Annotated in this window: 107 protein-coding genes and 1 pseudogene (1 of these 108 running past the window's edge); 57 read left to right on the top strand and 51 right to left on the bottom strand. The window is 42.7% G+C overall.

Annotation, left to right across the window (positions count from 1 at the left end):
• The 3 genes from NZ848_RS09445 to NZ848_RS09455 all read left to right on the top strand — a co-directional run.
• A partial coding sequence (locus NZ848_RS09445; RefSeq protein WP_259015291.1) for an integrase core domain-containing protein occupies positions 1-385 on the top strand: 385 nt, incomplete at its 5' end.
• 364 nt (positions 386-749) lie between these two features.
• On the top strand, positions 750-1,214 hold the full coding sequence (locus tag NZ848_RS09450) for a VOC family protein (protein ID WP_259015292.1): 465 nt from the start codon (positions 750-752) through the stop codon (positions 1,212-1,214).
• 213 nt (positions 1,215-1,427) lie between these two features.
• Positions 1,428-2,237, top strand: coding sequence for an enoyl-ACP reductase FabI (locus NZ848_RS09455; RefSeq protein WP_259015293.1), 810 nt, complete (start codon positions 1,428-1,430; stop codon positions 2,235-2,237).
• A 175-nt stretch (positions 2,238-2,412) separates the two neighbouring features.
• Here the strand turns inward: NZ848_RS09455 and NZ848_RS09460 are convergent, their stop codons facing one another.
• The 3 genes from NZ848_RS09460 to NZ848_RS09470 all read right to left on the bottom strand — a co-directional run bounded on the left by NZ848_RS09460 (position 2,413) and on the right by NZ848_RS09470 (position 5,531).
• On the bottom strand, positions 2,413-2,829 hold the full coding sequence (locus tag NZ848_RS09460) for an avidin/streptavidin family protein (RefSeq protein WP_259015294.1): 417 nt from the start codon (positions 2,827-2,829) through the stop codon (positions 2,413-2,415).
• 236 nt (positions 2,830-3,065) lie between these two features.
• Positions 3,066-4,628, bottom strand: coding sequence for an aldehyde dehydrogenase (NADP(+)) (locus tag NZ848_RS09465; protein ID WP_253530501.1), 1,563 nt, complete (start codon positions 4,626-4,628; stop codon positions 3,066-3,068).
• Between the two features lie 60 nt (positions 4,629-4,688).
• On the bottom strand, positions 4,689-5,531 hold the full coding sequence (locus NZ848_RS09470) for a fumarylacetoacetate hydrolase family protein (RefSeq protein WP_253535624.1): 843 nt from the start codon (positions 5,529-5,531) through the stop codon (positions 4,689-4,691).
• 229 nt (positions 5,532-5,760) lie between these two features.
• On the opposite strand from NZ848_RS09470, the gene NZ848_RS09475 reads away from it, so the two are divergent.
• Complete coding sequence (locus NZ848_RS09475; protein WP_259015295.1) at positions 5,761-6,222, top strand: hypothetical protein; 462 nt, start codon at positions 5,761-5,763, stop codon at positions 6,220-6,222.
• Between the two features lie 8 nt (positions 6,223-6,230).
• Here the strand turns inward: NZ848_RS09475 and NZ848_RS09480 are convergent, their stop codons facing one another.
• Positions 6,231-7,592, bottom strand: coding sequence for a deoxyguanosinetriphosphate triphosphohydrolase (locus NZ848_RS09480; protein WP_259015296.1), 1,362 nt, complete (start codon positions 7,590-7,592; stop codon positions 6,231-6,233).
• Positions 7,593-7,805: 213 nt separating this feature from the next.
• On the opposite strand from NZ848_RS09480, the gene hisH reads away from it, so the two are divergent.
• The 6 genes from hisH (at position 7,806) to hisF (ending at position 11,158) form a co-directional block, all read left to right on the top strand.
• Positions 7,806-8,393: an imidazole glycerol phosphate synthase subunit HisH gene (gene hisH / locus NZ848_RS09485; RefSeq protein WP_253530507.1), complete on the top strand. Its 588-nt coding sequence runs from the start codon at positions 7,806-7,808 to the stop codon at positions 8,391-8,393.
• Positions 8,394-8,445: 52 nt separating this feature from the next.
• Complete coding sequence (locus NZ848_RS09490; RefSeq protein ID WP_259015298.1) at positions 8,446-8,685, top strand: hypothetical protein; 240 nt, start codon at positions 8,446-8,448, stop codon at positions 8,683-8,685.
• Positions 8,682-9,035, top strand: coding sequence for an HNH endonuclease (locus tag NZ848_RS21575; protein WP_390890875.1), 354 nt, complete (start codon positions 8,682-8,684; stop codon positions 9,033-9,035). Before NZ848_RS09490 ends, NZ848_RS21575 begins: the two co-directional genes overlap by 4 nt.
• 72 nt (positions 9,036-9,107) lie before the next feature.
• Positions 9,108-9,830, top strand: a complete 723-nt coding sequence (gene hisA, locus NZ848_RS09495; RefSeq protein WP_259015299.1) for a 1-(5-phosphoribosyl)-5-[(5-phosphoribosylamino)methylideneamino]imidazole-4-carboxamide isomerase — start codon at positions 9,108-9,110, stop codon at positions 9,828-9,830.
• Positions 9,827-10,291, top strand: a complete 465-nt coding sequence (locus NZ848_RS09500) for a GNAT family N-acetyltransferase (RefSeq protein WP_259015300.1) — start codon at positions 9,827-9,829, stop codon at positions 10,289-10,291. Before hisA ends, NZ848_RS09500 begins: the two co-directional genes overlap by 4 nt.
• A 96-nt stretch (positions 10,292-10,387) precedes the next feature.
• Positions 10,388-11,158, top strand: a complete 771-nt coding sequence (gene hisF, locus NZ848_RS09505) for an imidazole glycerol phosphate synthase subunit HisF (RefSeq protein WP_253530517.1) — start codon at positions 10,388-10,390, stop codon at positions 11,156-11,158.
• A gap of 52 nt (positions 11,159-11,210) precedes the next feature.
• Here hisF and NZ848_RS09510 read toward each other — a convergent pair whose 3' ends face one another.
• Both NZ848_RS09510 and NZ848_RS09515 read right to left on the bottom strand, forming a co-directional pair.
• Entirely contained in the window at positions 11,211-12,356 is a 1,146-nt protein-coding gene (locus tag NZ848_RS09510) for a hypothetical protein (RefSeq protein ID WP_259015301.1), read from the bottom strand.
• Between the two features lie 3 nt (positions 12,357-12,359).
• Positions 12,360-13,361, bottom strand: a complete 1,002-nt coding sequence (locus tag NZ848_RS09515) for an NADP-dependent oxidoreductase (RefSeq protein ID WP_253530529.1) — start codon at positions 13,359-13,361, stop codon at positions 12,360-12,362.
• A gap of 227 nt (positions 13,362-13,588) precedes the next feature.
• Between NZ848_RS09515 and rpmG the strand changes: the two genes are divergently transcribed.
• The 4 genes from rpmG to ftsY all read left to right on the top strand — a co-directional run bounded on the left by rpmG (position 13,589) and on the right by ftsY (position 15,600).
• Entirely contained in the window at positions 13,589-13,771 is a 183-nt protein-coding gene (gene rpmG / locus NZ848_RS09520) for a 50S ribosomal protein L33 (RefSeq protein WP_101724499.1), read from the top strand.
• A 71-nt stretch (positions 13,772-13,842) separates the two neighbouring features.
• The gene (locus tag NZ848_RS09525) at positions 13,843-13,998 is read left to right on the top strand and encodes a DUF4295 domain-containing protein (protein WP_101724500.1); all 156 of its coding nucleotides are present in this window, start codon (positions 13,843-13,845) and stop codon (positions 13,996-13,998) included.
• Positions 13,999-14,120: 122 nt separating this feature from the next.
• A complete protein-coding gene (locus NZ848_RS09530) occupies positions 14,121-14,534 on the top strand; it encodes an acyl-CoA thioesterase (protein ID WP_259015303.1) in 414 nt (137 codons plus the stop codon).
• Between the two features lie 109 nt (positions 14,535-14,643).
• The gene (gene ftsY, locus NZ848_RS09535; protein ID WP_253530539.1) at positions 14,644-15,600 is read left to right on the top strand and encodes a signal recognition particle-docking protein FtsY; all 957 of its coding nucleotides are present in this window, start codon (positions 14,644-14,646) and stop codon (positions 15,598-15,600) included.
• Between the two features lie 107 nt (positions 15,601-15,707).
• Here the strand turns inward: ftsY and NZ848_RS09540 are convergent, their stop codons facing one another.
• From NZ848_RS09540 to NZ848_RS09580, 9 genes are all read right to left on the bottom strand, one after another.
• Entirely contained in the window at positions 15,708-16,598 is an 891-nt protein-coding gene (locus NZ848_RS09540) for a hydroxypyruvate isomerase family protein (RefSeq protein WP_259015304.1), read from the bottom strand.
• A gap of 30 nt (positions 16,599-16,628) precedes the next feature.
• Positions 16,629-17,552: a ThuA domain-containing protein gene (locus NZ848_RS09545; RefSeq protein WP_259015305.1), complete on the bottom strand. Its 924-nt coding sequence runs from the start codon at positions 17,550-17,552 to the stop codon at positions 16,629-16,631.
• A gap of 30 nt (positions 17,553-17,582) precedes the next feature.
• Positions 17,583-20,246, bottom strand: a complete 2,664-nt coding sequence (locus tag NZ848_RS09550; RefSeq protein ID WP_259015306.1) for a c-type cytochrome — start codon at positions 20,244-20,246, stop codon at positions 17,583-17,585.
• 169 nt (positions 20,247-20,415) lie between these two features.
• Entirely contained in the window at positions 20,416-21,384 is a 969-nt protein-coding gene (locus NZ848_RS09555) for a 2-hydroxyacid dehydrogenase (RefSeq protein ID WP_259015307.1), read from the bottom strand.
• Positions 21,384-21,872, bottom strand: a complete 489-nt coding sequence (locus tag NZ848_RS09560) for a VOC family protein (RefSeq protein ID WP_259015308.1) — start codon at positions 21,870-21,872, stop codon at positions 21,384-21,386. Before NZ848_RS09560 ends, NZ848_RS09555 begins: the two co-directional genes overlap by 1 nt.
• A gap of 79 nt (positions 21,873-21,951) precedes the next feature.
• A complete protein-coding gene (locus NZ848_RS09565) occupies positions 21,952-23,118 on the bottom strand; it encodes a mandelate racemase/muconate lactonizing enzyme family protein (protein WP_253530557.1) in 1,167 nt (388 codons plus the stop codon).
• 92 nt (positions 23,119-23,210) lie between these two features.
• Entirely contained in the window at positions 23,211-24,095 is an 885-nt protein-coding gene (locus NZ848_RS09570) for a sugar phosphate isomerase/epimerase family protein (RefSeq protein WP_259015309.1), read from the bottom strand.
• A gap of 238 nt (positions 24,096-24,333) precedes the next feature.
• Positions 24,334-27,285 (bottom strand): glycoside hydrolase family 3 N-terminal domain-containing protein, encoded by a 2,952-nt coding sequence (locus NZ848_RS09575; RefSeq protein WP_259015310.1) that lies wholly within the window; start codon positions 27,283-27,285, stop codon positions 24,334-24,336.
• 113 nt (positions 27,286-27,398) lie between these two features.
• Positions 27,399-28,457 (bottom strand): ferredoxin--NADP reductase, encoded by a 1,059-nt coding sequence (locus tag NZ848_RS09580; protein WP_259015311.1) that lies wholly within the window; start codon positions 28,455-28,457, stop codon positions 27,399-27,401.
• A gap of 505 nt (positions 28,458-28,962) precedes the next feature.
• Here NZ848_RS09580 and rplM point away from each other — a divergent pair.
• The 3 genes from rplM to rpsB all read left to right on the top strand — a co-directional run bounded on the left by rplM (position 28,963) and on the right by rpsB (position 30,812).
• Positions 28,963-29,406, top strand: coding sequence for a 50S ribosomal protein L13 (gene rplM, locus NZ848_RS09585; RefSeq protein WP_101724512.1), 444 nt, complete (start codon positions 28,963-28,965; stop codon positions 29,404-29,406).
• Positions 29,407-29,460: 54 nt separating this feature from the next.
• The gene (rpsI, locus tag NZ848_RS09590) at positions 29,461-29,847 is read left to right on the top strand and encodes a 30S ribosomal protein S9 (protein WP_101724513.1); all 387 of its coding nucleotides are present in this window, start codon (positions 29,461-29,463) and stop codon (positions 29,845-29,847) included.
• A 155-nt stretch (positions 29,848-30,002) separates the two neighbouring features.
• Complete coding sequence (rpsB, locus tag NZ848_RS09595) at positions 30,003-30,812, top strand: 30S ribosomal protein S2 (RefSeq protein ID WP_253530582.1); 810 nt, start codon at positions 30,003-30,005, stop codon at positions 30,810-30,812.
• 61 nt (positions 30,813-30,873) lie between these two features.
• On the opposite strand, the gene NZ848_RS09600 is transcribed toward rpsB, so the two are convergent.
• A complete protein-coding gene (locus NZ848_RS09600) occupies positions 30,874-32,199 on the bottom strand; it encodes a sensor histidine kinase (RefSeq protein WP_101724515.1) in 1,326 nt (441 codons plus the stop codon).
• A 162-nt stretch (positions 32,200-32,361) separates the two neighbouring features.
• Between NZ848_RS09600 and NZ848_RS09605 the strand changes: the two genes are divergently transcribed.
• The 3 genes from NZ848_RS09605 to NZ848_RS09615 all read left to right on the top strand — a co-directional run bounded on the left by NZ848_RS09605 (position 32,362) and on the right by NZ848_RS09615 (position 34,607).
• The gene (locus tag NZ848_RS09605; protein ID WP_259015315.1) at positions 32,362-33,012 is read left to right on the top strand and encodes a hypothetical protein; all 651 of its coding nucleotides are present in this window, start codon (positions 32,362-32,364) and stop codon (positions 33,010-33,012) included.
• Between the two features lie 111 nt (positions 33,013-33,123).
• Positions 33,124-33,846 (top strand): YebC/PmpR family DNA-binding transcriptional regulator, encoded by a 723-nt coding sequence (locus tag NZ848_RS09610; protein WP_259015316.1) that lies wholly within the window; start codon positions 33,124-33,126, stop codon positions 33,844-33,846.
• Between the two features lie 80 nt (positions 33,847-33,926).
• Positions 33,927-34,607 carry a carbohydrate-binding family 9-like protein gene (locus NZ848_RS09615; protein ID WP_259015317.1) on the top strand — a complete coding sequence of 227 codons (681 nt, stop codon included), beginning with the start codon at positions 33,927-33,929 and terminating at the stop codon, positions 34,605-34,607.
• A 90-nt stretch (positions 34,608-34,697) separates the two neighbouring features.
• Here the strand turns inward: NZ848_RS09615 and NZ848_RS09620 are convergent, their stop codons facing one another.
• On the bottom strand, positions 34,698-35,081 hold the full coding sequence (locus NZ848_RS09620) for a hypothetical protein (RefSeq protein WP_259015318.1): 384 nt from the start codon (positions 35,079-35,081) through the stop codon (positions 34,698-34,700).
• A gap of 313 nt (positions 35,082-35,394) precedes the next feature.
• Here NZ848_RS09620 and NZ848_RS09625 point away from each other — a divergent pair, with 313 nt between their 5' ends.
• Together NZ848_RS09625 and NZ848_RS09630 are read left to right on the top strand one after the other, a co-directional pair.
• Positions 35,395-37,572, top strand: coding sequence for a TonB-dependent receptor (locus NZ848_RS09625; protein WP_259015319.1), 2,178 nt, complete (start codon positions 35,395-35,397; stop codon positions 37,570-37,572).
• A 200-nt stretch (positions 37,573-37,772) separates the two neighbouring features.
• Entirely contained in the window at positions 37,773-39,137 is a 1,365-nt protein-coding gene (locus tag NZ848_RS09630) for a GH12 family glycosyl hydrolase domain-containing protein (protein WP_259015320.1), read from the top strand.
• 45 nt (positions 39,138-39,182) lie between these two features.
• Here the strand turns inward: NZ848_RS09630 and NZ848_RS09635 are convergent, their stop codons facing one another.
• The 4 genes from NZ848_RS09635 to NZ848_RS09650 form a co-directional block, all read right to left on the bottom strand.
• Positions 39,183-39,608, bottom strand: a complete 426-nt coding sequence (locus NZ848_RS09635) for an SRPBCC family protein (RefSeq protein ID WP_259015321.1) — start codon at positions 39,606-39,608, stop codon at positions 39,183-39,185.
• Positions 39,609-39,630: 22 nt separating this feature from the next.
• Positions 39,631-40,260 carry a GyrI-like domain-containing protein gene (locus tag NZ848_RS09640; protein ID WP_259015322.1) on the bottom strand — a complete coding sequence of 210 codons (630 nt, stop codon included), beginning with the start codon at positions 40,258-40,260 and terminating at the stop codon, positions 39,631-39,633.
• A gap of 17 nt (positions 40,261-40,277) precedes the next feature.
• Positions 40,278-40,772, bottom strand: coding sequence for a DinB family protein (locus NZ848_RS09645; protein ID WP_259015323.1), 495 nt, complete (start codon positions 40,770-40,772; stop codon positions 40,278-40,280).
• A gap of 94 nt (positions 40,773-40,866) precedes the next feature.
• On the bottom strand, positions 40,867-41,550 hold the full coding sequence (locus NZ848_RS09650; protein WP_259015324.1) for a helix-turn-helix transcriptional regulator: 684 nt from the start codon (positions 41,548-41,550) through the stop codon (positions 40,867-40,869).
• A 180-nt stretch (positions 41,551-41,730) separates the two neighbouring features.
• Here NZ848_RS09650 and NZ848_RS09655 point away from each other — a divergent pair, with 180 nt between their 5' ends.
• The 7 genes from NZ848_RS09655 to NZ848_RS09685 all read left to right on the top strand — a co-directional run bounded on the left by NZ848_RS09655 (position 41,731) and on the right by NZ848_RS09685 (position 49,434).
• Positions 41,731-42,372, top strand: a complete 642-nt coding sequence (locus NZ848_RS09655) for a hypothetical protein (protein WP_259015325.1) — start codon at positions 41,731-41,733, stop codon at positions 42,370-42,372.
• Between the two features lie 3 nt (positions 42,373-42,375).
• The gene (locus NZ848_RS09660) at positions 42,376-42,957 is read left to right on the top strand and encodes a hypothetical protein (RefSeq protein ID WP_259015326.1); all 582 of its coding nucleotides are present in this window, start codon (positions 42,376-42,378) and stop codon (positions 42,955-42,957) included.
• Positions 42,954-45,242, top strand: coding sequence for a histidine kinase (locus NZ848_RS09665; RefSeq protein ID WP_259015327.1), 2,289 nt, complete (start codon positions 42,954-42,956; stop codon positions 45,240-45,242). Before NZ848_RS09660 ends, NZ848_RS09665 begins: the two co-directional genes overlap by 4 nt.
• A 22-nt stretch (positions 45,243-45,264) precedes the next feature.
• Entirely contained in the window at positions 45,265-46,056 is a 792-nt protein-coding gene (locus NZ848_RS09670) for a LytR/AlgR family response regulator transcription factor (RefSeq protein WP_259015328.1), read from the top strand.
• A gap of 99 nt (positions 46,057-46,155) precedes the next feature.
• Positions 46,156-46,350, top strand: a complete 195-nt coding sequence (locus tag NZ848_RS09675) for a hypothetical protein (RefSeq protein WP_101724530.1) — start codon at positions 46,156-46,158, stop codon at positions 46,348-46,350.
• A 144-nt stretch (positions 46,351-46,494) separates the two neighbouring features.
• Positions 46,495-46,950 carry a RidA family protein gene (locus tag NZ848_RS09680; protein ID WP_259015329.1) on the top strand — a complete coding sequence of 152 codons (456 nt, stop codon included), beginning with the start codon at positions 46,495-46,497 and terminating at the stop codon, positions 46,948-46,950.
• A gap of 102 nt (positions 46,951-47,052) precedes the next feature.
• Positions 47,053-49,434, top strand: coding sequence for a M1 family metallopeptidase (locus NZ848_RS09685; protein WP_253530666.1), 2,382 nt, complete (start codon positions 47,053-47,055; stop codon positions 49,432-49,434).
• 82 nt (positions 49,435-49,516) lie between these two features.
• Here the strand turns inward: NZ848_RS09685 and NZ848_RS09690 are convergent, their stop codons facing one another.
• From NZ848_RS09690 to NZ848_RS09700, 3 genes are all read right to left on the bottom strand, one after another.
• Positions 49,517-52,252 carry an alpha-L-rhamnosidase gene (locus NZ848_RS09690; RefSeq protein ID WP_259015330.1) on the bottom strand — a complete coding sequence of 912 codons (2,736 nt, stop codon included), beginning with the start codon at positions 52,250-52,252 and terminating at the stop codon, positions 49,517-49,519.
• 163 nt (positions 52,253-52,415) lie between these two features.
• The gene (locus tag NZ848_RS09695; protein WP_259015331.1) at positions 52,416-54,008 is read right to left on the bottom strand and encodes a S8 family peptidase; all 1,593 of its coding nucleotides are present in this window, start codon (positions 54,006-54,008) and stop codon (positions 52,416-52,418) included.
• A gap of 177 nt (positions 54,009-54,185) precedes the next feature.
• Entirely contained in the window at positions 54,186-55,322 is a 1,137-nt protein-coding gene (locus NZ848_RS09700) for a trans-sulfuration enzyme family protein (RefSeq protein ID WP_259015332.1), read from the bottom strand.
• 81 nt (positions 55,323-55,403) lie between these two features.
• Here NZ848_RS09700 and argB point away from each other — a divergent pair, with 81 nt between their 5' ends.
• The 3 genes from argB to NZ848_RS09715 are packed head-to-tail and all read left to right on the top strand — an operon-like array spanning position 55,404 to position 57,779.
• Complete coding sequence (gene argB, locus NZ848_RS09705) at positions 55,404-56,192, top strand: acetylglutamate kinase (RefSeq protein WP_253530687.1); 789 nt, start codon at positions 55,404-55,406, stop codon at positions 56,190-56,192.
• Positions 56,193-56,221: 29 nt separating this feature from the next.
• A complete protein-coding gene (locus tag NZ848_RS09710) occupies positions 56,222-57,301 on the top strand; it encodes a M20 family metallo-hydrolase (protein WP_259015333.1) in 1,080 nt (359 codons plus the stop codon).
• A 34-nt stretch (positions 57,302-57,335) separates the two neighbouring features.
• Positions 57,336-57,779: a DMT family transporter gene (locus tag NZ848_RS09715; RefSeq protein ID WP_253530692.1), complete on the top strand. Its 444-nt coding sequence runs from the start codon at positions 57,336-57,338 to the stop codon at positions 57,777-57,779.
• An 18-nt stretch (positions 57,780-57,797) separates the two neighbouring features.
• Here NZ848_RS09715 and NZ848_RS09720 read toward each other — a convergent pair whose 3' ends face one another.
• Complete coding sequence (locus tag NZ848_RS09720) at positions 57,798-59,066, bottom strand: 3-deoxy-D-manno-octulosonic acid transferase (protein WP_259015334.1); 1,269 nt, start codon at positions 59,064-59,066, stop codon at positions 57,798-57,800.
• Positions 59,067-59,422: 356 nt separating this feature from the next.
• Between NZ848_RS09720 and NZ848_RS09725 the strand changes: the two genes are divergently transcribed.
• The 3 genes from NZ848_RS09725 (at position 59,423) to gcvT (ending at position 63,146) form a co-directional block, all read left to right on the top strand.
• Positions 59,423-60,487 carry a hypothetical protein gene (locus NZ848_RS09725; RefSeq protein WP_259015335.1) on the top strand — a complete coding sequence of 355 codons (1,065 nt, stop codon included), beginning with the start codon at positions 59,423-59,425 and terminating at the stop codon, positions 60,485-60,487.
• Between the two features lie 33 nt (positions 60,488-60,520).
• Positions 60,521-61,915, top strand: a complete 1,395-nt coding sequence (locus NZ848_RS09730; protein ID WP_259015337.1) for a hypothetical protein — start codon at positions 60,521-60,523, stop codon at positions 61,913-61,915.
• A gap of 127 nt (positions 61,916-62,042) precedes the next feature.
• Positions 62,043-63,146 (top strand): glycine cleavage system aminomethyltransferase GcvT, encoded by a 1,104-nt coding sequence (gcvT, locus tag NZ848_RS09735; RefSeq protein WP_259015338.1) that lies wholly within the window; start codon positions 62,043-62,045, stop codon positions 63,144-63,146.
• 5 nt (positions 63,147-63,151) lie between these two features.
• Here gcvT and NZ848_RS09740 read toward each other — a convergent pair.
• The 3 genes and pseudogenes from NZ848_RS09740 to metG all read right to left on the bottom strand — a co-directional run.
• Positions 63,152-63,466, bottom strand: a pseudogene (locus NZ848_RS09740) (DUF5615 family PIN-like protein); the annotation flags it as partial.
• A gap of 47 nt (positions 63,467-63,513) precedes the next feature.
• Positions 63,514-63,741 carry a DUF433 domain-containing protein gene (locus tag NZ848_RS09745; protein WP_259015339.1) on the bottom strand — a complete coding sequence of 76 codons (228 nt, stop codon included), beginning with the start codon at positions 63,739-63,741 and terminating at the stop codon, positions 63,514-63,516.
• Positions 63,742-63,852: 111 nt separating this feature from the next.
• Complete coding sequence (metG, locus tag NZ848_RS09750) at positions 63,853-65,949, bottom strand: methionine--tRNA ligase (protein WP_259015340.1); 2,097 nt, start codon at positions 65,947-65,949, stop codon at positions 63,853-63,855.
• A 509-nt stretch (positions 65,950-66,458) separates the two neighbouring features.
• Between metG and NZ848_RS09755 the strand changes: the two genes are divergently transcribed.
• Genes NZ848_RS09755 through NZ848_RS09765 form a run of 3 tightly spaced genes read left to right on the top strand, consistent with a single transcriptional unit; the run spans position 66,459 to position 67,659 of the window.
• A complete protein-coding gene (locus NZ848_RS09755) occupies positions 66,459-67,091 on the top strand; it encodes a peroxiredoxin (RefSeq protein WP_259015341.1) in 633 nt (210 codons plus the stop codon).
• A 15-nt stretch (positions 67,092-67,106) separates the two neighbouring features.
• Positions 67,107-67,421 carry a thioredoxin family protein gene (locus NZ848_RS09760; RefSeq protein ID WP_253530722.1) on the top strand — a complete coding sequence of 105 codons (315 nt, stop codon included), beginning with the start codon at positions 67,107-67,109 and terminating at the stop codon, positions 67,419-67,421.
• Positions 67,402-67,659 carry a DUF6952 family protein gene (locus NZ848_RS09765; RefSeq protein WP_101724546.1) on the top strand — a complete coding sequence of 86 codons (258 nt, stop codon included), beginning with the start codon at positions 67,402-67,404 and terminating at the stop codon, positions 67,657-67,659. The genes NZ848_RS09760 and NZ848_RS09765 overlap by 20 nt, the downstream gene beginning before the upstream one ends.
• Positions 67,660-67,812: 153 nt before the next feature.
• Here NZ848_RS09765 and NZ848_RS09770 read toward each other — a convergent pair whose 3' ends face one another.
• Positions 67,813-69,522, bottom strand: coding sequence for an AMP-binding protein (locus NZ848_RS09770; RefSeq protein WP_253530725.1), 1,710 nt, complete (start codon positions 69,520-69,522; stop codon positions 67,813-67,815).
• Positions 69,523-69,862: 340 nt separating this feature from the next.
• On the opposite strand from NZ848_RS09770, the gene rpsA reads away from it, so the two are divergent.
• Positions 69,863-71,671, top strand: a complete 1,809-nt coding sequence (gene rpsA / locus NZ848_RS09775) for a 30S ribosomal protein S1 (protein ID WP_253530728.1) — start codon at positions 69,863-69,865, stop codon at positions 71,669-71,671.
• 235 nt (positions 71,672-71,906) lie between these two features.
• Here the strand turns inward: rpsA and NZ848_RS09780 are convergent, their stop codons facing one another.
• From NZ848_RS09780 to rpsL, 7 genes are all read right to left on the bottom strand, one after another.
• On the bottom strand, positions 71,907-74,054 hold the full coding sequence (locus NZ848_RS09780; protein WP_259015344.1) for a S9 family peptidase: 2,148 nt from the start codon (positions 74,052-74,054) through the stop codon (positions 71,907-71,909).
• A 133-nt stretch (positions 74,055-74,187) separates the two neighbouring features.
• Positions 74,188-75,123, bottom strand: coding sequence for a hypothetical protein (locus NZ848_RS09785; RefSeq protein WP_259015345.1), 936 nt, complete (start codon positions 75,121-75,123; stop codon positions 74,188-74,190).
• Positions 75,124-75,126: 3 nt separating this feature from the next.
• On the bottom strand, positions 75,127-76,482 hold the full coding sequence (locus NZ848_RS09790; protein ID WP_259015346.1) for an MBOAT family O-acyltransferase: 1,356 nt from the start codon (positions 76,480-76,482) through the stop codon (positions 75,127-75,129).
• 4 nt (positions 76,483-76,486) lie between these two features.
• The gene (locus tag NZ848_RS09795) at positions 76,487-77,719 is read right to left on the bottom strand and encodes a cytochrome P450 (RefSeq protein ID WP_259015348.1); all 1,233 of its coding nucleotides are present in this window, start codon (positions 77,717-77,719) and stop codon (positions 76,487-76,489) included.
• Positions 77,692-77,934 (bottom strand): acyl carrier protein, encoded by a 243-nt coding sequence (locus NZ848_RS09800; RefSeq protein WP_101724552.1) that lies wholly within the window; start codon positions 77,932-77,934, stop codon positions 77,692-77,694. The genes NZ848_RS09795 and NZ848_RS09800 overlap by 28 nt, the downstream gene beginning before the upstream one ends.
• A 216-nt stretch (positions 77,935-78,150) precedes the next feature.
• Positions 78,151-78,618, bottom strand: a complete 468-nt coding sequence (gene rpsG / locus NZ848_RS09805; RefSeq protein WP_101724553.1) for a 30S ribosomal protein S7 — start codon at positions 78,616-78,618, stop codon at positions 78,151-78,153.
• Between the two features lie 109 nt (positions 78,619-78,727).
• On the bottom strand, positions 78,728-79,141 hold the full coding sequence (rpsL, locus tag NZ848_RS09810; RefSeq protein WP_101724554.1) for a 30S ribosomal protein S12: 414 nt from the start codon (positions 79,139-79,141) through the stop codon (positions 78,728-78,730).
• A gap of 268 nt (positions 79,142-79,409) precedes the next feature.
• Between rpsL and NZ848_RS09815 the strand changes: the two genes are divergently transcribed.
• The 5 genes from NZ848_RS09815 to NZ848_RS09835 all read left to right on the top strand — a co-directional run bounded on the left by NZ848_RS09815 (position 79,410) and on the right by NZ848_RS09835 (position 88,627).
• Entirely contained in the window at positions 79,410-80,276 is an 867-nt protein-coding gene (locus NZ848_RS09815; RefSeq protein ID WP_259015349.1) for a ThuA domain-containing protein, read from the top strand.
• A gap of 59 nt (positions 80,277-80,335) precedes the next feature.
• Positions 80,336-83,494 (top strand): PVC-type heme-binding CxxCH protein, encoded by a 3,159-nt coding sequence (locus NZ848_RS09820; protein WP_259015350.1) that lies wholly within the window; start codon positions 80,336-80,338, stop codon positions 83,492-83,494.
• A gap of 645 nt (positions 83,495-84,139) precedes the next feature.
• The gene (locus NZ848_RS09825) at positions 84,140-86,281 is read left to right on the top strand and encodes a S9 family peptidase (protein ID WP_259015351.1); all 2,142 of its coding nucleotides are present in this window, start codon (positions 84,140-84,142) and stop codon (positions 86,279-86,281) included.
• 98 nt (positions 86,282-86,379) lie between these two features.
• Positions 86,380-87,066: a 3-keto-disaccharide hydrolase gene (locus tag NZ848_RS09830; RefSeq protein ID WP_259015352.1), complete on the top strand. Its 687-nt coding sequence runs from the start codon at positions 86,380-86,382 to the stop codon at positions 87,064-87,066.
• A 37-nt stretch (positions 87,067-87,103) separates the two neighbouring features.
• The gene (locus NZ848_RS09835) at positions 87,104-88,627 is read left to right on the top strand and encodes a zinc-binding dehydrogenase (RefSeq protein WP_259015353.1); all 1,524 of its coding nucleotides are present in this window, start codon (positions 87,104-87,106) and stop codon (positions 88,625-88,627) included.
• Positions 88,628-88,792: 165 nt separating this feature from the next.
• On the opposite strand, the gene NZ848_RS09840 is transcribed toward NZ848_RS09835, so the two are convergent.
• Together NZ848_RS09840 and prmC are read right to left on the bottom strand one after the other, a co-directional pair.
• A complete protein-coding gene (locus NZ848_RS09840; RefSeq protein WP_253530777.1) occupies positions 88,793-89,764 on the bottom strand; it encodes an AAA family ATPase in 972 nt (323 codons plus the stop codon).
• A gap of 122 nt (positions 89,765-89,886) precedes the next feature.
• Positions 89,887-90,750, bottom strand: coding sequence for a peptide chain release factor N(5)-glutamine methyltransferase (gene prmC, locus NZ848_RS09845; RefSeq protein ID WP_259015354.1), 864 nt, complete (start codon positions 90,748-90,750; stop codon positions 89,887-89,889).
• 108 nt (positions 90,751-90,858) lie between these two features.
• Between prmC and ribD the strand changes: the two genes are divergently transcribed.
• The 3 genes from ribD to NZ848_RS09860 all read left to right on the top strand — a co-directional run bounded on the left by ribD (position 90,859) and on the right by NZ848_RS09860 (position 94,595).
• Complete coding sequence (ribD, locus tag NZ848_RS09850) at positions 90,859-91,899, top strand: bifunctional diaminohydroxyphosphoribosylaminopyrimidine deaminase/5-amino-6-(5-phosphoribosylamino)uracil reductase RibD (protein ID WP_259015355.1); 1,041 nt, start codon at positions 90,859-90,861, stop codon at positions 91,897-91,899.
• A 75-nt stretch (positions 91,900-91,974) separates the two neighbouring features.
• Positions 91,975-92,775, top strand: a complete 801-nt coding sequence (gene proC, locus NZ848_RS09855; protein WP_253530800.1) for a pyrroline-5-carboxylate reductase — start codon at positions 91,975-91,977, stop codon at positions 92,773-92,775.
• Positions 92,776-92,921: 146 nt separating this feature from the next.
• On the top strand, positions 92,922-94,595 hold the full coding sequence (locus NZ848_RS09860) for a S41 family peptidase (protein ID WP_259015356.1): 1,674 nt from the start codon (positions 92,922-92,924) through the stop codon (positions 94,593-94,595).
• A gap of 42 nt (positions 94,596-94,637) precedes the next feature.
• On the opposite strand, the gene NZ848_RS09865 is transcribed toward NZ848_RS09860, so the two are convergent.
• Positions 94,638-95,687, bottom strand: a complete 1,050-nt coding sequence (locus NZ848_RS09865) for a M28 family peptidase (protein ID WP_259015357.1) — start codon at positions 95,685-95,687, stop codon at positions 94,638-94,640.
• A gap of 282 nt (positions 95,688-95,969) precedes the next feature.
• On the opposite strand from NZ848_RS09865, the gene NZ848_RS09870 reads away from it, so the two are divergent.
• The 5 genes from NZ848_RS09870 to NZ848_RS09890 all read left to right on the top strand — a co-directional run bounded on the left by NZ848_RS09870 (position 95,970) and on the right by NZ848_RS09890 (position 99,893).
• On the top strand, positions 95,970-96,302 hold the full coding sequence (locus NZ848_RS09870; RefSeq protein WP_101724568.1) for a nucleotide pyrophosphohydrolase: 333 nt from the start codon (positions 95,970-95,972) through the stop codon (positions 96,300-96,302).
• Between the two features lies 1 nt (position 96,303).
• Positions 96,304-97,233: a hypothetical protein gene (locus NZ848_RS09875; protein ID WP_253530807.1), complete on the top strand. Its 930-nt coding sequence runs from the start codon at positions 96,304-96,306 to the stop codon at positions 97,231-97,233.
• Positions 97,234-97,315: 82 nt separating this feature from the next.
• The gene (locus NZ848_RS09880; protein WP_259015358.1) at positions 97,316-97,831 is read left to right on the top strand and encodes a DUF2480 family protein; all 516 of its coding nucleotides are present in this window, start codon (positions 97,316-97,318) and stop codon (positions 97,829-97,831) included.
• Positions 97,832-97,975: 144 nt separating this feature from the next.
• Positions 97,976-99,481 carry a glutamate--tRNA ligase gene (gltX, locus tag NZ848_RS09885; protein ID WP_259015359.1) on the top strand — a complete coding sequence of 502 codons (1,506 nt, stop codon included), beginning with the start codon at positions 97,976-97,978 and terminating at the stop codon, positions 99,479-99,481.
• A 214-nt stretch (positions 99,482-99,695) separates the two neighbouring features.
• A complete protein-coding gene (locus NZ848_RS09890) occupies positions 99,696-99,893 on the top strand; it encodes a hypothetical protein (protein WP_259015469.1) in 198 nt (65 codons plus the stop codon).
• Positions 99,894-99,895: 2 nt separating this feature from the next.
• Here NZ848_RS09890 and NZ848_RS09895 read toward each other — a convergent pair whose 3' ends face one another.
• The 3 genes from NZ848_RS09895 to NZ848_RS09900 form a co-directional block, all read right to left on the bottom strand.
• Complete coding sequence (locus NZ848_RS09895; RefSeq protein WP_259015360.1) at positions 99,896-100,588, bottom strand: hypothetical protein; 693 nt, start codon at positions 100,586-100,588, stop codon at positions 99,896-99,898.
• A 167-nt stretch (positions 100,589-100,755) separates the two neighbouring features.
• On the bottom strand, positions 100,756-100,980 hold the full coding sequence (locus tag NZ848_RS21580) for a cysteine-rich CWC family protein (RefSeq protein ID WP_390890876.1): 225 nt from the start codon (positions 100,978-100,980) through the stop codon (positions 100,756-100,758).
• Positions 100,981-101,487 carry a PAS domain-containing protein gene (locus tag NZ848_RS09900; RefSeq protein ID WP_259015361.1) on the bottom strand — a complete coding sequence of 169 codons (507 nt, stop codon included), beginning with the start codon at positions 101,485-101,487 and terminating at the stop codon, positions 100,981-100,983.
• Between the two features lie 156 nt (positions 101,488-101,643).
• Between NZ848_RS09900 and NZ848_RS09905 the strand changes: the two genes are divergently transcribed.
• Positions 101,644-104,067 (top strand): endonuclease MutS2, encoded by a 2,424-nt coding sequence (locus NZ848_RS09905; RefSeq protein WP_259015362.1) that lies wholly within the window; start codon positions 101,644-101,646, stop codon positions 104,065-104,067.
• Between the two features lie 51 nt (positions 104,068-104,118).
• Here the strand turns inward: NZ848_RS09905 and NZ848_RS09910 are convergent, their stop codons facing one another.
• From NZ848_RS09910 to lysS, 3 genes are read right to left on the bottom strand one after another with little or no spacing between them, the layout of a single operon-like run.
• Positions 104,119-104,460, bottom strand: coding sequence for a hypothetical protein (locus NZ848_RS09910; RefSeq protein ID WP_259015363.1), 342 nt, complete (start codon positions 104,458-104,460; stop codon positions 104,119-104,121).
• 1 nt (position 104,461) lies between these two features.
• A complete protein-coding gene (locus NZ848_RS09915) occupies positions 104,462-105,007 on the bottom strand; it encodes an ADP-ribosyltransferase (RefSeq protein ID WP_259015364.1) in 546 nt (181 codons plus the stop codon).
• Between the two features lie 21 nt (positions 105,008-105,028).
• Positions 105,029-106,741 (bottom strand): lysine--tRNA ligase, encoded by a 1,713-nt coding sequence (lysS, locus tag NZ848_RS09920; protein WP_259015365.1) that lies wholly within the window; start codon positions 106,739-106,741, stop codon positions 105,029-105,031.
• Between the two features lie 174 nt (positions 106,742-106,915).
• Between lysS and NZ848_RS09925 the strand changes: the two genes are divergently transcribed.
• Positions 106,916-107,767, top strand: a complete 852-nt coding sequence (locus NZ848_RS09925) for an SPFH domain-containing protein (RefSeq protein WP_259015366.1) — start codon at positions 106,916-106,918, stop codon at positions 107,765-107,767.
• Entirely contained in the window at positions 107,767-107,931 is a 165-nt protein-coding gene (locus NZ848_RS09930; RefSeq protein WP_253530845.1) for an Arc family DNA-binding protein, read from the top strand. Before NZ848_RS09925 ends, NZ848_RS09930 begins: the two co-directional genes overlap by 1 nt.
• Before the next feature lie 76 nt (positions 107,932-108,007).
• Here the strand turns inward: NZ848_RS09930 and NZ848_RS09935 are convergent, their stop codons facing one another.
• Positions 108,008-108,613: a hypothetical protein gene (locus NZ848_RS09935; protein WP_101724576.1), complete on the bottom strand. Its 606-nt coding sequence runs from the start codon at positions 108,611-108,613 to the stop codon at positions 108,008-108,010.
• 139 nt (positions 108,614-108,752) lie between these two features.
• Here NZ848_RS09935 and asnS point away from each other — a divergent pair, with 139 nt between their 5' ends.
• Together asnS and NZ848_RS09945 are read left to right on the top strand one after the other, a co-directional pair.
• Entirely contained in the window at positions 108,753-110,180 is a 1,428-nt protein-coding gene (asnS, locus tag NZ848_RS09940) for an asparagine--tRNA ligase (RefSeq protein WP_253530849.1), read from the top strand.
• A gap of 13 nt (positions 110,181-110,193) precedes the next feature.
• Positions 110,194-111,279 (top strand): complex I subunit 1/NuoH family protein, encoded by a 1,086-nt coding sequence (locus NZ848_RS09945; RefSeq protein ID WP_253530851.1) that lies wholly within the window; start codon positions 110,194-110,196, stop codon positions 111,277-111,279.
• Here NZ848_RS09945 and NZ848_RS09950 read toward each other — a convergent pair.
• The 5 genes in view from NZ848_RS09950 to NZ848_RS09970 are tightly spaced (at most 27 nt apart) and all read right to left on the bottom strand, a layout consistent with a single transcriptional unit that may run on beyond the window.
• Positions 111,276-112,061 (bottom strand): LytR/AlgR family response regulator transcription factor, encoded by a 786-nt coding sequence (locus tag NZ848_RS09950; RefSeq protein ID WP_259015367.1) that lies wholly within the window; start codon positions 112,059-112,061, stop codon positions 111,276-111,278. The genes NZ848_RS09945 and NZ848_RS09950 overlap by 4 nt on opposite strands.
• A gap of 1 nt (position 112,062) precedes the next feature.
• Positions 112,063-113,088 (bottom strand): sensor histidine kinase, encoded by a 1,026-nt coding sequence (locus tag NZ848_RS09955; protein WP_259015368.1) that lies wholly within the window; start codon positions 113,086-113,088, stop codon positions 112,063-112,065.
• Complete coding sequence (locus NZ848_RS09960; protein WP_101724580.1) at positions 113,085-113,771, bottom strand: ABC transporter ATP-binding protein; 687 nt, start codon at positions 113,769-113,771, stop codon at positions 113,085-113,087. Before NZ848_RS09960 ends, NZ848_RS09955 begins: the two co-directional genes overlap by 4 nt.
• Before the next feature lie 24 nt (positions 113,772-113,795).
• Positions 113,796-115,046, bottom strand: coding sequence for an ABC transporter permease (locus tag NZ848_RS09965; RefSeq protein ID WP_259015369.1), 1,251 nt, complete (start codon positions 115,044-115,046; stop codon positions 113,796-113,798).
• A gap of 27 nt (positions 115,047-115,073) precedes the next feature.
• Positions 115,074-115,343: the 3' end of an efflux RND transporter periplasmic adaptor subunit gene (locus NZ848_RS09970; RefSeq protein WP_259015370.1), read on the bottom strand. 831 nt of this gene lie beyond the right edge of the window; 270 of the gene's 1,101 nt are visible here — the last part of the coding sequence; its start codon lies off the right edge, out of view — the gene reads right to left on this strand; it ends in the stop codon at positions 115,074-115,076.

Raw genomic sequence — 115,343 nt, forward strand, 5'->3', positions numbered from 1 at the left:
GGCTCATAGGAACAGGATGTTTAAGGCTGATGCATTGATACACCACTCAGACAGGGGGATACAATATTGTTCGGATGAATATCAATACTTATTAAAGAAGTACAGCCTAAAGTGTAGCATGACACAAAACTCAGATCCTTATGAAAATGCAGTGGCAGAAAGGATAAACGGAATATTAAAACAGGAATTTATCGTTGATACTTACCATCTTGAATTATCATTAATGAAAAAGCTGGTAGCGGAAATTATAAACAAGTACAATCAAATCAGGCCACACTGGTCTAATTATATGCTAACTCCTAATCTGATGCACCTGCAAAACAGTGTCAAAATGAAAACCTATAAAACAAAAAACAGAAGCAACACGAAGGCTACTTCTGTCTAAAAAATGTATTTTTACTATTATTAATCCTGTATCGCTATTTTAGGACTAGTCACTATTGTGGCAAAACTCTGATAAACACTATTAAATGCCAATAACCACAAATTCCCCAACTACCTCTTTTAGAAACTATTATGTTTTTGCCAACCAAATGGTTAACTTTAAAATGTATAGAACGGTGTTACCAAAAAAACCAAAGTATTTTGAGTTGCAAGTGGGAGAAAGCCTTAATCATATATGCAGTTACAGAGATAACTGCCGGCATCCAACAGACAAAGCATGACCCTTTTATTATAATCCGCAATACTAATAGCCAGATGGTATGATGCTGGCAGCTTAAAATATCATTCTAAAAAGAACCAAACCTATGGAAAAGGAGCAGAAAATAACGCCTTTCTTATGGTTCAATGGCAACATTGCAGAAGCTATTGAATTGTACACTTCGGTTTTTAAAAACACCAAAGTGCATTACACCAATAAAGTAGGCGATAAAATTATGAATGCCAAATTTGAGCTGGAAGGACAGGTGTTGCTGGCTCTGGATGGTGGCCCTCATTTTGCATTTACACCGGCCATATCTATGTTTATTGATTGCAAAACCCAGGAAGAGATTGATTATTACTGGGATAATCTGATAGCCAACGGTGGCAAGCCAAGCAGATGTGGCTGGCTGGTAGATAAATTCGGGTTGTCGTGGCAGGTAGTACCAGATGTGCTCGGTCAATTGCTGGGCGACCCGGACCCTGCAAAGGCACAAAGAGCCATGAACGCCATGCTAAAGATGGATAAGCTGGATATTGAGGCACTTAAAAAAGCCCATGCAGGAATTTAACGTAAAGAAAACAAACAACACCACAAACAGGCCAAACCAGCTTTTGAAATAATATTCATCCATCTACACACGCTCTTTTTATTGCGGTATTGTGTGCGCAAAAAATTGGGATGGTTTTTTATTTTTTTTGAAATTAACTACCTTTGGCACTCTAAAAACTATTATGACATTATCGTAGTGAATGCTACGGACTCAGATTTAAACTTACATATCATGGCATACGGATTACTAAAGGGTAAAAAGGGAATTATTTCTGGCGCATTAGACGAAAAATCTATCGCATGGAAAGTGGCACTGAAAGCAAAAGAAGAAGGTGCTTCTATTGTATTAACCAACGCTCCTATTGCTATGCGCATGGGCGAAATCAAGAAACTGGCCGAAGCCTGCGAAGCCGAGATTATTCCTGCAGATGCTACTGTTGTAGAAGAAATCGAAAATCTTTACACCAAATCAATGGATGTGCTAGGTGGTAAAGTTGACTTCGTATTGCACTCAATCGGTATGTCGCCAAACATTCGCAAAGGAAAAGCCTACGGCGATTTGAACTACGACTGGTTTCTGAAGAGTGTTGATGTATCGGCCTTATCATTCCATAAATTCTTACAGGTAGCCGAAAAAATGGATGCTATCAACGAGTGGGGGTCGGTAGTTGCTTTATCTTACATGGCGGCACAACGCACGTTTCCGTTCTATACTGATATGGCAGAAGCAAAAGCCATGTTAGAATCAATTGCACGCAGCTACGGCTACCGTTATGGCAAATTGAAGAATGTACGTGTAAACACGGTGTCGCAGTCTCCAACCAAAACTACTGCCGGTACAGGTATTGGCGGTTTTGATAAATTCTATGATTTTGCCGATAAAATTGCTCCGCTGGGTAATGCCTCGGCTGATGCCTGTGCAGACTATGTAATCACGCTTTTCTCTGACCTTACCAAAATGGTAACCATGCAGAACCTTTTCCACGATGGCGGCTTTGTGAATACCGGTATCTCAGAAGATGTAATGGGATTGCTTGATTAAGTAAAAATCCTACTGATTATTTTGAAAGAGTATACTTAAAAATTAGTTTTCTGAAAACAAAAACCTGCTCCGGCTAACTACAATACCCGATATGTCAGCCAAAAGGTAATGGTAAGAGAATTAACATTTTTGGTATACTCTTTTGCTTTCTTCATATAAGCACCGAAATTGATATTTAAAACGGGTTAGATTTTACAACACCTCTTTTAATATTTTCGGTTATTTTATCTTCTTCGGCAAGAATTTTCGTAAAATAATCCTTTCCGACAATGGTAGATTGCCATTCATTCGATATAGATGTTTCTGTAGTTAGCAGCCAGGTAGTTACAATCATTGGGTCTCCGAAGTCTGTTCTAAACTGCCCACTCCAGCTGGTAACAGAATCTGAATTCATTAGCCCGTTTTGCCAAACCACTACCCAGCCAATAGCCATGCAATTGCCAGTCTGGCCATCAACCTGGCCGATTAAGTTATACATGCCTTCGGCATCTCCGACTTTTGTCTCGTAAGTACCTGAAATGTTACTTCCCAAAACTTGAAGGGTCATCTTTGACCCAAGTTCATTGTACCAAACCCCTTCTAGATTGTTCATGATTATGTTAATTAGGTTTTAAAAAAGATTTACTTTTTAATGCAATCATTCTTTTCAGTGCAATAAACATCCATTAGCGCCTTAGCCTTAATAAAGCTATACATAAAAAAAAACAAAACAATGATATTTTTATCAAACGGTACTTATGTTTTAATGATGACTTTTTAACATGATATAAAACAAAAGAGGCTGTTCTTTACAGAAACAGCCCCTTCCGGTGTTTTTTTTTCAGATAATTACTTCTTCCATTCTCCTTCTACCAATCTCCAGATATTCAAAGGGTTATCACTTTTCAGTTCATCCGGCAGTAATTCATCAGGGAAATCCTGAAAGCTTACCGGGCGCGTAAAGCGTGTAATGGCTTTTGTACCTACAGAAGTAGAGCGCGAGTCAGTAGTTGCAGGGAAAGGCCCTCCGTGTATCATGGCATGATTTACCTCAACCCCTGTCGGGAATCCGTTTATAATCAATCGACCCACTTTCTGCTCCAGTATATCTAATAAGTCAGAATATTCAATTAAATCCTCAGGCGTACCATGAACAGTAGCCGTCAGGTGGCCGTCCAGATTACTGGCAGCTATCAGAATTTCTTCTTTTGTATTGGCTTCAACAATAAGGCTGGTTGGCCCGAATATCTCTTCTGCCAGTTCCGGCTTGGCATTTAACGACGCAATATCAGTGCGAAGAAATACAGGCTCAACAGCGGTAAAGCCTTCAGGTGCTTTGCCTACACCCATTACCTGTGTAAATTGCTTCGAGTGCTCGGTACCTCTCACATAGGCATCTTTTATACCCGGTGTAAGCATAATGCCCCCTTGTGTATGCGGCGCATTTTTCTCAATTTCATCAATAAAATCCTGGTTGTTTTCCAGAAACAGCATACCAGGGTTCGTACAGAACTGCCCTACCCCCAGCGTTACCGATGCCAGATAGCTGTTGGCAATTGCACGACCTTTTTCTGCCAGAATCTTAGGTAAAACAAAAACCGGGTTTACACTTCCCATCTCGGCATATACCGGTATAGGTTCAGGGCGACGAACCGCCGCATCAAACAACGCTTTACCACCCTTCAGCGAGCCGGTAAACCCTACTGCTTTTATTACCGGATGCTTCACCAAAGCCATCCCGATTTCGTGTCCGTCATCAAATAACAAAGAGAAAACGCCGTCAGGCATACCTGTTGCCTGCGCTGCTTTCTGCACTGCCAGACCTACCAACTCAGAAGTACCCAGGTGGGCAGGATGCGCCTTCACAATTACACAGCAACCTGCTGCAAATGCCGAGGTGGTGTCGCCCCCGGCTACAGAAAACGCCAGTGGAAAATTACTGGCTCCAAAAACGCCAACTACACCCAGAGGGCGTTCCATTGAGCGTAAATCGGGGCGGGGCGCCGGCTGACGGTCAGGCATAGCGGCATCAATGCGGGCATCAACCCATGAGCCTTCTCTTAACAAATGAGCATATAACCTGAGCTGACCAACGGTTCGGCCTCTTTCACCCATGGCTCTTGCATTAGGTAAGCCAGACTCCAGCATGTATCTTTCCAGCAGGGTGTCGCCCAGATTCTCAATTTCTTCAGCTATTTTTTCTAAAAAATTAGCTTTTTCAAAGCCTGATTTTTTTCGATAAACCTGAAAAGCCTTTTCTGCTTTTTCAGTGGCCAGTTCAAGCTCGTCTAATGTGGCTTTAAAAAAAAGCGGAGACAAAGCCTCGCCTGTCGCCGGATTAACTCCTTGAATGGCTACTGTTCCTTCAGAGAAAGATTCATAGCCAATAATATTTCTACCAGTAAGTTGCATAGCAGGGGTATTTAACAAAGAGCTTTACTTTTAGGTAAAGCTCTTTTTGTATCTGAATAATTACTTAACTTCTACGGTGTTAATTAAAGTTCCGATTCCCTCAATAGTAATACGTATTTCATCGTCCACTTCAAGAGTGAAATCATCGGGCGGTACTATGCCGGTGCCTGTCATCAGGAAACATCCGGACGGAAACGACATTTCTCTGAAAAGGAATTCAGCCAATTCGGTATGATTTCTCTTCATACGGCTGATAGCCACAGAATCGGTAAAATAAGGGATTCCGAAACGAAAAATCTCAAGTTTGATTTGCGTATCTGAAGAAATAGGCTCGTCAAGTATAGTAATGCAGGGCCCAATGGCAGCGCTTTTATCGTATGATTTGGCCTGTGGCAGATACAAGGGGTTTTCGCCCTCTATATCTCTTGAGCTCATATCATTACCAACGGTATAACCAGATATCTGTCCTTTAGAATTGATAAACAGCGTCAGTTCAGGCTCAGGCACATTCCATTTAGAGTCGCGGCGTATACGTACTTTTTGCCCGGAACCAACAACACGGCCAGGCGCAGACTTAAAGAACAGCTCGGGGCGCTCTGCGTCATATACTCTGTCATAAAAATTATCTCCACCAGAGTTCTTAGACTCTTCCATGCGGGCATCACGGCTTCTGAGGTAGGTAACTCCTGATGCCCATACTTCCTGCGATTGGATAGGTGGCTGTAAACCATTTTCAATAAGCGATTGATACTCACTTACCGGTTCAAGCAGTTGTATTTCACGGAGCAGCTCGAAGAACAGATTTTCGCGGTTAATGAATAAATCCCAGTCATGATGACGTGAAAGAAAGTACTGATTCTGGTGTTCAATAACGAATCCCTGTGAGGTTTTGTAGGCTTTCATTGAATAATAGTATGGTGTTTCTCTTTTGTTTAAATGACGTACGGTCATTACCCCATAAGTCTGTTTTTGAATGCCACAGATAATACCTTACATATTACCTGCGCAAATTTTGTTAAAAACTATCAATTAAGCAACGAACCCAACTGATATTCATTATTACTTAAAAATGTTGCCTGAGTACTACGATTTTTTCTCTTAACTTAGCGGCATTAAAATAAAAAGTAAGTTTATGTTCAGGAAACTACTCTGTATCAGTGTTTTTGTTGTAATCACCAGCCGGGGCTTTTCGCAGGCTTTTACATATTACCCGTTCAACTCTGTTTTTTCTATTGCATCCAACCCAAATCAACCCGTATGGGCCGACTTCCGGTTTCAGATGAACTCCTATTTTTCTTCGCTCAGCACCGAGATATCGCCCATGGTAAATGTCATTAAACATGATAAAGCCAGGTTTTACGTTGGTGCGGGGGTAAAAGCCAATTTTTTGAATTACCTGAACGACGACCCCAAAAACAGGAATCCACTGGAAGGCTATTTTATGAATCTGGGTGTGCGTGTATCTCCGTTTAGTAAAATGCCACAGTTTCAAGGTATCTTTGAGCTATCTCCCTATGCCAATAAAAAGTTTGACCTTGGAGTTTTCAGGGCCAATCTGGGTATTGGTTATGTATTTATGAAGAGAAAGAAATGATTATTCTCCTACAGCTGTGGGATCTGGATCCCCATAATTTTCCTGTACAAATCAATGGCGAAGAGGTCTGTCATACCTGATATGAAATCTACAACCGCCAGCAGGTTTTCGTATAGGGTTCTCTCTTTGCCAATCATAAATTGCTTCGGAATCAGCTTCAGCAGCTTTTTTGACTTGGGCGTATCCGGCGAAAGCACAGCCGACACAAACTCTTTCAGCAAACCACCTATTACATGGTAACCCGCTATTTCAATCTCAATTACTGACTTATCGTTATATATTTTTTTGACTGATATTTCATCAATCTTCTTAATCAGGCCAATCGTTTTTTCATCAAGCAAATCAATCAGAGGTTTGTTAAGGGTTCCAGCCAGTAATGCTTCTTCATGTTCAAAAAACACTTCAGTGCATTTACTTGTCAACTGACCTATCAGCATTGCTCGTAAAAACGATAATTTCTGTTTGTCGTCTTCAATGTTGTCTACGGTTTCGGTTATATCAGGCTTTCCCTCCCGTTTTTCAAAGAATGGCTCCAATAGTTGCCGGGCTTCATGTGTTGATAAAATTCCTAAGCGGTGGGCATCTTCCAAATCAATAATTCTGTAACAGATATCGTCTGCGGCTTCTACCAGAAACACAAATGGGTGGCGGGCATAAATGTGAGCCGTGTCGTCTAAGCGGTTAAGCCCCAGTTCTGTTGCAATACGCCGAAAAAAATTATTCTCAGAATCAAAAAAACCTGACTTTTTAGTTGATATCAATCCGCCCTTTCTGAATCCTGAAGTGGAATCAGACGGATACTTGACTATCGAAGCCAGTGTGGCATAGGTAAGATTCAGGCTGCTTTGGTTAAAAATGGTGGTCAGAATCCTGAATGCATTGGCATTGCCCTCAAAATTCCTGAAGTCGTTAAACTGGTTTTCTGTCAGGCCTTCTTCAAGAAGTTTACGTTTATCTTCGTCCAGTTCTTTAAAGTACGTACGAATGGCATCTTCACCCGAATGCCCGAACGGAGGGTTACCGATATCATGTGCAATACAGGCCGTCATCACTACTGCCGACAACTCAAATTTATAAAACTCCTTTGCCTCCTGGCTTAGCCCGGCATCATATTTGGCCACTATCTTTTCGCCTATGGCTTTGCCAAGCGAACGCCCGACAGACGCTACCTCGAGGCTATGCGTAAGGCGATTGTGTACAAAAACTGCTCCGGGTAATGGAAATACCTGCGTTTTGTTTTGCAAACGCCTGAATTGCGACGAGAAAATCAGACGGTCGTAGTCGCGCATGTAATCATTACGGAATATATCCTGCCCCGGTTTGTCTTCCTTGCCTAAGCGTTTATTAGAAAAAAGCGTTTGCCAGTTCATTTATTACTTCAAATTTTGCTGCAAGATACAAATGCCGGTTTATAATCGGGTACAAAATGTTTATTCTCTGGCCGGCCATTTAAAGCACAAACAAATAAATTAAACAAAGCAAAGAAATAGTAGTACTTTTTCGACAAATCTGTATAATTGTTGGCAGATAGAAGTAGATTTGTATAAACAACACCAAAGTTATTATCTTCAATTTTTTCTGATTTGAAAGTCATCATAATTAAATACAATGCAGGCAATGTACAGTCGGTTATGTATGCGCTTGAGCGTATTGGCGTAGCCTATGAATTGTCTGACAACCCTGAAACAATCCGTGCCGCCGAAAAGATTATTTTTCCGGGTGTAGGTGAGGCCAGTACCGCCATGAAAAGCCTGCGTGAAAACGGCCTTGACCAATTGATACCCACACTGAAACAACCTTTTCTGGGTACCTGTGTAGGTATGCAATTGCTATGCCGGTCGTCGGAAGAAAACAATACCGATTGCCTGGGCGTGTTTGATGTACCCATTCTGCGTTTTCCGCAAATAAAAGGCTTTAAAGTACCCCAAACCGGCTGGAACGACATTTACGATTATGCTTGCCCTTTAACCGACGGATTAAACAGCAATGCTTATGTATATTATAATCACGGGTATTATGCGCCCTTGTGCGACTTTACCGTAGCTAAAACCACCTATATGCTTGAGTATTCGGCCATGTTGCAGAAAGACAATTTTTATGCGGCGCAGTTTCACTCAGAAATAAGCGGAGACGTGGGGCAGAAAATCTTTGAGAACTTCCTGAAATTGTAATTCGCATGATTTTCCTGACAAATGCGTTATATTTGTATAAAACAGTACGACCATGACTATCTACAATACATATGATCAATTGGCAGAATTAATTGCAGGTCTTGACCCGGCAAAGGTTTTGGCATTAAAGGCCACTGGTGAAATGCAGACTCGTCTGGAAAATATAATTGAAAAGTCAAAAGAAAGTAGTCTGGATAGAAGAGAGAAAGACGAATTGGATCATTATATAGTATTGGAAAGACTTATCCGCTTGGCTAAGATTCGTGCTCAATCTCCTGAACAAGCCTCATGAGTCGTTATATATCTGAAGCGCTCCGTAATAAAGTTGCTAAAAGAGCCCTATTTCGATGTGAGTATTGTCGAATCCATTCCGGAAATTCACTCTTTGTCTTTCATATTGACCATATTGTAAGTCTGAAACACGGCGGACCTACGACAGCCGAGAATCTGGCATATACCTGTCAGATTTGTAATAACAACAAAGGCTCTGATATAGCTACTTTTTTAGAAGAGCCCAATATTCCGGTACGTTTTTTCAATCCCCGCATCGATAATTGGAATGACCATTTTATAGCAGGCGATTCAGGCTTACTTGAGGCAAAACCGACATTGGTACAGCTACTATTAAAATTCTGGATTTAAATCATCCCGATTCAATTATTGAAAGACGTGAGATGATTCGCCGGGGTATTTTCTAACAATTAACAAAATTTTATGCTACAAATTATACCAGCCATTGACATTATAGAAGGTAAATGTGTACGCCTCACACAGGGAGACTACTCACAAAAGAAAACGTATAATGAAAACCCTCTCGAAGTAGCCAAAATGTTTGAGGATGCGGGTATTAAACGCCTGCACCTGGTTGACTTAGATGGCGCCAAACAGAAGAAAATCATTAACGCCAAAGTACTGGAAACATTAGCTTCTAAAACTAATCTGCACATTGATTTTGGTGGAGGGGTGCAGTCTGATACAGATATTAAACTGGCTTTTGATTGCGGTGCCAGACAAATTACCGGAGGCAGTATTGCGGTTAAAAATCCTGAGTTGTTTGAGTCCTGGATACAAACCTACGGCAGTGAAGCCATTATTCTGGGCGCTGATGCTAAAGGAGAAAAAATTGCCGTAAGCGGTTGGGAAGAAGAAACCAGTGTTTGGGTATATGATTTTGTGGGCGAGTGGATTCAGAAGGGTATCCAATACACCATCAGCACCGATGTGGCCAAAGATGGCCTGTTGCAGGGGCCATCAGTAGATTTATACAAAAAAATGCAGGAGCAATTCCCGGACCTGAAAGTGATTGCCAGCGGCGGAGTTAGCTCGATGCAAGATCTGGAAGAATTGTCCGAACTGAATATTTTTGGTGTAATTGTAGGCAAAGCCATTTACGAAAACCGTATCAGCCTGAAAGATATAGAACGCAGATTTATATGATTCACGAGTTCAGAAAAGACGGGTTTATTTTAAGTACTGATAAACAGCTGTTGCAGTTTAATGTGATTCATGATTTTCTGAAAACCAGCTATTGGTCGCCCGGCATCCCGCTTGATGTAGTAAAACGTGCAGCAGAAGGCTCTATTGCTTTTGGTATTTACAAAGAAAGCGGTGAACAGGTCGGTTATGCACGGGTGATTTCTGACTGTGCTACTTTTGCCTATCTGGCAGATGTATTTGTGCTGGAAACTGAGCGAGGCAGGGGGCTATCAAAATGGTTGATGGAATGCCTATTGCAACTGCCCGAACTTCAGAGACTTAGACGGTGGTCGTTGGCTACAAGAGATGCGCACGGTTTATATGCTCAATTCGGGTTTACGCCTTTAGATAACCCCGACATCATGATGCAAATAGCCAGACCCAATATTTATATGGAGATGAAAGAAGCAAATGGTGAATGATGAATGGCGAATAAAATTAAATTTTGCCGGGATGGCTCAGTTCAAGATTAATTACTTAACCACTCATTCACTAAATCACTAAATACATTACCAAACATGCTTACCAAACGAATTATTCCTTGTTTAGATATAAAAGACGGACGCACAGTTAAGGGTACAAATTTTGTAAACCTGCGTGATGCCGGTGACCCCGTTGAACTGGGCGCTGCCTATGCTGAACAAGGTGCCGACGAACTGGTGTTTCTGGATATTACTGCAACTGTTGAAGAGCGAAAGACGCTCATTGAATTGGTAAAAAGAGTAGCCAGAACTGTCAATATTCCGTTTTGTGTGGGTGGTGGTATAGGCTCGGTATCTGACGTATCAAAACTGCTTAATGCCGGGGCTGACAAGGTCTCTATCAATTCTTCTGCCGTTCGTAATCCTGACCTGATTAATGAACTGGCTCTTGAGTTTGGTTCGCAGTGTATAGTGGTTGCTATAGACACCCGATACATTACGCTTGAAAACGGTTTACAGGAACATATCGTACATACACATGGTGGCCGCAAGCCAACCGAATTAAGAACCATTGCCTGGGCAAAAGAAGTAGAAAACAGAGGAGCCGGAGAGATACTGCTGACCTCAATGGATACCGACGGCACCAAAGCAGGATTCGCCCTTGAATTAACAGCCTTGATTTCAGACAATGCCAATATACCTGTTATAGCCTCGGGTGGTGCCGGAACAATGGAACATTTTTATGAGGTATTCACAGGCGGTAAAGCAGACGCAGGTCTGGCAGCCAGTATTTTCCACTTCAAAGAAATCGGTATTCCTGAATTAAAACATTACCTGCGCGACAAAGGCATCTCTATGAGGATCTAGTCTTTTCATAGCTCGATAATTGTTTCCCAATTATTCCACAGCCTCTGGCCGGTTAATATCTCTGACGCTCAATCAGGTTTTCAAGAATCAACACCAGTTCATGGGCTTCGCATTCCCAGTACATGTGGGTAATGGCCATAGGCGCCAAAAAACGCAAAACCGGATTTTCATAAGCCCCCAGTAAAGCGGCTCTGAAATAGTAAAACGGAGCCTCAAAGGTCGTATCAAGCCGGGGTTCAGATAAAGTCCGTTCTATTGCTTTCTCAAAGCCAGAATGCCCCTTTCTGCTCAACCTGAGTAAGGCTGTCTGTAGTATTACTCTATTCATGCCCCATTTGTGTTCTTCAAGCAACGTAAGCGTATCTTCTATGAGTTTGCTTCGGTAAGCCTCCAGATGAGGCACTTCGAAGTCTCCCAGCAAACGCGCAAAATGATAAATAATCAAAGGGGCGGTTGCATAGTTACGTGCTACCACAAACGGTTTGCTGAGGTATTCGTTATGTTCAATAATGCCGCTTAGATAAGCATACGTATCTGCATCATACTCATTGTAAGGCAACCTATGCCATTCAAACAAATACATGAGGTTACATAAAGCACAGGCATCAAACTCTATACCCATATTTTTACCAAACCAGGTTGAGTACCCCCTCAGATGTTTATAATGGCTGAAAGTATTCTTTATCTGCCGTACCCTGGCAAGCCCGGGCGACAAATTGGCATGCTGTTGTAGTTTTTCTTTCAGCCAGAGCGCCTCCTTTTTATTTGCAGGTTGTGTAAGATATACCAACGCAGTATCATCAATATCATCAGGTATCCTGAAATGCTCCATCCTATGGAAAACATATCCACCAGAAAAATGGCCTGAACGTCTGCCGTCTTTAGGTGTTTGCCAGAAATTGTAAGTACTCAGCCCGTCTTTGTTCTGATGAGCCGGATAATTGTTGACTGCTTTTGCGGTAATAGTCTCAATTACCGCCTGGTTATCTGCACTCAGGTAAGACTTTAGCTGATTCAGTACAAAAACAATAGTAGCAGTGTAAAATATATTATTGTCGGGCCGTCGGTATCTCAGGTAGGAATTCTGACGGTAAGAAGGGAAAATGCCCTCAGGGAAGTATACATCGCCCCGCGATTGAAGCGAGGCGATAATCTGAATAATGGAATCTATTGAATTAACTGAAACGGCCTGGCGCATGGTCTACTGAATTTTCAGAACCAGCTTGCCTGTGTTTTCACCTTTAAACAACTTCATGAGTGTATCCTGAAATGCTTTCACACCACCATCGGCAATATCAACCTTGGCATTGAGCTTGCCTTCAGCTACCCAACCGGCCATTTCTTTTATAGCTTTGCCATAATTGGCAGCATTATCAAAAACAACGATGCCTTCCATACGTGCCCGGTTTACCAATAACGACATATAATTACTTGGCCCTACAGGTTTTTGAATGACATTGTATTGCGATATGGCCCCGCAAATAACAATTCTGGCTTTCATGTTTATCAGTGTCAGGGCGGTGTCCAGTATTTCGCCTCCAACGTTATCAAAATATACATCTACTCCATCCGGGCAAGCCTCTTTCATGTTTCTTCTCAGGTTTCCGGTCTTATAATCCACACAGGCATCAAAGCCTAGCTCTTCTACCACATATCTGCATTTTTCCTCTCCGCCTGCAATGCCCACAGCCCTGCAGCCTTTAATTTTTGCTATCTGGCCCACTACACTTCCAACAGCACCCGCCGCGCCAGAAACCAGCACGGTTTCGCCGGGTTTGGGCTGGCCGGTCTCCAACAAACCAAAATACGCCGTAAGACCCGACATACCCAGTGTGCCCAGATAAGCAGGCAAAGGCACAAAGGCGGGGTCAACCTTTACCAGATGCTTACCATCCAGCACGGCGTATTCCTGCACACCTGTAATACCAGTTACGGAGTCTCCGGCGGCAAAATCCGGATGCTTTGAATCAATCACCAAACCTGCCCCCAAGGCACGCATTACTTCGCCTATATTTACAGGTCTTACGTAAGACTTCCCCTCGTTCATCCACCCGCGCATGGCTGGGTCTATTGAAAGATACTGTACTTTTACAAGAACTTCATTATCCTGTAAATCGGGTACATCTACGTCTTCAATCTCCCAACATTCAGGAGTTGGGTTACCAATCGGGCGGGCCAGTAAATTAATGCGTGTATTTTTCATAAACTATCAGGTTGATTTTATCTCCATTTTTCAAAACTATTACATTAAAACAAATTATTATCATTTTTTATGGACGAATTCTCGCGCTTGTGTATAAATTTACGTTTACAAGTAAAAAAACTAAGAAATATTTAAAAAACTTTTGCAGGATTTTTGGTTAATAATCAGGAGTTTAGTATCTTTGCAGCCCGAAATTAGATTAGCAAAGATATTAAATACATAAAACAATGGCGAAGAAAGGCAATCGTGTACAAGTCATTTTAGAGTGCACTGAGCAAAAAACAAGCGGTGTAGCAGGTATGTCTCGCTACGTAACTACCAAAAATCGTAAGAACACTACCAGTCGTTTGGAGTTAAAGAAATATAACCCATTCCTGAAAAAACATACTGTACATAAAGAAATTAAATAATTTTTGATTGCAGGGGTTCATCAGATTTTATCAGAATCCTGAGAATCAATACATCATAAAACGATACTAAAATGGCAAAGAAAGTAGTCGCTACGCTTCGTGATAAAACCGCAGGTAAGAACTTCGCAAAAGTTATCAAGGCTGTGAAGTCTCCAAAAACCGGTGCATATACTTTCAAGGAAGAAATGGTTCCTATGGAAGAATTGCAAAGTGCTTTAAAAGCATAATTCCGATAAAAATATTGGTTGAAGCCTTCTTGCATACAAGAGGGCTTTTTTGTTTTGGCAACCAAGGCAGGTAATATTGCCTCTGTTTTGTGAATAACCTTCTAACACTTTAGCTGAACAAATTGGAAACCCCGCGCAGTAATGAGCACCTCTTCCCGATTAAGGTGATTGCCAGTGACATCGACGAACTCAACCATGTGAACAACATTGTTTATTTGCGCTATGTGCAGGAGGCCGCCGGCAACCACTGGCACACAACAGTGCCAGAAAACTTAAGCGCGCAGATTATCTGGGTGGTGCGCAGGCATGAAATAGATTACCTCAAGCCCGCTTTTCTGAGCGATGAACTGACAGTAAAAACCTGGGTCGATAATTTTACAGGCGTAACCAGCGACCGCCACTGCGAAATATGGAGAGGGCCTGAGCTACTGGCACGGTCAAGAACTATATGGGTTTCGCTTGATGCAGGCACGTTTCGCCCCAAGCGCATAGGCGAAGAAATCGCCAGTTTATTTTTTGGCTCCGTAAAGGAATAAAAGTCAGATTATATTGAAAATTAAACTGAATGTATAACAAAATTGTTATAGTTTTGTCATGATTCACACAATCTTAGCCGATTGTTCATTTTTATACTATTGTTGTTAAATGGGATTATTTGACTTCTTTTCAAAAGAAAAAAAACAGACACTTGATAAAGGACTGGAGAAATCAAAAACAAGCATTTTTGATAAACTCTCGCGTGCCATTGTGGGTAAGTCGAAAGTAGATGATGAGATTCTGGACGAATTGGAAGAGATTCTGATTAGCTCAGATGTGGGCGTTGAAACTACCGTGAAGATTATCAGAAGAATTGAAGCCAGAGTAGAAAGAGATAAATATACCAACGTTGAAGAATTAGACAGAATTCTACGTGAAGAGACTGCCGCATTACTGGCCGAAAACAACTCGCAGGATGTAAAAGATAGTTTTGAAACAGAGCACCTGCCCAAACCGTATGTACTGATGGTTGTAGGTGTAAACGGCGTAGGTAAAACCACCACCATTGGCAAGCTGGCTTATCAGTTTCAGAAAAGAGGCAAAAAAGTGGTTTTGGGTGCTGCAGATACCTTTAGAGCAGCAGCCGTTGACCAGTTGAAATTATGGGGACAACGCGTGGGTGTAATGGTAGTTGACCACGGAATGAACACTGACCCGTCGTCAGTTGCTTACGATGCCGTAAAAAAAGGAATGGAGCTAAACGCCGACGTAATTATTATTGATACTGCCGGGCGTTTGCATACCAAGGTAAACCTGATGAACGAGCTGGGTAAAATTAAGCGGGTGGTTCAGAAGTTTTTGCCTGAGGCACCACATGAAGTGATGCTTGTGCTGGACGGCAGCACCGGCCAGAACGCTGTAATTCAGGCGCGTGAGTTTACGAAAGTAACAGAGATAGATTCATTAAGTATCACCAAGTTAGACGGAACCGCCAAAGGTGGGGTAGTAATTGGCATTTCAGACGAATTCAAGATTCCTGTAAAATACATTGGTGTTGGCGAGCAAATGGACGACCTGCAGGTATTTAACAAAATGGAGTTTGTGGATTCTTTGTTTAAGAAGTAGCACAATTGTTTTGCCACAAAGTACAGAACAGACACGAAGTCTCAGAATCATAGACAACTACAAAAGCCGCTTTTCAGCGGCTTTTGTAGTATATAAAGAGCAGCTGATTAAGCTACATCACAAATTTTCACACTTTGCTTGAGAGAAGCTATCTGGTCTGCACGTTTCGGTACAAACTCCTGCCCTACAAAACCTTTATAGCCCGTGTCTACAATGGCTTTCATAATTGCCGGGTAGTTCAGCTCCTGCGTATCATCAATTTCTGCACGGCCTGGCACGCCACCAGTATGATAATGCGCAAAATATGGGTGATACTTTTTGATGGTAGCTATTACGTCACCTTCCATAATCTGCATGTGGTAGATGTCATATAACAACTTGAATTTATCAGAGCCCACCTTATCGCACAATTCAACGCCCCATTTGGTGTGATCGCACATATAGTCTTTATGGTTTACTTTGCTGTTTAGGAGCTCCATTACCATGGTAATACCATATTTCTCGGCCGATGGCATCAGTTTTTTCAAACCTACGGTACAGTTTTCCAATCCTTGTTCGTCAGACATACCTCTGCGGTTACCCGAAAAACAAATTACTTTATCGTATCCGGCAGCTTTCAATTTCGGAAAAATACCTTCAAAACTGGCTATCAGTTCAGGATGAAGGGCAGGGTCGTTAAAGCCTTTCTCAATACCAAGCCCGGCACCCCATGGCAAAGCACAGGTAAGGCCGAATTTCCTGATAGTAGGCCATTCATCAGGGCCTTGCAACTCTACCGATTTCATACCCATATTGGCGGCTTCGCGGCATAGGTCTTCCAAAGGTATTTTGCTATAACACCAACGTGCAACCGAGTGGTTAATTTTACCGTTCAGTTCGGCGCCTAATACTTTTTCATTAGCCGCAAAAGCTTCTGTAAGGGTCATAGGTGCCGATAATATTGCCGCACTGCCTATGATGTTTTTCAGGGCCGAACGACGAGATGAGTTAGCTTCCATTGATTATGTAAATTAAATTGAATAGTTTTTTTAGTCTCTGATACTTACACTTTGAGCCATCGGGAAATCTTTCGGAACAGCCTGTGTTACTTTACCCCTAGCCGCCCACTCGGTACCTCTCTGAAGGGTAGTAATAAATCCATTGCATTTCTGAGAATAGTTGCCATGCCCCAGAGTGGTATGAAATACCCTGCCTTTACCATAAGAGATGGTCATAAGCATTGGTTCTATTCTGCCCGAGCCTCGTTTTTCTTTGTCGCTGTAGGCGGTTGCTAATACCTCCATGTTTTCAGCTGGGCCTCTCAATCTGTCATACAACTCGTCTTTTTCGTGCAGCCATGCTTCTGGCAAACCCTTGGTTATGGGGTGTTTTGAATTGTGTACTTTTACCAGAAACTGGTGTTCTACTCCATGACTCCCCCCCAGGCCGGCACTTTTATCATGCACGAAGTTATGCTTTTCCTGGTCATAATACACATAAGGGCCAGATTTTTCGGTGCGATTACCCCAGCCGCCCAAGCCTATCATTTTATTGTAGGCGTCCCACTCCGGAAAAGCGTTGTCGGCAGCATGCACCACCACAAAGCCTCCGCCATTACTTACAAACTTTTCAAAAGCTGCTTTGGTGGCATCAGACCAGGAATCGCCATTGTAATTAGACAATACAACCTGATACGCTGAAAAATCAGGCTTAAAGGTACTCATATCGCCTTTTTCGGGCGGAGTGGTTGCCACATCTACTTTAAAAAGCCCTGTTTCTTCCAGGTACCCCTTCATCATGCTGGTGGTCTGCGGCCAGTTTTTGTGGTTATTCTGTCCGTCAATAATCAAAACATTCACAGGCTGCTTTGCTTTCTTCTGTCCCCAAGCCTGGCCTGTTAGTATATTTGAGAACACCGCCAGAATTACGAGGAATTTTCCGGCAAAACTTCGCTTGATTAATGCTGTTTTCATTATTTCAGATTTTATAGAATACCTCAAAAACTATTTTCTGCTTTTACGGGTATAAACCTCATGATTTTCGTTTCCACCTGATTTCAGATAAGCAATCAGATCTTTCAGTTCATCTTCGTTCAAACTGTTTATCAGACCCGGAAGCATGACCGATACCGACGAATACTTGCTTGAAACCACATCTTTTTTGGCTACTTTCATCAGTACGTCCGGCGCATAAGGATTCTGCGAAATGTAATAGAACGTTTTATCTTCATTAGCCAACCGGCCCACAACAGAATCACCGTTTTTAAGTATCAGCTGTGTTGCAGCATACTGGTCTGACACCGCCTTGCTTGGGTCTATGATAGCCTCAAGAATATCTTTGGTAGAGAAGCGGGTACCCAGCTGTGTTAAATCAGGGCCAACGTTACCGCCTTCGCCCTGAATACTATGGCAGCGGCTACAGGTAATGGCATTATACATATCTTTACCCTGCTGGAAATTCCGTGCGCCTGCGTCTTTATCTACCACTTCTACGGCGTTTTCAAGTTTCCAGTTTTTACCCGGGCCTTTCGGATAATTCTGTATTACCAGGTCATTGCCCGATTTAGACAGCATGTCTGCCCCAGATAGTTTTTCATAATAAGCTACCTGTTGTTTCGGCACGTTCTCCAAAGCTAGTTTACGCATTCTGTCTATGAAACCAATGTAGCTTACGCCACCCTTATAGTTAAGTGCATTGCGCAACCATTTAAAGTATTTTTCTCTCAGCGGTGGTGTCCAACCTGTTTTGGCCGATGTAAGCACCGTGGCAATGTAGGTCTGTTGCACCGGAGGTGTTTTCTCTAACATTTTGGCAATATCAAGGCCATACTGAGGGTTTCTCATAATTAAATCTGCCGACGAGGTTGCCGTTTGTCCGCCAGCAATGGTGCCGGCTGCTTCTTTTTTGTCAAGAAGTGCCACGCATTTGGCAACCGCGCCCGGCGCCTCTAAATGCACAAGAATTCTGCTCAGCAACTTGTTCTGCTCGTTTCCGGTTGAAGGAAACTGCGGATTCATATACGCAATCATTCTGGTTTTTGTTGCTGGCTCGGGTTCACCCATTCGCACAATTACCAATTCAAAAGCACGGAGAATATCAATTTTCTGCGATTCTGATAAAGCAGCATAGTTTACGCTTAACAACGATTTCAGGATGCTTTCTTTCAATTCCGGCTGCCCCTGCCTTGCCAGGCCAATCATAGCATTAATTACCTTAACAGGGTCTTTTTCTGCCAGGGCTTTCTGTTGCCACTCTGCTATTGGCTGGTGCTCTAATGCCAGCCTTGAAGCATAACGGATAAACCTGTCGGGATGGCTTAAGTTAGGCCAGGCTTTGTCTATTGCCAGCGGATTAGGGTCGGTATGGAAAGTTTCAATTTCTCTTCTGAGTGTGTTTTCTTTGGTAGGTACACTTGCAAGCGAAGTTTCAACAGCCTCGTTGCCATTATAGTAGACACGATACAAATCTGATTCAAGTCTCCGGCCGCCAGTAAGGAAGTAAAGGGCGCCATCGGGGCCAATTACACCGTCGGTCAGTGGTAAAGGTAAACCAGATAAGAACTCATCTCTTTCGGCAGTGTAAGATGAACCGCTTGGTTTTAGATGAATGGCATGCACAATACCAAAACTCCAGTCAAACGCCAATAGGACGTTTTTATATTTTGCAGGGAATTTAGCGTCTCTGGTATGCAGCAGGTTGGTAGGTGACCCCTGACCGATACCAATAACTGGCGGAAGGTTATCAGGCAATACCGGTTCCCAGGTTCCGGAGCCTGTTCGCCAGCCGTATTCACTGGCACTGGTTACATGGCATATACGGGTTGGGCGATACCAGGGCAGGCCGAAGTCCCACTCCATATCCGAATCATAGGCGAATAAATCGCCCACTTCATTAAAGGCAATATCATAAGTATTTCTATAGCCGCCGCTCACTAATTCCCAATGTTTGCCGTCGGGGTCTACATTGGCTATCCAACCGCCCGGTTCCTTGCGGTCGGTGGCATGGCCACGGGGGTCTTTTATATGCGGAAACAGTTTGTCGTATTTCCAGTTGGGTGACAGGCGATACGAATCAAACTTCGGTGGGTCGGTATAGTTACCGGCTACAATGTATAAAGATTTTTTATCGAACGATAATATAACACTGTGCGGGCCATGCTCGCCATCTCCTTTCAATTCTTTCAGCAATGTTACCTTGTCGAACTGGTCGTCTCCGTTAGTATCTTGTAAGCGATATAAGCCACTTTTACGCGGAAACTTCTTGTTGCTGCTATTGTTCATCATCACATACAGACTATTGAAGGCATACAGCAAGCCCTGCGCATTTCCCAGAGCGACGGTGTCTCCCTGAACGGTCAGTTTTTCTACTTTAGGCTTTGTACCTTGCCCAATGGCAGGAATGGTAAGCCGGTATAAAATACCGTACTGGTCTGAGGTAATCATGCGGCCTTTGTCGTCAAAGGCCATCGAAACCCATGAGCCCTGCTCGTTTTCTGAAGGGCTGTAGAGGTGTTCTGCCTTAAAGCCCGGTTGCAGCTTTAATTTGGCTATTTTAGGGTTTTCATCTGCCGTAGCCGGATTCTCCTTCAGGTTTGTGTAAGAAGCCACCATCAGGAATACCCCAGTAACACCCACAAGGAGTTTCAGTGCATTTGGTTGAGTGTACATTAGTTTATTTTTTAGGATTGAATGTCGGTTTATTCCGGCCCCTTCTCTACATCTTCTCGGTAAACAATGCGCCATAAAAGCACAAAAGAGATTTTTGATGGCTCCCTCAACAAGAGGAAGGCTAACCGGGGCCTAATGGTTTACCTTATGATACTGAAATACAATTCAGCTATAAATTCAGGTCTTTTCTGTTAAAAATACTTTCCGGTTGTGGGGCATTACCTGCCAGAATGGCCAGCACGTTTTTAACGGTTGACACGCACATATTTCTGTAAGTAGTTGCTGTCAGGCTACCTACGTGCGCCGTAATAATGGTTTTCGGATGGTTTAACAGGGGTTCATCTGCCGCCGGGGGTTCTCTTACCAAAACATCGGCGCCAAAACCAGCAATTGCACCACTATTGAGCGCGTTGATCAGGGCGGTCTGGTCTACCAAAGCCCCACGCGCAGTATTAACCAGTATAGCTGTAGGTTTCATTAAAGACAGTTCCTTTTCGCCAATCAGGTTTTTGGTATCTTCAAACAAAGGCAAATGTAAGGTAACTATATCTGAGACGCTCAATACTTCTTCAAGCGGCAATGCCTGATAGGCTGACTGCACCGGGAATTTATCCCAGTACACCACATTCATATTAAAGGCATCGCCTAATTTAGCTACACGCTTCCCAATATTACCCATACCCAGAACGCCTAGCGTTTTGCCTTGCAGTTCGTCTCCTTCAAACTGGTTGCGCCATTCCCAGTTGCCGGCTTTTACCTGCCTTGCCGATTCGTACAAATTACGTTGAAGCATCAACATCAGCGTAATAGCATGTTCTGCAATGGTACTAGAGTTTGACCCCGGCGCATTAACCACTTTTATACCACGGGCTGAAGCCTCTTTTACGTCTACGTTATCCAGGCCAACTCCGCAGCGGGCTATTACATGCAGCGCCGGGCAGGCCTCCATCAGTTGTTTATTCCCCTGCCCTTTCCCACGGGTAATGACGGCGTGGATAGAATTTTCAGCAAGAATTTCCATCTGAGTTTTTTCTCCCCAAACAGTAAAAATCTCAATCTCTCCTGCACTGGCGGCACTATTAAGCAAATCCATTGCCTCGTCGGCAACGGTTTCTAAAAGCAATACGTTTTTTTTCATTATCTGTCGTGATACAAAGTAGCATTTGCCGATTTATATCCTCTGAAATCGTTACGGCCTGAAACATAAATACCTTCATAAAAAAGCTCGTCTTCAAAAATACGAGGGTCTACGTCGCTACCCGGCGCTGAAGAAATCTCAACCAGATTACCTGAGGGGTCTCTTACAAACATCTGCATGGCGCCATCAGGCAGCTTACGCACCTTGCCCCAAGGCGTAATATCAATTATGCCCAGCTCTTTCATACGGAAAAAGATGGTATTAAAATCATCTACCTGCACGCATATATGCGCTCTGAAAGAAATGGCATCTTCCCACTCAGAAATATGTAGTTGCTGCTCTTCGTTAAACTTGAAAAAAGCTGCGGGGTAATCAAACAAAAATGCCGGAAGTGGTTCAAGCCCCAGTTCATTTTCATAAAATTCACAAGCCTTTTCAAGGTTGTCTACTATAACGGTTACGTGGTTTATTTTAACTGCTCTTGCCATAGCTTTATATTGTTTATTTACGTTAGCCCCAACCTGCCCATTGGCATAAAGCTGAGCTAATTGGTTATCAGATTAAAAACTAAATTGTCTGTTTAAACTCGTTCACGAAGTCCCAGTTCGGAGTCAATCCCAGCCCCGGAGCTGTCGGAACTTCAATCATGCCGTCTACGGCCTGTATTTTCTCATTTACGAGGTCATACATCATCGGGTTTCCGCCTGAAGAGAACTCTATAATAGTAGCCGCAGGCGCAGCAAATGCCACATTTACCCCAGCCATAAACGAGAACGCCGAACCCCAGCAATGCGGAGCCAGTTCTAGCTGATAAGTATGGGCCAGGTGTGCCACACGCATGGCTTCGGTAATACCGCCAATAATGGCAGAGTCAGGCTGAACAACATCCAGCGCGCGCACTTCTATTAAATCTCTTACGTCAAAAGCGGTATATTCGCTCTCACCGGCTGCAATCGGAATAGAAGTTGAGGCTTTTACCTCTGCAGTGCCATGCCTGTTATCGGGGCTGATGGGTTCTTCAAACCAATAAAGATTACAATCTTCTACACCTCTGCAAAACTGCTTGGCTTCTGGCACACTGAACGTGCCATGGGCGTCGGTCATCAGTTTAATGTTTTCCCCTAATGCTTCTCTGGCAGCTCTCACGCGGCGGATACTCTCCTGAACGGTTTCGTCCATTACCCCTACGCGCATTTTTACTCCCTGAAAACCCTTTGAAACATAACCCAGCAATTGCTCACCTATTTTATCGGTACCAGCCCAGCCGCCACTGGCATAAGCAGGCATTTTTTCGCGGCAGGCGCCACCCAATAACTGCACTACAGGTACTCCCAGTGCCTTACCTTTCAAATCCCATAAGGCGGTGTCTACGCCGCTCATGGCAGATATGGTTAAACCTCTACGGCCTAATATCGGAAATTTGCGACCTCTTTTCAGCGCGTAGTGGTCGCGGGTGCCGTTATAGATATGTTCCCAGATACGGGTTATGTGGTGCGCATCTTTACCTATCAGTAAAGGTTTAATTTCATTCTCGATACAACTGACGATTGACGCACAAACACCTGATGAACCTACCGCTGCTTTGGCTTCGCCGAAGCCCTGTAAGCCGGTGTCGGTAGTTACTACTACCAGTGTCATATCAAAATCTGTAAGCAGGCCGTAGTCTGAAAAGTGTTGTTTCTCTTTGGGTATAGGGCAACGAAGCCAGAACGCTTCTACATTAGTAATTTTCATTCAAATTAAGATTAACAGGTTGGTGGTGGCAGGTAGCACACGCAATTAAGGATATAAGTTTCAGCAGGCGAACAAAATGTTCACCCCACAAATCAGATAAGCGGTCGTAATGTATCAATTGACCGACGGGTAAGCATGGTATAGAAATCTTCTGTTACCGACGAGCTCCCGTGGTCTTCCAGAAACTTCTTTTGTTCGGGGCTTAACCCCTCCGGATTCAGCTCAATTGAGTTCGGGTAAGGGTTGGCAGGGGTTCTGTCTAATGGCGAGCAGAATTCAACCGACAATACCTTGTCATAGTCTATTTCGCGCAGGGTTTCAATAATTTTCGGCCAGTTGATGGTACCCATCCCCGGAGCCATACGGTTGCTGTCAGCCACATGGAAACCTACCAGACGGCCTTTAGCTCTGCGGATGGCATCGTAGGTGTTGTCTTCTTCTATGTTCATGTGAAAAGTATCCAGACAAACGCCGCAATTTGGGCCAACTTCTTTAGCCAGTGCCAGAGCCTGGTCGCCACGGTTAATGAAGTACGTCTCAAAACGGTTAATCGGTTCTATACCCAGGGTAATACCCACGCTTTCAGAGTATTCATAAACCTCTTTCATGCTATCAACAGCCCATTTCCATTCTTCGTCGGGCCGGCCATCAGGTATAATTTTACCTACTGTTCCGGGCACTACAGATACCATTTCGCCTTCCAGTTCTTTCACCATCCGCACTACATCTTTTACATATTGAATTGATTTTTCTCTTTGAGATTTGTCTTTGGCAAGCAGGTTTCTGTCTTCCAGCATCAGGGTTACCGAGCCCCAGCATTTCAATCCGTGGTCTTTAAGAAGCTTACCTATCTTACGGGTGTCGTAGGCTTCGGGGCTTCCGGCAATCTCCAGTTTGTCATATCCTAATGCGGCAATTCGTTTAATAGTAGTCTCTATGGATTCTGCGCGCATCCAGTTGTGAATAGAAATTTCCATTTTGAAGGTTATAAGTGTTGAATATATTCAGGAGCATCGGGGTAAATGCTTCAGGGCAAAAATAACAGTATTTGTTTAAGTTTTTTGATTTTTCAAAGATAATATTTACTCTTTCAAAGGCCTGTAAAACAAATACAATATTCCGGTAATAATACTGATGTAAATCGTTTTAGTACCTCTGAGCGCAGCAGAATTTTGGGAATAAAAACCTGAATCAGGAAAAATGTTCAGAAATTGTCTATTGCAGCACGAGCGATTCATTGATTATCTCATGAATACGCTTTCTGATTCTTAAGGTATTGATTTTGTTGTTGGTAGAAACAGGGTAAACCCTGTTTGAGAGGAAAATGAAGATAAGTTCGCGGTCTGGGTCTACCCAGACAACGGTGCCAGTAAATCCGGAATGCCCGTAACTGTTTGGCGAAGCCGAACTGCCTACAATGGGGCTATCTGAATCGCCGGGTTTATCCCAGCCTAATCCCCTGTGGCTTTTTTGTGTATAGTTGCGGGCAAAATGGCGTGTGGTTTCAGGAAAAAGATATTGACGGCCACCATAATACCCGTTTTGCAGATTCATCTGAAAAAGTTTTACCAGGTCTGAGGCATTGCTGAATAACCCGGCATGGCCAGATACTCCGCCTAGAAGTGCGGCATTAGGGTCATGCACGGTTCCCTGAATCTGTGAAGCCCGGAAACCTGATTCGTTTTCAGTAGGCGCAATGATAGTCTTCGGGAATTTAAGCAGTGGATTAAACATCGTAGAGGTCATGCCCAGTGGTTCGTATAAATTTTGCTCCAGAAACTCTTCCAAAGGTTGGTTAGTTATCCGTTCTACCAGCTTTTGCATCATAATCAGGCCCAGGTCGCTGTAAGTATAGCGGTAACCGCCCTGCCGGTCTTGTGTGTTTATGAGTTTAGAGTCAATGACCCATTTCCATACCGAGTCTCTAATTGCCGGCTTTATGTACAGATTACCGGCCACCTGTAAATTGGCAGGCATTAGCAGACTGTCTTTGCTGAAACTGTAATATTCAGGATTGTAGGTGCTACCGGTTTTGGTTTTTTCCCAGAAGGGCATAAATGCAACCAGCCCGGCCTGATGCAACAGAATATCTGAAATCAGCATTTTTTCTTTATTGCTGCCTTTCAGCTCTGGCAGATAAGTGCTTAGCTTTTCATTCAAATCAATGGCGCCACGCTCGTTGAGCATCATAACACCCTGTAATGTAGCCGAGACTTTGGTCATAGAGGCGATGTCGTACAGGGTTTGGTTGGTTACCGGTTCATATAAACCGTATCTTAAAGTTCCGAAGCTCCGGTTATATACTATTCTGCCTTTTCTGGCCACCAGAACCTGGCAGCCCGGAAAAGCCCTGTTGTCTATCCCCTGCTTTACTACCTGTGCTATTTCATCCAGCTTCTGCCCGTTCATGCCCACACTTTCAGCATCGCCAAAAGAAACGCGACCAAGCCTTTGGGTCTGAATGCCGGCACCAACTTTCAGGTCGTTATCAATTGAAACCGGAAGCCTTCCTCTGGCCGGTAAAGCGCCGAACAATATCTGAGGCACCACCCGATGAGAGGCAGGATCGTCTTCGTAACCACATATCAGATTCCGGGTGTGGCTGTATAATCTTAAACCGTAAGGGTTACCAAAAGCACATACTACCACGTGGGTTCTTTTGCCAAGCTGATGGATAAAATCCAGCGTGGCCGGAGTTACGCCATAGTTTCTGTCGCCACGGCTATTCATACCGTGCACGCTAACCACCACAACTTTATATTTTGAGGCCTCGTCTAATACCCAGGCAATGTCTTTTTCAGAACCGGGCTTGAATGGCACTACAAAATTTTTAAAATTGGCGTACTGACTGAGCGTTTTCTGAAATTCATTGTCGTAGTCTGCACTGATGGCAACAGAAGCAAAAGAGAGGGTGTCAAGATGATTGAAAGGAATAAGATTATCCTGGTTTCGGGCAACGGTTACTGCCTGTTCAAAAAGAGCGGTTTTCAATTCCAGCGATTTTCTTCCGTTCAGGTCGGCACCCAACCCAGCCATATCAACAGGCTTATAATTGCCAAGCCCGGCCCAGTATTTAGCCATCAGAATTTTTTTTACCCGGGCATCCAGCACATCAGTTGGTATCTGGCCGGTTTCAACAGCTTTCTTTATGCGGTTAAACGCAGCAGGTAAGTTGCCTGTTTGCAGTAAAATATCATTACCGGCCATAAATGCCAGAAACTCAGGCTCGCCGGGTTGCAAGCCTTGCGTAATGCCTCTCATATTGAGGGCGTCAGTTACTGTAAGCCCTCTGAAACCCATCTGGTTTTTAATGATTTCGGTAACTATCCGTTCAGATATAGACGTAGGCGTATTCCCTCTTGCTTCCAGAGCAGGCACCAACAAATGGCCTGTCATGACGGTACCGATACTATCGGCAATCAGGCGTCTGAAAGGATAAAGCTCAACCTCATTGAGCCTTTTCATTGAGTGCGTTACTACAGGCAGTGTGTGGTGCGAATCCTGGTCGGTATCGCCATGACCGGGAAAATGCTTGGCACTGCCCATTACATGATAGCGTTTCATGCCCCGCACATAAGCCAGCCCTTTTTCTGCTACATTTATCTGCGACTCCCCGAATGAACGATAATTGATTACAGGGTTGTCTGGATTGGTGTTGACATCAATAGAGGGTGCGAAATTGATATGAATACCCAGTCTTTGGCATTGCCGGCCTACTTCCTGTCCGAATCGCTCAATATAGGCGTTGTCCTGAATGGCCCCCAGGGTAATCTGTTTCGGGAAATCAATAACGCTGTCCAAACGCATTCCCAGGCCCCATTCGGCATCTATGCCAATCATAAGCGGAACGCGTGAAAGTTGCTGATAACGATTGGTTAATCTGGCCTGGCGGTGAGGCCCGCCCTGAAAAAAGATAAGCCCGCCAATATGGTAGGTAGCAATGTTGTTTTCAACCTGCTGATAGTATTTTTCGGTGCGGTTAGAGTAGGTGGCCATCATAAACAATTGCCCTACTTTTTCGTCCAGCGTCATTGAGGCCAGCAGGCTGTCGGCCCACTTTCCTTGCGTTTGCAGATAGTCTTTAGATTTGTCAGGGGGCCGCGTAAAAGAACTGATTACAGTAAACAAAGTCAGAACAAAAGCCCCCGCAATTATTATCTTCCTCACTAAAAAATCCTCCCATTTAAATTATTAACACCAGCCAGAAGCTTTTTTCTTCAAGTAAAGTTAAGCCTTCATTTTAATTGGCTCAATTCGTATAGACCTATTTTAATTTATTTTTAATCAATTTCAATCACTACTCCCGGGGTAAGTGGGTGTGCCACACAGGTAAGAATGTAGCCCTGCTGAATCTCTTTATCGGTAAGGCCTTCTTCTTCGTCCATTTTTACTTTACCAGAAACGCATTTACCCATACAGGCTGTACACATACCAGCCTGGCAAGAGTAAGGCAGGTCAATATCAATGTCAAGAGCCGCTTCCAAAATACTCTGGTGTGGCTTTACTTCAAATTCGTGTTCTTCTCCTTCATAGATAACTTTTATCAGCTGGGGTTTTAGGGAGTCTTCGTTCTCTTCTACAAACACTTCATCAAGCATGGGTGCATGAAAATTCTCGCGGTGAATCCTACTCTTGCTTACATCATATATATTAAGGCCTTTGATGATGTCTTCCATCATACCGGCAGGGCCACAGAGAAAAAATTCGTCTTTGGCAAAATCGGTGAACGAGTCTTTCATGAAACGGATACCGATGCCCTGGCTGATGCGCCCTACCTGCCCCACCCAGTAATCTGAGGGGCGCGACAAAATATGATGCACCTTTAGGCGCTCTCGATAGGTACGCTCCATTTCTTCAATTTTGTCCTTAAAAATAATGCTGCCTTCGCTGCGATTACCATAAACAAGGGTTATTCTTGACCCCGGTTCAACCTTAAGAACAGATTTTGCAATGGCCATTAGCGGCGTAATACCACTGCCTGCCGCAAAAAGAACCAAATGGCGGCTTTGCCCGGCGTCAGGTTCTACAAAAAAGTTACCCATTGGTTCTACAATCTCAATAAAGTCTCCTACTTTAACTTTATCGTTCAGGTAGTTGGAAACCAACCCGCCTTTTACTCTTTTTACTGTTATACCTATAGCGGTATCAGTATGAGGCGAGGTAGACATGGAATAGCTGCGACGTACTTTTTTACCGTCTAATGGCACTATTACTGTAATAAACTGCCCTGCTTTATATTTAATCTGCTCGCTTAATGGATGCCAGAAATAAATAGTAACGCTGTCTGGGGTTTCTGTTACAACTTCTTTTACCTGCAGAAAATATGTTTTTAATGTCATTTTTAATTTGCCGGGTAAGGTTCTGTTACCCTTCAGATACTTTTTAAATATTTTAACTACTCACGCTATCGCTCAGGTACTTTTTAAGGTATTTACTTTTCTTTTTTGGCTCTTTTATACAAAACCACTAAAGTATGTAAACTGCAATGGTATATTTTATGCCTTCATCAAAAAGTTTATGGCTACCGGCATGGTGCAAAATTAGGCTGTAAAGACCAAACGAACTAATTTTCAATGATTTAGCATAAAAAAAAGAGAAACAATTGCTTTTATTTCAGGAAATCTCTAATTTTGCAGCCCCAAAATACTCCCTTGAGACGTAGCCCGTTAGTTCAAGGGGACATCCAATTTTGAGAAGTGACTGATTCCGGAGTTGCTATGTGTTGTTTCAACACCTTAAAAATTGTCGAAAAAAAGCCACAGTTATTAGTATAAGCTTTTGGGGGCAAATACTGAATTACGAATGGCAACAGCTTTTTTCAAACACATTTAACATTTAAAAATAGTGAAATATCTAAGTTACAAGACGATTTCGGCAAATAACGAAACCGCTAATAAAGAATGGGTGGTTGTAGATGCAACCGACAAAGTATTGGGTCGTTTGTGCAGCCAGATTGCTAACATCATTCGTGGCAAGCATAAAACCAACTATACTCCGCATGTAGATTGCGGTGATAACGTAATTGTTATCAATGCCGAGAAAATCCGCCTGACAGGAAAGAAAATGACCGACAAAGTTTACGTTCGTCACACGGGTCATCCGGGTGGTCAACGTTTTGCTACTCCTCGTGAGTTAATGGCAAAAGACGGTCGTCGTGTAGTTGAGTATGCTGTAAAAGGTATGCTTCCAAAAGGTCGTTTGGGACGTCGTCTATATACAAATCTGTATGTATACGAAGGACCAAATCACCCACATGCAGCGCAAACGCCAAAAACAATTGAGCTGTAATATCAACGGGTAATAATTTATAATTTTAGAAAATTTTCAAAATCCTATATAATAATGCAAGTTATCAACGCAGTAGGTAGAAGAAAAACAGCCGTTGCCCGTATCTACATGAAACAGGGTAATGGAGCAGTTACTGTGAATGGTCGTGAATTAAAGGAGTACTTCCCTTCTGAAATTCTTCAAATTGTATTGAACCAACCATTTACTGCCGTAAATGCAACTGGTCAGTACGATCTTAAAGTAAATGTACAAGGTGGTGGTATTGCTGGTCAGGCAGAAGCAGTGCGTATGGCAATTGCCCGCGCATTGTGTGAAGCTAACACAGAGAACCGCCCGGCATTGAAAAAAGAAGGCTTCTTAACTCGTGACTCTCGTATGGTTGAACGTAAAAAATACGGTCGCCGTAAAGCTCGTAAGAGATTCCAATTCTCAAAACGTTAATATTATTTACGAATTACATCCGGCTGTTGCGAAGTCTTTATTTCGCCTGCTGCGTGTAATTCGTAAATTCTTTTGTCCAGACAGCACTTACAGTGATGCCGACGTGCTGTGCTGCGTAATTTAATTTTTTTCAACATTTTATCATTTTACCAAAAATGGCACAATTACAGTACAAAGACCTTCTGGATGCAGGTGTACACTTTGGTCACCTTACCCGTAAATGGGATCCGAAAATGGCTCCGTATATCTTCATGGAGAAAAACGGAATCCATATCATTGACCTTAACAAAACTTTAGCTTGTTTAGAAGACGCACAACAAGTGGTAAAAGGTATTGTTCGTTCTGGTCGTAAAATCATGTTTGTTGCAACCAAAAAACAAGCACAGGAAATAGTGGCAGAAGAAGCAAAACGCTTGAAAATGCCTTACGTTACTGAGCGTTGGTTAGGTGGTATGCTAACAAACTTTGCTACTATCAAGAAATCTTTGAAAAAATTGCAAAACGTTGAGCGTATGTTGAAAGACGAAGCAACAGCGAGCAACCTTGCTAAACGTGAGCGCCTGATGCTAGACCGCGAGCGTATCAAATTGGAAAGATTATTGGGTGGTGTAGCTGATTTATCAAGACTTCCGGCTGCTTTGTTTGTTGTTGACGTAAAACGTGAACACCTGGCCGTAGCTGAAGCGCACCGTTTGGGTATACCGGTAATTGCCATGTGCGATACTAACTCAAACCCTGAGTCGGTTGAGTATCCGATCCCAGCCAATGATGATGCCTACAAATCAGTAGCTTTGGTAACACTTGCTTTAGGTAAGGCTATTGAAGAAGGTATCATGGAGCGTAAAATGGATAAAGATAACGCCGCTCTGCAAGAAGAAGAAGAAGCTAAACGTGCAGTAGACGAAACACCAGCAGCAGTTGAGGAAACTCCAGCAGCAGTAGCCGGTGACGAAACTGAAGCATAATTAGCCAAGAAATACTAAGTTTAAAGGCCCAGAATTTTGATTTCGGGCCTTTTTTTTGCTTCTAAAAAATAATCTGAAACCGGGTGCCTTCGCCAACTTTTGAAAATACTTTCAGGTTACCGCCATGCATTTGCATTATCTGCCTCGACAAGCTCAGACCAATGCCCGAGCCTGTTTTCTTGGTGGTATAAAACGGGATAAATATCTTTTCAAGCGCTTCAGGCTCAATACCGCTGCCGTTATCGCCAATTTCAACTATTTTCTGTTCATCAATTTCAAAGGTTCTGATTCTTACCTGAGGATTCAAACGAGACTCCGTAGCTTCAACTGCATTTTTTATAATGTTTATCAGCACCATTGCTATCAGCTCGGTATCGGCCATTAAATCAAAGCTCTCTTTAAAGTCTGTTTTTAACTCAATCTGTTTCTCTTTCAATTGCGGCTGAACCAGGTTTAGCACCTGAGCTATTAATTCTTTAGAGGTGGTTTCTTCAAACTTCGGTTTGGGTATGCTGGTAAACTCGCGGTAGGCATTTACAAAGTTCATAATACCCTTGCTACGGTTTTCTATCGTAAACAAGGCTTCTTTCAGGTCGTTGACAGTTTCCTGAATACCCTCTTCCTTGCTTAAATCAAGCTCAATAATTTCACGCATGGTGCTGGCTAGTGATACTATCGGCGTTACAGAGTTCATAATCTCATGGCGCAACACTTTGGTCAGGTTCTGCCAGGCTTCCAGCTCTTTCTGTTGCAGCTCAGACTGAATGTTCTGCAACGAAATTAGTTTAATAACACGCCCCCTGAGGCTCACGGTGGCAGCGTTGATAGATATCTGTTTTTCGTTAGCTGTCTGATACAGCGCCTTACTGCCAGAAGAGATGTTGTTCAGGATGTCAAACAATTCAGCATGGGCGGTTTTAGAAAGCTCGCTGATATTGCGCAAACGATAAATATTTAAAATACGAAAGGCCGCATTGTTTATGAGCTCAATGTTGCCAGACGAATCGTAAGATAAAAGCCCTACATTTACGTGCTGAACAATAGTGTTAATGTAGTGCAGGTTAGCTTCTTTTTCGGCGCGTGCCTGGCGAAAGGCCTCCAGAACTCCATTAAATTGCTGATTTACCTCTTCAAAACTTCGGCCCAGTTTGTTATCAGACCGAAACTTAACGGCGAAGTCAGAATACCTCACAGACTCAAAAAAACGGGCCAGCTTCCGGTTAATAGAAGTAGTATAAGTGAAAATCCAGAAAAATACGAGTGCCGACAAAATACCAAACAAGCCCACTGCCGACCACTGATTCTGTAAAAAATAATAAACCATTGCCAGAAGTGTTACACTTAAAACACTAATACGCAGGATGATACCAATTGCAAAATGCCTCATGAAAAATAGCTGCTTGTAGGCGTGAAATTAAAAGACGGTTAAACGGTTAATCTTTTCAAAAAGAAAGAACTCTAAAGATAACCCTACGATTTAAAAAATCGTGAAACAACACAAAAGAAAATTTGTCAAATTTCGTTAAATACTTGTTAAATCAATAATAAAATGAGAACCAGACACATAAATAAAAATTCAGTTACCCTCCTTATTCTGGGAATATTGTTGTCGGGCTGTTCTGCTCAAAGAGATTTTCTTTCAGATAATTTTTCTAAAGCAAAAGCTACCCACCAACGCATAGCCATATTACCATTTGATGTGCAGTTTGAAAACCCCGTAAACCGGAATCCTGATACCCGCACGCAAAGATTTTTCAGCCAGCAGGAACGTGAAGCAAGCCTTGATACCCAGAAAGAACTATTTGCCTACGCCGCCAAGCAGGTAGAAAAAGGAAGATACGAACTGGCTTTTCAGGATTTTACCAAAACCAACAGCATACTGGCAAGCAGTGGTATCAGGCTGGAAGACATAGGCAGGCATGACAAAGCTCAGCTGGCACGTATATTAGGGGTAGACGCCGTAATCTGGGGCCAGTTGCAGGTAGTTATCAGCCGCCAGAACCGGTACTCTATGATGCCCTCTTATATGGGGAACGACGGTGTTGAGGCCAATGTGAATCTGTATGATGCAGCCACCGGAGAGCTGCTGTGGAAAACCAATATGAAACAGCGCCCAAACAACCGCATGGATACCCCCCACCACCTGACCAGCCAGTTGATTGCACAGGTAGCCAAACATTTACCATACCGAACAAAATAAGTGGATTATTAAAGTAAATTTTTCTAATTTCGCGCTCTGAACTACCGGCGGTGTCATCAAAAAAGACCATGGCCGGAATATTATTAAAAATTAGCATTTACTTGATATATTATGGGAAGAGCGTTTGAATTCAGAAAAGCTCGTAAAATGAAGCGTTGGGGGCAAATGGCCAAAACATTTACCCGTATTGGTAAAGACATTGCCATTGCCGTAAAATCTGGCGGCCCGGACCCTAACAGCAACTCGCGCCTGAGAGCCATCATACAAAATGCCAAGGCTGCCAATATGCCAAAGGCCAACGTAGAAAATGCCATTAAGAGAGCATCTTCTAAAGAGCAGGAAGACTACAAAGAGATGGTTTACGAGGGATACGCCCAACATGGCATTGCCATACTGGTTGAGTGTACCACCGACAACACCAACCGCTCGGTAGCCAATGTGCGCAGTTATTTCAGCAAATGTGGTGGCAGCCTGGGTACCTCGGGTATGTTGGATTTCATTTTCGACAGGAAGTCGGTCTTTAAGATTGCCAAGAACGACAAAATTGATGTGGAAGAACTGGAGTTTGAGTTAATAGACTTTGGTGCAGAAGAGGTATTTCTTGATGAAGAAAGCAACCAAATTAATATTTACGGCGAGTTTACCGCCTTTGGCGCTATTCAGAAATTTCTGGAAGAGAAAGGCTTTGAATTACTACAGGCCGATTTTGAGCGGATTCCGACCGATATGAAAACTATTACGGGAGAACAGGCCGCCGACGTGGAGAAACTGATAGAAAAACTGGAAGAAGATGACGACGTGCAGAATGTGTATCATAATATGATAATTGCCTGACCTGAATCTTGATTTCTATATTCGTCAGAATCCAAAAGATTCTGACGTTTTTATTTAACCACCTCACTTCTGCCTATACCATGTTTCATATTCTGTACTCATTTATTCTGTTAATGATTATGCCAACCCCTGATTATAGCGTTTCTTTATCAAAAAACGAGTGGAAAGACCTCGACAGCAAGTATTTCAGGCATTCAACCACCGGCCAAACCGCAACGCAGGAAACACTGGTAAAGCTGAAATATGACGACCAATACCTTTATATTGCCTTTGAGTGCCACCAGAACCCCTACTGGAAAGAAAACACTTATCAGGTACATAACACAGAAATGTATAATCAGGAAGTGTTTGAGGTCTTTATAGCTGAAGGAACCGAAGTACCTGAGCGATATCTGGAACTGGAAATAAACCCCAATAATGTATTGTGGATTGGGAAGATACATAACCCTACCAAAGGACATGGCGGAGGGAATTCGACCGAAATGATAGACTATGCAAAGGCCGGTATCAAACACAGTGTAAAAACGCAAGACGATACCTGGAGTGGCACTTTGCAAATACCGCTGAGCCTGATTGGCTCAGGAAATACAAAAGATTACAGAGCCAACTTTTATAGAATTGTATCAACGCAATCGCACAAGAAAGGCGACTGGAAATGTAACCCCAAAGAATGTGATTTCTTATGCTGGAGCCCAACCATGAGCGGTAAAACTCCGGCTTTTCATAGACCTGAGTATTTTGGCTCGCTGCATTTCAAATAAAAGGCCAATATAAACCAGCTCATTAATTAATTACTACGCTTAATCAGCCTGCATCTTAAAACAAATGTTTAAGGTGCAGGCTGATTAAATTTACTGGTTTTCATCCTTTAGAATTTTGCCCAGTCCTTCGCCCATTTTCTTCATGCGGGCATAGTTTTTGTACGAGTTTTTGGTTTTATCCATCTCAATCTTTAAACTACCCGGATACATCCTGATGTAAAATGCCATCTTATTATCAAGCACCATATCAGCATCCAAACGTGCATTTTCAAAAGAAAAGTCGCTTTCGTTTTCAAGTTCCTCATCCAGATACTGCTGCACTTCTTTAGTAAACCTTTCGGGATACCTGGCAGTAAATTTATACAAATCATGAGTTTCGCTATGCGAAATAGAAATATCCCCTTTGTTTTCACAAGACGAAAAGAACACAAGCCCCAGAGCAGCAATCAAAAATAAGTTAAATAGCTTTTTCATAATTATTTGTTATTAAAACGGTTTGAAATCGTTTCGATAAACAAATATAATGCAATGCTAGATACATTGTTATACATAGTACCTTGCCATTGCAATTATTATGATAAACGGTGCTATTGAAGGATGAACGGAACCCGGTATCTCAAAGTCATTCGTTTCTAATAGCAGCTAAGCCAAGATCCTGCTTTTTCACGCACGCATCTATCCTTTAATAATCAGAATTTACTCTTCAAAAATCAGCTTTTGTCAGAAATCCCTACCCTTCCAAACCCGAATCCGATAGGTTTGCATCATCATTTAAACCAGCATACTTATGACAAAGCTTATACCTTATATTCTGTTTTATCTGTTTCTTATACCCATTTTAAAAGGGCAGACCAACATTAAAGGCAAAGTAACCGACAAAAAGGGAGAGGCCATTCCGGGCGCCAACATCTATATTAAAGGCAGCTATGATGGCGCCACCAGCGATGCCGAAGGAGGCTATCTATTCAGGACCAGTAAAAAAGATACAGCCACTTTAGTAGCCAGTTTTGTGGGATATGATAATTACGAGCAAAAAATAAAGCTAGCCGGCGGCACAACCGAAATCAATATCAGAATGCAGGAGTCGATGAATGTTCTGAATATGGTAACTATTACAGCCGGAACATTTGAGGCATCGGACAGTAAAAAAATGGTAATGCTGAAACCATTAGATATTGTAACCACTGCCGGAGGCGGCGCTGATATAACAGCGGTTATGCAGCTTTTATCGGGTGCGCAAAGAGTTGGCGAGCAGGAAGGGCTGTTTGTAAGAGGTGGCTCAGCCAACGAAACCAAAACCGTTATTGATGGCATGATAGTTCAGAATCCGTTTTTCAGCAGTACGCCTGATGTGCCTCAACGCGGGCGTTTTACACCTTTTATGTTTAAAGGTACCGCCTTTAGTACAGGCGGATACTCTGCACAATACGGGCAGGCGCTTTCGTCGGTATTGCTGCTGCAAACCCGCGATAAAACCGATGATGCCAGCGGCTGGAATATCAACGCCAATATGGCAGGCCTTGGCGCAACTTATACGCACAAGGGAAGCATTTCCGGCTCACTTTACTACACCAACCTTACCCCATTTTTTAACCTGATGAAATCAAACATTGAGTTTGATAAAGTACCGCAGGGCCTCAATACCTCATTGACCATTAATGAAAATCTTACTAAAAACAGCAACCTGAAAATTTACGGCAGCTATGCTGAAAATCAGTCAATCATCTCATTCCCTAATTATCAGTCCACAGACTCAAATTATAAATTCAATCTGAAGAACAAAAACCTATTTACCAATGGTACCTACCAGGTTAACTTTGATGAAGGCCGATGGATATTGCTAACAGGTTTATCTTATAGCCGCAATACAGATAAGATAAAAATTGGTAATGATGACGGCGACCGCCTGGACGAACGCACACAAATACGAACGGTATTAACCCGGCTATTTGGTAAAAACTATGCCAGCTCAGTTTTATTTGGAGCCGAATTTCATGCCATTAAAACAGGCAACATCTATAATCAGTACGATTTCAGCTTGCAGGATAATTACAGCGCGGCGTTTACAGAAACCGAATTATACATTACCCCAAAACTGGCCGGAAGACTTGGCATGAGAGCCGAATATACCAGTGCGATTGACAAGGCAAATATTGCTCCGCGGGTTTCATTGGCCTATAAAACCGGGCAGTACAGCCAGGTATCGCTGGCAGCAGGGCAATTCTACCAAACACCAGAGAAAAACTATTTGTACCTGAACCGTAATCTGGATTATGAATTGGCAAACCACCTGATTTTGAATTACCAGATTATTAAAAACGACCGAACTTTCAGAATGGAAGGTTTCAGGAAAGACTACAAAAACCTGGTTTTAGAGCATACCAGCTATTATGACCCAAACCCGTACCGTTTCCCAACCGGGCCGACTGACAACAAAGGCAAAGGCTTTGCACAAGGCTTTGATATATTTTACAGAGACAAGAAAAGCATAAAAAGCGGTGAATTCTGGCTGACCTATTCTTTTCTGGATACCGAGCGATTATTCAGAAACTACCAGAAAGAAACCATGCCTACTTTTGCTTCAAAACATAATGTTAGTGTAGTTTACAAGCAGTTTTTTGAGAAAATAAGTACCAACGCAGGTGTAACCTTTACCCATACAAGCGGCAGGCCCAATTATGATTTCGCTACTACTTCGTTTGCGCCTCAGTACACCAGACCTTATGAAAACGTAAGTCTATCTGCCAGCCACATACGCACCATCAAGGGTAACTTTATGGTATTTTATGCTACTTTAGACAATCTGTTTGCCCGTAAAAATGTATTCGGGTATCGTTATTCTGCTGATGGCAAGCAACGCTTTGAAGTAATACCACCTATGTACCGGACTTTCTTTCTCGGGGTTTCCATCAATCTATCAAAACAAATGAGTAAACCTAAAGAGGCAGATCTGGATAACTTGTAAAAGTTGGAAACGCACGCCAGAAAAAACCCATAAGGTAAAAGCACTATGACCGTAAAAAAAACTACATATATTGATTAAAGGCGGATTTTCTCTCAAATACCCCGCTCTTCGCTAACAGCGCACTTGCCCAGACAGAAAGTTAATTTATCTTTGAATGTCCGAAATTTGAACCAAAGAACAATTAACTTGAACCACCAAACATGAAAAAGAACTATCTTTTTTGCTATCTGCTATGGCTATTTACCGCCGTTATTTCTTGTACCAGCGAACAACCTGCAGCCAAGTCCAGCGAAGCCAAAATAGTGAAGCTGGAATTTGAAACCGCCGGAACAGTTTATGCCACCACCATTACCGGAAATAACATTAGCCTGGAAAAGGCTATTCCTTACAGTGCTAAAGAAGTGGCCGTAAAAACCATCACCGTTTCTAACGGAGCCACTGTAAACATGAAGGCAGGAGACAAACTGACAACCGCCCAAACCGATATTCTTGTAACGGCAGAAGATGGCGTAACCAAGCAGACCTACAAAATTAACTGGCAGATAGCTGCCGCATCAACAGAAGCAGCACTGACAGAAATTGTGTTTGCTTATAAAGGCGCCGACTATACCGGAACAGTAAGCAATGCTACCATTGTGTTAAAGAAAGAATTGCCTTATAATGCCGACGGCACTATCAGCATCAAATCATTTAAGGCATCTGCTAATGCAACTGCCAACATCAGCGTTGGCCAGGAAGTAGGCGTTGATAAAGCGCTAACAGTTAGCATTACTGCTGAGGATGGCAAGGTTAAAAACAATTATACGCTGAATAGTTTCAGAGACGAAGAGGGTAAGCTATTAATTGCCCAGTCTACCATTAAAAGTTGTGAGGCTTTTAAAACTTTTCAGACGGGCGAATTTATGGTTGAAAATAACCTCTGGAATGTTACAGGTTTAGCTGCGGGTTCATATTCATTGTGTGTTTATAATTATAATGCTGATTCACGATTCCTTTTGGGTTGGTCGTGGGACTTCCCAACTTCTGCTACCAATATTAACGCCTATCCTGAGGTTATTTACGGACAAAAACCGTGGTATCCGAACACAACTACCGCACAATTGCCGAAGAAAATAGGTGAGTTGGGCAAGCTAAAAGTGAATTATGACATTGAAATGCACATTGAGCGCGGAAGTTATAATCTGGCATTTGATAACTGGATTAGCTCGGCAAAGGTAGCCACACCAGGCAATGTTCAGTTTGAGTTTATGATTTGGGAAGATTACCAGAACCTTGAGCCATTTGGCACCTTTAAGGAAACCGTAAATACCACCAACGGTAGTTATAAGTTTTACATGGGCGAGCCCACCTGGGAGCCCGCAGGCTCTAACTGGACATACGTTGCCTTTGCCAGAACAGATAAAAGGCAAGCCGGCAAAGTAGATGTTGACGAGCTGATAGCCTATCTGGTAAGCAAAGGTATCGTTTCAAAAGACAGTTATCTGTCTTCTATTGAGTTTGGCAATGAATTAGGTAATACCAAAGGTTACAGCGTTCTGAAGACCTTCGTAGTAGAGACCAGATAAATAACTATACAGGAGGCTGCGTTTTAATGGCAGCCTCCTGTATCATTAACCCTGCTCTGCCACTTTTCTTAATTCATCCAGTACATAGCCCCAGTCATTCTCAGAACGCTCAACGGCGGCATCGTCCTTTAAACCATCCTGTGTTACGGTAAGCAGGGTTTCGCCGGGCTTTTCTTCTAATGCGTAGGTTATGTTTGCATAATTTGCAGGAATATCGTCTGACCCACTCATATTGCTCCAATAATTATAGGTAACCGATTTCCCGGGTTCAATAGCCAGTATGGTTCCTTTGTCTTCATAGGGTTTGCCATCCCACAGGCCCGAAAAAACTATCGGGCTGCCCACCTGCCAGTCGGTTCTGGTTTCGGTGCCAAACAAATACAGCTTTATTTTCTCGGGGTTAGTGAGTGCATCCCACACAGCTGCTGCTGGAGCTTTAATTGCAATGGTTTTTTTTATTTCTTTTGGCATAGTTTCGAGCTGGTTTTTATATTTAAATCTTTTTTACGGGTTCTCTTAGAATGGTTTTCAGCTTTTCAGGAACTGTTTTGTTGAAGTCAGACAAATAAATTTCATGGTGCAAACCATTTCTTTGCAACTGCCTGGCCTCTGAAAACGCCTGAATCTGCAAGAGGCTCTCAGGCTCTTTATCAAAAGGCCCAATGTGCAGCATCTGCACGCAAAGCCCCTCTTCCATCTCAAACAATTCAACACTGGCAGCCCGGGCAATCTGTTTTTTATAGGCTACATTTTCAGCAGTGATTTTAATATCTTCTGCGGCTACAAACGCAGGCAGGCGAATCAGCATTCTATACTGCCATTCACTACGGGGTATCTTTTGTGGGGCTTCGGCCATAGAAACCCTGCTATTGGTGGTTTCGTCAAACCACCAGAGGCCCTCCAGTTTAGCCACTATAAAATCTTTTTGCTTAGCCTTATACAAGAACTTAAGGGCATAAGCCGTAGCATACAAAGCCTGTAAAGTGGTTCCGTAGTCAGGCTGCGAAGGGTCTCCCTTGCCCAAGACAGACAAAAATCTGGCTGCTTCAATATTTACCAGCGTTGGCTTTGTTGTAGCGGTATAGTAAGCTTTGGAAGCTTTACTTAAATCGAGTTTTTCCATGTTGCAGTGTCATTTTATCAGAAACCCTCATCGGCACTTGGGCCATAGCTGCCCGGTATAGGAATATTGAGCAGGCGTAAAAACACCCCTAGCTGTGCACGGTGATGAATTGTCTGGCTCAGACACATACGCAGCACATCTTTTTTAGGTCTTACACTGTAAACGGTTTCACCACTACGAAGCGTCCAGTTTTTGTCAATCTGGCCTTCATATTCTTCTTTCAGGTACTCGCGCCCCTCTGTCAGGTTATTTTCAAAATAGGTCATTAAATCTGATGTATTGTTAACCTGTACCGGGTTGTAAGGGTTGTTCGCAAAATTCAGTTCATCGGTTGTCATGGTCATTTTTATCCATGAGGGCAGTTCGCCTATGTGGGTAGCCAGTTGCCTGATGCTCATGCTTTTTTCGTGCGGTCTCCAATCATACTTGTCGTCAGGCACAATAGATAACATTTTACGGGTAGTTTGGGCTTCCCGCTCAAATTCGTTTGAAAATTCCTGTAAGAAAGACATAGTTTTTTTGCGTTTAAATGAATGATAATGCAAAGAAAACGGGCCTCACTGACAACCCTATGTCAGTCTGTTTTTGAAATTTCCTATAAATTTTTCAGAATTCAACCGGCAGCTGATAATCGTTCAGCGTGATGTGGTTTTTCTTTCTGTAAGGGATACCGGTATCCTGAATAGAACAAATGCGTGAAACCTTAAAATCGCGGTATTCTTCCCTCAGGTGGCACCAGGCTATCATGTGCCAGCTAAAAGCATAAAAAACAAGGCCTATGGCTTCTACCTGCCTTTTGCTTGATTCTTCTTTGTTATTGACGTAGGTTATTTCAAGAATATTTCTGGCTATTATGGCATTCTGAATACTACTCAGGTACTCAAAGTCATTGTTGAGTCGCTGAGGTATCTGCAATCTTATATTGTCTGTCAGCATATCCATCTTTTCTTTCTGGCTGGTACGTAAAACAGCCTTCACTTTGCTTAGGGCTGACGAGTAGTGTTTCCTGATAGACTTATCGGCAAACCCTATTGTAACGCTTTCCATGAGCAGCAATGCGTTGGCTTCTTCAATGCTGAATGCCACCGGCGGCAGAAAATACCCCGGTACTACAAAATACCCTTTCTGGTTTTCGAACCCAACCGGAATACCCAGTTCGCCCAGCGCCTTGATGTCGCGATAGACAGTACGGACACTGATTTCATACTTTTCGGCAATGCTCTCGGCACTTACATATTTCTTTGACTGCAAAGTGGTTACTATGGCCATCAGCCGGTCTATTCGGTTCATCACTATCAGTTTATAAGATTGTATGTCAAAAATAACAAAGTATTTATACCTGCAAAAACCAATTTCACGCTCACAAAGCGGGGTTTCGTCAGAAAGCCCTGTGGTGTCCCTCCCGTACTGTCTAATTTTGAAGCATCAACCCGAAGCAAACAATTATTTATCATTTAAACATAGTCAAAAATGAAACGAATTATTTTAACTATCAGCTTTTTATCTTTAATTTTCGTTCAGTCTTTTGCGCAGAAGGCCGAGTACGTATCGGCAATGGAAAACGCCATCGGCCTGTTAAGCGAGTTTGAAAACACTGAAAATACCAGGCAGGGCGTAAGCCAGCTGGAACGCATTGCAACTGCCGAACCTAACGAATGGCTACCAGGCTACTGGGCAGCTTATGGCCTTGCCAACCTGAGCTTTGCAGAGCCGGAGGCCGACAAAAAAGATTTGCTGCTTGACAAAGCCGATAAGTTTCTGGCTCATGCCGAAAAACTGCAACCGGGCAATGATGAAATAGAGGTACTGAAAGCCTACATAGCCAATGCAAGAATGGCAGTAGCCCCACAAGACCGCTGGCAAAAATATGGCGCTACCGTAAGCATGGGCTTGCAGAATGCCAATAAAATAAACCCTGAAAACCCCAGAGCCAAATTATTAGAAGCCCAGGGTATCTACTTTACACCAGAGGCTTATGGCGGTGGTAAGAAAAAGTCGGCTCCATTGTTTGAAGAAGCCCTTAAGAGATTCGCAAAATTTAAGCCGGCATCTGGCATTGCGCCCAACTGGGGTGAACGAGACGCCCGATGGTTGTTATCACAAACAAACTAAGCAATGAAAGAATCGACCGTTTTACTAGGATACGCAGACCTTATTGAAAATACAGATAAACATCTGAAAAAACACTTCATACTTTTTTCAATATTGGGGTTAATCGCCGGTCTTGGCAGATTCGTTCAGGAAGGCGGATGGGGTAACATTAACAGAAGCTTTCATACCGTACTTGAAGTAATAGTGAACCTGGCACGTTTGTTAATCATCTTTGCAGTAATCGGTCGGGGGCAGCCGCTGGCTGGGTTCAATCATTTTCTGGCTATATTCAGACTCAGGAAATCAGATTGGTTAGATACCTGGTCTAATTTTAAAAACAATGTAAGGCATCATTTTCTGGCTATTTTAGTCAATTTAATAATTTACGTAATAGTGGCCGTTAGTACCAATATTGCCATATTTGCTACGCTTGAATACACCCCCTTTCTTAACTGGTTGAAATCGGCAGATTTAATCAGCCAATCGACAGGCAAATGGCCCGTAATACTTCTTTTAAAAAATATCTCTATCATTCCGTTTACACTGGTATTTGAGACCCTGCTTGTGATGTGGATTGTAGAACGAAACAAAACAATAGAGGAATGAACTATTTACCATCAGAAATAAAAAATATTCCGTCAGACGGCATACAAAATCTGCAGGCAGAGACCATTGCCGGTGGTATAGAGCTGGTAGGATATGACGAGAACCAGATACGGATAGAAATATATGCATCTAAGCGGCTGGTAGTTAACCTGTTCAAAAAAGAAAGTGTTAACTCGTATGACATAGGCCATGAGCTGGTAAGCATAACCCGGCAGGGAGACAACCTGCGGGTAGCTGCAACCAATAATGGATTCTGGAAATGGGACTGGCTGAGTTTCTTCCGGGTATCGCTCCGGATTTTTATACCCCGAAACATAAACGCCGTCATAACAACCAATGTTGGCGACATATCTCTTAACAACCTTAACGGCAGGCAAATGCTCCGTACAACCATTGGAGACGTAAGAATTGCTAATTCTTCAGGCGAGATTCAGGGCAAAGCAGCTGCAGGAAATATTAAGATTGGCAATTGTGATATCAAGGCCGACCTTTCTTCTTCAGGAGGAAACATACTGATACATAATTCAAAGGGAGAAATTAACTGCTCTACAAGCGGAGGTAATTTCAAAATGGAGAATTTCAGCGGAAAACTATACACCAAAACCAGCGGAGGCAACATAAAAGCTAACAATATTTCAGGCGAATTCAAGACTTATACCTTCGGAGGTAACATCAGGCTTGCAAACATGAAAGGCAACATTGGCGCCTCTACCAAAGGTGGTAATATCAATATCCAGGCAGTTTCAATTAACGAATACCTCTGGATTGAAACCTCCGGCGGCAACATAAAAGCACAATTACCCTTAAACCAGGGTATGCAGATAGAGGCCGACGGCGGTTCGGTAAGTGCGCCATATATTCAGGGTTTTCAGGGCATTAACCGTTCAGGTTTTCTATCTGGTAGTGTCAACGGGGGTGGTGCAAGTGTAAAATTAAAGTCATTTGGGGGTAATGTTAAAATATATGCCCCCAAAGGGGAGCCATATATGGAGGAAACCGAGTTTAAAAAAAAACAGCCTACATGGGCTGACCGCCTCAGTGTAGAAAAAGCCCCCGGTGTCAGTTCGCAGGTTACGCCTGTTCAAAACACCACCCAGAATCCTGAACCGGCCAGACGCTATTATAAAGACCGCACCGAGGGGTTCAGAGTAAATTTCAGAGGCATTATAAACAGGCTTAACTCCAGGTTTTTATTTTACACGCTGCTTTACACCATTTTTTTTATTTACGGCCTTAACAGCATTCTCTATTTCTCGCTTGAACTCCTTAACCCTACTTCTCTTGAAGCAGAACAGAATAAGGCGGTATTTCTGGCTAACCTCACAACCGGGGTGTCTTGTTTTATAAGCCTTACCATTTTTATACTTTTTATAGAGCGTTTTCTGATTAAGAACTGGTCAAAGTATACCATTCTTATTGTGCTTACCTATGGTGTTATTATGCTAACACGGCTCATACAGAAAGCATTTTACCTGCTCGAAAACGATGGAGGCCGTTACTGGACCCATTACTGGAAAATTATGTCGGTAAAATATACCGATGGCTGGCTTGTTAATCAGGGTACCTTATATCTGTTTATACCTATGATAGCCGTTTGCGTCTTTTTTTATAACTGGCAACGTTCTAAAGACCTGGACCGCAAAATATCTGAACAGGAATACCAATTACTTAACCTTGAAAAGCTGAAAACCAAAGCACAACTAAACGCATTGGAGGCACGTATTAACCCGCATTTTTTGTACAACTCGTTAAACAGCATTACAGGTCTGATTCATGACAACCCCGATAAGGCCGAAGAAATGACAATTCAGCTCTCAAAATTGTTCAGAGCTACGACCGGCCGTTCTGACCAGAGTTTTCATACCATAGCCGAAGAGCTGGATATCGTAAAATCTTACCTGTCTATTGAGCAGATGCGCTTTGGCGACAGGCTGAACTATGCCATTAACATAGAAGCTGGTCTTGAATCAATCAAAATTCCACGCTTTCTACTACAACCGGTGGTTGAAAACGCCATTAAACATGGTATTTCTAAAATAACCGAACACGGTATTATTGACGTAAAAATAAGTAAAGAAGACAACCTGATTGCTTTTCAGATACACGACAACGGCCCGGCTTTTAAAGAAGATTTAAGCGGAGGCTATGGACTGAAAAGCATCAGTGATAAATTGCGCCTGATTTATGGCAATGAAGCTGGTGTGCAAATACAAAACAACGATTTCAAAGCCATTATCATCAGAGTTCCGGTTGAAACAGCAGATAAAACACATATAGAAGTGTAGTTCAATAAAAATTCAGCATTGTATGTTAAAGACCATATTAATAGACGACGAACCCCTGGCCATAAGCCGCTTAAAGAGACTGCTGGCTAGTTATGGCACGACCATTCAGATAATTGATGAAGCGCATAACGGACAGGAAGGGCTGGAGAAAATAGAATCGCTCAAACCAGACCTGATATTTCTGGATATTGAAATGCCCCTCATGACAGGCTTTGAAATGCTGGCTAACCTGTCTTATATGCCAATGGTTATTTTCTCTACCGCCTACGACCAATACGCCATAAGAGCATTTGAGGAGAACTCGGTTGATTACCTGCTGAAGCCCATAGAAGCCGAAAGATTGGAAAAAACCATAGAAAAACTAAAGAAACTGGAAGACAAAAAGGAAGACAGTTCGCTGAGCGCCAATCTGATGCAATTGCTTGAGCAGTTAAAAATAAAAGAAGATGCCCTGCGCACACCCGCTCAAAAGCAAACCACGGCTCACTCCATATCAGTAAAATCAGGCGAACGCATTCTGTTTATACCCTTAACTGAAATCAGTTACTTTGAGGCCGAAGACAAATATGTGTTTCTGAACACAACAGATGGCAAACAGTACCTGACCAACTACACCATAACGGGTCTGGAAGAAAAACTACCCGATAATTTTGTGCGTGTCAGTCGCTCGGCTATTGTTAATTCTATACACATTAAAGAACTGCAAAAGTATTTTAATGGTAAATACCTGGTATTGATGCGAGACAGCAAAACTACCAAACTGGAAACGGGCTCTACCTACGGCGATAACCTGAAAAAGCTGATGGAAATTTAAAATTATAGGGCAAAACTAAACCTTTTGGCTATGGCATAGTTTTTTAATACTTATTAAAGATACCCATGTTTAAAATGAACATAAATCTTTAATAATTATATGAATCTTAAAAGAATCTTCGGGTCAATACTTACCGTGTTAGGCATTGCCGGTCTTATTTATGCTGCCGTATTATTTGTAAATACCACAGGTGGCACCAAAAACATAAAAGCGCTTATTATTTACGGCATTATTGGTTTAATTTTTTTCAGCTCGGGTATTAACCTGATTCGCACCACTAAAGATGAAGCATAACCGGTAAGCCTGCAAAATTTATGACCCTGTAAGAGCGCCACTACAGAAAAACTAACATTGCAGTACAGTTGTTACATTTACGGTTTCATACGCTTTGATTTTACATACAAAATTCTGAAAATTGTATAAACAAACTCAAACCGTATGAACAAGCCTCTGTTAACCACACTTTTAGCCTTTTCTGTCTCATTTGCCATTGCACAAAACAAAGAAATCGTAAAAACCGACAAAGCTCCTGTACCGATTGCTCCTTACAGCCAGGGAGTAAAAGCCAACGGCATGCTATATGTAGCCGGGCAGATAGGTCTGAACCCTGAAACCCGTAAACTGGTAGATGGGGGCGTAGAACCAGAAACCATGCAGATAATGGAAAACATCAAAGCCATTGTTGAAGCCGCCGGAGCCCGCATGGAAGACATTGTTAATACAACTATCTACATGAAAGACCTCGGTAATTTTGCCAGAGTAAACGACTTGTACGGCAAATTTTTTACCGGTACCTTTCCTGCCCGTACCACGGTAGGCGTTGCCAATTTGCCCGGCGGAGCCAATATTGAAATTGCTGTAATAGCCGTTTTACCTAAGGTTCGTCGAAAATAAGTCGAATATGGTCTCTTCCCCATCTTCCGGGCACATTTTTAATATACATCATTCAGGTTTTTATTTATTTTTGTTAATCAATCAAGTTCCTTCATCATATTCATGAAAAACACCATTCTATTTATCTGTTTATTGGCGGGGTTCACGGCGTTTGCGCAGATGCCGGCCACTACCCAATACAATGCCAACACCCGTTTTGAGCAAATGGGCACCGAGCTACCCACACCCAACACCTACCGCACCGCCTCTGGCGCACCGGGCAAAGACTACTGGCAACAAAAAGCCGACTACGACATTAAAGTGGAGTTGGACGACGCAAACCAACGCATTATTGGAACAGAGGTAATTACGTACACCAACAAATCGCCTGACGAACTGCGTTACATCTGGTTGCAATTAGACCAGAACCTGTTTGAAAAAACATCTATCAATGCCTTAACCAAAACAGGCGGCATTGAAAACCAGATGTCTTTCGGAGCCATTCAGGGTATCAACGCACCCAGTTCGGTAAGAGCCACTATTGCCAGCAACAAAGAGTATGGTTACAAAATTACTTTGGTAAAAGATGCCAAAACCGGTGCCAATCTGGTGTATACCATCAACAATACCATGATGAGAGTAGAAGTACCAACACCTTTGAAAACCGGGCAATCTTACTCTTTCCGTGTCGACTGGAACTATAACATTACAGACTACTACGGCCGCTCGGGTATGGAGTACTTCCCGAAAGACGGCAACTATAACTACTTTATTGCACACTGGTTTCCGCGGATGGCTGTATATGACGACGTAAACGGCTGGCAGCATAAGCAGTTTCTGGGGCAGGGAGAATTTACTCTTCCGTTTGGAGACTATAAAGTTGAAATTACTGTACCTAACGACCACGTTGTTGGGGCAACCGGCGAATGCCAGAACTACGACAAAGTTTTGTCTGCCACGCAACTGAAACGTTTCGAACAGGCTAAAAACTCTAAAACTCCGGTTGTAATTGTTACTCAGGCCGAAGCAGAAGCCGCTGAGAAAGCTAAGCCAACCGGCAAAAAAACCTGGATTTACAAGGCATCTAATGTGCGCGACTTCGCTTTTGCCTCGTCTCGTAAGTTTATCTGGGATGCCATGCAGACTGATGTGTATAACAACGGCCGCAAAATATGGTCAATGTCTTTCTATTCAAAAGAAGGTAACCCGCTTTGGGGGCAATACTCAACCCGCGTAGTAGAACATACTTTGAGAAGCTATGGTAACCGTACCATTCAATACCCATATCCGGTAGCCATTTCATGCCATGCTACTGCAGGCGGTGGTATGGAGTACCCGATGATATCGTTCAACGGTGGGCGTCCTGAGCCGGATGGCACCTACTCTGAAATGACCAAAGCAGGTATGATTGGTGTAATTATCCATGAGGTTGGCCACAATTTCTTTCCGATGATTGTAAATACGGACGAACGCCAATGGACCTGGATGGATGAAGGCCTGAACACTTTCTGCCAGTATCTGGCTGAGCAGGAATGGGACCGTAACTTCCCGTCGCGTCGTGGTGAGCCACAATACATTGTGCCTTACATGAAAACCGACAAGACACAACAAGTGCCTATTATGTCGAGCTCAGACAACGTTATATCATTAGGGCCAAATGCCTACGCTAAACCTGCTACGGGTTTAAATATGTTGCGCGAAACCATTATGGGTCGCGAGCTGTTTGACTATGCATTTAAAGAATACGCACGTCGCTGGGCGTTTAAATCGCCGCAGCCTGCCGATTTCTTCCGTACTATGGAAGATGCCTCAGGCGTTGACCTGGACTGGTTCTGGAAAGGCTGGTTTTATGGCGTAGAGCCTGTTGACCAGGACCTTGCCGAGGTTGAATGGTATTCTATCGACAACCAGGACCCTGTTGCTAAAAAAGCGGCCGATAAAGCTGATTTTGACGCCAAGCGCGAAACTCTGAGCAATATCCGCAACAAAACAGATATTAAACAAACAGTAGTAGAGGCAGACTCAACGATGAGAGACTTCTACAACTCTTATGATAAGTTTGCCGTAACAGCTACCGACAAACAGAAATCGGATCAATATAAAGCCAGCTTGTCTGAAGAAGAACGTAAAATGCTGGAAGAAGGCAAAAACTTCTATGTTTTGAAAATCAAAAATAAAGGTGGTTTGCCAATGCCTGTTATTGTGAAACTGGATTATGAAGACGGCACTAACGAAATTGTGAGAATACCTGCTGAAATCTGGCGATTGAATGATAAAGAGATTAAGAAAACGCTTCCAACTACCAAAAAAGTGAAGAAGTTTACACTTGACCCTTTCTATGAGATTGCCGATATTGATACAGCCAATAATGCATTCCCACGTGAACCGGAGCAACCAACCAAGTTTCAGGCGTTCAAACAAAGGGCGTTCCAGCAAGGGCCTAACCCTATGCAACAGGCTAAACAAAATCAGCCATCAGGTGTGCAAACCAGTGGTAAGAACTAATTCTTACCCTACACATAAAGCATAAAAACGAAAGCCGGGGCGTGTTTGCCCCGGCTTTCGTTTTATAATTCAATTTAGATTCTTAATTCCTGACTCTGAACTCATACTTGCCTGAACCCACCAGCAATTTGGTGTGATTGCCGTCTATGCCATCAATCTTGATATCAGACGAAACCGGTTTGCCTCCCTCCTCAATATCAGGTACGTTGGTGGTGGGCAAATAAACCGTAGCTGTGGTGTTCGCCGGAATTTCAATGGTGTATACCGTAGTTTTGCCGTCTTTTTTCCAGCCAGATGAGGCAAGACCATAATTGGTGATGATTCTGGCACTGGCAGAGGTCAGCCCGTCTCCCAAATGCGGTTTAATGATAATTTTCTTGTAGCCTGCACCAGACTCATCAACATCAATACCGGCTACATCCCGATACATCCAGTCGCCCACGGCGCCATACGAATAATGGTTGAACGAGGTCATGCTTGGGTCCTGAAAAGTGCTGTCGGGCTTCATAGAATCCCACCTTTCCCAAACGGTAGTGGCGCCCATTTTAATTGGATACAGCCATGACGGGTAGGTATCCTGCAATAACAAGCGATAGGCCACGTCGGTTCTGCCAAAACGTGTCAATACAGGCGTAAGGAACGGCGTACCCAAAAAGCCGGTAGTCAGGTGATAATTATAGCTTTTTATGTTATCTACCAGTCGGCCTACTGCTTGCGGGCGTAATTCTTCCGGCAGCATATCAAACTGTAAGGCAAGTATATAGGCTGTCTGTGTTTCAGAAATCAGCCTTCCGCTGGCTGTCATAAATTCTTTGCGGAACGCGGCCTTTATGCGCTCCAAAAGGGCTTCATAATCTTTTACCTCCTCTGTTTTGCCCAGGAGCCTCGCCGCTTTGATCATCAGGCTGGTATTATAAGCAAAGAAACACTGCGCCACCAGATAATTATCTGTAATGGCAGACTTCTGGCCAATCAGACCTTTCGAATCATCTACCCTGTATGATAGCCAGTCGGCAAACTGAAAACCGGTATTCCATAAATCATTATTTGCGGCATTTCGTACATAATCCAGATATGCTTTCATGCTGGGGTATTGTTCTTCTACCACGCGCTTATCGCCATATACTACGTACAGATTCCATGGAATGATGATACCTGCATCAGACCAACCTGCTGCACCTGCCGGGGTATCAAAAAAAGTACCTTTCAGGGCATTGGGTATCACAAAAGGAATGGCGCCATTAGGATTCTGGTCGGCAGCCACATCTTTCAGCCATTTAGAGAAAAAATTGTTTACATTGAAATTGAAAGCGGCCGTGCGTGAAAAAACTTCAGCGTCGCCTGTCCATCCAAGGCGTTCATCGCGTTGTGGGCAATCAGTTGGTACATCAAGAAAGTTACCCCTCTGCCCCCATTGTATGTTCTTTTGTAGCTGGTTTACCAGTGGATTAGAGCATTCAAAGCTGCCCGTTGGTTTCATATCAGAATACAAAGCCACAGCGGTAAAGTTATCGGGGTTCAATGGTTCTTTCAGACCCTCTACCCTTACGTATCTGAACCCGTGGAAAGTAAATCGCGGTTCGTAGGTTTCAACCCCCTGGCCTTTCAGTATATAAGTATCCTGCGCCAGTGCGTTTCTGAGGTTATCAAAATAAAGCCCACCGGTTTTGTCAAGCACTTCAGCGTGCGAAAGCACAATTTTATCACCCGCATTACCCGACACCTTCATTTGTACCCAACCTACCAGATTCTGGCCGAAATCAAGTACCTGCTCGCCTTTTGGCGTTCTTAGCACCTTTACAGGCTTAAAGGTTTCATGTTTGGTAATCAATTCATGGTTGGCAGAGAAAAGAATATCTTTCGGGAAGTTTTTTACTACCACCGACTGCCAATTTTTGTCGTCAAAGGTAGCGGTTGCCCAGCCTGCCTTCTCATGTCTGGCATCATATACTTCGCCGTCATAAATTTCAGAGAATTGAATAGGCCCGGTTGATACTTTCCAAGTGCCGTCAGAAATAACAGATTCTGTCTTTCCATCTGTATAAGTTATATTTAACTGGCAAAGCAATGCTGTTTCTTTGCCATAGAAATTCACCTTTTTCTCCCAGCCTAATTCACCTCTGTACCAACCATTGGCCAAGCTTACACCAATGGCGTTTTTGCCTTGTTTTAAAAGATTGGTAACATCGTATGTCTGGTACAACAAACGTTTGTTGTAGCTGGTCCAGCCGGGTGTCAGGTAGGCATCGCCTACCCTTTGGCCGTTTATATGTGCCTCATACAATCCTTTAGAAGTAATATAGGCAATAGCCGATTTAATCTTTTTTGATGTGCTGAATGATTTTCTGAATTGCGGCACTATGCCATAGGCAGTATCTGCTTTAATGCCGGACGAAATCCATTGGGCTGTTATTTCAGAAGCCGGGTTGAGTAGGTCCGTCTGCCAGAAAGCCGTGGTACTCCAGGGTGACTCATTCGCCTGATTATCCCAGACTTTTACCTGCCAGTAGTATTTCTGCCCCGATTTAAGCGGAGCTCCCTGATAGGTTTGTAATACAGACTCATCACTATTTACTTTGCCTGAATCCCAAACCAGATTTTTTTTGGCGAAATCGGGAGATGTGGCTATCCGAATGCTGTATGCTGTTTGAAGAATGTTACGACCGCCTGCGGCAATTTTCCATGTAAAACGTGGCCTGGTTACGTCCAGACCGATAGGATTCACCCGGTTTTCGCAGGTTAAATCATAGGTACTCAGGTTTTGAGCCATCGCGCTAATACCAGCGAGACAGACGAGCAGGGTAAATATTCGTTTCATTGCAATTTTTAATTTTATCAATAATATTTTGCACTATTCTACAAAATAAACCGAAAACAATCAGAGTACCCTCATTTACTCTCCTGCTATTGTCTCATTTTGATAAAATAAAAATCCGTAGCAGAGGCTGCTACGGATTCATAACTTATCTGATTAACATTTGTTATTGCTTTGCGGTCATTTCGCTGGCCATTTTTACAGCATTGTAGGCATTTACAATGCCACCCGTTACCGACAAATCTTCAAACTTCACAATCTCTTTGGTTCCGGGTTTGTAAACTCTCAATTCCGGGGCTTTCACTGCCGACTCCAGAATAATTTTCTTCAACTGGGCCGCTGTTAACTCAGGGAAATATGATTTCAGTAAAGCGGCAACACCTGTGGTGGCTGGTGCAGCCATACTTGTACCGCTCTTTTCTTCATATTTAGAACCCGGAATGGTAGAGTAGATATCAACACCCGGTGCAAACACATCTACATTGTTTTTACCATAGTTGCTGAACTCTGCCACGGCATCAGGTGCATTTTTCCATGACAAGGCTCCTACTGATATCCAGTTTTCGGCTTTTCCGCCATTGGCATAGGTGTTGGTGGGGTAATGCACGTCTACATCAGTATCCTCATTATCATTACCGGCAGCGGCTATCAGCAATACACCTTTCGACTGCGCATACTTCACGGCGTCGTCGACCCATTTTTTCTCAGGAGAATAAGGTTTTCCGAAACTCATATTGATAATCTGTGCGCCGTTGTCTGCGGCGTAACGAATAGCATTCGCCACGTCTTTATCTCTTTCGTCGCCATCAGGTACGGCGCGCACCACCATAATGCGTACATTATCTGCCACACCTTTTATACCCAGATTATTATTGCGATTGGCCGCAATAATACCTGCTACGTGGGTACCATGCATACCGTCGGGGCCTACCACTTCGTTGTTGCCATATTCGCCGTATTGCAATTTATCAGGCTTGTCGCCCACCACTACACGTGGGTTGAAATCAAGATTGAGGTTATACTTCTGTTCGTTTTCGTAGTGTTCAACGGCATCTTTAATATCGCTGCCGGTAGCGCCCAGCTCCATAAACTTCTCTAATGTACGCTTGGCCGCTCTTACACTGCGGTCTACGCTGTTTTCGTCAATGCCTGCTATGCTTTCTTTTGTTAGATTATTCGTTTTCAGATAAGCCTTCAATACATTCTCCGACTCTACGAAGTTCTTATACAATTGCGCATAAAATGGGGCATATTGTTCAGCTTCTGCTTTTTTCTCTTCAAATTCTTTTTGCAGCTTCTGATACAAAGCGTATTCAGCCTGATTTTTACGCAACAGTTTCTTAGATGGTTTATCTCCGAATTTTTCCTTCAGCTGTTTCAGCATGCGTGTTATTTCAATCTGCTCGTGGTTTACGTCCTGGCCGTCTTTACCACCCAGAAAATCCCAGCCATTGATATCGTCAACGAACCCGTTTTTGTCATCGTCTTTACCGTTCCCTGCAATTTCTTTAGCATTTACCCAGATTCTGTCTTTTAAATCCTCATGGTTTACATCCGTACCACCATCAATAACGGCCACCAGAACAGTTTTAGATGGTTTGCCTTTCAATAATTCGGCGTATGCACGCTCAACGCTCATACCTCTAACACCGTCTTTTTCAAAATCAAGATTCTGCCAGTTTGGTTTAGTCTTTAACTGTTGTGCGCTGGTTTGTAGAAAAAAAGAAAGGAGAAAAATTGAAAAAAGTACTTTCTTCATTATTTAGTTTTTTGTGTTAATAAAATAGACCTGTTTGTTAAAGTATAGCGTCTTTCGCCGGTACCTGCCTACTTAAGAAAATAAGCTGATTGCGAATATAAACGATTTGCTCCGGCTTTTATTTAACCCAGAATGGGTTATTTTGATTAATATTTAATTAAAATAAATATTTAGTGCTTATAAATTTTCAAGTGCCTGTCTGAAATCCGCAAGCAGATCGTCGATATTTTCAATGCCTGTTGATATTCTCAGCAGGTTATCAGGACTTACCGAATGGGCGCCCTCTGCCGACTTACGGTGTTCTATCAGGGTTTCTACTCCGCCCAGGCTGGTAGCATGTTTTACCAGTTTCAGGTTGGCTGTCAATTTCAGGGCAGCTTCCTGGCCGCCTTTTACCAGTATTGACATCATACCGCCAAAACCGTTGCTCATTTGTTTTCTGGCAACCTTGTGATATTCATTGGATTTCAGACCCGGATAATTTACTTTTTCTATCTGCGGATACCCTTCCAGAAACATGGCCAGTTTCATGGAATTATGGGCATGTACCGGCATCCGGACTGCAAAAGTAGAAAGACTACGAAACAACAACCAGCAGTCGAAAGGTGAGGGTATTACGCCTCCTGTTGTCTGAAAATTCCTGATTCTGGCTTTCAACTCCGGCGGGCAATTATCGTTAACAATAATGCAGCCACTCAGAATATCAGAATGCCCACCGAAATATTTGGTGCTTGAGTGCATGATGATATCCACGCCAAAATCAAACGGACGGGTAAAATAAGGGGTAGCCCAGGTGTTATCGCAGCCCACCAGAATATTTTTAGCTTTTGCTAGTTTTACTACTGCCTGTATATCGGTAATTTTCAAACTTGGGTTTGATGGCGTCTCTACCCATATCAGCCTGGTGTTTTCTCTGATTGCCCTTTTTATCTGGCCAATGTCGGTCATGTCAACTGCTGTGCAGGTCATACCCCAGTGTTCATACAGGCTCTCAATCATATAACGGGTGCCGTAATAGATGTCGTCCGGTAAAATTACATGGCTGTTGGTACCCAAAGCATGAAAAACGCTCATGGTAGCTGCCTGACCCGACGAAAAAGCAATGGCATCGGTACCGCCTTCCAGCGCAGCCAGTTTTTCTTCCAGCATACGTCGGTTGGGGTTAGAGGCGCGGGCATAAATATCACGTCCCTCAACAAAGGTTCCGTCGGCGGCACGCTCAAAAGTAGTTGAAAGAATAATGGGGGGTATCACCGCTCCGGTGGCGGGTTCACCATCATTTCCGGTATGTATGGTTAGAGTTTCTAATTTCATGTGTAATTTTGGGGATTAATAACGGCTAAAGATTATATTCCTTTATAAAAACTACCTCTATACGGCAAATATAACCAATAAATGAAGCAAAAACTTAACATTATAAAAATCGGCGGCAATGTAATTGACAACCCAGATGCACTGGCCAGATTCCTGAAAGACTTCTCGGCTTTACCTGATGCTAAAATACTGATTCACGGTGGCGGTAAAATTGCCACTAAAATAGCAGTTAAGCTGGATGTTGAAACCAAAATGGTAGACGGCCGCCGTATTACAGACCTGCCTATGCTAGAGGTAGTAACAATGGTGTATGGGGGTTTGGTAAACAAACAAGTGGTGGCAAAGCTACAGGCTTTGGGCTGCAACGCCATTGGCCTTACAGGCGCCGATGCCGGGGTAATACTAGCCAGAAAACGCCCGGTAAAAGAAATTGATTATGGCTATGTGGGAGACGTAGCGCAGGTGAACGACAAAATCATTAAGAACTTTGTAGAAAATGAGCTGACACCCGTTTTTGCACCACTTACTTTTGATAAAGAAGGAAACATACTGAACACCAATGCCGATACGCAGGCGTCGTCGGTAGCGGTGGCTATGGCGCAGCATTATGAAGTAAACCTGATTTACTGCTTTGAGAAAAAAGGAGTTTTGTCTGACCCTGAAGATAACGATTCGGTCATACCTACCCTAACACCGGACAGCTATGCCGGATACAAAGCTTCAGGCGCCATTAATGCCGGTATGATACCCAAACTGGATAATGCCTTTGCCGCCCTGCAGAAAGGTGTAGCCAAGGTGATAATCTGCCATGCCGATGAATTACTGCAAGCAGTTGCCCATGGACAAAGCGGAACACAAATAATTCTTTAACTTTGCAGAACTACCATTATTAAGAAGATATGATGCAGAACTCCAATCTGGTTGAGACATTAACAAAAGATGCCATTGAATTGCTAAAAGACCTGATTCAGACAGAGTCTTTCAGTAAACAGGAAGATGAAACAGCGGCAATTATAGAAGAATTTTTCAGGGAAAGAAACATTCCGTATCGCCGAAAGAAAAACAATATCTGGGCAAGAAATAAATTCTTTGACGCCTCTAAACCCACCGTTCTGCTTAATTCCCACCACGATACCGTTAAGCCTAACCCTTCCTGGACCCTTAATCCGCTTAACCCGCTTTTAAAAGACGGCAGGTTATATGGCCTGGGCAGCAACGACGCCGGCGGGTGTCTGGTGTCTCTGATTGCCACTTTCTGTTATTTCTATTACCGCCAGGACCTCAGCTATAATGTAATAATGGCTGCAACAGCCGAAGAGGAAATATCAGGCCGTGACGGCCTTGAAATTGTAGCACCCGAATTACCTGAAATATCGTTTGCCATTGTAGGCGAACCTACCCAGATGCACCTGGCTGTTGCCGAAAAAGGATTGCTGGTATTAGATTGTACAGCACATGGTAAGTCTGGCCACGCGGCAAGAAACGAAGGCGAAAATGCCATTTATAAAGCCATTGAAGACATCAACTGGTTTCAGACATACCAGTTCCCTAAAGTATCAGAAAACCTGGGGCCAATTAAAATGACTGTTACCATCATTGGTGCCGGTACCCAGCACAATGTAGTGCCTGATGCCTGCAAATTTACAGTTGATATACGTGTAACAGAGCAATATACATTGGAAGAGATTATTGAAACCGTAAGAAAAAATATTGGCAGCGAGGTTGTACCACGGTCTATCCGCCTGCGCCCTTCAAGCATTCCGATGGAACACCCGATTGTACAGGCAGGTATTGGCATGGGGCGTAATACGTATGGGTCGCCTACCACATCAGACCAGGCCTTGCTAGACTGCCCTTCGCTTAAAATGGGGCCGGGCGATTCGGCACGTTCGCACACGGCCGATGAATATATCTACCTGAACGAAATAGAAGAAGGAATTCAATTATATATACAGATGTTAGAAAAAGTAATTCTATAAACATACTTTCTGCCACAGGCAGCACATTTTATTAATGAATATCATCTTTTACTTTTTCGCCGTCCTTTGCGGAGTAGCCAACAGCATACAGTCGGGCGTTAATGCCGAACTACGCAAGGGCATCAATAATCCTATTTTTGCTGCTATTATTTCGTTTTCGGTAGGGCTTGTGGGGCTTATACTCATTACGCCGTTTTTCAAAGAGCCTATTCCTTCTTTATCGGCGCTTAAGTCTCTGGCCTGGTGGAAATGGATAGGCGGAATACTGGGCGCTTTTTTTGTTACCACAGTTATTCTTATTGTACAGAAAATCGGTTCGGCCAATATGCTGGCCCTGATTGTGGCAGGCCAGTTAATTACTGCCATGATACTGGATCACTACGGGCTGCTTGGCTACAAAATGCACCCGATTACGCTATGGAGAATTGTAGGAGGCGTGGTTACAGTGGTTGGTGTATATATGATTGTAAAAAACTAAGGGTATCAGGAAGCAATATTATTTTCTGATAATGCTTCCTACTACCTCCATTATCTTTTGTGTGGCCCCTACATTAGCTGTTACATAATTGCTGCAAATAGTGGCAGCGCTCTTTCGGCTGGCTTCGTTAGTCTTCATTCCTACATATAAAGACCTTAGTTCTTCTGTATTTTCTACAGGAAACGCCCCGCCTGCTGCTATTAAATCGTTGGCTTCCTGAAATTTGTGATAGGCTTTATTACCGAAAAATATAGGCATGCCAAATGTGGCGGCTTCCAGTATGTTATGTAATCCCTTGCCAAAAGAACCGCCAATAAAGGCGTACTCGGCGTATTGATACAGAGAAGACAACATACCTATGTTATTAATAAAAAGTACGTCACAGGCTTCAAGGTCAGGTGTTTCGCGGGCGTCAGAGAACAGCACCGTTCTCGGGCTGAGTTGCTTACGCCATATCTCAATTTCAGCATCATGGATTTCATGCGGAGCAACAATAAATTTTGTACCATCTTTCAAATCATTCATCATTGGAATCATGACGTCCATATCAGCCTGCCAGGCCGAACCAATGATGAATACCTGTTTGCCATTCTTGAATTGCTCAACTACCGGAATCTCCTTGCGGTTGTCTACAATCTGTTTTACGCGGTCAAAGCGTGTATCTCCGGCCAGAGTGGTGTTAGCAATACCGATACCCTCTAGCAGTTCCAGCGATTGCGTGTTCTGCACCAGAATATGGTCAAACTTATGCAACACTTCCCGGTAAAATCCGCCATAAAACTTAAAAAATACCTGATTCGGCCTGAAAATAGCAGAAAAAGAAATAACGGGTATCTTCCGTTTCTGCAACTGCGTCAGATAGTTCTTCCAGAATTCGTATTTCACGAAAAAAGCGATACTAGGCTTTACAATCTCCACAAAACTGGCTGCGTTTTCGGGAGTATCCGCCGGAAGGTAATAGATGTAGTCGGCACCGGTATAGTTTTTCCGGATTTCATAACCAGACGGCGAAAAAAACGTTAGAAGTATTTTATAGTTGGGATACTCTTTTCTGAAAGCCTCAATTACCGGCCTGCCCTGCTCAAACTCGCCCAGTGAAGCGCAATGAAACCATGCCAGCCTGGTAACGCCAGAACGCCAGTGTTTGCGTTCGGCGTCTGTTTTCAGTTTATCAAAAAGATTTTTTCTGCCCTCTACCCACAACTTTGCTTTTTTGTTGAAAGGCGAAACCAGCCTGAGTAATGAAACATAGGCGTAGATTGACAGATTATAAAGGAAGTTAAGCATCCTGCTAAGGTAATTAAAAATCTAAAACAAAGGCAAACCTACAAAAAACCTTTCAAAAACTATCTTTCATGTTAATTAACTGTGTGGTTGCATAAGCTGCCCCATTAGGATATACTACCGGCCCCGTACAAATCAAAAAAACAATTCATCCCAAAAACAACCTCCTACACAACACTTACGCCCCTCTTCACATATTTTTGGAGAGATATAATAATATTTTCTTAAATTTAATGTTATAATGGCATTATACGGGTTACTATTATTACCTGCTTAATATCATTTATTCGTATTAACAAATTCCTGAAAAAAGCTATTATTTAATTAATCGGGGAAATAATTAAAAAACTAATTAACCCATGTCTCTGCTCAGTCGTTTAAAAAATTGGCTTCTGTCTGAACAACCCTCAGATGTGCCTGCCGAGGTTCCGCCTGTAATTAACGAACCTCCTGCCGTATCAATTCCTGCGGGTGTGGTTGCTGTGCAAGAGCCCACTCAGCCTGCCGAATTACCTCTTTCTCCGTTCTGGCTTGAAAACGAAGACGCCCTGCGCGATGAAGGCGTAATCTTTGGATTATCTGATTCAAAAGCAGATGAAAAAATTGGCGCTATTAGAAATTACTTTTCGCATAAAACGGCCAATCTGGAAAAGACGGTTGAGTATTACTCTGAAAAAATCGGAGAACTGAATCTTTTTATTGAACAAAAAGAAAACAGAATTAACGAATTAAAAGATAAAGGTGTAACGCTTGAAAACCTTGAGGCTTCGGCTCACCATCTGCCTCGCACCATAGCAGGCTTTTTGTTATCGGTGGCCATGTGTGTAGGCAATTACTTCCTGATTGATGAGTCTATCCTGACCAATTTCCCACGCAACCATCAATTTATTGCTTTGGGTGTCTTGCTGGCCGGTATGTTTAATCTCTTTACGCCGAAGTCGCTCTTTCATGAGCAGGAAAGGAAAATTTCGTGGAAGAACGTTCTGGAAGAAATAGGTATGCCTGCCGCCGCCTCTATTTTTGTGTTTGTACAGGTATTAGAGACCCAGTCTACCGCGCGTGCGCTGGCTCTGCTTTTGTTTAGTTTCTTTTTGTTTCTATTTGCAGGCAAACTACTGCTAAGCAACCTGACATTACTTAAAAATGATGCAGGCCAATGGATAAGCAACCTGAAACTGGCCAGAGACAAAAGCAATAAGGCCAGTGACTGGGAAAACGAGGTAAACCAGCTTAAACTTGAAATAGATGAAAAGAGAGTTGAAAAGTGGAAGATAATTGACGAGCTGAAAGCGCCTGAAGCAGAGCTGAAACGCCTGAACGAAAAACGCGAGATGCTTATTAAACTCTTTGAAAGCGAGTTTAATCTGGCCAGAAGTTACCGCGAAAAACTGACAAACAAGGAAATCAAGAAAATATTGGAATAGCACTTCAACTCGTGAAACCAACCTGTACAATCAATGGAAAAGGAAAACGAAAATTATTATAATACTGATTTTCAGCACGGGTACATTACCGGTGTTGAGAATGTTGACAAGGCAACTTACGAGAGCTATCTGTCAAGCCATGTAAGTTTTGAGTGGCTACAAGGCCGCATTAACGATAAGCGCGAAGAACTGACCCGGATAGACCATGCCATTGCCGAAAATCGTGATAAGCGAAAGGCTTCTTTTGATAAACTGCAGGAGCATCTGCAGGCCATTGATACCCAGACCCAGCACATAGGCTATATAAACAAAGACATTGATGCCAATCATGCAAAAATTGTCTCTATAGAAGTAAAGCACAAAAAATCTGAGTCGCCCTACTCTCTGTTTGCGGGTATTCTGTATCTGTTGGCAGGGGTGGCTTTTGTATCAGGTGATTTGATTATATCGCACGAAATTGTGGCCTATGCGCTCAATATCCGTAACAATTTTGAGGCCTGGGCATTTGCCATTGGTCTGGCCATGTTATCTGTACTGCTGAAACCTGCCTATGAACGGCTGGTTGAGCACCCTTACCTGCATAACTATAACGAAAAAACCAAAAAGGTTTATGGTGTATTTCAGGGCTTCCTGTTGGTGTTCTCAATAGGTACCATGCTTGTTTTGGGTTGGTTCAGATACGAGGCCTACAAAACCGATAAACTGAAAGAGGGTATCAATAAGCAAATAAAGGCAATGCAGCTGAACAGCACGCCTTTAGACCCATCGGCCGCGCAACCTGCCAACAATCAGGCGCTTATACAGAAAATGGACGAGCAACTGAAGGCTTATGATAAACTGAATATCGATTTGGTAAACAGCCCCTGGGCTTTGATGTCGTTCGTTTTAAGCGGTATTCTGTTTGCCATTGCCGGGGCTATCTGTTTGGGCATTGCCCTGCCGGTAATGCATGCGTACTGGTACCGATGGCTGCAGTCTGGCCCGGCGATCAGAAGATTACGCAAACAAAATGTAAAACTGACTGACACCCTGAAAGAGGCTGAAAAAGCATTGGCCGCACAAATAGCACAAAAAAACGTACTTGAAAATGATTTGGTAACTTTACCCGAAGTTGCTGAATTGAAAGAAGAGAAAAAGGCGGTTCTTGCCGAAATTGATAGCATGCTTGAACACGCAAAACTTGCAGATCAGGATAGACGAATCAACTCGTTTAATGATGGGGTAGCCAAAGGCACAGCCAACAGGGGTGAAATGACAGACGACGAGTATGAGGAGTTCAGGAGTTCGTCAGTAAGGCAAATGCGTAATGCACAGGATTCAAAATCAGATGCTGGCCCGAAAGTGTACCGCAACAATGGTTTAAGGCCGCATCAGGCATTGCGTAAGGTAATAACGGAGCAATTCAATCAGAATCAAAATCCGAATTAATCAATCATTTCAGTTTAGTATACAGAAGAAACATGAGCGCTCGTGTTTCTTCTTTTTTTATGTTCGTAAGTCCACAAACAGATATTTTACCTATTTTTGTCGACAAAACTATTTTAGCTATAAACACATGGAATCAACAGAAATAAAAAAAATCCCACTGAGTAACCTGCACGAAAAAATCGGCGGAAAAATGGTACCGTTTGCAGGCTTTCTGATGCCTGTCAGGTATTCGTCAGATATTGAAGAACACAACTGTGTACGCAATGGTGTAGGTGTGTTTGATGTGTCGCACATGGGAGAATTTATGTTGACCGGAGATAAAGCCCTGGACCTGATACAAAGAGTATCTGCCAATGATGCCTCTACCCTGTTCGACGGAAAGGTGCAATACAGCTACCTGCCAAACAGACAAGGTGGCGTGGTTGATGATTTATTGGTTTACAGACTGACAGAAGACTGGTATTATCTGGTTGTGAACGCCTCAAACATTGAAAAAGACTGGGACTGGATACAGAGCCATAATACTGAAAATGTACCAATGAAGAACCTGTCAGACTCTACTTGTCTGTTTGCTGTGCAAGGGCCAAAGGCCATTGATACGCTGCAGAAGCTGACTGATATTGACCTTGCCTCTATGGATTATTACACGTTCAAATCGGGTACTGTGGCCGGCATAGAGCCTGTGCTGGTTTCAGCAACGGGTTATACGGGTGCCGGTGGCTTTGAATTATATGTAGACAACAAAGATGCCGAAAAACTCTGGAACGCTATATTTGAAGCCGGTGCCGAGTTTGATATTAAACCAATTGGCTTGGGTGCAAGAGATACTTTACGCTTGGAAATGGGTTATTGTTTATACGGCAACGATATTACCGACACTACCTCTCCGTTGGAAGCTGGGCTAGGATGGGTAACCAAATTCAACAAAAACTTTGTTAATTCGGCTAACCTGCAGGCACAAAAAGCTAATGGATTAAAGCGAAAACTGGTTGGTCTGGAAATGATTGACAGGGGGATTCCGCGTTCGCACTACGAAATATGTGATGCCAAAGGTAATAAACTGGGTGAGATAACATCGGGCACCATGTCGCCTACTTTACAAAAAGGTATTGCCATGGGCTATGTACCTACTGAATTTTCAAAAGCCGGAACAGAGGTATTTGTTAAAGTAAGAGATAAACTGTTAAAGGCAGTAGTTACCAAAACGCCGTTTGTGAAACCGGGGGTGTAAGAATATTATTTTAAGGGGAGTATCCTGACTCTGACTTTATTAATGTCAAAAGTTATGAGACTCCCTTCTTCAATATAATTTTTGTATTGATTCAAACATCTGACAACTATTTCTCCTATTGCATCAGGGAGTAAATCCTGACTCTTAAGCTGAAAAACGCTTGGAGGTTTTGCTTGTGTAGCTGCTAAAATTGCTCCGAAATCTAAGTCATTTGTAAAGACTATGTAGTCATTAGCGGAAGCAAATTGAAATATTACTTTATCTGCATCGTTTGGCCTACCGACCTTCATCCAATGAATTGCTTCAATATCATTCTTTTGGAAGAATTCAACCTAGCGGGGAGATAAGTTCATGTCAATTAATATCCTCATGAAAATACAACCGGAATATCTACCTCTTCTGCCCGCCACGCAGCATAAGAAAGCGCCTGGCGTAAATCTTCCATTTCCAAGTAAGGATAAGCACCTATAATTTCATCATTCGAGCGTCCGGCGGCTATTAAGCCTACAATTGTTCCTACTGTAACTCGCATACCGCGAATACAAGGTTTGCCGCCCATAACATTGGGGTCAAAAGTGATTCTATTCAGATTCATACACAATTGATGGTTTCTTTTACAAATATAACGATTTTGACATTTAAAAGTGAATAAAAATGGGAATGCGCGTGAACACATTCCCATCTCAAATCTTATATTCTAATAAATTTAACTCACCGGCCCTCCGTTCCAGACTGCCTTATGAGGTTGTAACAATGCCAGTGAACCATCGCGGTCTTCGGCCATCAGAATCATACCGTTCGATTCTATTCCCATCATTTTACGTGGAGCCAGATTAGCAAGGAATGTTACCTGCTTACCTATCATTTCTTCCGGCGTAAAATGTTTGGCAATACCGCTCAGAATAGTCCGTTTCTCAAAGCCATCATCAACCAGAAACTTCAACAGCTTATCGCTCTTGGCCACTTTCTCTGCCTCTATAATGGTTCCGACACGGATATCCAGTTTCGAGAAATCATCATATTGAATAGTCGGTTTCAGCTCAGGTACTTTTTTATTCTCTAACTCGTTCATTTTCTTTGTATCTAACAATTTCTGCCGTTGTTTCTCAACCACACTGTCTTCTATCTTGGTGAATAAATAATCATCCAGTTCAAGTGCTATTGACCTTAAATCTGGAATTAAATCAATTCTTCCTGCATCTTTCCAATTATATTTCCAATAGAGGTCAGATGAAAGATAATCTGTTGGGTTCAGGTTTCCAACTTCAATAAATCCTAATAGTCTTTTTATCTTATCATGAGTATGTGGCAAAAATGGTTTACATAGTATTCCCAAATTTGCAACAATTTGAATACTCAAATTCAATATCGCACCAACTCTTGCACCATTAGAATTGTCTTTAAATAACTTCCATGGTTCCGTTTCTGCTAAATACTTATTACCCAGACGAGCTAAATCCATCATAGTAGACAATGCTTCGCGGAAACGATAGTTCTCAATTAAATTACCTATTTTAGCAGGAAAAGTCTTAATCTCTTCTATCACCTGTTTGTCATAATCAGAGAATTCCGTTACAATAGGCACTTCTCCACCAAAGTAATTATTTATCAGCCTTAAAACCCTATTCACATAGTTTCCGAAAATGCCCACCAACTCACTGTTATTACGGGTCTGGTAGTCCTTCCAGGTAAACTCACTGTCTTTGGTTTCAGGAGCATTGGCTGTTAATACATAGCGCAATACATCCTGCTTATCAGGGAATTCTTCCAGATACTCGTGCAACCAAACCGCCCAGTTTCTTGAGGTAGAGATTTTGTCGCCCTCCAGATTCATGAACTCATTAGCAGGTACGTTATCAGCCAGAATATAACTTCCCTCTGCCATGAGCATGGCCGGGAAAATGATACAATGGAAAACGATATTGTCTTTACCTATAAAATGTACCAGCTTGGTATCTTTGTTTTTCCAATAGTCTTTCCAGTCTTTACCGTTCTGGTCGGCCCATTCTTTGGTAAAGGTGATGTAACCGATAGGCGCATCGAACCATACGTACAATACCTTACCATCAGTATCAGGCAACGGAACTTTAATACCCCAGTCCAAATCACGGGTCATGGCACGGGGTTTCAGACCCTCTTTCAACCACGACTGACACTGCCCGAAAACATTGGTTTTCCACTCGGTGTGGCTGTTTACATATTTCTCAATTTCAGGCTGCATACGGTCAAGGGGTAGGTACCAGTTCTTGGTAGACCTCATGACAGGCTTAGAACCCGAAAGCGTTGAATGCGGATTCTTCAATTCGGTTGGTGAAAGCGTAGAACCGCAACGCTCACACTGGTCGCCATACGCATTGGGGTTACCACAAACCGGGCATTCGCCTACAATGTATCTATCGGCCAGGAATTGCTGTGCTACTTCGTCATAATACTGCTCGCTTACATTTTCATCAAAGTAGCCCTTATCATATAAAGTCGTAAAAATCTCCTGCGATAATTCGTGGTGGGTCTTATTCGACGTGCGTGAATAGGTATCAAAAGATATTCCGAAATCAGAAAAAGACTTTTTGATTTGCTCGTAGTAAAAATCTACCACCTGCTGAGGTGTTTTGCCTTCTTTTTTGGCTTTTACGGTAATGGGTACGCCGTGTTCGTCAGTACCGCTGATAAAGGCCACATCGGCACCCGTAGAACGCAGGTAACGTACATAAATATCAGCAGGGATATAACAACCCGCCAGATGCCCGATATGAATGGGGCCATTGGCGTAAATCAATGCTGCTGTAACGGTGTATTTTTGCATAGGTAATGGTATTGCGCGACAGTACTCAAACAAAACTAAAATCGCTCATGATAAAAATAAGTTTGCAAAGTTAGGTGTTTAAATGATTTTTACGGTTCATAAAGGCAAAAAATTGGCTGCTCTGTGGCAATAAGCCAAAGCAAATTCAATCGCCCATTCTTCGTGTAGCCCTCCGCTATGTTACTTGCAATGCTTTTTAGACTTGCTCATGAGCCATTTACGGCCTGAAAACCCAAGGTTTTTACCTGTAATTCAAGCCTCGTTTTATCTCTTTTTCTACATAAAAAACAATTTTATTCCTTACTATTAATGTTATAAAAATTGCACTTTTAGTATACACCTGACAGCCATCATATTTTACTTGTTATCCGGAATGTAGCTTTGCAGCGCTTTGGACAATTAAAAGAACTTAATAGAAGTTTCAAATATTTGCCCTGTTGCTGACGATTTTTTGCATTTTTTTGTGTTACGTTTTTATACAATAATCCAAATAAACTAATAATAATACAATGTCGCTTGTAGGTAAAAAATATCCACGCATATCGGCCGGTGCCGTAATAAACGGTGAAGAGATAGTAGAAGATTTCAGCTTAGACCAGTATCTGGGTAAAAATTATGTAATTCTATTTTTCTACCCTAAAGACTTCACATTTGTATGCCCAACTGAATTACACGCGTTTCAGGAGAAACTGGCTGAGTTCGAGAAAAGAGGCGCTGTGGTAGTGGGCTGCTCAACCGATACAGAAGAAACGCACCTGGCGTGGTTGAATACACCTAAAGAAGAGGGTGGTATTCAGGGGGTTACGTATCCTATTATTGCCGATACCTCTAAAGTTGTTTCATTAAACTGTGGTGTACTGGGCGGCGAGTATGTGTTTAACAACGAAACCAGAACCTGGTCATTTGTAGGTAATCCTGTGGCTTTCCGTGGTACATTCCTGATTGATAAAGAGGGTATTGTTCGTCATGAGTCAATCAATGACCTGCCATTAGGCCGCAATATCGACGAATACCTTCGTTTACTGGATGCACAACTACACGTTGAAAAGTTTGGTGAAGTATGCCCTGCCAACTGGGAAGAAGGCGAAACAGCCATGATTGCTACCAATCAAGGTGTAGTGAACTATTTCTCTCAAAACTAAGAAAACCTTACAGCCATGTTAATTGAATTAGCAGAAGATAATCTGGCCGACATCATTGCACAGAACGAAAAAGTAATGGTGCAGTTTTCGGCAAGCTGGTGTGGCAACTGCCGCCTGATGAAACCAAAATTTAAGCGATTGTCGGCCGAAAACGAAAGCACCGCTTTTGTGATTGTAGACGCCGAGAAGTTTCCGCAGTCGCGCAAATTGGCCAGTGTAACCAACCTGCCCACATTTGCCGGGTTTAAAGGCGGGCAACTGGTTAACCAGGCTCAGACCAATAAAGAAGAACAATTAAAAACTTTGATTGATGAAATTACCCTTAATTAGACAAGCGCAGCGCACTTCATCAGTAGCTGAAATTGAGGCTGCTATTAAAGTGCTGGAGAATATTTCTGAGACGCCATCATTGAAAGATGAAGAACTGGATTTAATTGGAGAGTTGATATCAAACCTTTGTGGCGCACTAGAGGTACACCAGTTAATAGCCGAAGGAATGCCCGAGAAAGATGCAGCCAATACTTTTATGAAAAAAGTAATAGGCTCTATAGATAAAGTTGTGGCTTAACATTTATACACTTCATCAACTAAAATGCCCTCGAATCGAAAGATTGAGGGCATTTTTATGAATCGCTTACGAATTCGGTGAATGTATTCACCGTCAATCTAAACTAAGGAATAAATTCATAAGAGTATCCCGATTAAAATCTGGACACATTAGTTATTTCTTAGCCAGTTCTTCTTCTTTCAAAGCACGGCGCAGAATCTTACCTACGTTAGTTTTAGGCAGCTCGGTACGGAACTCGATGTGTTTGGGGCATTTATAGCCTGTCAGGTTTTGCTTGCAATAGGCCTTTACCTGCTCGGCGGTTAGTTCAGGGTCTTTTTTCACAATAAACACCTTTACTGCTTCTGTCGATTTCTCGTCAGGTACACCAATACAAGCCACTTCTAACACACCAGGGCATGTGGCTACCACATCTTCAATCTCGTTCGGATACACATTAAAGCCCGATACCAGAATCATGTCTTTCTTACGGTCTACTATTTTAAAGTATCCGTCTTCGTCCATCACGCCAATATCTCCGGTTTTAAACCAGTCGCGGCCATCAGCATCTTTCAGCATTACTTTTTCGGTTTCGTCAGGGCGGTTATAGTACCCGGCCATTACCTGTGGGCCATTGGCACAAATCTCTCCTACTTCACCCGGGCCACCCCAGGTGCCATCATCTTTAAGTACCCTTATTTCGGTACTTGGCCACGGTATACCTATGGTTCCAATTCTGTTTTCGCCTACCAGTGGGTTAGAGGTTAATACCGGAGACGTCTCCGACAAACCGTATCCTTCGGCGGGTAAATTGCCGGTCAGGTCTTTCCAACGGTTAGCTACAACCCCTTGCAAGGCCATTCCCCCCGCCGAGGTTATCACCAGCTTGCTGAAATCTACTTCGTTAATCTGCGGATGATTCAACAACCCATTATACAGGGTGTTCAAACCAGTAAACACATGTGGCGGGTTTTTCTTCAAATCCTTAATGAAGGCATTCAAATCGCGCGGGTTGGTTATCAGCAGGTTCATGGTACCTGTTTTCAGAGACGTAAGCGCGTTTACCGTTAAAGCATAAATATGATACAAGGGCAAAGCTGCTACTACCACCACCTTATCATCTTTAATTTTATTGGTCAGTACACTTTGCCATATATTGTTGGCTTCAAGGTTAGCCACAATATTACGGTGTGTAAGCTTGGCTCCTTTAGACACCCCTGTTGTGCCACCGGTGTACTGAATAAACGCCAGGTCGCTACTGGTAAGCTTAGGTTTAGACCAGCTCAGGCTGCTTCCTTTACTAACGGCACTCATCAACGGCATAGCCTGTGGAATATGGTAAGCCGGCACCATCTTTTTTACCGTTTTTACCACAAAGTTTACTAATTGCTTTTTGGGAAACCCGAGCATATCGCCCAATTGGGTAACAAACACGTGTTTAATGGCAGTCTTATCAATCACTTTTTCCAGATTCGAGGCAAAGTTGGCTACAATTACAATAGCCTTGGCGCCAGAATCCTTAAACTGGTGCTCCATTTCGCGGGGTGTATAAAGCGGATTGGTATTTACGATAATCAACCCGGCTCTCAGGGCACCAAACATGGCAACCGGATATTGCAGACAGTTGGGCATCTGAATCACGAGGCGGTCGCCTTTCTGCAGGCCGACACTTTGCAGATAAGCTGCAAAATTTCGGGTGTACGTATCAAGCTCACCGAACGTTATTTCTTTTCCCATGCAGGAATAGGCCGAATGGCCGGCGTATCTTGTAAAGCCTTCGTCCATCAGTTCTAACAACGACGGATAGGCATCAGGGTTTATTTCATGAGGTATACCCTCCGGATAAAATTTTAACCAGGGATATGGTTGTGTTTTAACAGGCATAACAGTTTCTTCTTAGTTATATACTAGTGAACAGGTCTTGTATTATTTAATGTAAAAATAAGACGATTTATTGAAAACAACCCATAAAAAATTAAAAATGTTCGGCAAGCATAATATTTTTTGGCTAGCCGTATAACCATAAAGTGGCCTGAAACACCTGCCGGAACACCCAACCAGGAACCCCGCTTAACTTACTAATAATAAATATATTATACCTAGGAAATTACATGAATAAGTAATACCTTTGCAGTCCTTTTCGCAAGGAATTTTCAATTCAAAATTTAATTTCGGTTCAAAAGCCCGGTGAACTGATGTATAAATGGGCGATTTTAAATCTATTATGGCACAAGTTGCAGATTTTGACTGGGACAAAGTCTCAAAAAGAGGTATCGGTAGCGGTTATACTGCTGCTGAAAAAGCAGAACTTGAAAAACTTTACAGCGACACGCTAACTGAAGTTGACGAGAAAGACGTAGTAATGGCTACTGTGGTAGGTATTTCCGACCGCGAAGTATTATTGAACATCGGTTTCAAATCTGATGGTCTTGTTTCAATTTCAGAGTTCCGTGATCTACCTAACCTGAAAGTGGGTGATCAAGTAGAGGTATTCATTGAAAAACAAGAAGATGCAATGGGTCAGTTGGTTATCTCTCGCAAAAAAGCAAGAGTACTAACCGCTTGGAACAACATCGAAAAATCATTTACAGAAGACGCTATCATCGATGCATTTGTTAAACGTCGTACGAAAGGTGGTCTTATTGTAGACATCTACGGAATCGAGGCGTTCTTGCCAGGTTCACAAATCGACGTTAAGCCAATCCGCGATTTTGATATTTTCGTAGGTAAGAAAATGGAGGTTAAAGTTGTGAAAATTAACCACACTAACGATAACGTGGTTGTATCTCACAAAATCCTTATCGAGAAAGACCTTGAAACGCAACGTCAGGTTATTCTTAACAACCTTGAGAAAGGTCAGGTATTGGAAGGTGTGGTTAAAAACATTACTAACTTCGGTGTGTTCATCGACTTGGGTGGTGTTGATGGTCTACTTCACATTACTGATATCTCGTGGGGTCGTATTAACCATCCGAACGAATTACTTAAACTGGATCAACGTATTAAAGTGGTTGTTCTTGATTTCGACGAAGACAAAAAACGTATTTCGTTGGGTATGAAACAACTGGAATCTCACCCATGGGATTCACTTGCTGAAGGTCTTTCAGTTGGTTCTAAAGTTAAAGGTAAGATTGTAAACATTGCTGATTACGGTGCATTCCTTGAATTGAAACCGGGTGTTGAAGGTCTTATCCACGTTTCTGAAATGTCATGGTCTCAACACCTTCGTAACCCATCTGATTTCTTGAAAATCGGTGACGAAATCGAAGCAGTGGTATTGACGCTTGACCGTGAAGAGCGTAAAATGTCTTTGGGTATCAAACAATTGACTGAAGATCCTTGGACTAAACAAGACTTGTTGAGCAAATACGGCGTAAGTACTAAACATACCGGCACCGTACGTAACATGACTAACTTTGGTATTTTCCTTGAATTGGAAGAAGGCATCGACGGTCTAGTTCACGTTTCTGACTTGTCTTGGACAAAGAAAATCAAACACCCTTCTGACTTCGTGAAAGTTGGTGATACCCTTGATGTAGTGGTATTGGAGCTTGACGTTGAAAACCGTCGTTTAGCCCTTAGTCACAAACACTTGGAAGAAAACCCTTGGGATACTTTCGAGCACATCTTCACTGTAGGTTCTGAACACGAGTGTACAATTATCTCTAAAAATGACAAACAAGCAACACTTGAGCTACCTTACGGTATTGAAGGTTACGCTTTGTTGAAACATTTGGCTAAAGCTGACGGAACAACCGCCGAAGCTGGTGAGAAATTGTCATTCCAGGTATTAGAATTCCACAAAGAAGAGAAGAAAATCATGCTTTCGCACTCTAAAACCTGGGAAGCTCCTAAGGAAGAAGAGAAAAAAGAAGCTAAGAAAAAAGGTGGAAAAGAAGCAACTGCTTCTACAAACGACGAGAAATCGACACTTGGAGACCTTGATGCCCTTGCTGCCTTGAAAGAGCAAATGGTAGAAGGTGAGAAAAAGAAACTTTCTAAAAAGAAAGATTCAGAATCTGTATCTGAGTAAGATAAAGTATAAATTACAAAAATGGGCTTCTCGGTTGAGAAGCCCATTTTTGTTTGCAGATTGCTCTGTTTTTGTTGAGACGTATTGCATACGTCTCAAGGCCTATGCAATCAGAGAATTGTCCTTAATGGAATGGGCGGATACCAAAATAACGGATAATCCGTAAATGCTTAAGACCCCTGAAGCCGCATGCAATGCGGCTCTACGAAATCGGGTTTATTCTCTTTTACAATCCTTACTTCACCCCCACAAAACGCTCAAAAAACTCATAAATACGCAGGATTCTGTCAATGCGCTGGCGTACGTTTCCTGCACGGGAAAGCTCATGGGTAGCACCCGGCATACGTACATACTCCACATCTTTGCCAAGATATTTCAGGCTTTTAAACATCATTTCTGACTGTACTACACCCGTGCGCAAATCGTTTTCGCCATGCTTAATCAGGAACGGTGTTTTAATCTGATGCACAAAGGTGTAGGGCGAATTAGCATCTATTTTGGTTACTTTCTCATCTTCCCACGGCAAACCAAAGTAATTAGGCACCAGTCTCCAGGCGTTGGCTTCGCCCATAAAGGTGGTCAGATCATATACGCCTCGCTGTGCAAAAGCCGCTTTGAAACGGTGGTCTTGTGTAATAATCCATGCCGTTAAATATCCTGCATACGAGCCTCCTGTAATTACCTGTCTGGCTGTATCTACCCATGCTTCTTTAGCAGCATCAGCACAAGCACTTAAAGCATCTTCCTGCGGGCCTTTGCCCCAGTCGCGGTAGTTTGAGAACTGGAACGCCTTGCCATAGCCACCAGAGCCTCTTTGGTTTGGATACACTACCCCGTAACCCTGCGAACAGAAATACTGAAACTCATGCCACATCGAGAACTCACCAGGCCCCCACATGGCTGTTGGGCCGCCATGTAGTTGCAATAATAGCGGGTATTTCTTTCCCGGTTCCTGAAAAGTAGGCTTCATAATCCAGTAGTCTACTTTCTCTCCTTTCGAGTTGGTATATACTCTTTTCTCCGGGAAACTCAGCTTTCTGTCTTTCAACCAGGCGTCGTTATGCGCGCTGAGTTTTACCGCATTTTTCATGGTCAAATCGGCCATGTATAACTCTGAGGGGTTAAGCACTTCTGTTTTAGCAAATACCACTTTGTCGTTGGTTAGTTCAAATGGGCTTGCACCAGACTCATAGTCGCTTAAGCGTTCAATCTTACGGGTTTTAGCATCCATTCTAAAAACAGGAATGCCTCCGTTTGATGAGGCAGAAAGATACAGATATTTATTATCGGCCGTCCATTTCAGGTTGCCGGGCACGCGGTCAAAATCTACAATCTGGCGGTTCGTGCCGTCGGCATTCGCAATCACCAATTGCCCGAATGATAGCAGGTTAGGTGAATTCATGGTCATAGCCAGTAGCTTACCATCCGGCGATGGCTCAACACCAGAGAAACTCTTGCCGTTTTCAGAAACCAGCACTTTTCTGTCACTACCATCAAGGTTCATGCTAATTACTATGCTCTCCTGTTCACGGTCGGGGTGCTGGTCGGCATCTTTTCCGCAAACAGCCAACACTCTTTTGCCGTCGGGTGCCCAGGTTGCCTGTCCGTGCGACCAGAAACCTTTGGTAAGCGGCGTGGCTTTTGCATTTTCTTTTACATCAATTACAAAAATATGAGAGAAATTCATCTCCGGCTCCACTGTTGCTTCTCCCTGAAAGTTTAGTCGGGTAAATACTTTTGCTTTTTTATCTTCCACGTCTTTATCCAGATACGCACGTATTTCTTCGATGCTGCCATCAGGATTAGCCTTTACTTTTTTGTCTTTGGTGAGAAACTCGTTTTTAGGGAAACCCGGTTTTTCAAGAGACCAGACAGGGCCAGATTTTGAAGGATTCAGCGTTGAATCTTTCAATAATTCTGAAAAAGACAAACCCCCACTAAAAAGCAATTTAGAGCCATCAGGCGAGAAAGACGGATTGCTGGCACCGTATTTAGAGTTGGTCAGCTGCCATGCCTCTCCCCCGTCCAAAGGCATAATAAAAATCTGCGCTTTGCCTTTGGTAGCGCGTACAAATGCAATGGTTTTGCCATCAGGCGAGAAAGTAGCCTGTGAAGCACTCTCTGCCCCTCGTGTAAGGGCTTTGGGTACACTACCGGCCTGTAGGTCTACCAGATACAAATGTGTGCGGTAATCATATTCTAAAGCATTATCGGCATTGGTTTCTATGGTTCTCAGGCCATAAACAGCTTTTTTACCGTCTGGCGAGGTGGCGATAGAAGCTACCTGTTTGATTCGGGTCAAATCGGTTACTAAAATTTTCTGTGAGTTGGTCTGGGCGAAAACTAAATTTGAAATGAAGAGTAAAGTCAGGAGAATTCTCATTACGTGTTGATTTTAGTTGATAAGTAAATGTACAAAAAGGCAAAAGAAAGACAAAATACCGAAGTCTTTTGCTTACGGCATCAGGTTATCCGGTCGCCTAAGCTCCGGGTTTCAAACTTCATTCATGGCAATTTCAATGAGGATGACTCATCATTGAATTGTGTTTTCTGATAAGCTCTTCTGTATAAAGTTTTGCGCCCTTTTCATTTAAATGAATAAAGTCTCCCAAATATGTATTGTTGGATATGCTGCTTAGAAAATCTGAAGTGTAAATCCACTTGTTTGCTTCCGGAATGGCATGGTAAATGGGCATTAATTCCTTTTTATCTTTGGCAGCCCGTATGTTTAAGGGCAATACAAATACAATTTGCACATTTTTTTGTTGTCCCTTTTGTATCAATTCGTTCAGCAAAGCCAGGTACCTGCTCTGCCATATAACTAAAGGCATTGCCACCGGCTGCATATCAGCACTATCAACGAACGTGTTTTGGGTACCTGTATAGGTGGTTTTCCATCTGGCAAAACCCAATTCCTCTGTTTTTTTTCGCTTAGAATTTACATTGGCTAAAAGTTCTCCTTTTACGTTAATCAGTGAGAAAAAAATGCTCTGAAATTCGTTCAGGTCTGCGCCAATTGCTACTCGGTTTTTTATTATGCCCCACAAATCTTTATGGGTATTGAAAACATAAAAATAACCTGGCGGAAGCGCCCGGTAATCCGACAACTCAATAAAGACGCGGCTACCCGGGGCAAGCAACGGAAGTGTTTTCTCTGCCAGACTACAATTATACAGTATGCTTGAACCAGACAAACCCAGATTGTAAAAATTGAATTGAGGTATTTCTGATTTCAGCAAATCAGTATCTATACTTGTTTGCATACGGCTAGAGCCAATAAACAATGTTTTTGGCTGGTGGTTGTCTGCCTCAATATATTCTGCAAGGTTGGCATTGGCATTACTGAATGCAGAAACAATTTCTGAAAAACCCAGCATAGCCAGCAGCAGTAAGCCCAGTATGAGACAATAAGCCAGTAATTTACGTAACGAAACAATTAATGAACTTTTCATACCTTAAAACTGCATGTAATACGCATCTTCGTTATTGTCAGAACCAAAAATCAGGATACAGGCGGTCAGCAGTATATAAATGGCCCATCTGTTGCGCAGGCTAAGTGTACCCAGGTACTCTTCAATCGGTTTTTGTCCGGCTTTTCTGTAAATGTAATCCATAAGAACAAAAAACGGACTTATATACAATATCTGCTTTACAATTACCAGATACGAGCCTGTAGGTATAACATTACTTGATACCAAGGCTTTTACTGATGCTCCAAGGTCTGGAGTTCTAAAGACAATAGCCACAAAAGATGCAACAGATACGTGGTAGAGGGTTCCGAGAATTGTTGCGCAGGTACCAGGTTTTAAACTCAGGCGTTTGCGCAGTTTATCTTCGGTTATTATCCAGGTGCCATTCATGAAGCCCCATAAAACAAACTTCCAGGACACATCGTGCCAGATACCAATCATTACAAATGTAACCATCATAGCCAAGTCTATCTGCCATTTTTTTCTTGCCTTTCCTGCAATTCTATAAAATACGTAATCTCTGAACCAGTGATTAAGGGTAATATGCCAGCCCTCCCAGAATTGCCTGCGTGAGCTTGAAGCATAGACCCTGCTCCGGAAGTTTTGTGAAAGCTGAATGCCAAATATATGCGAGGTGCCTCTTACTATGTCAATGAAAGAGCTGAAGTCGCAATAGAGATATAAAAAAAAGAAGAAGCCGCCAATAATTACATAAAAACCCTTGTAGACATCTGGTGAGTCTATGATAATAGCAACCAGTTTGCCCAGATACTGCCCTAAAACCAGATTCTTGAAAATGCCCCAAAGAATAAGCCTGAAACCCAAAGAGAAATTCTGGTTAGACAAACCTACATTATTTCTGAACTGAGAAGCTACTTTCTTATACCGATGTAGCGGCCCTGCCGATATGTATGGGAAATAAAGCAGATAAAGCAGCAATAATCCATAATTTGTTTCAGGTTTAAGGTAGCCTTTCCTGATATCAAAAAGATAACTCAGCCCATTAAAAGTAATGTAAGAAATACCAATGATAACAAAAGGTAATGGCAAACCCACTTTGGTAAAAAGACCTAATTTCTCTAGCAGCAAGAACGACAAAGCCATGGTTATTATGCCATAGTAGGCTAACTTCCCTTTTGTTTTCTCAATGATTTTCCCTCCGAAAAAAACAACAAGCGAAAACAGAAAAATAGGTATAGCCGCCCACTTGGCAACCATCATATAGAACAGTACACTACCAAGCAGCAACACTTTCCAGTTTTGTCCGGGCTTGTTTAATAACAAAATACCTGTTACCACCAACAGAACAAACAGCAGAATCAATAAAATACTGACAGCCATCCACTTATATTTTAACGCTCCATAAGTTCTTTACACCTCTCATAAAAATAGCTTTTTGCCATTCAACCTCTGTGCTTTCATCCAGCTTGTAGTTTTTCAACACTCCGGCCAGAGGCTTCAGTAAAGCCCTTAGTTCAATTCTGGCAAGTCTGGCTCCCAGGCATGCGTGAGTACCGCTACCAAACGCCAGATGAGGGTTATAGCTGCGGTCGGCCACTATCTGGTCAGGATTCTCAAACACCGTCTGGTCATAATTGGCAGAAGCAATACAAAGATAAATTCTTGAGTTTTCCGGAATCAGATGCCCGCCTATTTCAATTGGCTTTGTATTGATTCTGATTGTATATTGCTGCGGAGAGGCAAAACGGAACAACTCCTCTGCCAGAATGTTTATCTGTTTGGCATCGGCACTAAGAATGTAATTCAGCAATTCCGGATTCTTAAAAAACTCATAAACACTGGTGCTGATGGTATCAACGGTAGTTTCAACAGAAGCAAAAAATAAGATAATAGCCAACGAAACCAGCTCGTCAACCGTAAACAGATTACCCATTTCTTCATTTACCCGCAAAAAATTTCTGACCAGAGCGCTATCTGCAAAATTGATATCCTCAAAATCTTTACGGATGGTAGAAAACAACCAAGCCGCATCGGCATTATAATCCTGGTATTGCTTTACAGACTTGTATAAGTCCTGTGACCTGGCCAACGATTGAGATACTTGTTTCAGGTGCTCAAAAGATGCCCAGTCTTCATTCAGAGGCTGATAAAGCGAAAGAAAAATAAGTGAGGGCAACACAGAGGCCACATGCGCCATATCAAGCCGGTCTGCTTCAAAAAACCGACTTATCCAGTCGTTCAGGCATCTGTTTACAATTTCATCCAGATCATAGCATTTCAAAACTTTTTCTACCAATTCGCGGGCAACACTGTGAGCGTCACCGTCCAGATACATCATCCATTTTCTGGTGGCTTTCGATAAAAAAGGACATTGACTGGTGTTTTTCAAAAGCACCGGCTCTTTTTTTTCAAAGAAACCGGATAAATCTGCAGTTAGGCAGGTGTGGTCTCTCAACAATTGCTTTACATGCTCATATCTGAACAAGACCCATTCGGATGCCGAAACCTGCTGTACAGGATTAAACGCCAGACACGCATTCAGATTTACATAAGGGTTTTTGAAATACTCGGCCGTTGCAGGTGTCCATTTTATGATTTTTGGCGGCTGAGTATCCATTCAATTATCTCATTTATGGTTTCAAATTCGCTAAAGATGGTAGGTTCAATATAAAACCCCACAAAATCCTCAAGGTCCTGAGAAAGCGATACTAAAGAAATAGAATCAAGGTGATATTGTTCAATAGGAATGGCAAGGGATACTTCGTTTTGTTTTTTACCTAGTTCTTCTGCTATTTTTTTTTCAAACCAGATGGTAAGTTCTTCTTTTGTCATGATTAATTACAAATAATGTGGAGCTCTGTCCCGTATGTGATTTACTTTTCAGTCAAGTTTACAATAATACTCAAAATTGAATATAGCTCAAATAGCTGCTTACCAAAACCTGTAGCATCTTTTTTATAATTGCCTTACTATTAACCGTTTTATGCAAAAAAAAGCCGCAGGCACCTGACGGAACCTGCGGCTTGTATGTAAGCACTTCTGACCTGATTAGAATCTGAAGTGTGAGAACGCTTTGTTTGCTTCTGCCATACGGTGCGTATCATCTTTTTTCTTCACTGCTGCACCTTCACCTTTTGAAGCCGCAATGATTTCACCTGCCAGACGCTCTGTCATGGTTTTCTCTCCACGCTTGCGCGAGTAGTTGATCAACCATTTCATTCCTAAAGATTGTTTACGCTCCGAACGTACCTCTGTAGGTACCTGGAAAGTAGCACCACCCACACGACGGCTCTTAACCTCAACCGCAGGTGATACGTTGCTCAATGCTTTTTTCCAAAGCTCTAAGCCGTTTTCTTTTGTACGTTTTTCTACAAGGTCAAGTGCACCGTAGAAAATACTATAGGCAATACTTTTCTTGCCATCGTACATCAGGTTATTTACGAATTTTGTTACTACTACGTCTCTGAATTTAGGATCAGGTAATACGTAACGTTTTTTTGGTTTTGCCTTTCTCATTGCTTTTTAATAAGGTTTCGTTTTTACAACTAATTCACCCTGGTCTACCAGGATTACTACCCCGTAACTAAACGATTTGCCGTAGTGACGGTACTAAACATGAATGCGATTATTTTTTCTTGCCGCCTTTTGTTGGAGCTGCAACCTGACCTGGTTTAGGACGTTTCGCACCATATTTTGAACGACTTTGTTTACGATTGTTCACACCCGAAGTATCAAGGGCTCCACGAACAATGTGATAACGTACACCCGGAAGGTCTTTTACACGACCACCACGAATCAATACGATTGAGTGCTCTTGCAGGTTGTGTCCTTCACCCGGAATGTAGGCGTTTACTTCTTTCATGTTACTCAAGCGAACACGGGCAACTTTACGAAGCGCCGAGTTTGGTTTCTTTGGAGTCGTAGTGTAAACACGAGTACACACGCCACGACGTTGCGGACATGAGTCAAGTGCCGGAGACTTTGACTTCCAAGTCATTTGCTCTCTACCGTTTCTTACTAATTGTTGTATAGTAGGCATTTTGTCTTGAAAATTATTTTTTCGTTTAGTTACTAATTTCCTAAATAGGGCTGCAAAGGTACAGAGTGTTTTTAAAAAATACAAGAATATTTTAAAACTTTAGGCAAAACCTGCATTAATTATCAAGTATTTATATATGAACGCCCTCTGAGCCTGATTTAAAACCCGCATTTTTAATATACCGTGTTACTGAATGATATTATTCAAAAATATGTAAATTGCATTCATAATATTCAAACCTCTTATACCTAATTAAACCTGTTCTACTATGGCCAAGTCCATATTATCCACTTTTCTATTGTTTGCACTGTGCCATTTAGCCTTCAATAACGCTAAGGCTCAGTCAAAAAATGCCCCCTTGATTGTATTTGTAGCCGGCGACCACGAATACAGTGGCGAGCACACCCTGCCGCTGATTGCCGCCGAACTCGAAAAAAATTACGGTTTCCGTACCAAAGTACTAAAATCGTATCCCGACCAGAATGCCGAAAAGGATATTCCGGGTCTGGAAGCCCTGAAAGATGCCGACCTGGCGGTGTTTTATCTGCGCTGGCGCCAGCTGCCCAAAGAACAACTGGACTACATTGAAGCTTACCTTAAAACAGGCAAGCCGGTAATGGCCTTCCGCACTACTACCCATGCCTTTAATTATCCGAAAGGCCACGAGCTTGAAAAATGGAATGCTTTCGGTGAATTTGCGCTAAATGCGCCTCCCGGTTGGGGCGGTAAGGCCGGCCATACCCATTACGGGCATGAGAGCAGCACCGATGTAACAGTTATTCCTGCTGCTGCCAAACACCCCATCCTGACAGGCGTGGCCCCCAACTTCCATGCACGCTCTTGGTTATACAGGGTTTTACCCGACTACCCAACCAAGGGTTCTGAATGGCTTTTGATGGGTAAATCAGTAAACCCGGATAAAGCCGCTATTGAAAATCCTGTTGCCTGGACAGGCACTAATTCTTTTGGCGGAAAAGTATTTATGACCACCCTCGGGCATCCGGAAGATTTTCAGGTAGAGGCATTTCAACGATTAGTGATTAATGCCATTCATTGGGAATTAGGCAAAAAAGTACCCAAACAATGGAAAGGTAAAATTGATATTAACGTGCCATACCGTGGTATGACCAAGTGATTGTATGCCATAGACCTTAACGACACAGCAATACGACCCTACTTATTACTATTCAACTCATGAAAATAAACATAAGATTACTCATAGTCTTATTTGTACTGGTGGTCTTTGCTATCAGTTCGTTTCAGACTACCCCACCCCAGACCCTGACAGTCCAGAAAAATGCACACATAGCGCTTATTGGCGGCAATCTCGGTTCAAGAATGATGAACTACGGCCTCTTTGAAACAGAAATGCATGTCAGATACCCCGATTACTCGCTGTTTATCAGAAACATGTGCGATGGCGGCGACACCCCCGGTTTCAGGCCGCATGCCAGCCGTAATCTGCCCTGGGCATTTCCAGGCGCAGAGAAATTCCAGACCGAATACGCCAAAAATTCTGATAGTGAAGGCCATTTTGAAACGCCCGACCAATGGCTTACACGTCTGAAAACCGATATTATTATTGCTCTCTTTGGCTATAGCGAGTCATTTCAGGGCAAGGGTAATCTGCCTGTTTATAAGGCAGAACTGGATGCCTTCATTAAATATACCCTCAGTCAGAAGTACAATGGCAGTACCGCCCCGCAGTTGGTCATAGTATCACCCATTGCGTTTGAAGACCTGAGCAGCCTGCACGACCTACCCAATGGCGTAAAAGAAAATGAAAACCTATTGCTATATACCAAAGCCATGAAAGAAGTGGCAGATGCCAATAAAGTTTTATTTGTAGATGCATTTACGCCTTCAAAAAAATGGTATGACTCCACCCGTGAATTTTTAACCATTGATGGCTCTCAGCTAAACAAAGCCGGTTACAAAAAGCTAAGCCTGCTACTGACTGATGCCATTTTCGGCAAAACACCTGCCAAAGCAGAGGCTAACCGGGGTTTAATTCTGAATGCCGTAAAAGAAAAGAACTGGATGTGGCACAACGATTATAAAATACCTAACGGTGTGCATGTTTATGGGCGCAGATATAATCCGTTCGGGCCTGATAACTACCCGGCAGAAATTGAAAAAATCCGTCAGATGACCGACATCCGCGATGCAGCCATCTGGCTGGCGGCATCAAAAGGAGAAAAAATGGATGTGGCCGCTGCCGATAAAAATACAAAAGTTTTGCCTCAGGTAAAAACCAACTATAATCCTGAAAAAAACGGTAGCCTTACTTACCTGTATGGTACCGAGGCATTAAACAAACTGAAAGTACCTGCCGGATATAAAATTGAACTCTTTGCTTCAGAGCAGGAGTTCCCCGACCTGGCCAAGCCGATGCAGATGTCATTCGACAATAAAGGACGCCTTTGGGTAGCTGTTATGCCAAGTTATCCGCATTACAAACCCGGCGACACCAAGCCTAACGATAAAATAATTATTCTGGAAGACACCAATAATGACGGCAAAGCCGACAAAGAAACCGTTTTTGCAGATAGCCTGCACCTGCCACTGGGTTTTGAGATTACCCACGAGGGCGTTTTTGTATCGCAGGGCACTAATCTGAAATTATTTACCGACACCAACGGTGATGACAAAGCAGACAAGGTAGAAATACTGCTGAGCGGTTTTGACGACCATGACACCCACCACAACAGCCATGCTTACACAGTTGACCCATCAGGTGCCATCTATTCGGGAGAAGGCGTGTTTCTGCACACCAATGTAGAGACCTCTTACGGAACCGTGCGTGCCACCAACGGCGGGTTTTACAGATACAGCCCGCAGTTGCGGAAACTGGAACGCACCGCTCAACTATCAATACCCAACCCCTGGGGTATTGCTTTTGACGACTGGGGACAACCATTCTTTGCAGAAACGTCAAGCCCGGATGTGCGCTGGATGATGCCCGGAAGCGTATTGCCCAGATACGGAGAGGCTACCCATAAGGGCGTACAGCTCATTGAAAAAGAACACATGGTACGCCCGACATCAGGTCTGGAGTTTGTATCGAGCCGCCATTTCCCTGATGAAGTACAGGGTGATTTACTGATAAACAATACCATTGGCTTTTTAGGCACTAAAATGCATAGTCTGGTTGACGATGGCACGGGTTACAAAAGCAAACACCGATTGGATCTGATTGTGAGCGAAGACCGCAATTTCAGGCCGGTAGATATGGAGTTTGCGCCGGATGGCTCTCTTTATGTGATAGACTGGCATAATATTCTGATTGGCCACATGCAACACAATGCCCGTGACCCACTACGCGACCACATGCACGGCCGTGTTTACAGAATCACTTATCCATCAAGACCATTGGTAACCCCGGCCAAAATTGCCGGAGCAAGCGTTGAAACGCTATTGGATAACCTGAAACTGCCTGAATACCGCACCCGCTACCGTACCCGCCGTGAACTTAGAGGCAGAAACGCAGCAGAAGTACTACCTAAAGTAACCAAATGGGTGGCAGGTCTGGACAAAACCGACCCTCGCTATGAGCATAACCTGTTGGAAGCCCTCTGGGTTACCTGGGGGCTTGATAAAGTTGACCAGAAGCTACTGCGCCAGTTGCTTAAAGCCAAAGACTACCATGTAAGAGCCGCCGTTGTGGAGGTAATCCGGTTTACGGGCCATCAGGTGCCAGACCAGGCAGCCTTGTTAATGCAGGCGGCAAAAGACGGTAACAGCCGGGTTCGATTGGGTGCCATAGTGGCTGCCTCGTGGATTGGCAAAGAAAAAGGCTTACCTATATTGGCAGAAGCCAACAAGAAACCGCTGGACGACTGGATGATTCATGCTTACGAAACAGCGGTGGCACATCTGAACGGCGAACCTGTGAAGAAGGCCAAAGAAGTGGCGGCTAAAACCACATTAAAAGGCGCCGACCTTGAATTGTTTAACACAGGCAAAGCTATTTATGCCAAAGAAGGTTATTGTGCTACCTGCCACCAGCCAGATGGCAAAGGTCTTACGGCTTCCGGGTTCCCGCCGTTGGCAGGTACCAACTGGGTAACCGGCAATGAAGAACGCGCCATTAAGATTGTATTGAAAGGGTTGTTAGGGCCAATAGAAGTAAACGGCAGGAAGTATCCGGGTCAGGTACCGATGACACCATTTGAAGGATTACTGAATGATAAAGAAGTCGCAGCAGTGCTTACCTACGTGCGCAATTCTTTTGGAAACAATGCTCCGGCCATTAACCCGGATAAAGTTAAAGCGGTAAGAGCAGCAGTTAAGAATCAGAAAGATATTTATAATGCCTCAAAGCTTCTGGCTGAGCATCCCTTAGAAAAATAAAGAGTTGAATTAATAGCATGTACCCTGGCAAATTTCCGGATTTGCCAGGGTATTTGTTTTTACATTGGTATGAAAATCCTTTCTTTATATTTAAACCTACCTGGAGCCTACTTCTATTAAGTGCGGCTCGTATGATTCACTACCTGACGCTTCATGAATGATGGCAGGTAGCCAAAAATCTCATTGATGATTGGTATAATTTTTCTCGCTTTCGCTGGTAATTTTTATTGATGGCTACCTGATTGGCACGAATTCGGATTCAGTTTCTTTATCTACCTTTTTCCTATCAGTCCTTTTAAATTTAGACGTTTGTTATTTGGGGTTAAGGCTAAGTGATTGTACCAAAATTAAGGTACATCGTCTTCTCCTATCTATATACGCCGGATACCCCGGGAAACACCGTGCATAACTGTGTGCCACGCTGCGGTAAAACACTTCTTAAAGTGGTTGTTTCGATAGCTCTGATTCAACCATAAAAAGTATCTGCAATGATTAAACACCATTTACGCTATCTATTTTTTTCCGAGCCTTATCTATAGATTAACCTATTCTTACCTTATTGAGTAAGAAATAATGCAAAAAATGTATAATTTTAAGCAATTAAGTTAGTAGACTGTAACCATAAACTAAACACTTCATAACCCCATGAAAAAAGTGATAGCGCTTCTGTTGCTGAGCAATGCTTTTGCGGTTGCCCAAAAAAAGGAGTTTGATGCAAAAGAATTAAAAGCAGACCGCACGCCAAAGAATTTTCAGCAACCTTTGCCATTAGTACAATGGGCAGACGGCGACAAGCTATCTGTTGTGCAAAGAAGTGCCGGCAACAAGAGCTTTGTTCTAGACCTTACCAACGGTAACCTGACCGAAGGCACAGCCACTGTTTCTTCAAAAATACCACAACCCCGGTTGTCGGTTCAGGTAAAAGACAACGATATTTTTCTGAAAGACGGCAAAACAGAAAAACAACTGACCAAAGACGCTGCCGAAGAAAAAAATCCTACTTTCTCGCCCGACAGCAGCTTCATTGCCTATACCAAAGACAACAATCTGTTTACCTACAATCTGAAAACCAACAAGGAAGTTAAGTTAACCACAGACGGCACCAAAACAACCCTGAACGGCTATGCTACCTGGGTTTACTGGGAAGAAATCTTCGGGCGTGCTACGCGTTTCAGAGCTTTCTGGTGGAGCCCCGATAGCAAAAAACTGGCCTATATGCGCTTTGATGAAAGCAAGATTCAGATGTTTCCACTCTATAACAGCGAAGGGCAACATGGTTTTATAGAAGAAACCAGATACCCAAAAAGCGGCGACCCTAACCCGGAGGCTAAAATTGGTTTTGTGTCTCCCACAGGCGGAAAAACCGTCTGGGCGGATTTCAACGAAAAAGATGAGCAGTATTTCGGTTGGCCCGAATGGCTACTGGACGGCAGCGGCCTGATGGTACAGTGGATTAACCGCGGAAACGACAACCTTAAAATCTATAACGTTTCTCCGGCTAACGGAAGCAAAAAAGAAGTATATGCCGAAACCCAAAAAGCCTGGATTGATATTGACGATGCCGACAACCGCCTGACATTGCTTGATGGCAATAAAGAAATGATTATTCTGAGCGATAAAACCGGCTGGAAGCAACTGTATTTGTACGGCATTGACGGGAAACTCAAAAATAACATCACCAATGGCAAATTTACCATTAAATCGGTAGAGGGTATTGACCAGAAAAACCGGGTGGTTTATTTCCATGCCCGTGGATTGGAAAACTCGGCCCGCTTTGATTTTTACAGAGTTGATTTCGACGGAAAAAACCTCAAAAGACTAACTTTTGGCGATTATAACCATCGTTTTATTCAGCTTTCACCTGACTTCAAGTATTTCATAACAACTTATTCAAGCATCACGGCACCAACCTCAATGGCGGTTGTTGATAACACCGGAAAAATCATTAAAGAACTGGGCAGTATCAAAGGCACTGAAATGGATAGCTATAACATGGCTAAATCTGAATTGCTGCGCGTTAAAAGTGACGATGGCCTGTTTGATTTGCCCATGACCATCACCTATCCGCAAAATATGGTGGCTGGCAAAAAATATCCGGTGCTTATCAGCATTTATGGCGGGCCTGATGCCGGAACAGTGTTTGACCAGTGGCTATGGTCGCCCAGAACGCAATGGTACGCACAGGAAGGGCTGATTCAGGTATCGCTCGACCACCGCGCCAGCGGACACTTTGGTAAAGAAGGCGTTGCCTATATGCACCGCAACCTGGGTTATTGGGAAATGAAAGACTATATTACATTAGTGAAGTCGTTGATTGACAAAGGCATTGCAGACCCAACCAAAATTTGCATTACCGGCTTTAGCTATGGCGGCTATATGAGTTGCTACGCGCTTACTTACGGCAGCGACGTATTTACGCATGGCATGGCCGGTGGTAGTGTAACCGACTGGGGTTTATACGATAGCGCCTATACCGAACGTTTTATGGATACGCCAGCCGAAAACCCTGAGGGCTACAAAAGCAGTAGCGTAATGACCCACGTGCCTAAATACAAAGGCATGCTGCAAATAGTGCATGGCACTATGGACGACAACGTGCACATGCAAAACAGTATTCAGTTGATTGATAAGCTGGAAGAAAACAAAAAGGACTTTGAATTTATGCTGTATCCGGGTGGAAGACACGGCTGGAGAGGCAATAAAGGCCAGCATTTCGATAATCTGAAAACTAAGTTCATTTACAGATATTTACTTGAAAAACCCGTTCCTGAGGGGTTGTTGAAATAATCTGAAACAAAATTAAGGTGGCCAATAGTACTTTTAAAATACTATTGGCTATTTTTATGCAGTACCATTTCAATCCATAACAAATAAGCGCCTTTTTCATGAAAAATAGTTTCATTGCTGCCCTGATGGCCTTGCTTACAGTTACATTAACCAATGCCCAAACCAGAAGCCTTTTTAATTTCAAAAACTTTAACGGCTGGCATATTGATGTGCCTGCAATGGACAATAACTCAGGCGCTAAGAATCCGTTTATTATACGCAATGGAATGCTGGTAAGCCTGGCAGACCCACAGGGCCATATCATTACCGACTCGGTTTATAAAAATTACAGGCTTGAGGTAGAATACCGCTTTGCTGGCAAACCCGGCAATTGCGGGGTATTAGTGCATGCCTCAACACCAAGAGTTTTATATGGTATGTTTCCTAAGTCTATAGAAGCGCAGCTGATGCACAAAAATGCGGGTGATTTCTGGTGTATTGGCGAAGACATCAGCGTGCCGGATATGGAAAAAAGACGCGGACCCCAAAAGAACTGGGGCTCGGTCGACGGTAAAGAACGGCGAATCAAAAACCTGACGGATGATTCAGAAAAACCGGTAGGCGAATGGAATATCATGAGAGTAGAGTGCCTGGGTAACGAGGTGAAAGTATGGGTAAATGGCGACCTGGTGAATCATGGCTTTAACTGTACGGTTAGCCAGGGGCAAATTGCTTTGCAGGCTGAAGGTTCAGAAGTGGAGTTCCGCAGAGTTGATTTTACACCTATTACTAAATTGACAAATTAAGATTACTATTAACCCTGAGCAACAAACAAAACCACCTATGAAAGCCCTATTATGCAAAGCGTTCGGAACGCCAGACACGCTTACATTAGAAGACATTGAACCCCTGAAAGCCGAAGCCGGAAAGGTGGTAATCAGCGTCAAAGCCTGTAGTGTCAATTTCCCAGATACCCTTATTATTCAGAATCTGTATCAGTTTAAACCTGCCCTGCCGTTTTCACCAGGGGGTGAGGTATCAGGAATTGTGAAAGAGGCTGGCGAAGGGGTAAAACATGTAAAGCCGGGCGATAAAGTTTTTGCACTGACAGGATGGGGAGGCATGGCCGAAGAAGTACTGGTTGATGCCCGCAGGGTTTTCCCGATGTTGCCAACCATGGACTTTGTAACGGCGGCCTCGGTTATGTATAATTACGGCACTTCGTTCCATGCGCTGAAAGACCGTGCAGAGTTAAAAGCGGGCGAAACATTACTGGTTTTAGGAGCAGCCGGAGGAGTTGGTTTAGCTGCGGTTGAGCTGGGCAAGCTAATGGGAGCCAAAGTAATAGCAGCGGCATCGACCAACGAAAAACTGGAAATATGTAGAGAGAAAGGGGCTGAATTTACAATTAATTATGCTACTGAAGACCTGAGAGAACAAATCAAAGTTATTACCGAAGGTAAAGGTGTAGATGTGGTTTATGACGCCGTTGGCGATAAATATGCAGAACCTGCCCTGCGCTCAATGGCCTGGAAAGGCCGCTATCTGGTAGTGGGTTTTGCTGCCGGAGAAATTCCAAAAATACCACTGAATCTGGCATTATTGAAAGGCTGTTCTATCGTGGGGGTTTTCTGGGGGCAATTTGCCGAAAAAGAATCGGCAAAAAGTTTTCAGAATATTCAGGAACTGGCCGGATATTTTATGAAAGGCAAACTTCGGCCGCACATACATCAATTATATCCGCTTGAAAAAGCGGCCGATGCACTGCTGGATATGATGAACCGGAAAGTGGTAGGCAAGGCCGTAGTGGTAACCGCTGATGACATACAATTGCCGCAATATGAGACCAAGAAAGAAGAAGTAACCATAACAGAAACAAAACCGGCCGAGACCGTAAAAGAAGGCAATACCATTATTTTCAGGAATATTGCCGAACTGAAAGACTTTGCAGGTAACGAACTGGGTACATCAAGCTGGCAAACGTTATCGCAGGAAATGATAAACGACTTTGCGAGAGCTACTTTCGACGACCAGTGGATTCATGTCGATGAAGAAATGGCCAAGCAGTTTTCTCCATTTGGTAAAACCATTGCACATGGCTTTCTGTCGCTGTCGCTTTCACCAAAGTTTATGTACGAATTATTCAGGGTTGAATCGGCGAAGATGGGTTTAAATTACGGTACTAACCGTGTCCGTTTTATTTCGCCCGTGCCATCTGGTAGCAGAGTACGCATGAAAGCCATGCTGAAAGAAGTAGAAGACCTGCAACCCAATGGAGCCAAACTAACCATTGAAGCTGTTTTTGAACTGGACGGCTCCCCAAAACCAGCCTGCGTGGCAGAGTTGTTGAGTGTGATATATGAGTGAAACAGAGGGGAATTTATGAAATTTGGTAGTGCCGCAATGCTTGCGGCTTATCATATAATTTGGTTATCTAAGAATATGTTATTAAACTGATATTAAAAACATTAACTGATTTTATAGACCATCGAAGACGTAAAGCATTACGTCTCTACGAAAAATGACTTACGATCACCTACCAATAGCCACTTTCTTCAACAGGGTATCAATCACCTGACGGGTAGTGATGCCGTCGGCTTCGGCTTCGTAGTTCAGAATAATCCGGTGGTTAAAAACATCATGCACCAGTGCCTTGATGTCTTCAGGCAATACGTAGTCTCGTTCGTCAAAGTAGGCCAGAGCCTTAGCCGCATTATATAAAGATAACCCTGCCCGTGGCGACACCCCAAACTGTATATAACGGGCTTCATCTTTTAAACCGTATTCGGCCGGGCGACGCGTAGAGAAAACAAGTTCAATTATATAACGCTCCAGAACTTCAGAGATAGTAATCCGGTTAATTTCCTGTCTGATGGCAAAAATTTCTTCTTTATTAAGAATCGGTTGCGGAACATAATTAAAATCCAGATTGGCCATCTTCCTTACCATTTCAAGCTCAGAGTTCTTGTCCAGGTAATCCACAAAAACCTTCATCATAAAGCGGTCTACCTGTGCTTCGGGCAGCGGATAGGTTCCCTCCTGCTCCACCGGGTTCTGCGTAGCCATTACCAGAAAAGGCTTATCTAACAGATGCGTCTCGTCTCCAATAGTTACCTGTTTTTCGGCCATAGCTTCCAGTAAGGCAGACTGTACCTTAGCAGGGGCACGGTTCACCTCATCAGCCAGAATCAGGTTCGAGAAAATCGGCCCTTTTTTCACCTCAAAATCTCCCGATTTCTGGTTATATATCATGGTACCCACTAAATCAGACGGCAACAAATCGGGTGTAAACTGTATGCGGTTAAAGCCCAGGTCAAGCACCTTGGCTAATATATTAATGGTTTTGGTTTTGGCCAGACCCGGCACCCCTTCAAGCAAAATATGCCCCCCAGTAAAAAGCCCAATCAGCAAACGATTAATTAACCGTTCCTGACCAATCACTACTTTGCTTGTCTCTGAAAATACTTCTCTTATCTTTTTATGTAATATTCTCGAACCTTCCATTATGTCTGATAGATTTGGGGTAAATCTTAGGGTTAATATTCAAATAATGACTGGAAGAAAATTTGTACTTCCAAAATCAAAACCTACAATTGGTTATAAAGTGTGAAGTTAGGAAAATCCGTCTAAAACCCTTCATGGTTTTTAGTCTTTTTGCTGATTGAGGCCCTCACAAACCTGTTTTTTCGGTGAATATCCTGTACCACCGCAACATCTGTAAAACCTGCTTCCATAAATACGGTGGCTGTCTCAGTACCCAGATTTTCGTTAATCTCAACTGCCAGCAGGCCACCATCTTTAAGGGCTTTTGAGGCAAAGCCCGCAATAGCTACATAAAAAACCAATGGCTCTGTATCTGCTACAAAAAGCGCCAGATGAGGCTCAAACTCCAACACATTTTGTCGCATCTGTGCCGCTTCCTGCCGCGTAACATAGGGCGGATTGCTGACAATTACATCAAATGCTTGTTCAGGCACATTGCTTTTATTTAAATACCTGAGTATATCTACTCTTTCAAAACTAACGTCGGCCTTATTAAGCATGGCATTTTTTCTCGCAACAACCAAAGCTTCTTCCGAAATATCATACGCAGTAACGCGCGCATCGTTTAGTTCTTTTGCCAGCGAAACCGCAATACAACCACTGCCCGTACCAATATCTAATACCATTTTAGCTTCAGGTTTGTTTTCAGCCGTTCGCTCCCACTCACAAACAAGGGCCACTAATTCTTCGGTTTCCGGTCTCGGAATCAGCACCGGCTTATCAACCAGAAATCTTCTTCCGTAAAAAATTGTTTCCCCTAAAATGTACTGTATCGGCTCGTGTTTATTAAGCCTTTCAATAATGTTTGCCCAATCTGTTTTCTTGGCAGTATTAATCGGTTTGTCAGCCAGAATATCTATTTTTCTGAGATTCAGCTCATGTTCCAGCAACCAAAAAACAATTTCTTTTGCTTCCTGTGTCTCATACACCGTAATTTGGTGTAACAATTGATCAAAGAGTTGTTTAGCCGTAATGCTGTCTTTCAAAGTATTAATATATAATTGGGCGCAAAATTATCGACTAATTTGCTGATTCACTAATCTGCGAAATCAAGAATGGAAGAAAAATACATGCTGAGAGCCTTGCAACTGGCAGAACTGGGCCGGGGCTTAGTAAGTCCCAACCCTATGGTTGGCTGCGTAATTGTGCATAATAACCAGATAGTGGGCGAAGGCTGGCACAAAAAATATGGCGATTGGCACGCCGAGGTAAATGCTGTTAATTCGGTAAAAGACCCAACCATTTTGGCCGAATGCACCGTTTATGTTACGTTAGAACCCTGTGCGCATTTTGGCAAAACTCCACCCTGCGCCGACCTGCTGGTAAAGCATCAGGTAAAAAAAGTGGTTATATGCAACCACGACCCCTTCCCGCTGGTAGCCGGTAAAGGCATTGAAAAACTCAGAAACGCAGGAATTGAAGTTGAAACCGGGCTACTGAAAGAAAAAGGCCGCGAATTGAACGCTCGCTTTTTTACCTATGTAGAAAAAAAGCGCCCCTATGTACTGTTGAAATGGGCTGAAACCGCCGACGGCTTTATAGCTGGCGAGAATTATAAACCTGTTAAAATAAGCAATGGGTTGTCGCACAAAATAGCGCATAAATGGCGCAGCGAAGAAGATGCCATGATGGTGGGTACCAATACGGCCAGATTCGACAACCCCCTGCTGAATGTGCGTGAATGGGAAGGTGGCAAAAATCCGGTACGTATCGTGATTGACAGAAAACTACAGCTTCCACAATCGCTACATCTGTTCGACAATACCCAAGATACCTTGGTAATTAATGACGCAACCGACAAAACAGAAGGAAGGAATACGTATCTGAAAGTTGATTTCGGTGGGTCGTTTATTGAAAACCTGCTGCAAGAGCTATATCAAAGAAAAGTACAGTCTGTTTACATAGAAGGCGGCACCAAATTACTGCAAAGCTTTATTGACGCACAACTATTTGATGAAATCAGGGTTTTCAGATGCCCGGGGCATTTAGGTAAAGGTGTAGCAGCACCCATGATGCCCAATTATATTGAGGTGGCTGAAAAGCAAAACTTATTGGGCGATGAACTGACAATTTATAAATCATCATTAAATTTGTAGGTTTACCTTTCAACCCTAAAAGGTAAATAACTTTCAACCAAAACGCTCCGGTAAAGGGTATGGAGCTACCGATACATGAAAATTGCCATTATAGGCTGCGGAAATATGGGAATGGCCTTTGCGCGTTCGTTTTTGCAGTATGACCTCGTAAAGAAAGAAGATTTATTACTGATAGAAAAAAGTCAGGAACGCAGCGAAACCCTTAAAAGTGCCAGAGAAGGGGTAGTTGTAAGCACCATTAATGCACAGATAGCCGACTATGAGTTGATTATCCTGTCTGTAAAACCACAGGATTTTGCAGCCCTGAAAGAAGAACTTGGTGCGGTAATTCAGCCGCAACAGGTGGTTTTGTCTATTATGGCCGGTATTCCTATCAGCAAAATACAGGAAACCCTGAACCACAGGCTGGTTGTACGCGCCATGCCTAATACGCCGGCTATGTTGGGTATGGGTATAACGGGTTTTACGGCGGCAGCAGAGGTTGATGCCTCTAAACTGCGTAAAGTAGAAAACCTGATTAATGCCACAGGCCGCTCAGTTTATTTAGAAGACGAAGGTATGATTGATGCCGTAACGGCATTGAGCGGAAGCGGCCCGGCTTATTTTTACTATCTGGTAAAACACATGATAGAAGCCGGTAAACAAATGGGCTTTGACGAGGGCATGGCCAGCCTGCTGGTAAAACAAACCATGCTGGGCTCTTACCACCTGATTAACAATGCCGAGAAAAGCCTGGACGACCTGATAAAGGCGGTGGCATCAAAAGGAGGCACCACAGAGGCCGCTCTGAAAACCTTTGAGGAATCTCAATTACCTGAAGGGCTGATTAATGGTATTCTGGCAGCCGAACGCCGCGCCAAGGAGCTGTCTAAGTAATCAAAAACAAAGACAAATAAAATTTATCCGGCTTATTTTATGTTAATCATGTGCTGCTGCAATAATCACATTTTGAAGTGGCATTTCGTTAATTAATTATTACATTTATTTTGTAAATAAGCATTTATAATAAATTACGCCTGAAAGTGGAAGAGAACAAGATTCAGAATAATAAAGCGACGGTTCGTACCCCCATTATTGTGGGTACTACCCTGGCATTGGGCATATTAATTGGCGCAACTTTTTTTGGTGGGAAACGTGCAACCGGAGCCGGAGACGTGTCTCGCAGCACAACTAAATTCAGGGAGATTCTGTCATACATAAACAGAAGTTACGTAGATAGCGTCAATACTGATAGTCTGGTTGATTATTCCATCACAAAAATGTTGGAAAAACTAGACCCGCACACCTATTACTTTCCTCCGCAAGATGCACAGCTGGCCCGCTCTCAACTGGAAAGCGGCTTTGATGGCATCGGCATTGAGTTTAATGTGTTTAATGATACCGTATATGTGGTAACGCCGCTGGCAGGTGGGCCTTCAGAGGCTGTGGGCATACAGAGTGGTGATGCCATCATTAAAGCTAATAATAATAGCCTGACAGGCAAAGATGCCAGTTCTACCAACATATTCGCCAACCTGAGAGGTAAGCGGGGGTCAGAAGCCAAACTGGAAATTAAAAGAAAAGGCTTTAAAGACCTGTTGAAGTTTTCAGTTATCCGTGATAAAATACCACAGTATTCTATTGATGCGGCCTATATTATGGACGACCATAAAACGGGTTATCTGAAAATCAATCGTTTTACCGAAACTACCTACGACGAGTTTAAGGAACACATGGCGGCCTTGCAAAAACAAGGCATGAAGCAATTGTTGCTTGATTTGAGGGGGAACCCCGGCGGCTATATGGACAGAGCCACTGATATTGTAGACGAAATGGTAGGGGGTAAAGGCGTGATAGTTTACACCGACGGAAAAGATACCCGTAATAACCGCAAGGCTTTTGCCCATATTAACGGTATGTTTGAAAAAGGCGCTGTGGTGGTTCTGGTTGATGAAGGCAGCGCATCGGCGTCTGAGATTGTATCCGGCTCTTTACAGGATTACGACAGGGCATTGATTGTTGGTCGGCGAACGTTTGGTAAGGGATTAGTGCAGCAACCCATTCAGCTTTCTGACGGCTCTGAGTTACGACTCACTATTTCGCGCTATTATATACCAAGTGGCAGAAGTATCCAGAAACCTTATGTGAAAGGGAGCCTGGATTCTTACGAACATGAGCTGGATGACAGAGGTAAATCAGGAGAGTATTTTATAGCAGACAGTATCAAGAACAATCCTAAGATGCGTTTTAAAACCATGGGCGGCCGTACCGTTTATGGTGGCGGTGGTATTACACCTGATATTTTTGTACCACGAGACACAAGCCATATTACTGCCTACCTGATGGAGCTATACGGCCGCAACGTAATACGGGAATATGCCATGAGCTACGCTAACGACAACCGCAAAACATTATTGAAGCAATCTTTTGAGAGTTACCTGAAAGACTTTAAAGTGAGCGACGCCATGCTTAGCAACATGAACAGGACATTAGAGAACACTGGCGTTAAGTACAGCGCCAAAGATTTTGCAGACTCAAAAGAGTTTGTAAAACTTCAGTTAAAGGCTGCTATTGCCCGACATGTATGGCAGCGAAGCGTAAAAAATGGCCTCAATAATGAATATTATCAGATAGTATATGCCGACGACCCGATGGTTGCAACAGCCATAAAAAGTTTTGCAAAAGCAGAAAAATTGGAAAAAGAAAAGAAACTATAAAAATGAAACTGAAACGGGGAGCATCTGGCTCCCTGTTTCAGTTTAAAATGTACCGCTGTCTTCCTGATATAACACCTGCACTACCGTTTGGCCTACTGCTTTTAGTGTATTTTTATCAATGATACTCATGTTATCTGCATGGGTATGATGATACGCACCGAAAGTACGGCTGGTGTTCAGTTCCTGATGCAGAATGTCTATCATCGGTATTTTGGCTACTGTATTTACATAATAATGGTCGTCAGTAATTCCGGCAGCCTCTTGCTGAATAAAGTACTGCCCATAACCAAGCACACCTGCGATATCCCATACACGACTATTAACACTACCGGCAAACTGCACCGATTGCTGCTCTTTAGGGAAAGTAGCTCCTTTGGCGCCTACCATGTCTAACAAAATACCAAAATAGGCCGAATAACCCGGCTTGTGTAAATTAGCAGCCCAATATTGTGAACCCAGGCACCAGAAAACCTTGTTTTGAGATACCGGTGGCGTATCCTCTTTTTCTCCCCAGTCTTCTGCATCAAAGAAGATAATATCTACACCCAGATTAAGCTTCTGCGGCGATGAACTGATAATACGGGCAATTTCAAGCAGCACCCCTACTCCACTGGCCCCGTCGTTAGCTCCATCAATAGCCTGGTCTTTTTTCTGAGTATCTTTATCTGCAAAGGGTCGGCTGTCCCAATGGGCTGCCAGTAAAATTCTTTTAGTAGCAGAGGGGTTAAAACTGCCGATAATGTTGCGGGCATTCAGTACTTTTCCATCAAAAGTTACAGGCATAAAACGTTGCTCTGTTACTTCAAAGCCGTAGGCTTTCAGTTTATTTACCATCCAGTTGCCTGCTTTTAAATGCGCAGGGGTGCCTGGTACCCTTGGGCCAAACTTCACCTGAGTATCAACAAAAGCAAAGGCAGAATCAGCATTGAAAGCCGGGGAGGTTACCAGTTTAATTGCCTCTGTTTCTTTGGCAGAACCCGAACTCCCACTGTGCCTGCAGGAAACCATGGCAAAAAGCACCGGAAAATAAATTAGTATAACCCAATGGGGGAAACGCCCGTTTTGAGTTGTCTGTTTTTGAAATAAATTCATTATCATTATATGATTATTGAAAAAATAGCTGGTCAATCAGCCAGCGTTTGCACCGATGTAAATTTCTGTTGCAAAGGTATTTAATTTAGTTTCAGCTATTAAAAGAAAATTAAACTGAAACGGCCAGCATTAAAAACATTTTTATAAAAAACTGATAATAAGCAACTTATAAGTTTTTTTACATAAATTACATTTTGCTTCGTTTTAAAACAGCATGGGGCCGGGTCGCGTATTTCGCAAAGCGCTTTTTTTGCTTAGTTTTGCATTAAAAGTACAATTAATATGACCATAGCCGAAGCCCAGACAGCGGTAGATAATTGGATTAAGACCATTGGTGTCAGATACTTTAACGAACTCACCAACATGGCCATGCTTACCGAAGAGGTAGGCGAAGTAGCGCGTATTATTGCCCGCAGGTACGGCGAGCAGTCAGAAAAAGAATCTGACAAAGAAAAAAACCTGGCAGATGAAATGGCAGACGTGCTGTTTGTACTGATATGCCTGGCCAACCAAACTAACATAGACTTAACAGATGCGCTTCGTAAAAACATAGAAAAGAAAACAAAAAGAGACAGTTTACGACACCTAAACAATGAAAAACTAACCAATATGTAATATGTTCACCATACTTTCACAAGCTTTTAACAGAACTGCCCGGAACTGGAAAATGGTTCTTACAGTTTTTATTCTTAATCTTTCGCTTGGACTAATTCTTGCTACACCACTTTATAATTTGCTTCAATCAGAGAGTCATAATTCTTTGGAGTTCGAAAAACTACTCAATGGATTCGATTTTACCGTTATATCAGACTTTATGTCGCAAAGCCGTAAAACACTCCGCCCTTTCTGGCTGTTAAGCTTTGCTTTGTCTGTTATATACATGATACTGAATATATTCTTTGCAGGGGGCATACTCTGTCAGTTTGCCAAGAGAGGCTCTTTCCGCCTTGCCGAATTTTTCAAAAACTCAACTCGGTATTTTGGTCGTTTCCTGCTTGTATTTGTATTTGAGATTTTAGTTTTACTCGTAGTAGCCATTGTTTCTTTTGCCTGCATGGGGGTTTCGCTGGTTGCTTCTGATGGCAGCACCGAACCAGTGCAAATGGCCTGGCTTACACCTTCTTTGCTGATATCTGCCTTTTTGCTTACAGTTGTGCTCAACATGGGTCAATATGCCAAAATAATTCTTTTCAAAAACCAATCGCTAAGCGCTTGGGCAGGCTTCCTGAAAGCAGCAGGCTACGTGTTTAATAATTTTAAAACCATGCGTATATACTGGGCTATCTTAATAGTAGCGGCAGCACTGGTTTTGGCTTATTACTTTCTTGAATCTGCCATTGGTATGACCTCGGCCTTCAAAATTGCTATCATGTTTATTATTCAGCAGGCGTTTATTTTCTGCCGTGTGTTTGTTAAAATCTGGACGCTGAGCGGTGCTTTTGAATACCTTTCTTTAAAGCCTGCGCTGGTTACCACCCTTTCAAAAGAGAATAGGGGCTTAAAGAGTGAGGCCTTCGATTCGGGAGAAGGCAAACTTTCTGTTTAAAGATAATGTTATAAAAATGCATGTGTCATTGTACCATTGCCCGTGCTGACAGCGCACAATGGTACTTTTTTATTTTATAACTATGGAAGAAGAAGTAATCGTAAACCGGGTAAGCAAAAGCGGACTGGTTTCTCTGGACCTTGAAGATTTTTATCACCCGGGCGACAGGGTTGTCTACGACCTCAAAGATAATTTATATATGGGTCTGATTCTCCGCGAGAAAGATTTCAGAGAGTTTCTGAAAACCCACGACTGGAGTTATTACACCAACAAAAATGTAGCTATTACCTGTACTGAAGACGCCATAATACCTACCTGGGCCTATATGCTGCTGGCCGTTCATTTAGAGCCTTATGCTCATTTAATTGTATTTGGCACATTAACTGACCTTGAAAATAAATTGTATGACGAGGCCATCAGGAAAATAGACTTCAGCCAGTACGAAGGCGCCAAAGTAGTAGTAAAAGGCTGCAGCAAGGTAAGCGTACCAACAACGGCCTATGTAGAGATAACCCGCCGCTTAAAGCCTGTAGCCCAAAGCATTATGTTTGGCGAACCATGCAGCACAGTGCCTTTGTACAAAAAAACCAGGGTTTAAATTCAGCAATTGTATTGTTGGGTATTTAAAAAAAATTAAACCATTGGCCTGCATTTTTTCGTAAATTGCGCCCCGTTTTAAATTTTTGGTCATATAGACCCTCATACCCTATTCGGGGAAATTAGAAATTCATTGCAAAAAACTATGTCTGTTCGTGTAAGATTTGCTCCGAGCCCCACCGGCCCACTCCATATCGGAGGGGTCCGCACGGCTTTGTATAATTATTTGTTTGCCCGCAAAATGGGTGGTAAGATGTTGCTTCGCATAGAAGACACCGACCAGACCCGCTATGTACCTGGAGCAGAAGAGTACATTCTGGAAGCCTTAAACTGGATAGGCATTAACATTGATGAAGGCCAGGGCGTTGGCGGGCCTGATGCGCCTTACAGACAATCAGAAAGAAAAGCCATTTACCGCCAGTATGCAGACCAGTTGCTGGCATCAGGGAAAGCCTATTATGCTTTTGATACAGCCGACGAACTGGAAGAAATGCGCAAAAAACTGGAAGAGGCCAAGGTAGATAATACCTCTTACAATGCAGTTACGCGCATGCAGATGAAAAACTCGCTGACGCTTCCGAAAGAAGAAGTAGAAGCGAGAATTGCAAAAGGCGACCCTTACGTGATACGCCTGAAAGTACCACTGAAAGAAGAAATCCGTTTTAAGGATATTATACGCGAGTGGGTGGTAGTACATTCATCAACTATCGACGATAAAGTATTGCTTAAGTCAGACGGAATGCCTACTTATCACCTGGCTAATATTGTTGACGACCACCTGATGGGCATCACCCATGTGATTCGTGGCGAAGAATGGCTGCCCTCTGCCCCGCTTCATATCTTGTTATACAGAGCCTTTGGCTGGCAGGCACCTGAGTTTGCGCACTTACCATTACTTTTAAAACCTGAAGGAAACGGCAAACTAAGCAAACGTGATGGTTTGTTAGGCAATTTTCCGGTTTTTCCGCTAAAATGGACAGACCCATTTACCAGCGAAGAAGCAAGAGGTTTCAGAGAAGACGGCTATTTCCCCGAAGCGCTGATTAACTTTCTGGCGTTTCTGGGCTGGAACCCGGGTACGGAACAGGAGATTTTCTCGATGGACGAATTAATTGAATCGTTCAGCCTTGAAAAAATACACAAAGCCGGTGCCCGCTTCATGGTTGACAAAGCCAAATGGTTTAATCAGCATTACCTGAAAGAGAAATCGGATGAGGAACTGGCAAACATTATTCAGCTTCCTGCCGGTACTTCTGCCGGCATTGCCACTAAGCTGGTTAAACTCATGAAAGACCGTGTTACATTCCCTCAGGAAATTGTAACAGAGGTGCCATATATCTTTGCCACTCCGGCTGCGTATGATGAAGAGGTTGCGAAAAGCAAATGGAATGATGACGCCAAAAAGGCCATGAGCGCCATTAAAGAAGCCATACAAAGCATGGCAGAAGAGCAATTTGTTGCGCAACAAATTCATGACACTATATTTCCTGCACTTGAGGCAGCCGGACTAAAACCCGGCAAGGTAATGCAGGCGTTCCGGCTGTCAATTACAGGCGTTGGCAAAGGGCCCGATTTAATGCTTATTCTTGAAATACTGGGCAAAGCCGAAGTAATTGCCAGAATAGAAAAAGCCATTGTAACACTCGGATAATACAATGAGGTTTTGTGCGTTTCTGATATTTGAAACGCATAAAACTTTAATTAGAACTCAATTCAAATTTGCATGGATGCATATCTTTATTGAGTTAATTTTAAAAATGCTGTTTTGCCAAATAAAAGTAGCTTAAAGATTGCACAGCAGTAGCAATTGAACAAAATTGTTAAAAACAGGTTTAATTAAGTTAAAACCCATAAATTTCTACCAAATGGCAAAGAAGAAATCAGACGATAAGTCTCAGGCCGAAAACCCACGTGTTCATAAAGATTTAAATGGATTTGATATCAAGATAAACTCTTTCGGCGAAATACAGATGAGCTTTGAGATAGACAAAATCAATAGTTTCCTGAATAATACTGTAGACGACAAAAAACTTCGTAACCGAAAAAAAGACACAGAACAGTAGAATTAATTTCGCCGGCCAAATACAGGCTTCCTGTAAGCCCGATTCAGCAATCCTGTTACGAGCAATATTCTGCCCAGGTTGGCAGCAATTCTTACTATGCCGTAATCAAACGCAAAAGGGGTAATATATACCCTATGAAAACTGGTTCCACTGGCAAACATAATAAAAAACATGCCCATGGTTATGCTCAGTTTGCTCTTTTCTTCAAACGGCAGGTAAGCCGATAAAACAGACATATACATAATCTGCAGCAGGTAAACAGATAGAATCAGTACTACGTCATATCTGTGGATATTAAAGATACTGATAACAAAGTAAACAAGCGGAAAAAGAACAAAGGGTACTACAACCCTTATAAATGTTCTTAAGTTATTAGTGAGCTTTATTCTTGCGCCCTCTAACCTATAAATCTTGATAAGCAGCTGATAACTCACCAGAAGCAGAACTACCTCAACCAACGTACCCCAGGTAAAACCAAATAAAAAAATAGGAATGGGCGTAAAGGCAGGTATCAGACATGACACAATAAATAGTCTGTCTGTCAGAGTAAGTACCGACTTCCTTGCCGAATAATACCAGTAAGCTATATACAGATGTATTAAGCCCCTGAAAGGATAGGCAAAAGCAGGATTTACCTGATAAAAAATTAACAACTCAATAGCTAGTAGTAAAGCAACAGGAATAAGCCTTATCATGTATGAACAAAAATTAACTAAAACTGAAACCAGAGTTAGACAATAGCCTCAATTTTAAATTAATCAATCTTATATTACATAAACACTATTACCTGTTTAACAAAAACTGAACCAAAATTAATACACGCCAATAAAAAAGAGGCCTCAATCAAAAAAAATGAATAACCTCAGTTATTATTGACCCATGATGCAGGTTTTTGCTCTTTTTTTAAAGTTTCAAGGCATTTAATGCAAAGGCAGGAGCTATACATTATACCAATTTCTGCTATCAAAGCATCAGAAAGGAGAATGGATTTGCAAGCGCAATTGTTGATTTCTGATGCCAGACAAGTAAATGGCTGCTGACAGCGGGGGCAGACCTGCGACGGATATGTTGTAGAAAGGTGCGACAATTAATTTACCTCTTTTTCAATAGCAATAAAATGTGTAACAATATTATCCTGATTTCGCAACGGTGCAATACTCAGCCCACACCAGTAAGTCTCACCATTTTTCCGGTAATTCAATATTCTGGCTTTTAGAGGCTCAAACTTAGACAGTCTATCATTAATTAGCTCTCTGGTAGGCTTATGTGTTCTTTTACCCTGCAAAAACGTAGGTTTTTTACCAATAATTTCGCATTTTTCGTAGCCGGTCATGGCTACAAAAGCTCTGCTTGCCCAAACAATTGCTTTTGATACGTCTGTAATTATCAAGGCGTAATTTTCCATCAGATACGACTTATAATCACTATCAGGTTGCCATTGGTTTAATACCATTAACTCATCCAGTTCGGTCATATCCTGATGCACTTCTAACCTTTGGCTCATGTTGATACTGGCGATATCCCAACAAAGCAATGGAGCAAAAACGGGTTTACTTTGAGAATCTTCTCTTGAAAAAAGTGGTAGATTAAACATTGACTTATTTTTTAAGACTATACCATTTGTTGAACTTAAATGTTTAAATTTTTTTTAAATAATGGCTTTGGGCTCCATAAAACAGGTCTCAACAGGCCTTTCACCTGTTAAAGACCGGAAAATTTAGTAAATTTGTATCTGTTTTTAAATAAAAAAATGCTTTACCCACAAAACATAGAACAAAAAATAGGGTTTGATAAAATTCGTGAACTCATTGCTGAACAATGTATCAGCTCGCTTGGGCGGGCTTTTGTTGAAAAAATTCGTTTTTCGGACGACTATAAACTGATTGACCGTTTAATAAGACAAGCTGCAGAGTTTAAACTGATATTGCAGGTTGAACCGGGTTTTCCGGAGCAAAACTACATTGATGTAAGCGACGCCCTGGCGCGTGCATCTATTGAAGGCGCATTTATAGGCGAAGACCAGTTTTTTGAAATAAAACTTTCGCTGCGCACTATTCAACAGATTATACATTTCTTTAAAGCTAAAGAAGATACTATCTACCCCGAGCTAAAACTGCTTACTGCTAATTCGTTACCCGTTTCGGCCGATGACGGCTGGGGAAGCGTAATATCTCAGATTGATAAGATTATTGACGAAAGAGGCAAGGTGCGTGACTCAGCATCACCTGAACTGGCTGATATTCGCCGACGCCTCATAGCTGAACAAAGCGAGCTAAGAAAAACCCTTGAACGGATTTTACGCACTGCACGTAATAGCGGCTGGATAGGCGATGATATGTCTTTGACAATCCGCGATGGCCGGATGGTTATTCCGATTCTGTCTGAACACAAGCGCAAGCTGAGAGGCTTTGTACACGATGAGTCTGCAACCGGACAAATGGCATTTGTTGAACCTGCCGAAGTGCTGGAGGCCAATAATGAAATAAGGGAGCTGGAAGCCCGTGAACGCCGTGAGATAGTAAAAATACTGGAGAAACTCACCGCTTTTCTTCGGCCCCATGTGCCTGCTCTGCGTAAGGCCTATCTGTTTTTAGGCCTGATAGACTTTATCAGAGCCAAGGCTAAGTTTGCCTTGACCATCAATGGTACTGCTCCCCTGCTGGTAGAAAACCAGGCTTTGGAATGGTACAGAGCCACCCACCCATTGTTGTATCTGGCACATCAGAAACTCAATAAATCTATTGTACCGCTGTCAATAAAACTTGACCATGAAAATAGAATAGTGCTGGTTTCCGGGCCAAACGCCGGCGGAAAATCGGTCATGCTTAAAACCATAGGGTTGGTGCAATACATGGCACAATGTGGCCTGTTGGTACCCGCATCGCCCGATTCAAAAGTGGGCATATTCAAGAATGTATTCATTGATATAGGCGACGAGCAGAGCATAGAAAACGACCTCAGTACCTATAGCTCGCACCTCACAAACATGAAGCACTTTGTCAATTTCTCAAACAAGTTTACCTTGTTTTTAATTGACGAATTTGGAACCGGAACTGAACCCAGCCTGGGTGGAGCTATTGCAGAATCGATTCTTGAACAGCTACTGCGCGCAAAGGCCTACGGGGTTATTAATACGCATTATACCAACCTGAAAGTTTTTGCCAATAAAAACAGCGGAACCATCAACGGCGCCATGAAGTTTGATGCCGAACATCTGGAACCGCTCTATGAACTTGAAATTGGCAAACCCGGTAGCTCTTTTGCTTTGGAGGTAGCCCAGAAAATTGGCTTACCCAAGCAGGTAGTAGATAACGCCAAGCGCAAATTAGGCACCCAGCAGATTGATTTCGAGAAGCTGATTAAAGAGCTTGAAATTGAGCGTAAGGTGTTTGCTGACAGAAACAAGGAGTTTATTGAGAAAAACCAACAGTTAAAAAACACGCTTGAGCAATATAACGGCCTGAAGAGTTTTCTGGAAACTGAGAAAAAGAAGATTCTGAACGACGCCAAAGCACAGGCTAAAGAATTGCTGAAAGAAACTAATCGCAAGATTGAAAGTACGATTAAAGAAATAAAAGAAGGCAAGGCTGATAAGGATTTAACAAGGCTTATCCGCCAGGAACTACAAAACTTTGAAAGTAAGGAGCTGAAACCCGAAAAGGTAGATGAACCCAAGCCAGCATCAGAAGAATGGATTACCGTTGAAGAGGCTATAACAGTAGGAAGTTTCGTAAGAATTAAAGGGCAGACAGCCGTAGGAGAGTTACTATCTATGAAAGGCAAAGATGCCGAGGTAGCCATTGGAGAGTTGAAAACTAATGTAAAACTGAACAGGCTGGAGAAACTGAGCCGTAAAGAGTTTAAGGAAGCCGTGAAAGAGAGCATCAAGCCCAAAATGAGCGGAATTGACCTGAACGAAAAGATGATGAATTTCAGCTTTAACCTTGATTTACGGGGCAAACGCGGCGAAGAGGCACTAGGTGAGGTAGACAGCCTGATGAACGATGCCATTATGTTGGGGTATCCCGAATTACGAATCATTCACGGCAAAGGCGATGGTATTCTAAGAACTCTGATACGCCAGCACCTGCGCAGCTACAAACAGGTAGCAGGCATGGCCGACGAACACGCCGACCGTGGCGGGCAGGGGGTAACTATTGTGAGGATGAAATAAAACGAATAAGGCTGTCTCGCGGGACAGCCTTATTCGTTTTATTTTATATGTTTACTCTACTTTCCCAAAAGCAGACTGAGATTTTTTATGCAAATGATATGCCGGGTCTTCTTCTAAAACAGAATTTTGAGTTATAAATTCTTCATTCCCACTGTTATTTAGACGCTCTAATATTCTATTAAGCTCTTGGAAAAAATTAATCAGGTCTATTTTTTCAGTATTCGAAAGGCCACTTTTACTTAATTCACGTTTTACTTGGTCAAGAGTATTATTTACGATAGAAATTCGAAAATCTTTGTTCTCTTCATTTACATATGGTGTAAGATGAAGATTAAAACTCTCATTAATATCTTTTAGACTTTCACTTCTATATTCTTTAGTACTTACTCCCATATCAGTCTTCAGTTAAAGTTACTTCTTCTAAGGTAATCTCATAGTATCCATTTTCGGAATCATAGCTTAGAACTTTAAACTTTTTATTATAACATAAAACTACTTCTTTTTCGTCTAAATGTTTTGCGATTATGCTAATATTTTTCCAATTTCTGCTAAGAATCGTAAATCTAACCCTCCCAAAAGCCCAAGCCAGATTTTCATTGAGACTTGCTGAAATAAAACTATGCTCTCCTATAAGCTCGCCACTATGATATGCTTCTAAATAAGATTTAAGTTGAGATTTGTTTAAGTTTACACCTCTGAATGCAAGATTAAATTCTGAAGGAATTTTGTCTAAAGCGTTTTTCAAATGTACTCCAAACTCACTAATATTCAGACCATTGCTAACTCTCAATTGCTCATTCAGGCTTTCATAACCATCTTCGGTATATTTATAAATAACAGCCTTTTCGTGTATTGACAAAAAAGGATATTCATTACTGAAACGCTCAACTATTCTGATTTCTTTTTCAAGATATTCATTTGCAAACTCTTCTAAAGTCATATAAAGGCAAATGTTTGTCTATTATTCCACCCAAACCTTCACTTCATCAAGCGTTGGCATTTTTTCTTCAATTTTCAGTTTCTTTCTCAAACCTCCCAAATCATTGAAAATCTTGTTAGCGTTGGCTCCTTTCAGTTGGTCTGTCATTAAAAAGCCCATTTTCTGCAAGGCAGGAATCCAGACTTTCGGCACGCCAATGGCTTCATAATCTGCCTCGGTTGATACCTCCTGCTTTTTCTCAGGGCGCATCTGCGGGAAGAACAATACCTCCTGAATACTGGCATTATCTGTCAGCATCATGGTCAGGCGGTCAATACCAATACCGATACCTGCGGTTGGAGGCATTCCGTATTCCAACGAACGGATAAAATCTTCATCCATCGCCATTGCCTCTTCGTCACCACGTTCGGCCAATTTCAATTGTTCTTCAAAACGTTCTCGCTGGTCAATCGGGTCGTTCAACTCAGAGTACGCATTGGCAACTTCTTTGCCGTTAACAAACAGTTCGAAACGCTCAACCAGACCCGGTTTTGTACGGTGCTTCTTGGTTAATGGCGACATCTCAACCGGATAATCGATAATGAACGTAGGCTGAATGAGATTAGCTTCAACTTTTTCACCAAAAATCTCATCTATCAACTTGGCCTTACCCATAGTATCATCTATTTGCATTCCCCACTGGCGGCAATACTGGCGGGTTTCTTCTTCCGATAACGTGCCCACATCAACGCCCGTGTATTTTTCAATAGCTTCCAGAATGCTTAAACGGGCAAACGGCCCGGCAAAATCGAGTTCGTGTTCACCCGATTTGAATCTGGTAGTACCATGCACGGCTAAAGCTACTTTTTCAAAGATTTCTTCCGTTATGTTCATCATCCACTCGTAGTCTTTGTAGGCTACGTAGAATTCCAGAGAGGTAAACTCAGGGTTGTGGGTTCTGTCCATACCTTCATTGCGGAACATCTTGCCAAACTCATATACACCGTCAAAGCCACCAACTATCAACCTTTTCAGGTATAATTCGTTGGCAATACGCATATACAGCGGCATATCAAGTGTATTATGATGCGTTTTGAACGGGCGAGCTGCTGCCCCGCCATGAATAGGCTGCAGAATCGGGGTTTCTACTTCCAGCCAGCCTCTTTCATCAAACATCTGGCGCATGGTGCTGATAACCCTGGCTCTTTTAATGAAAATATCTTTTACATGCGGGTTTACTATTAAATCGACATAACGCTGGCGGTAACGCAGTTCTGGGTCTGAGAAGGCATCATACACTTTACCGTCTACCTCTTTTACAACCGGTAGCGGGCGTAACGATTTATTCAGAATCTTGAACTCTGTTACATGTATTGAAATCTCATTGGTTTGGGTAGTGAACACAAAACCCTTCACGCCAATGATATCACCGATATCAAGTAATTTTTTGAAAACTGTATTATATAAAGTCTTGTCTTCACCCGGGCACAAATCATCCCGACGGAAGTACAATTGTATTCTGCCTGTTGAATCCTGCAATTCAACAAATGAGGCGCTGCCCATAATCCGGAAGCTCATGAGGCGGCCGGCGATAGAAACATTCTTATAGTCTAACTTATTGTTTTCGTAATTCTTATGAATATCGGCAGTGTTTACATTTACCTCAAATAACTCGGCCGGGTATGGGTCAAAGCCCATAGCCATTAAATCTTGTCTTTTCTGACGGCGCAGAATTTCCTGTTCGCTAAGAACCATCGCTTTATCTTTTTATTTTCAATTCGTTATAAGGCGCAAAGTTAAAAATAAAATGTCAATTATTATTAATTACCGTTTATCTGTAAAAACCCTCACCCATCATTTTTTCTTTTGGCAATCTTGAGCATTTCAATATCTTTGTGATATCAATTTAATATCAAACAAAAACCCCTTATGAAAGAGAAAGAACTTTACTCGCAATCCGGATACCTGCTGCTGATAGGTGGATTACTTTTAATGATAGTACCCGTCTTCACCTTTTTTACCTATGCGCCCATTCTGGCTATTATCGTTGGTCTGGCTGGCTTTATTCTTATTATTGGGTTAACGGTAATTAATCCTAACGAAGCAGCCGTTACTACATTCTTTGGCGACTACATGGGAACCATGAAACAGAATGGGCTACGCTGGGTGAATCCGTTGTTTCGTCGTAAGAAAATAAGCCTGCGTGCCAGAAACCTGAACGGACAAAAGCTGAAAGTAAACGACAAAATGGGAAATCCGATAGAGATAGCAGCCGTGGTGGTATGGCGGGTGAGCGACACCGCAAAGGCCGTTTTTGAAGTAGATGACTATCTTAAATTTGTGGATATTCAGTCAGAAGCCGCCGTGCGGCACCTTGCCAGCTCTTATGCCTATGATAACATAGAAGACGAAAGCGCCAACATTACCCTTCGCGATGGCTCGGGGAAAATCAACGAAATGTTGGAAAAAGAACTGAACGAGCGCATTGCCCAGGCAGGTGTTGAGGTAATGGAGGCGCGTATTAGCCACCTGTCTTATGCCCCTGAAATTGCAGGCGCCATGTTGCAACGCCAACAGGCAACAGCAGTGGTAGCCGCCCGTAAACAAATTGTTGAAGGCGCCGTAGGAATGGTAGAAATGGCTTTGGCCAGATTGTCAGAAAAAGAAATTGTACATTTGGACGAAGAGCGTAAAGCCGCGATGGTAAGTAATTTATTGGTAGTTTTGTGTGGTGAAAAATCTGTGAGCCCCGTGGTAAATACCGGAACCCTGTATAACTGATGGCCAACGAAAAAAAAGCATTTGTATTAAGAATCAGTCCTGAAGTGCTGAAAGAACTGGAGAAGTGGTCGGCAGAGGAATTCAGAAGCCTGAACGGACAGATAGAGTACATCTTGAACGATGCTCTGAAAAAACGTAAAAAGAGCAAAAAGAATGAGGAGTAAGCGGGCAGGAGGTATCATTTTGGTATCTCCTGCCTGAATATGTTTGTACCCCTAGCCCCTAAAGGGGAATTTTCAATCAGAGCTTTATTCCTTCTTCTTCCAGATACTTCCCGATGTTAATATTAATGCCATCAAAAAGCTCTACATCCTTATTCCAATCTTTAATCAGCCAGTCTTCGTTGGGTGAAGTCACTATCACCTGTTGAGTTGCCGTAACAACCCAAAAAACTTTCTCTACACCAAATTCAAATAGCTTTCCGGTTTTGCGTGTAAGATATTCCATGAAGCTTGTTTCACTCAAATCGGCATTCGTATCAACTTCTATTATATATTTGGGTGGTACATCTGAGTATTTCGTAGTGATTTTATCTGGTGTAAGCACCTGTTTATCATAAACCAGAATATCTCCTGCCAGGGTATCTTTGTATCCTAACTTCAAACCTGATTCATTCGTATGTATTCTGTATTTTTTCTTATCATAAAAAATATGAATAATCTCAAGTATAAAGTTAACCAACTCAGATTGTAGTGAACTGCTACCCATTATTTCTTCAGCATTAAGTTGTTTTTTTACAGCTTCCTTATAACCTTTATAATAAACCGGCTCTCCATCCATTACTTCATAGATGAATTCCTCAGGAATTTTATTCTTAGCTGTCTTTTTCGTTGTCTCAAGCACCATCTTTCTTTCTATTTTATTGAAACTAAGTTACAACAATCTGTTTACTTACTAAACAACAATTTGTTTTTATTTCTACAAATGCCACGCATAACTAGCTATTTTTATCTATTTTTGCGGTTCATTACAAGATTTTATTTTTATGCAAATCAAAGAAATACTTACACAGACACCTGTACAACAAGAAGTAACGGTAAAAGGCTGGGTGCGTACAAAGAGGGGGCAGGCAGCCGTAACATTTATAGCAATTAATGACGGTTCTACCATCCATAATATTCAGGCAGTAGTAGAAGGAAATACAATTAATGAAGAAACGCTTAAGCTGGTTACTACCGGAGCCTGCGTGGCAATAACCGGAAAACTGATTGCTTCTGTGGGTTCAGGACAGGCTGTAGAAGTACAAGCAGAAAAAATAGAAGTATACGGCACAGCCGACGAGACTTTTCCGATGCAACCCAAACGCCACTCAATGGAGTTTCTGCGCGAAAAAGCTCACTTACGTTTCCGTACTAATACTTTCGGAGCCGTATTCCGTATTCGTCATGCGCTGGCCTTCGCCATTCATAAATATTTTAACGATAAAGGCTTCTTTTACCTGCATACGCCCATCATTACGGCGTCTGATGCCGAGGGTGCCGGAGAAATGTTTCATGTAACAACGCTTGATATTAAAAATCCTCCTAAAACAGAAACGGGAGATATTGACTATAAAGAAGATTTCTTTGGCCGCGAAACCAGCTTAACGGTATCTGGCCAGTTGGAAGGAGAATTGGGCGCGCTGGCACTTTCGAAAATTTACACTTTCGGGCCAACCTTCCGTGCCGAAAACTCTAACACCACCCGCCACCTGGCTGAGTTCTGGATGATTGAGCCGGAAGTTGCCTTCTACGAGCTGGAAGACAACATGACACTGGCAGAAGATTTTGTGCAAAATGTGATTCAGTATGCGCTTGAAAACTGCGCCGACGACCTTGTTTTTCTGGAAAAACGCCTGTTGGAAGAAGAGAAAAACAAACCGCAGAACGAACGCAGCCCGATGTCTTTGATTGAGAAATTACGCTTTGTGGTTGATAACCAGTTTGAGCGTTTAACTTATACCGAGGCAATTGATATTCTGTTGAAATCAAAAGCGCATAAAGAGAAGAAATTCCAGTATCCGGTTGAATGGGGTATCGATTTGCAATCGGAACACGAGCGTTATCTGGTAGAAAAACATTTCAAAAAACCGGTTATTCTGACCAACTATCCACGTGAAATCAAGGCATTCTATATGAAACAGGATGCAGATGGTAAGACTGTGAGAGCAATGGACGTATTGTTTCCGGGTATTGGTGAAATAATTGGAGGCTCTCAACGTGAGGACGACTACGAAAAACTGGTAACCCGCGTGAAAGAAGTAGGCATAGACCCCGAGAACATCTGGTGGTATCTGGAGACCCGTAAGTTTGGTTCTGCTCCGCATGCAGGGTTTGGCTTAGGGTTTGAACGTCTGGTTCTGTTTGTAACCGGCATGACCAACATTCGTGATGTAATTGCGTTCCCGAGAACACCTAAGAGTGCTGAATTTTAATTATTGCTACTAAATGATTCTTACGCTCGCTATATTTCTTGCTATTGTTTTTGCCAATGTGGTGGTCGGGGTTTATCTCGAGCGTAAGGTTTCTGCTTTTATACAAGACCGCCTAGGCCCTATGGAAGTAGGCAAATGGGGGCTTTTGCAGCTCATTGCCGACTTACTGAAACTGATTCAGAAAGAAGATATTATTCCTGCCAATGCCGATCGTAATTTGTTTAAGTTTGCCCCTATCATGTTATTTATGGTAGTTTTTGCAGGCTTTGCGGTTTTTCCGCTTTCGGCTGGTATGCCCGGCTCAGGCACTAAAACCGGGGTCTTTCTTTTGCTAGCTGTTGTTTCTTTAGATATTCTGGCTATTCTGATGGCAGGTTGGGCCTCTAACAACAAATATTCATTACTGGGAGCCATGCGCTCGGTAGCGCAGATTATCTCTTATGAAGTGCCTCTGGGGCTATCTGTACTTTGTGTGATTTTAATTACCCAGACGCTCGATTTACAGGAAATCAGTTTTCAGCAGGGTATTTTCTGGGACGAGAAAAACTATCTGTTTGGTATTAAGGCTTTGGGTGTTGAAACAAGCACTGTAGGTGGTTTTCTGACCTGGAATGTGTTCCGGAATCCGTTTCTGATAATTGTTTTTGTTATTTACTTCATAGCCTCTCTGGCTGAAAGCAACCGGGCACCCTTTGACCTGCCCGAGGCAGAATCAGAATTGATATCAGGTTTTCATACTGAATATTCAGGTTTCAGATGGGCTATCATGATGCTCTCAGAATACGCCATGATGCTGCTGGTGTCGATACTTGGAGTTATACTTTTCTTAGGCGGCTGGAATACGCCTTTCCCCAACATCGGCCCGATTGAGCTGGCAAGCTGGACAAGCGGAGAGCCAGGGCATTGGTCTGGTAATCTCTGGGGGGCTTTCTGGTTGTTGTCTAAGTCTTATCTGCTGATTTTTGTTCAGATGTGGTTGCGATGGACCCTCCCGCGTTTGCGCGTAGACCAACTGATGCATCTATCTTGGAAAGTGCTTACGCCGTTTTGTCTTGTCTTTCTTTTGATTTCAGGTATCTGGCGTTTGCTGATGGTTTAGCCTTGCTCAAACCAGCCTCTAAACTGATGTGCCTTTTCTTTACTTATTACAATCTCTTCTTTAGTTGGCACCTGCAATTTTAGTTCTATTTTGCCTGTAAAGTGTGTTCTATAGCTTTCTATGGCCATTTTATTAACAATAAACTGCCTGTTAGCGCGGAAGAAATCATTAGGATTCAATAACTCCTCAACCTCATCTAACGAATTATAGTCGGTTATCAGCCTTTGGGTATCTTTTTCGCCGAATGTCTGCAACCAGATAACCTCATCTCTGTAAAAGCAGGCAATCTTGCTATCGGCTACGGCCACAATGCTACGTTGGTGGTGGGCGGTAAAGCGCGTTTTATATTTCTGACTTAAAACCTTCGACTTCAAATCGGTCAACAGATTTTCCAGCTGTTCATGATAACTATCAGGCTTTACAACACCGCTGTTTCTTTTAAATTTTTCAAAGGCAATTCTGAGTTCTTCTTTATCAATGGGTTTCAGTAAATAATCAATACTGTTTAACTTAAAGGCTCTGATGGCGTATTCATCATAAGCTGTAGTAAAAATAATAGGGCAGCTGATTTCTGCCTCATGAAAGAAATCAAAGCTAACGCCATCTGATAGCTGTATGTCAGACAGGATAATATCTGGAGCCTGATGCGTTTCAAACCATTTTATGGCCTCTTTTACACTACCTATTGTGGCTAATAAAGTAGCTGTGGGCTCAAGTTCTTTTACCAGATTGGCCAGATTTTTCGCTACCAGAGGTTCATCCTCAATTATCAGAATATTCATATCAAATCAAAGGTATAGTAACCGTAAAATACTGGTCTGTTTCTGTAACTGTAATTTCTCTGTTACTTAAAAAACCATAAAGTGTCTGCAGGTTAATCAGCCCCTGGCCGTTTGATGTCTCCAATTGTTTCTTTCTTTGTAGATTATTACTTATAGAAAGCACATCACCCTCACTTTTAATTTCAATTCTTAGCGGATTACTTTCATTAATTACATTGTGCTTCGTTGCGTTTTCTATCAGAATTTGTAAAGTAACGGGGGTAATTTGTAAGTCGAGCGTATCATCAGCTATATCAAAAACAATAACCAGTGCATCGGCGAAACGGGTTTTCAATAAACTTACATAGTTTTTTATAAACCCAAGCTCGGTTTCAAGGCTTACCAGCCCCTTCTCTTTACTTTTAAGTACATACCTGAACACCTTTGACAATTGCTGCAAAAACTCTCTGGCTAAAGCCGGGTCGTCCTGAATCAGGGAGTCGAGAGAGGTAAGACTGTTAAAAAGAAAATGTGGGTTCAGCTGGTTTTTCAGGTTATCAAACTGTACCTGCGATTTCTCTTTTTCAAGATTACTTGCCCTTAACTGATTCTCCTGCCATTTCTGAATAGAGTAGTAGGTAAAGTGTGTCAGATTCAATAATCCAACTGCCAGTATCTGCGTAACTGTACCTGTTACCCGTGCCAGGTGTGTAAGCTCGCTACGAACCAGAAAGCGGAATTTTTCTATTCTGAATATCTCAATGCCGAGATACAACACCAGCCTTGTAAGTATATTAAGAAAAACAAATGTAATAAGAATCTGTGGAATCAGGCGCTTGAAAACCCCTTCATCATAAGGTAGTACTTTGTCGAAATACGCATACAACTTTCTGAAAAATACCACCGTTGAAAACAACACGAAGCTGGATATTAAAGAAAGCAAAGCATTTGTCTGGGCATCTATTTCAAAAACATACCATCTGATAAACGTTGAGCCGCTCACCATCAGGATTACTATTAACGCTATGATTTTATTCCTTTTGCTCATGAACTTTTATGACTTCTCAGAATCTGCCCGTCTGACATCTCAATAATCCTGTCGCTGCCTTTGGCAAAGTCGGGGTCATGGGTTACAGTAATAATGGTCTGGTGATTCTCATGGGCAATCTGCTTGAAGATATTAAACACAACCTCTGAGTTTTTCTTGTCAAGGTTACCGGTGGGTTCATCGCCCATTACAATGGTGGGGTCATTAATTAGCGCACGTGCAATGGCTACCCGCTGCTGCTGCCCACCTGAAAGTTTAGATGACTGTTTAAGCGCGTGGTCTTGCATATCTACCAGTTTAAGTTTCTGATAGGCCCTTTCTTGTACTTCTTTAGACGAATATTTGCCTAATTTAAGAGCGGGCAACATTACGTTCTGTAATACGGTAAACTCTGGCAGCAGGAAATGAAACTGAAATACAAACCCCAGGTGTTCGTTACGGAAGGCCGCCAGTTGGTCTTGTGTTTTGCCTGTCAGGCGCTCACCATTCATTTCAAGGTCTCCCTCATAATCGGTATCCATTGTAGAAAGTATATACAGCAGAGTAGATTTACCGCAGCCCGACTTACCAATCAAAGAAAGAAACTCACCTTTCTCGGCATCGAAGGATATGTTTTTAAGTACCTGAAATTTTTCAGGTTCATAAAAGTATTTGTTGATATGATTAGCTGACAGAACTTTCATTGTTTGTAAAATAGACAGATATGTTTACCCTCTCAAAATAGCCACGGGGTCAATTTTTGCGGCTTTTCTGGCCGGGAAATACCCCGCCAGGATAGTGGTTATTACACCAAACCCTAAACCCATGATGTAATATTTGATATTGAAAATAACCGGAAAGGTCTTCACATCCAGAAAATCCCCCGCATCAAATGGTGTCTTAGATAACAAATAACTTAAACCAAAACCAATGATTATGCCTAAAAGCGCACCTAAAACCCCAATGATTATAGACTGAATAAGAAACACTGCCACAATATCTTTGCCGCCAAATCCGGTGGCTTTCAGAATGGCAATGTCTTTCATTTTATTTACCACATTCATATTCATAATGTTGTAGATACCAAATCCGGCCACCACCAGCAGGGTTATTGACACAATAATAACCATGGCATTTCTGATTTTATCGCCCGACATAAAGGCCGAGTTGGCCTCGGCCCAGTCCTGGGTTTTATAGCCATATTGTGTTTTCAACACCTTGGCGTAGTCAAGAGCGGCCTGAGAGTCTTTCATTTTTATGTGGATGTCGGTTACATAACTTTTATCTTTTTGCAGTATCTCCTGCACCATAGACATGTTAGCGTAGCATTTCACGCCGTCGACAGTCTGAATACCAAAGCCATAGATACCCACCACCTTTACCAGCTTCAGATTTCCTGTAGGCGTGGTTACTGTCAGTTTGTCGCCTACTTTCACGTTCAGATTACGCGCCAGAATGGTACCCATCAGAATTCCGTTCGGGTTTGACAACAAATCATCCATACTACCAGACTTAATCCGTTTTCTGATATTGTAGATTTTATCTTCCTTCAGAATTTCAACGCCTGATATCTGCCCTGAAACCGGGATTGGTCCTTTATTAAAAAACACCTGCGAGCTTATCTGCGGCGAGACCCCCAACACTACCGGGTCTTTTTCAATATTAGCCACAATCTGCAATCCGCTTTTAATATTGGCCAGTTCGTTTTTGGGTAGCTGGTGATATATTACATTAAAAGCCCCCGGATTTACCTCGTCTATCAGGCTGGGGTGGTTACTGGTTATTTCTTTGTAGATTCTTACATGAGGCGTGGCATCAAGGGCGGAGTCTTCCAGAAACTTGTTGACACCCTTAATAAACGAAATCATGACAATAAACATGGCTATACCAAACGTTACCCCCAGCATAGCTATCAGGGTTTGTTTCTTTTTGGTAAGCAAATGCGTTTTTGCTATTTGAAAAGATATTTTTAAATCCATCGTATTAGCTTTAAATATCAATAGCCGTTAATTACCTGTTGTCACAATTGATTTTTCGTTCAGCCCGCCTTTTACCTCTACCAGGTCAAGGTTTTCTACGCCTTTGGTAATCTTTACTTTCTTTTTGTCGCCGTTTTCATCAATCCAGACCGAGTCATTACCAACAAGATAGGTTTTCGGAATGGTGAGCACCCGCGGGTTCTGAGAGATAATAATGTTGCCCTCTAGTGTCATACCATAATAGGCGTTGGGTTTTTCACCAACAAATTCGGCATCTACCCTGAAGGTCTGGTCGGC

Origin of the sequence: Emticicia fluvialis, assembly GCF_024793945.1 — a bacterium.
Classification (GTDB): domain Bacteria; phylum Bacteroidota; class Bacteroidia; order Cytophagales; family Spirosomataceae; genus Emticicia; species Emticicia fluvialis.

Excerpts from the sequence above, each read along its gene's own strand:
- NZ848_RS09450 (WP_259015292.1), top strand. The coding sequence starts at position 750 with ATGGAAAAGGAGCAGAAAATAACGCCTTTCTTATGGTTCAATGGCAAC.
- NZ848_RS09455 (WP_259015293.1), top strand. The coding sequence starts at position 1,428 with ATGGCATACGGATTACTAAAGGGTAAAAAGGGAATTATTTCTGGCGCA.
- NZ848_RS09460 (WP_259015294.1), bottom strand. The coding sequence starts at position 2,829 with ATGAACAATCTAGAAGGGGTTTGGTACAATGAACTTGGGTCAAAGATG.
- NZ848_RS09465 (WP_253530501.1), bottom strand. The coding sequence starts at position 4,628 with ATGCAACTTACTGGTAGAAATATTATTGGCTATGAATCTTTCTCTGAA.
- NZ848_RS09470 (WP_253535624.1), bottom strand. The coding sequence starts at position 5,531 with ATGAAAGCCTACAAAACCTCACAGGGATTCGTTATTGAACACCAGAAT.
- NZ848_RS09475 (WP_259015295.1), top strand. The coding sequence starts at position 5,761 with ATGTTCAGGAAACTACTCTGTATCAGTGTTTTTGTTGTAATCACCAGC.
- NZ848_RS09480 (WP_259015296.1), bottom strand. The coding sequence starts at position 7,592 with ATGAACTGGCAAACGCTTTTTTCTAATAAACGCTTAGGCAAGGAAGAC.
- NZ848_RS09490 (WP_259015298.1), top strand. The coding sequence starts at position 8,446 with ATGACTATCTACAATACATATGATCAATTGGCAGAATTAATTGCAGGT.
- NZ848_RS21575 (WP_390890875.1), top strand. The coding sequence starts at position 8,682 with ATGAGTCGTTATATATCTGAAGCGCTCCGTAATAAAGTTGCTAAAAGA.
- hisA (WP_259015299.1), top strand. The coding sequence starts at position 9,108 with ATGCTACAAATTATACCAGCCATTGACATTATAGAAGGTAAATGTGTA.
- NZ848_RS09500 (WP_259015300.1), top strand. The coding sequence starts at position 9,827 with ATGATTCACGAGTTCAGAAAAGACGGGTTTATTTTAAGTACTGATAAA.
- hisF (WP_253530517.1), top strand. The coding sequence starts at position 10,388 with ATGCTTACCAAACGAATTATTCCTTGTTTAGATATAAAAGACGGACGC.
- NZ848_RS09510 (WP_259015301.1), bottom strand. The coding sequence starts at position 12,356 with ATGCGCCAGGCCGTTTCAGTTAATTCAATAGATTCCATTATTCAGATT.
- NZ848_RS09515 (WP_253530529.1), bottom strand. The coding sequence starts at position 13,361 with ATGAAAAATACACGCATTAATTTACTGGCCCGCCCGATTGGTAACCCA.
- rpmG (WP_101724499.1), top strand. The coding sequence starts at position 13,589 with ATGGCGAAGAAAGGCAATCGTGTACAAGTCATTTTAGAGTGCACTGAG.
- NZ848_RS09525 (WP_101724500.1), top strand. The coding sequence starts at position 13,843 with ATGGCAAAGAAAGTAGTCGCTACGCTTCGTGATAAAACCGCAGGTAAG.
- ftsY (WP_253530539.1), top strand. The coding sequence starts at position 14,644 with ATGGGATTATTTGACTTCTTTTCAAAAGAAAAAAAACAGACACTTGAT.
- NZ848_RS09540 (WP_259015304.1), bottom strand. The coding sequence starts at position 16,598 with ATGGAAGCTAACTCATCTCGTCGTTCGGCCCTGAAAAACATCATAGGC.
- NZ848_RS09545 (WP_259015305.1), bottom strand. The coding sequence starts at position 17,552 with ATGAAAACAGCATTAATCAAGCGAAGTTTTGCCGGAAAATTCCTCGTA.
- NZ848_RS09550 (WP_259015306.1), bottom strand. The coding sequence starts at position 20,246 with ATGTACACTCAACCAAATGCACTGAAACTCCTTGTGGGTGTTACTGGG.
- NZ848_RS09555 (WP_259015307.1), bottom strand. The coding sequence starts at position 21,384 with ATGAAAAAAAACGTATTGCTTTTAGAAACCGTTGCCGACGAGGCAATG.
- NZ848_RS09560 (WP_259015308.1), bottom strand. The coding sequence starts at position 21,872 with ATGGCAAGAGCAGTTAAAATAAACCACGTAACCGTTATAGTAGACAAC.
- NZ848_RS09565 (WP_253530557.1), bottom strand. The coding sequence starts at position 23,118 with ATGAAAATTACTAATGTAGAAGCGTTCTGGCTTCGTTGCCCTATACCC.
- NZ848_RS09570 (WP_259015309.1), bottom strand. The coding sequence starts at position 24,095 with ATGGAAATTTCTATTCACAACTGGATGCGCGCAGAATCCATAGAGACT.
- NZ848_RS09580 (WP_259015311.1), bottom strand. The coding sequence starts at position 28,457 with ATGACATTAAAAACATATTTTCTGCAGGTAAAAGAAGTTGTAACAGAA.
- rpsI (WP_101724513.1), top strand. The coding sequence starts at position 29,461 with ATGCAAGTTATCAACGCAGTAGGTAGAAGAAAAACAGCCGTTGCCCGT.
- rpsB (WP_253530582.1), top strand. The coding sequence starts at position 30,003 with ATGGCACAATTACAGTACAAAGACCTTCTGGATGCAGGTGTACACTTT.
- NZ848_RS09600 (WP_101724515.1), bottom strand. The coding sequence starts at position 32,199 with ATGAGGCATTTTGCAATTGGTATCATCCTGCGTATTAGTGTTTTAAGT.
- NZ848_RS09605 (WP_259015315.1), top strand. The coding sequence starts at position 32,362 with ATGAGAACCAGACACATAAATAAAAATTCAGTTACCCTCCTTATTCTG.
- NZ848_RS09610 (WP_259015316.1), top strand. The coding sequence starts at position 33,124 with ATGGGAAGAGCGTTTGAATTCAGAAAAGCTCGTAAAATGAAGCGTTGG.
- NZ848_RS09615 (WP_259015317.1), top strand. The coding sequence starts at position 33,927 with ATGTTTCATATTCTGTACTCATTTATTCTGTTAATGATTATGCCAACC.
- NZ848_RS09620 (WP_259015318.1), bottom strand. The coding sequence starts at position 35,081 with ATGAAAAAGCTATTTAACTTATTTTTGATTGCTGCTCTGGGGCTTGTG.
- NZ848_RS09625 (WP_259015319.1), top strand. The coding sequence starts at position 35,395 with ATGACAAAGCTTATACCTTATATTCTGTTTTATCTGTTTCTTATACCC.
- NZ848_RS09630 (WP_259015320.1), top strand. The coding sequence starts at position 37,773 with ATGAAAAAGAACTATCTTTTTTGCTATCTGCTATGGCTATTTACCGCC.
- NZ848_RS09635 (WP_259015321.1), bottom strand. The coding sequence starts at position 39,608 with ATGCCAAAAGAAATAAAAAAAACCATTGCAATTAAAGCTCCAGCAGCA.
- NZ848_RS09640 (WP_259015322.1), bottom strand. The coding sequence starts at position 40,260 with ATGGAAAAACTCGATTTAAGTAAAGCTTCCAAAGCTTACTATACCGCT.
- NZ848_RS09645 (WP_259015323.1), bottom strand. The coding sequence starts at position 40,772 with ATGTCTTTCTTACAGGAATTTTCAAACGAATTTGAGCGGGAAGCCCAA.
- NZ848_RS09650 (WP_259015324.1), bottom strand. The coding sequence starts at position 41,550 with ATGAACCGAATAGACCGGCTGATGGCCATAGTAACCACTTTGCAGTCA.
- NZ848_RS09655 (WP_259015325.1), top strand. The coding sequence starts at position 41,731 with ATGAAACGAATTATTTTAACTATCAGCTTTTTATCTTTAATTTTCGTT.
- NZ848_RS09660 (WP_259015326.1), top strand. The coding sequence starts at position 42,376 with ATGAAAGAATCGACCGTTTTACTAGGATACGCAGACCTTATTGAAAAT.
- NZ848_RS09665 (WP_259015327.1), top strand. The coding sequence starts at position 42,954 with ATGAACTATTTACCATCAGAAATAAAAAATATTCCGTCAGACGGCATA.
- NZ848_RS09670 (WP_259015328.1), top strand. The coding sequence starts at position 45,265 with ATGTTAAAGACCATATTAATAGACGACGAACCCCTGGCCATAAGCCGC.
- NZ848_RS09675 (WP_101724530.1), top strand. The coding sequence starts at position 46,156 with ATGAATCTTAAAAGAATCTTCGGGTCAATACTTACCGTGTTAGGCATT.
- NZ848_RS09680 (WP_259015329.1), top strand. The coding sequence starts at position 46,495 with ATGAACAAGCCTCTGTTAACCACACTTTTAGCCTTTTCTGTCTCATTT.
- NZ848_RS09685 (WP_253530666.1), top strand. The coding sequence starts at position 47,053 with ATGAAAAACACCATTCTATTTATCTGTTTATTGGCGGGGTTCACGGCG.
- NZ848_RS09690 (WP_259015330.1), bottom strand. The coding sequence starts at position 52,252 with ATGAAACGAATATTTACCCTGCTCGTCTGTCTCGCTGGTATTAGCGCG.
- NZ848_RS09695 (WP_259015331.1), bottom strand. The coding sequence starts at position 54,008 with ATGAAGAAAGTACTTTTTTCAATTTTTCTCCTTTCTTTTTTTCTACAA.
- NZ848_RS09700 (WP_259015332.1), bottom strand. The coding sequence starts at position 55,322 with ATGAAATTAGAAACTCTAACCATACATACCGGAAATGATGGTGAACCC.
- argB (WP_253530687.1), top strand. The coding sequence starts at position 55,404 with ATGAAGCAAAAACTTAACATTATAAAAATCGGCGGCAATGTAATTGAC.
- NZ848_RS09710 (WP_259015333.1), top strand. The coding sequence starts at position 56,222 with ATGATGCAGAACTCCAATCTGGTTGAGACATTAACAAAAGATGCCATT.
- NZ848_RS09715 (WP_253530692.1), top strand. The coding sequence starts at position 57,336 with ATGAATATCATCTTTTACTTTTTCGCCGTCCTTTGCGGAGTAGCCAAC.
- NZ848_RS09720 (WP_259015334.1), bottom strand. The coding sequence starts at position 59,066 with ATGCTTAACTTCCTTTATAATCTGTCAATCTACGCCTATGTTTCATTA.
- NZ848_RS09725 (WP_259015335.1), top strand. The coding sequence starts at position 59,423 with ATGTCTCTGCTCAGTCGTTTAAAAAATTGGCTTCTGTCTGAACAACCC.
- NZ848_RS09730 (WP_259015337.1), top strand. The coding sequence starts at position 60,521 with ATGGAAAAGGAAAACGAAAATTATTATAATACTGATTTTCAGCACGGG.
- gcvT (WP_259015338.1), top strand. The coding sequence starts at position 62,043 with ATGGAATCAACAGAAATAAAAAAAATCCCACTGAGTAACCTGCACGAA.
- NZ848_RS09745 (WP_259015339.1), bottom strand. The coding sequence starts at position 63,741 with ATGAATCTGAATAGAATCACTTTTGACCCCAATGTTATGGGCGGCAAA.
- metG (WP_259015340.1), bottom strand. The coding sequence starts at position 65,949 with ATGCAAAAATACACCGTTACAGCAGCATTGATTTACGCCAATGGCCCC.
- NZ848_RS09755 (WP_259015341.1), top strand. The coding sequence starts at position 66,459 with ATGTCGCTTGTAGGTAAAAAATATCCACGCATATCGGCCGGTGCCGTA.
- NZ848_RS09760 (WP_253530722.1), top strand. The coding sequence starts at position 67,107 with ATGTTAATTGAATTAGCAGAAGATAATCTGGCCGACATCATTGCACAG.
- NZ848_RS09765 (WP_101724546.1), top strand. The coding sequence starts at position 67,402 with ATGAAATTACCCTTAATTAGACAAGCGCAGCGCACTTCATCAGTAGCT.
- NZ848_RS09770 (WP_253530725.1), bottom strand. The coding sequence starts at position 69,522 with ATGCCTGTTAAAACACAACCATATCCCTGGTTAAAATTTTATCCGGAG.
- rpsA (WP_253530728.1), top strand. The coding sequence starts at position 69,863 with ATGGCACAAGTTGCAGATTTTGACTGGGACAAAGTCTCAAAAAGAGGT.
- NZ848_RS09780 (WP_259015344.1), bottom strand. The coding sequence starts at position 74,054 with ATGAGAATTCTCCTGACTTTACTCTTCATTTCAAATTTAGTTTTCGCC.
- NZ848_RS09785 (WP_259015345.1), bottom strand. The coding sequence starts at position 75,123 with ATGAAAAGTTCATTAATTGTTTCGTTACGTAAATTACTGGCTTATTGT.
- NZ848_RS09790 (WP_259015346.1), bottom strand. The coding sequence starts at position 76,482 with ATGGCTGTCAGTATTTTATTGATTCTGCTGTTTGTTCTGTTGGTGGTA.
- NZ848_RS09795 (WP_259015348.1), bottom strand. The coding sequence starts at position 77,719 with ATGGATACTCAGCCGCCAAAAATCATAAAATGGACACCTGCAACGGCC.
- NZ848_RS09800 (WP_101724552.1), bottom strand. The coding sequence starts at position 77,934 with ATGACAAAAGAAGAACTTACCATCTGGTTTGAAAAAAAAATAGCAGAA.
- rpsG (WP_101724553.1), bottom strand. The coding sequence starts at position 78,618 with ATGAGAAAGGCAAAACCAAAAAAACGTTACGTATTACCTGATCCTAAA.
- rpsL (WP_101724554.1), bottom strand. The coding sequence starts at position 79,141 with ATGCCTACTATACAACAATTAGTAAGAAACGGTAGAGAGCAAATGACT.
- NZ848_RS09815 (WP_259015349.1), top strand. The coding sequence starts at position 79,410 with ATGGCCAAGTCCATATTATCCACTTTTCTATTGTTTGCACTGTGCCAT.
- NZ848_RS09820 (WP_259015350.1), top strand. The coding sequence starts at position 80,336 with ATGAAAATAAACATAAGATTACTCATAGTCTTATTTGTACTGGTGGTC.
- NZ848_RS09825 (WP_259015351.1), top strand. The coding sequence starts at position 84,140 with ATGAAAAAAGTGATAGCGCTTCTGTTGCTGAGCAATGCTTTTGCGGTT.
- NZ848_RS09830 (WP_259015352.1), top strand. The coding sequence starts at position 86,380 with ATGAAAAATAGTTTCATTGCTGCCCTGATGGCCTTGCTTACAGTTACA.
- NZ848_RS09835 (WP_259015353.1), top strand. The coding sequence starts at position 87,104 with ATGAAAGCCCTATTATGCAAAGCGTTCGGAACGCCAGACACGCTTACA.
- NZ848_RS09840 (WP_253530777.1), bottom strand. The coding sequence starts at position 89,764 with ATGGAAGGTTCGAGAATATTACATAAAAAGATAAGAGAAGTATTTTCA.
- ribD (WP_259015355.1), top strand. The coding sequence starts at position 90,859 with ATGGAAGAAAAATACATGCTGAGAGCCTTGCAACTGGCAGAACTGGGC.
- proC (WP_253530800.1), top strand. The coding sequence starts at position 91,975 with ATGAAAATTGCCATTATAGGCTGCGGAAATATGGGAATGGCCTTTGCG.
- NZ848_RS09865 (WP_259015357.1), bottom strand. The coding sequence starts at position 95,687 with ATGAATTTATTTCAAAAACAGACAACTCAAAACGGGCGTTTCCCCCAT.
- NZ848_RS09870 (WP_101724568.1), top strand. The coding sequence starts at position 95,970 with ATGACCATAGCCGAAGCCCAGACAGCGGTAGATAATTGGATTAAGACC.
- NZ848_RS09875 (WP_253530807.1), top strand. The coding sequence starts at position 96,304 with ATGTTCACCATACTTTCACAAGCTTTTAACAGAACTGCCCGGAACTGG.
- NZ848_RS09880 (WP_259015358.1), top strand. The coding sequence starts at position 97,316 with ATGGAAGAAGAAGTAATCGTAAACCGGGTAAGCAAAAGCGGACTGGTT.
- gltX (WP_259015359.1), top strand. The coding sequence starts at position 97,976 with ATGTCTGTTCGTGTAAGATTTGCTCCGAGCCCCACCGGCCCACTCCAT.
- NZ848_RS09890 (WP_259015469.1), top strand. The coding sequence starts at position 99,696 with ATGGCAAAGAAGAAATCAGACGATAAGTCTCAGGCCGAAAACCCACGT.
- NZ848_RS09895 (WP_259015360.1), bottom strand. The coding sequence starts at position 100,588 with ATGATAAGGCTTATTCCTGTTGCTTTACTACTAGCTATTGAGTTGTTA.
- NZ848_RS09900 (WP_259015361.1), bottom strand. The coding sequence starts at position 101,487 with ATGTTTAATCTACCACTTTTTTCAAGAGAAGATTCTCAAAGTAAACCC.
- NZ848_RS09905 (WP_259015362.1), top strand. The coding sequence starts at position 101,644 with ATGCTTTACCCACAAAACATAGAACAAAAAATAGGGTTTGATAAAATT.
- NZ848_RS09910 (WP_259015363.1), bottom strand. The coding sequence starts at position 104,460 with ATGGGAGTAAGTACTAAAGAATATAGAAGTGAAAGTCTAAAAGATATT.
- NZ848_RS09915 (WP_259015364.1), bottom strand. The coding sequence starts at position 105,007 with ATGACTTTAGAAGAGTTTGCAAATGAATATCTTGAAAAAGAAATCAGA.
- lysS (WP_259015365.1), bottom strand. The coding sequence starts at position 106,741 with ATGGTTCTTAGCGAACAGGAAATTCTGCGCCGTCAGAAAAGACAAGAT.
- NZ848_RS09925 (WP_259015366.1), top strand. The coding sequence starts at position 106,916 with ATGAAAGAGAAAGAACTTTACTCGCAATCCGGATACCTGCTGCTGATA.
- NZ848_RS09930 (WP_253530845.1), top strand. The coding sequence starts at position 107,767 with ATGGCCAACGAAAAAAAAGCATTTGTATTAAGAATCAGTCCTGAAGTG.
- NZ848_RS09935 (WP_101724576.1), bottom strand. The coding sequence starts at position 108,613 with ATGGTGCTTGAGACAACGAAAAAGACAGCTAAGAATAAAATTCCTGAG.
- asnS (WP_253530849.1), top strand. The coding sequence starts at position 108,753 with ATGCAAATCAAAGAAATACTTACACAGACACCTGTACAACAAGAAGTA.
- NZ848_RS09945 (WP_253530851.1), top strand. The coding sequence starts at position 110,194 with ATGATTCTTACGCTCGCTATATTTCTTGCTATTGTTTTTGCCAATGTG.
- NZ848_RS09950 (WP_259015367.1), bottom strand. The coding sequence starts at position 112,061 with ATGAATATTCTGATAATTGAGGATGAACCTCTGGTAGCGAAAAATCTG.
- NZ848_RS09955 (WP_259015368.1), bottom strand. The coding sequence starts at position 113,088 with ATGAGCAAAAGGAATAAAATCATAGCGTTAATAGTAATCCTGATGGTG.
- NZ848_RS09960 (WP_101724580.1), bottom strand. The coding sequence starts at position 113,771 with ATGAAAGTTCTGTCAGCTAATCATATCAACAAATACTTTTATGAACCT.
- NZ848_RS09965 (WP_259015369.1), bottom strand. The coding sequence starts at position 115,046 with ATGGATTTAAAAATATCTTTTCAAATAGCAAAAACGCATTTGCTTACC.